The sequence below is a fragment of the Cytobacillus sp. FSL W7-1323 genome (assembly GCF_038595015.1).
Taxonomy (GTDB): domain Bacteria; phylum Bacillota; class Bacilli; order Bacillales; family Cytobacillaceae; genus Cytobacillus; species Cytobacillus kochii.
On sequence record NZ_CP151998.1, the window covers coordinates 57,672 to 173,014 of the forward strand.

The following is a 115,343-nucleotide window of genomic DNA, read 5'->3' on the forward strand; positions in this document are numbered from 1 at the left end:
AGGTAAGGGGGAAAGTGCTTAGTGAAACTATTTGTAGGGTTAGGTAATCCAGGTAAGCCCTATGATCGTACAAGACATAATATTGGATTTGATGTGATCGATGAATTATCTAAAAAGTGGGACATTCCACTTGATCAATCAAAGTTTAAAGGATTGTATGGTGCTGGATTTGTAAAAGGAGAAAAAGTTTTTTTATTAAAACCACTTACATATATGAATTTATCAGGTGAATCCATTAGACCACTGATGGATTATTTTCAAATTGAGATAGAGGATATTGTAGTTATTTATGATGATTTAGATTTACCGGTTGGAAAGATTCGCTTGCGACAAAAAGGAAGTGCTGGTGGACATAACGGGATTAAATCAACGATTGCTCATATCGGTACGCAAGAATTTAACCGCATCCGAGTGGGGATAGATCGTCCGCCTCAAGGAATGAAAGTCCCCGATTATGTACTTGGTAAGTTTTCTGAAGAAGAAATGAACGAAATGAAAGCCGTTATTAATAAATGCACTGATGCGTGTGAAGAATGGTTAAATATACCTTTCCTTCAAGTCATGAATGTATATAATCAATCATGATATAATGACTTGTGCATATCCTTCCAACAAACCGTCAATAATAATGACAATTGATGGATAAAGGGAAGTGTTATTGTTGGCTATTCATTACTCATGCCGCCATTGCGGGGTATCTTTAGGGACTGTCGATAAACAAACGGTTCAAGCAGAGCAATTAGGCTTTCATAAATTAAATGAAGAAGAAAGACATGAAATGATCCAGTATGACAATTCAGGAAACGTTTACGTGAAGGCGATTTGTGAGGATTGCCATGAATCACTAGAGCGTAATCCAGACTACTATCAGCAAGACTTTCTTATTCATTAAAGCTTTGGAGTACTTTCCAAAGCATTTTTCTGTTTCTTTATACTCTTTTCGATAGATAGGAAAAAAGTTTAGTACGATAATAGAGGGACTTTTCTTATAAAAATCGAATAATATATAAAGTTAACAACCATTGTTTGAAAAAATACGCATGATTTATATGCTTTGTGAGTATAAACATGTAAGTAAGAAAAATTTGGCTTCCTAACCTATACGAGGTTTAGGGAGCTTAAAGTGCTTTAAAAATGTATTTAAAAAGAAGAGCAAATAGGGGAGTAGTAGCTTTCTCAGGTTGAGGGAGAGATGTTGCTTTTTGTAATAGGAGGATTACTGCATGTTAGGGCTTAAAAAAGTATTTTCACAACAGGATGAGGTCTTGTCTGTATTATCAGGCATAGATGAAGGGTTAAATGAACAAATGGTGGCAGGTTTAACGGGTTCAGCTAGAACGCTTTTTCTGGCGGCAGTATATGAACAGTCTAAACGTCCCTTACTTGTGACAACCCACAATTTATTGCAAGCGCAAAAATTATATGATGATTTAACACAACTTCTAGGAGAAGAGCAAGTATTCTTGTATCCTGCAAATGAGTTAATTGCAGCTGAATTAAGTATATCTAGCCCAGAATTAAAAGGGCAAAGAATTGAAACACTCAACCATATGATGTCAGCAAATGATGGTGTCATGATTGTACCTATGGCCGGGTTAAAGAAGATCCTCCCACCTAAAGAGTTGTGGAGCAAACTTCAGTTAACGTTAAAAGTTGGCGATGAGCTAACCGAACAACAATTAAATCAGTTTATCCAAATGGGCTACAGTCGAGTGGAGATGGTGTCCTCTCCAGGTGAATTTAGTGTTCGCGGTGGTATTATTGATATTTATCCGTTAACAGAGTCAGACCCTATTAGGATTGAATTATTCGATACAGAGGTTGATTCTATCCGGTTCTTTTCTTTAGAAGATCAGCGCTCAAAGTCAAAGGTTGAGCGTGTGTTAATTGGGCCAGCTACAGAAACACCAATGGAAGGTGAACATTTTGAGCGGCTTATTCATACTTTAGAGTCAGGATTGGGTAAAAGCTTAAAAAAATTAAAAAATGACCAAGCCAAACAAAGCCTTACACAAAATATCGGTTATGAATTAGAACAATTAAAGACTGGTACTAAACCAGAGCAATTATATAAATATTTATCCCTTGCTTATGAGGGAGGCAGTAGTTTAATAGACTATCTTCCTGCGAACGGATTGATTTTTGTAGACGAAGTCAGTCGTGTACAAGAAATGAATGATTCCCTTGATAAAGAAGAAGCAGAATGGTACACGAACCTACTTGAAGAAGGACAGATTATTCACGACGTTGTGACTTCTCATTCTTTAAAAGAACTAATGTATACTAAGAAAAATCCGATTGTTTATATGTCCTTATTTTTACGACATGTACCGAATACAAATCCGCAAAATATTATTAATATCTCCTGTAAGCCGATGCAAAATTTTCATGGTCAAATGCATGTGCTTAAAACAGAGGTTGATCGCTGGAAAAAAGGAAATTATGCTATTGTTTTTCTTGCTGTAGATGAAGAACGGGTTCACAAATTGCAGAATGTGTTAGAGGATTATGATATTGAATCCGCTATCATCAAACAGGACTCTCTCCTTGCACAAGGAAGAATTCAGATTTTAGAAGGGGCAATTCAAACAGGTTTTGAGCTTAATAATCAACGGATTGCCGTAATTACAGAAGAAGAGCTATTTAATCATAAAACAAGAAAGAAACAGAGAAGACAAAAACTTTCCAATGCAGAAAGAATTAAGAGCTATTCGGAATTAAAGATTGGTGATTACGTTGTTCATGTCAATCATGGTATTGGGAAGTACTTAGGAATTGAAACTTTAGAGATTAATGGTGTCCATAAAGATTATTTGAATATTCGTTATCAAGGTAGTGATCAACTTTATGTTCCTGTTGAACAAATTGACCTTGTACAAAAATATGTAGGGTCTGAATCAAAAGAACCGAAGATTTATAAACTTGGCGGTAACGATTGGAAGAAGGTAAAGAAAAAAGTCCAATCCTCTGTTGAAGATATCGCCGATGACCTTATTAAATTATATGCCGAAAGAGAAGCATCTAAAGGATACGCTTTTAACCCTGATAGTGATATGCAGCGAGAGTTTGAATCTGCTTTCCCATATCAAGAAACAGAAGATCAAATTCGTTCCATTAATGAGATTAAAAAAGATATGGAAAGAGAAAGACCAATGGACCGTTTGCTTTGTGGAGACGTGGGTTATGGAAAAACAGAAGTGGCAATACGAGCGATATTCAAAGCAGTTGCTGATGGTAAACAAGTTGCTTTTCTTGTGCCAACAACGATCCTTGCACAACAGCATTATGAAACGATGCTTGAGCGGTTTCAAGACTACCCTGTAAAAATCGGTATGTTGAGTCGATTCCGTACGAAGAAACAACAAACTGAAACGATTAAAGGATTAAAAGCGGGGACGGTTGATGTTGTCGTTGGTACTCACCGTATCCTTTCTAAAGATTTAACTTATCGAGATCTCGGTTTGTTAATTATAGACGAAGAACAAAGGTTTGGTGTTACTCATAAAGAGAAAATCAAGAAATTAAAAACCAATGTCGATGTTTTAACATTAACAGCGACACCAATTCCGCGTACATTGCATATGTCGATGCTGGGCGTTCGGGATTTATCCGTTATTGAGACACCACCTGAAAATCGTTTTCCTGTACAAACATATGTGATGGAATATAACGGTGTATTGGTGAGGGAAGCAATCGAGCGAGAATTAGCACGTGGTGGTCAGGTCTATTTCCTCTATAATCGCGTGGAGGATATTGAGCGTAAAGCAGAGGAAATCTCTATGATAGTTCCTGATGCAAGGGTCGCTTATGCACATGGTCAAATGTCGGAGAATGAATTAGAGAGCGTCATGCTTGGTTTCTTCGACGGTGAATATGATGTCTTAGTAAGTACAACGATAATTGAGACTGGTGTAGATATACCAAATGTAAATACATTAATTGTTCATGATGCTGATCGCATGGGCTTATCTCAGTTGTATCAATTGCGAGGAAGGGTAGGTAGGTCTAACCGTGTTGCTTATGCGTACTTTACCTATCGTAAAGATAAAGTCCTTACAGAAGTGGCAGAGAAACGTTTGCAGGCGATTAAAGAATTTACGGAGCTTGGCTCTGGATTTAAAATTGCCATGCGAGATTTAACGATTCGAGGTGCAGGTAATTTACTTGGAGCGGAGCAACACGGCTTTATTGATTCTGTTGGGTTTGATCTATATTCACAAATGCTGAAAGAAGCAATTGAAGAGAGGAAAGAATCCATGGGCGGTGAGCCGAGAAAAGAGCCAATGGAAATTGATTTAGAAATTGATGCTTATATTCCAGATGCATTTATTTCTGATGGACATCAAAAAATTGAAATGTATAAACGCTTCCGTGGGATTACGAGCCTTGAGGATATTGATGAATTGAAAGATGAGATGGTTGACCGATTTGGTGATTATCCGGAAGAAGTCGCGTATTTATTTAAAATTGCTGAAATGAAAGTATATGGAGAAGTGGCTGGGGTCGAACTAGTGAAGCAATCAAAAGATGAAGTGCTTATCCTATTATCTGAGCAAGGTAGTGTGGAAGCTGATGGGCAAAAAGTATTCAAGCTTAGCAATCAATTTGGTCGCATGATTGGGCTTGGTATGGATGGGAAAAAACTGAAAGCGGTTCTCCATATAAAAGGAATTGCCACGAAAGAATGGTTAGAAAATGCATTCACTTTTATGAAGGGATTACAGGATACAAAGAAGGTTCCTGAAAAAACAGCCAAGTAAATGTTGAAAAATATTGGTAATTTTATTGTAAGAATTGCAATGTTTGATTGAGAAAGGACAAGGGTATTTCAAGGATAGAGCACATAAATGGAATGTTTATCCCTTTCTGGAATGAATCACACCTAAAAGAAAAAATAGTTGGACGTGTATATAACTTTCCTTATGAAAGATACTAAGTTCAAACATGGCGATGCATTCATGATATCTTCCTTATGAATCATAGCTATTTTGAAAAGCAAAAGCTGTAGTTTGAGTTAGATTTAACCGAAAATCATCTGTAAAGGGAAATATGTATCATTAGTGAAGGAATAAATGGGAAGAATTCTCGTTGTATCGTCCTAATGGCCATGGATCGGTTAGAGTTAAGCGGCTTTTTCTTTTCAGTAATTTAATCATCAGATGAAAGTGAGGCAACGTTGAATGAAAGCAACAGGTATTGTTCGTCGTATTGATGATTTGGGTCGTGTCGTCATTCCTAAAGAAATCCGGAGAACTTTAAGAATCCGTGAAGGAGATCCACTTGAGATTTTTGTAGACCGCGATGGAGAGGTAATTTTAAAGAAATACTCACCTATCTCTGAGCTTAGTGACTTCGCAAAAGAATATGCAGAAGCATTATATGATAGCTTAGGAAATCCGGTCTTAATTTGCGATAGAGATACATATATCGCTGTTGCAGGAGGCTCTAAGAAGGATTACTTAAATAAGAGTATTAGTGATCTAGTAGAGAAGACAATGGAGGATCGTAGCTCTGTTCTTGTGACCCAATCAAGCGAAATTTCAATTGTAGATAATCATACAGAATCCGTCGCATCTTACACAATAGGACCCATAGTAGCCAATGGCGATCCAATTGGTGCAGTCGTAATCATTGCGAAAGATGACACCATTGGTGCAGTTGAACAAAAATCCGTCGAAACCGCAGCTGGATTTTTAGCGAGACAAATGGAATCATAGTATATAGGTAATATGAGCTGGAGCTTTTCTAGCGTCATCTAGTGCGAACAATCATATTTTTAATGATGATTGTTCGCTTTATTTTTGTGTAGACATTGACTTTCGGGAGCTGAATGCTGCTAATGTTAGAGGAAAATGATCTGCCGTAAGATGCCGTTGGAAACGAATCAGCCCCTTAACTGAAGTCGACTGGAAATTCTTAATCGGGTAAAAAAGAGCCGCGTTCTGAAAAGACCGATTAAGATGGTAACGAAGTCAAAAAACCAAAGAGATTTTTGGTAAGAAGCACTAGGGGGAATACGTCTGGAGAAACCCAAGCGTGAAGAAATCATAATTAAGCCAGAAAATATCAAATAAATGCTTCAAAAATTGATAAATTCAAGTAGGATTTGATTAATCATAAGGAGAAATCATAGCTAAGCATCTTTTTACCGCAAAACTACACCTCAATATTTAAAATGCCTCCCTCAGGCAAGGAGCGAGAGACAAATATCAATAAATGAATATGCTATAATACATTTCGAAGTTCATAGTTAAGCGGTATCGTCGTGCTTATAGGGGGAGATATCTTCTGGATACCAATCAAACTTCTACGAGTATAATGAAAGGTGCGGTTATTTTGACTGCGGCAGGAATAATTGTCAAATTGTTGAGCGCGGTTTATCGCATTCCTTTCCAAAACATAGTAGGAGATATCGGGTTTTATATTTATCAACAAGTGTACCCTTTTTATGGGATCTTTCTTGTTTTAGCCACAACAGGTTTTCCAGTTGTGATTTCAAAACTATATATTGAGCAAAGAACGAGGAATGGTGAGGAAGGTGGACGGCGGTTATTAAAAGTTGCCGGATTATTGTTATCAATGATTGCTATTATATGTTGCTTAACGATGTATTTTAGTGCGGATGCCTTAGCTTACTATATGAACGATCCTCAATTGGCTGATTCCTTGCGCATTGTTGCTATTAGTTTTTTAATATTACCACTTGTATCAGTGCTAAGAGGTTTTTTTCAAGGAAAAGGAAATATGATGCCAACAGCTGTTTCTCAAGTGAGTGAACAACTTTTACGAGTGCTGTTTATCTTACTTTATGCTTATATACTAACTAAAATGGGTGCTTCCATTTATTCTGTTAGCGGTGGAGTTTACTATGGTGTCATTTTAGCCTCTTTGGCAGCTTTTGCAATCTTGCTATTTTATTTTATAAAAGAAATGAAAAGTGCACCAAGAATAAGGCAGAAGCACATGGGTGTTAGCTCGTATTTTCAACTGTCTAAAGAGATTATTGTCCAAAGCTTTGCTATTTGTGTGAGTAGTTTATTACTCATTTTTATCCAGTTAGCAGATGCCCTCAATCTTTATGCCTTATTGACGACATCGGGTTTTTCTGAGATTGAAGCAAAGACATTAAAGGGTGTATATGACAGAGGTCAGCCACTTATTCAATTAGGTTCTATTGTTGCCACTTCGATGAGTTTATCGCTCGTACCAATTCTTACATACGTAAAAATACAGCAACCTCAACTACTCAATGAAAAAATCCAATTGGTCATTAGAGTGAGCCTTCTATTTGGCGTTGGCGCTTCAGTTGGGCTTTGGGCGATTGTGAGTCAAACAAATGTCATGCTATTCGAAAATGATAAAGGGTCAGCCGTTCTAGGTTTAATGTCTATTGTTATTTTACTAAGCTCTCTTGTGATTACTTTGGCAGCCGTACACCAAGGTTTAGGAAATAGCTTTTTCCCAGCGTGGACGATTTTAATCGGAGTGGGAATTAAGTACTTTCTGAATACCTCATTTGTACCGCATTATGGAATATATGGGGCTGTATACGCCACATATATCGCGTTAGCGTTGATGGTAATTGCTTTGCTGTTTCGGTTAAAATGGAACCAAAGTGTCAAACTTGTTTCAGTACGTGAGTTATTGACAATCCTTAGTTCTGCTATTCTGATGACGATTTTTTTAAATTTGTATCTCTCTGTTACTGCACTCTCATTCATGAGTGGAAGAGTACTTGCTACCTTTCAATCGTTAACCGGCGCTGCTCTCGGTGCGATTCTTTATTTATTTCTTACGATTCGCAGCAACATATTTACAGAAGCAGAGCTACGTCAGTTACCTTTTGGAGAAAAGCTTCTCCATTTTATGAAAAGAAGATAAAAACAACCGACACAAAAAGTAAAATAAAGGAGAATTATTTATAATGAAGGTAACAGTTATTGGCCTTGGAGCAGGAGATCTTAATCAACTGCCACTAGGAGTATATAAGCTATTAACCAGTGTTAATAAAGTTTATTTAAGAACAAAAGAACATCCTGTGGTATCAGCATTAACAGCAGAAGGAGTGCTATTTGAATCCTTCGACAAGATCTATGAATCACATGATCAATTTGCAGAGGTATACGAAGAAATAAGCACCCTTTTGTTAGAAAAAGGAAAAGTAGAAAACATTGTTTATGCTGTGCCAGGTCACCCGCTTGTAGCAGAAAAAACGGTACAATTACTCATTGAACGGGCTGATGAGTATGAAGTTAATTTAGAATTTAAGGGTGGCCAAAGTTTTCTAGATAGCATGTTCCAAGCGTTAAGGGTTGATCCAGTTGAAGGTTTTACACTATTAGATGGTACGGACTTAAAGGGAAGTGAACTTGTTCTTACACAACATATGATTATCGGACAAGTATATGATGCATTCATTGCATCTGAAGTAAAATTGACGTTAATGGACTATTTACCGGATGATTATTTAGTAAAGATTGTAACAGCGGCCGGAAGTAGTGAAGAAGTGATTAAAGAAGTTCCACTTTATGAACTAGATCATGATTTAGCTTTAACTAATTTAACATCTGTATATGTCCCTCCCGTTACGAATGAAGCGATTCTTTACCCAACGTTTCCTAAACTGAAAGAAATCATTGCTACCTTAAGAGGTCCAAATGGATGTCCGTGGGATAAGAAACAAACACATCAATCTTTGAAGAAGTATTTAATCGAGGAAGCGTATGAATTAATCGAAGCGATTGAAGAGGATGATATTGATCATATCATTGAAGAGCTAGGGGATGTGTTGTTACAAGTTATGCTTCATGCCCAGATAGGAGACGATGAAGGGTACTTCTCTATTCATGATGTAATAGCAGGTCTTTCTAAAAAAATGGTTTTTAGACATCCGCATGTGTTTGGGGAGAGAGCAGCAGAAGACGTAGATGAAGCGTTACGTAACTGGAATGAAATGAAAAAACAAGAAAAAGGCGAAAAAACATCGTCAATATTGGATGGTGTTCCAAAATCATATCCAGCCATGTTGCGTGCAGAAGAGTTACAAAAACGTGCTGCAAAGGTCGGTTTCGATTGGGAAAACATCCAACCAATGTGGGATAAGGTGTTTGAAGAAATTAAAGAATTTCAATTGGAAGCCGAGAATAATAATGACAATCGCATAATTGAATTTGGTGATATATTATTTGCATTTATCAATATTGCTCGGTATTATCAAATCAATCCAGAAGAAGCATTACATCGAACCAATACGAAATTTACCAATCGTTTTTCATATATAGAGAAAAAACTAGATAAGAATCTAAAAGAGGCGAGCCTGGAGGAAATGGATCGTTTTTGGGAAGAAGCGAAGAAAAAAGGTTACTAAATGAACTTTTTAGGGTAAAGGAGAGTGAAAGTATGCGCTTAGATAAATTTCTAAAAGTATCTCGATTAATAAAAAGACGTACATTGGCAAAGGAAGTCTCTGACCAAGGGCGTATTGCTATTAATGGAGTAGAAGCCAAGGCAAGTACCAATGTAAAAGTTGGTGATGAATTATCGATTCGATTTGGGCAGAAAGTGACAAAGGTGCGAATAGATAAAATACAGGAAACAACAAGAAAAGATGATGCAGCAGAAATGTACACAATAGTAAGTGAAGAAAGAATGAATCAAGAATAAATAAATAGCGCTTGTTCTAATCCCTGAGCAATCTTCATACATATGTATTAAAGGATTGTACTATGGATTGTGAGGGATAGAGATGAGCCAATACCATGAGAACTCGAGTAAACAAACTGCTCCTGATCATGATGTGATCATGCGTGGCAGAAGACTGCTAGATATTACGGGAGTGAAGCAGGTAGAAAGCTTTGATAATGAAGAGTTTTTATTAGAAACTGTCATGGGTTTTTTAGCTATCAAAGGGCAAAATCTACAAATGAAGAATTTAGATGTGGACAAAGGAATTGTCTCCATAAAAGGGAAAATTTTCGACCTTGTTTATTTAGATGATCAACATGGAGAAAAAGCTAAAGGGCTCTTTAGCAAGTTATTCCGATGACGTTATCGGTCCAATTTTTGACGATGCTCTCCATGATAGGGATGGGTTCCCTTTTTGGAGCAAGCTTAGATACGTATCAGCGCTTTCTCAAACGGCCAGTAAGAAAGAGTTGGGTTGTCTTTATAAATGACATCCTTTTTTGGCTATTACAAGGACTAGCTATATTTTATATTTTGTTCCTTGTCAATGAAGGAGAGTTAAGATTCTACATCTTTTTAGCTTTACTTTGCGGTTTTGCAGCCTATCAAGCGTTAATGAAAAATATTTACCTAAAGTTATTAGAGATAGTTATTTCTACGATTATTTCTATTTATTATTTTATTGTGAAGGTCATTCGCCTATTAATTATTCGACCCGTTCAATTTTTTTTCACTACGTTAATAGGGCTATTGGTATTAGTGGGCAAACTTCTTCTACTACTGATAAAATGGACAAGTAATGTGCTAATGTTCATCTTAAAAGTACTATTATCACCAGTAAGATGGATATTTCGACTTCTTATTCGTATATTACCAGCCCCTTTTAAAAAATCAGTCGATAAGTTCTATGATAAATTAAAAGGATATTTCCAAAAAGGGAAAGAATATGTTAAAAAACTGGCGGAAAAGTGGAAGAAGAAAGAATAACTTAGAAGGGAGAGATAGTTGTATGAGTACCAACAAGAATAAAAATGTAGCCAAGATCCATTCAAGCTATATCGAACAACAGGAAGCCAATAAAATCAGTTCTCAACGGAGAAAGAAGCTTCTCTATCGTAGACTGACTGTCTTTTTTGTATTTGTTGCTGTGGTTTCAGTATTTATGATTACGACTATCGTATCCCAATCTGCTGCCCTAGGTGAAAAGAAAGAAGAAAAGGTAAAACTTGCTCATCAATTGAAAGAACTAGAACAGTCGGAAAAGGCCTTGAATGAAGAGATAGTTAGGTTACATGATGAAGAGTATTTAGAAAAACTTGCTAGAAGGGATTATTATCTTTCTGAACAAGGAGAAATCATCTTCAAAATGCCGGATGAAACCGATGAAAAGGAAAAAAAAGAAAATGAGTCAGCTCAATGAGAAGTTGACACCTATTTTTATCTTTCGGTATAATATAGTATAAGTATGAATACATTTGGGTTTACTTTATATCTTTAAGGAGGAAATATCTTTTTATGTCAATCGAAGTAGGCAGCAAGTTACAAGGAAAGGTTACAGGCATCACTAATTTCGGAGCGTTTGTAGAGCTGCCGGAAGGATCAACAGGCCTTGTGCATATTAGTGAAGTTGCAGACAATTATGTGAAGGACATTAATGATCACCTCAAAGTAGGCGATACTGTTGAAGTGAAAGTTATTAATGTGGAGAAAGACGGTAAAATTGGTTTATCAATTAAGAAAGCTGTTGATCGTCCTGAGAGAACGGAAAGGCCTGAAAGAAGAGAGTCTAGAGGCTATTCTGGGCGCCCACGTCAAGGTAGAACAAACGATAATCACCGTCCTTCAAAGGAGACATTCGAATCTAAAATGGCTCGCTTTTTGAAAGACAGTGAAGACCGTTTATCTTCTCTTAAGAGAAATACAGAATCAAAACGTGGTGGCAGAGGAGCTAAACGAGGTTAACTTGCTGCTGAATTAATATATACGAGCAAGGGAATCACGACGATTCCTGCAAAAGCAATCCTTATTGGGATTGCTTTTTTATTATTCTTCCGCATCTTTTGTGATGAATGGCGATGATTGTAACTTATAACGGTTAGGTGTGGTTTTAGGTAGGTATAAGAGACTTTGGGTATAAGCTTGGAAAAGAATTGTGCATATGTGCGGATAGGGTGCGGAAGATTGATTGAAGGATTAGGCGAGAAACGGGTCAGAAATTAGGCTAGAGAGAAGAGTTTGATTGGATTAGGCGAGAAACAGGTCAGAAATCAGTCCAGAGAGAAAAGTTTGATAGGATTAGGCGAGAAACGGGTCAGAAATTAGGTCAGAGAGAAGAGTTTGATAGGATTAGGCGAGAAACGGGTCAAAAATAAGGCCAGAGAGAAAAATTTGATTGGATTAGGCAAGAAGCGAATCAGAAATTAGCAGAGAGAAAAATTTGATAGGATTAGGCGAGAAAAAGATCAGAAATCAGGCCAGAGGGAAAAATTTGATAGGATTAGACGAGAAGCGAATCAGAAATTAGGCCAGAGAGAAAAGTTTGATAGGATTAGACGAGAAACGGGTCAAAAATCAGGCCAGAGAGGAAAGTTTGATAGGATTAGACGAGAAACGAATCAGAAATCAGGTCAGAGTGAAAATCTTGGTTAAATTAGGCAAAAACAAACCAGAAATCAAACAAAAAGGAAATACATGCTAGGTCTGCTGTTATTATAATTAAAAATGAGTAAAAAACAAACCTGAACAGTTGAAGCTGCCCAGGTTTGTTTTATAGCTAATATAAGTGATGACCCGTACGGGATTCGAACCCGTGTTACCGCCGTGAAAGGGCGGTGTCTTAACCGCTTGACCAACGGGCCACTATAAAAAATGGTAGCGGCGGAGGGGATCGAACCCCCGACCTCACGGGTATGAACCGTACGCTCTAGCCAGCTGAGCTACACCGCCATTTGAAGTGGCTTTCTTTTAAAAGCACAAGATATATAATACAAAGATTCTACAAGTCTGTCAATATTATTTCCCCCGGAAAATTTTTGTCGGAATAGTTGATGAGGTTTCGTCATTTTTTGGAAGCATGTGATGTCTAGTTTTTTAGACAACAGGAGAACGTATGGTCCAATTCCAATCCTTTAATTGTTGCTGCTTTTGTACTCTTTTTGCACTTTATAAAGAAATCAGTCGAACGAAAAAGAGGTATTTGTCCATTATTTTGACAAACTTTTAAGACATAGCCCTTTATAATAGCGAAAAAGAAACAAATAGGGAGTGGGAATGATGGAAAAACTCGAACGAACAATTGCAGAACCGATAGGGGAAGTGGATCTTCGTCGTCCCAAGATGGAGCTCTCAAAAATAGGTGGGAAAATACAGACGGGCTTAGAAACTTTCTTTATTAAGAAGGGGTACTTGTTTTTAATTATTGGTTTTTTACTTGGACGAGCCCTTATATTGTCCCAGTTAACACCATTCACTCTGCCCTTTTTTGCTGCGATGTATTTAGTAAGAAAGGATAAAGCACCGCTTGCTTTAATTGGATTGATTGGAGGAGCTTCGACTTTATCATTTACTCATGGTGTGACCACGTTTTTAACATCTTTCTTTTTTCTGTTTGTTTTTCGGATAAGTAAAAAGTGGGTTACCAATGAATTAAAAGTAATGCCTATATATGTGGCTGTGACATTATTAATCAGTTCGATTATCCAATCTTATATCATAACGGGACATGTGGCGATGTACGATTTCATGATGGCTGGTGTAGAGGCTAGTTTAGGATTTATCCTATGTTTAATATTCCTACAGAGCCTGCCGTTACTATTTTTTAATCGGAGGAGGCAATCATTAAAAACAGAGGAAATCGTCTGCCTCATTATTATGCTAGCCTCAGTAATGACAGGAACAATCGGATGGACCGTATATGACCTATCAGTCGAACATGTGATGTCTCGTTATTTGGTGCTTGTGTTTTCATTTGTCGCAGGTGCCACGGTAGGCTCAACGGTTGGTGTCGTGACAGGGCTAATATTTAGTTTGGCTAATATTTCAAGCTTTTTCCATATGAGTTTATTAGCATTCTCTGGTTTGTTAGGTGGGTTATTAAAAGAAGGGAAGAAAATAGGTGTGGCATTTGGTTTGCTTATTGCTACCCTACTCATGGGAATGTATGGTGACAATCAGTCAAACTTATTAATTGGTTTATACGAAACTGGAGTAGCAATATTTCTATTTCTATTAACGCCTCAAAGTTTTACGTCAAAGCTAGCGAAACATATCCCTGGGACTGCAGAATATGCGGCAGAGCAACAGCAGTATATGAGAAAAATGCGGGATGTAACTGCGCACAGAGTTTCTCAGTTTTCTAATGTTTTTCAAGCGTTATCGCAAAGCTTTGCCATGCAACATCAAGCTCCTGTGGTGGAAAATGATGAGACAGATCGAGAATTGGATTATTTCCTAAGTAATGTCACAGAGAAGACATGCCAAACTTGCTTTAAAAAGGATCACTGCTGGGCTAGGAACTTTGATACAACATATGATTATATGAAAAATATTATGCATGATTTAGATGAAAAAGATGGACAAATTTCTTCACGACTAGAAAGGGAGTGGGAAAAACACTGTACAAGATCGAAGAAAACAACAGAAGTGATTCAACAGGAGCTTACTTTTTATAAAGCAAATCAACGGTTGAAAAAACAAGTGCAAGAAAGTAGGAAACTTGTGGCAGATCAATTATTAGGTGTGTCTGCAGTGATGGGGGATTTTGCTAAAGAAATTCAAAGAGAGCGAGAGAATCATCATAAACAGGAAGAACTGATATTAGAGGCCATCCAAGAATTTGGGGTAGAGGTAGAACAGGTAGAAATTTATAGCTTGGAGCAAGGCGATGTTGATATAGAGATGACGATCCCATACTGTAATGGGCACGGGGAATGTGAGAAATTAATTGCGCCAATGCTTTCAGATATATTAGGAGAAACAATCTTAGTTAAATCTGAGGAATGTGCGAGTTATGCCAACGATTATTGCCATGTTACTTTTCGCTCAGCAAAGGCATATGTCATTGATACGGCAGTGGCACATGCGGCTAAGGACGGTGGCTTAATATCAGGAGATAGTTATTCAACAATTGAATTAGGTAGCGGTAAGTATGCAATTGCCATTAGTGATGGGATGGGAAATGGAGAACGAGCACATATAGAAAGCAAAGAAACGTTAGAATTACTACAGAAAATATTGCAATCAGGTATAGAAGAGCAAGTGGCCATAAAATCGGTCAATTCTGTTCTGTCATTAAGGACAACAGATGAAATTTTCTCCACATTAGATTTGGCGATGATTGATTTACAAAATGCTGATGCTAAATTTTTGAAAATAGGCTCTACACCGAGTTTTATTAAAAGAGGGAGCCAAGTGATGAAAGTGCAGGCAAGTAATTTACCCATAGGCATGATTGAAGAATTTGATGTCGATGTTGTCAGTAAGCAATTAAAAGCAGAGGATTTACTCATTATGATGAGCGATGGTGTATTTGAAGGGCCGAAACATGTGGAGAACTTTGATCTTTGGATGAAGAGGAAAATAACCGAGTTAAAAACGAACGACCCACAAGAAGTGGCAGATTTAATTATGGAAGAGGTGATTCGATCAAGAGCTGGACGTATTGATGATGATATGACGGTGATGGTGGCAAAAGTAAAGCACAATATCCCGAAATGGTCGAGTATACCGTTCCATAAACAAGCGAATTAATGTTAAATAGAATAGAATCTCCAATAGATGTCATTTTTATGTATATTTCCTTTCTAATCCGTTGAAAATGGTTAGTAATCACTAAGTAACTTCTATCAGATTAGGAGGGAAAAAGATGAAAACAGGTACCCTAAAACAAATTTTACTTATTACAGACGGGTGTTCAAACGTTGGAGAAGACCCTATAGCGATGTCGGCTCTAGCAAAAGAGCAGGGAGTTTCCGTAAATGTGATAGGTGTAATGGAGAATGACGTTATTGATGAGAAGGGAATGCAGGAAATTGAGAGTATTGCCCTTTCCGGGGGTGGGGTAAGTCAAGTCGTATATGCTAGACAGCTATCACATACTGTACAGATGGTAACAAGGCAGGCGATGACACAAACATTACAAGGAGTAGTCAATCGTGAACTCACGCAAATCTTAGGAAATAAACAAACGATTGAGGATTTGCCTCCAGAACAAAGAGGCGAGGTAATGGAGGTTGTGGATGAGCTAGGGGAAACGGTTGAAATGGAAGTGTTGATTCTTGTCGATACGAGTGCAAGTATGAAACATAAGCTACCTACAGTCAAAGAAGCCTTATTTGATCTATCTTTAAGCTTAAATGCACGCACGGGAAAAAATAAATTTTCTCTGTTTGTATTTCCCGGGAAAAAGAATGATGTCGAAAAATTGCTAGATTGGACACCTAAGCTCGAATCGTTAACTTCTGTGTTCGCTAAACTCTCAACAGGTGGTATTACACCCACTGGACCAGCTTTAAGAGAGGCGATTACCTATTTTGAGAAGAAACGATCATTACGCAATTTAATTTCTAGAAATGACGATGAGTACTATGAAGAGTCAATTTAATCTACAAAAAGGTGCGATTATTAACGGGAAATGGCATCACAAGCAATACTGTATCGAAAAAGAACTAGGTGCAGGGGCTAATGGTGTAGTTTATCTCGCCACATACCTTGGGCAACTCGTTGCTTTAAAAATAAGTGAAAATGGGTATACAGTAACTTCTGAAGTGAATGTGCTAAAATCCTTTACGAAGGTCCAAGGGTCTACCCTAGGACCTTCTTTGCTTGATGTTGATGATTGGCAATTTTCCTCATCCACTATGTATTCTTTTTATGTGATGGAATATATCCATGGTCCTGATCTCCACTCTTTTATTAAACAGAAAGGAGAGGCGTGGATACCTGTGCTCATGCTGCAATTACTTTCTGATCTAGAGGAGCTGCACAAAGCGGGATGGGTATTTGGAGATTTAAAACCAGAGAATCTGGTTGTCACAGGAAGAGCTCCGCGCATTCGGTGTATAGATGTAGGAGGAACAACATTAAAAGGTAGAGCCATTAAGGAGTTTACAGAGTTTTACGACCGAGGATATTGGGGGCTTGGTAGTAGAAAAGCTGAACCTACTTATGATTTATTCTCAACAGCTATGGTTTTTATTCACTGTGCCTATCCGAGCCGTTTCTCTAAAGACGGAAGGGGTTTAGAACAATTAATGGATAGGGTAAAGAAACATAAAATCTTAAAAACTTATGAAGGAGTTCTCATACCAGCACTTCAAGGCAGGTTTAAAACTGCTGAAGATATGAGACAAGCCTTGCTTGCCTGTTCATATAAGCAAACTCGTTCAAAAGGAACTCGTGTGTCCCCACCAGCTAGGCAAACATCCCGAAAGACTAAAGGAAAGCCCAATGGAAAAACTGGAGCGTTCGTTTTAATCTTGTTTATTGGTTGTATTTACTTTTTCTATTTATATAGTCAAATGGTGTGAGAGGGTTTAGGCATAAATAATCGTTTCTTTGGAAATAAACATTAAAAAAGTGATATCCTTTTAGTAGAAGTAATAGTTTAACATAAGGGAAGAATGTTATGTTTTATGCAAAGGTAAAAGCATTTTTATCACAAAAGGGCATTGAATTGGAGAATAAGCGTGTGGGAATTGCTGTCTCAGGAGGGCCTGACTCCTTAAGCTTACTTCACTTTATGCAGCAAATAAGTAAACAAGAGTGTTTTCAATTAGTAGTAATCCATGTGGATCATATGTTTAGGGGCGAAGAATCTTTTGAAGACGCTAAGTTTGTAGAACGCTATTGTCAGAAGTCAGGCATTCCTTTTCATATGCAACGAATTGATGTTTCTGCACATATGAAGGAAACGGGGAAAAGCTCGCAAATTGCTGCAAGGGACTGTCGCTATCGTTTCTTTGAGCAAGTAATGCAAAGAGAAGCGCTTGATTACATTGCATTAGGTCATCATGGTGATGATCAAATTGAAACAATGTTAATGAGAATGACAAGAGGGAGTAGTGGTCTTGCTAGAGCGGGTATGCCAGTTATACGACCTTTTAGTAGAGGGGCAATTATACGGCCGTTCCTTTGCTTAAGTCGAAATGAAATTGATTCCTATGTAGAGACTCATCATTTAGAACCTAGAATAGATCCTAGTAATGTAAAGGAAATCTATAGCAGAAATCGTTTTAGGAAAAATATCTTGCCTTTTTTAAAAAGGGAAAATCCTCAAGTGCATAACCATTTCCAACGCCTTAGTGAGGATTTGAGCGAAGATGAGGTATTTATGCAGGAATTAGCAGAAGCACAATTGAATAGTGTAACAGAGAGGAAAAGTGCTAGTGAAATTCTTCTTTATATTGACAGATTTACAGATGTCGCAAAACCTTTACAAAGAAGAGTGATTCAACTAATATTAAATTATCTATATCAGGAAAGGCCATCTTCTTTATCCGCTACACATATTGAAAATGTTTTTTCCTTAATTTCTCATCCTCATCCGTCTGGAACCTTACATTTCCCAAATGGTTTAACAGTTGTACGTTCATATGATTGTTGTTTCTTCTCCACTAGTAAAAAAACAACCGTACAGCCGTATTTATTTCAAATACAAGAGCCAGGAAACTATGTTATTCCTGAAGTAGGCGAGATCAGCATGCATTATGTCGGTCACCCATTACAGGAATATCAACAAATGGATTATCTTTTGGTTAAAGCGGATATCGCCTTTCCATTAACGATCCGTACAAGGAAAAATGGAGATAGGATGAAGTTAAAAGGAATAAATGGTAGCAAAAAGTTAAAGGATATCTTTATCGATCAGAAAATTCCGCGGCAAAAACGGGATTTATGGCCTGTTGTTACGGATGCAAATGGTAACATTATATGGCTACCAGGATTAAAAAAGTCTGATCAAGCAGCTGAATATTCACCTGATACAAGCTATATTTTTCTGAAATACATAAAGCAATGATCTTCTAGGGGGCACAGGAATAAGATGCGAAACGAAATTGAAAAAATCTTAATTACTGAAGAAGAGCTTCAGCAAAAAGTGAGAGAGTTAGGCGGCTTATTAACAGAGGAGTATGATGGACGTTTCCCTCTTGTTATAGGTGTCTTAAAAGGCGCAATGCCATTTATGAGCGATCTAATTAAACGAATTGATACTCATCTTGAAATGGATTTCATGGATGTATCCAGTTATGGGAATTCCATGGTCTCTTCAGGAGAGGTAAAGATTTTGAAAGATCTTGATACTTCTGTTGAGGGACGTGATGTCCTCATCATAGAAGATATCATAGATAGTGGATTAACTTTGAGCTATTTAGTAGAGTTATTCCGTTATCGTAAAGCGAAATCGATAAAAATTGTTACTCTGCTTGATAAACCAACTGGTAGAAAAGCAGCAATTAAAGCGGATATCGTAGGATTTAATGTACCAGATGAGTTTGTTGTAGGATATGGATTAGATTATGCTGAGAAATACCGAAACTTACCATATATTGGTATCTTAAAACCTGAGGTGTATAGCAATAATAATTAAGTGAAATGCGATGTGTGAAATACTTTACAAAACCCAGTCTGACCAAGTGTAATTCCTTGTATATGCACAATTTTGTATGATACGATACTATGTAGTTTGTTTACCGTGGGAGGAGGTAAGGGATGAATCGGATTTTCCGTAACACCATCTTTTATTTATTAATATTTTTAGTCATTATAGGGGTTGTCAGTTTCTTTAATGGCAATAACGAACCGACAGAGGCAATGACTTATGACCAATTTGTTGAGAATTTAGAGTCTGGTCAAGTTGAAAGCCTTAGTTTACAGCCTGTAAGGGGCGTTTATGAAGTACGTGGTCAATTAGAAGGCTATGAAGAAGGTAAATATTTTATCACATATATTGCTAATAGTGACTCTGTAATAGACCGAGTGGAAGAGTTAGCAAGTGATTCCAAATTAGAGATCCTACCAGCAGAAGAAGCAAATGGCTGGGTAACGTTCTTTACAACGATGATTCCATTCATCATCATTTTCATTTTATTCTTCTTCTTATTGAACCAAGCTCAAGGCGGCGGTGGCCGTGTAATGAACTTCGGTAAAAGTAAGGCGAAGTTGTATGATGAAAGCAAGAAGAAGGTCCGTTTTAAAGATGTAGCAGGTGCGGACGAAGAGAAGCAAGAATTAGTGGAAGTTGTTGAATTCTTGAAGGACCCACGAAAATTCTCAGAACTTGGTGCGAGAATCCCTAAAGGTGTTCTATTAGTGGGACCTCCAGGTACTGGTAAAACGTTATTAGCGAGAGCAGCTGCGGGAGAAGCAGGCGTACCTTTCTTCTCTATTAGTGGTTCTGACTTTGTTGAGATGTTTGTCGGTGTTGGTGCTTCTCGTGTACGTGACTTATTCGAGAATGCGAAGAAAAACGCACCATGTATCATCTTTATTGATGAAATTGATGCGGTTGGTCGTCAGCGTGGCGCCGGTGTCGGTGGTGGGCATGATGAACGTGAACAAACACTTAACCAATTGCTTGTAGAAATGGATGGCTTCGGTGCAAATGAAGGAATTATTATCATTGCTGCAACAAACCGTCCAGATATCCTTGACCCTGCGTTATTACGTCCAGGTCGTTTTGACCGTCAAATTACAGTTGATCGTCCGGATGTAACAGGTCGTGAAGCGGTATTAAAAGTTCATGCAAAAAATAAACCGTTAGATGAGTCGGTAAACTTAAAAACGATTGCTCAACGTACACCAGGGTTCTCTGGTGCAGACCTTGAAAACTTATTGAATGAAGCAGCACTTGTTGCCGCTCGTCAGAATAAGAAGAAGGTGGATATGACCGATGTGGATGAAGCGACTGACCGTGTAATTGCAGGGCCTTCTAAGAAGAGTCGTGTTATATCTGAAAAAGAAAGAAATATTGTGGCCTTCCATGAGGCAGGTCATACTGTAATCGGCTTAATCTTAGATGAAGCTGATATGGTTCATAAAGTAACAATTGTACCTCGTGGGCAAGCAGGCGGATATGCTGTTATGCTGCCGAGAGAAGATCGTTACTTCCAAACGAAGCCAGAATTACTTGATAAAATTGTTGGTTTACTTGGAGGACGTGTAGCAGAGGAAATCGTGTTTGGTGAGGTTTCTACTGGTGCCCATAATGACTTCCAACGTGCAACAGGTATTGCACGCCGAATGGTAACTGAATTTGGAATGAGTGACAAACTCGGACCTCTACAATTTGGTCAATCACAAGGTGGTCAAGTATTCTTAGGTAGAGATTTTAATAACGAGCGTAATTACTCAGATGCGATTGCATATGAGATTGATCTAGAAATTCAAAGCATGATTAAAGAATGTTACCAACGCTGTAAGCAAATCCTTACAGAGAACCGTGACAAACTAGATATCATTGCAAAAACACTTTTAGAAGTGGAAACGCTAGATGCAGAGCAAATTAAACATCTATCTGATCATGGTACACTACCTGAACGCCCAGCTTCTAAAACAAGTGAAACAATAGAAGATTCAAATATTAAGGTTAATATTCGAAAAGATGACGATCGTAAAGATAATGAAGGTGAAATCACTGAAACAAGGGAAAAACAATCCCCTGCTGAAGAAGAAGAGCCTCCAGCAATTGATGAAGATCGTAAATCTTAATCAAAAAAGAAAAAGCGCCTCACTATTGAGGGGCTTTTTTTTCTGTCTATAAGTGGGGGTTGAAACGTATAACAGGAAATTTCTTCGTGCAATAAGGGGAAACTTATGAAAGATAGTGGAATAAAATGGTTTTGCTCGTGTAACAAGAGGAAATTCATCAAAGGTAGCAGAACAAATGTTGGTATACCAAGTCAGGTTTATACAATTATACAACCACCTATGGTTAATTATTAACGGAGCAAGAACTACATAACTTGACCGATTTTATTTCTTTTTAATGAAGTAAGGGGAAAGCTACTATTGATTAGAGATATGCACTAAAGGAAATTATTTAGTAAGTTGTCCTATTAAATAGAAATGATGAATCTTCATTCATTCAGCGTTGAGGCAATAGGGTTGGAGTTTTATAATTTGGATAATCTGAACAGAGGTGTGATATGATGTTCTCAGTATTAAAGTGTAATTATTTTATGGTAAGTGTGGTGAGGGTGCTTGATCTTTGTTTTTGATGTAGGGAATTCGAATATGATGATGGGTGTTTATCAACGAGATGAGTTAAAGTATCATTGGCGAATAGAGACTGATCGTCATAAGACAGAGGACGAATATGCAATGATTGTGAAATCGTTGTTTGAGCATGAGCAATTATCTTTTGCTGATATAGATGGTATTATTATTTCCTCCGTTGTTCCTCCGATTATGTTTGCTTTGGAGCGAATGTGTGAAAAATACTTTCATATCAAACCATTAATTGTGGGTCCAGGGGTCAAAACAGGTTTGAATATTAAGTATGATAATCCAAAAGAAGTGGGAGCCGACAGAATTGTTAATGCGGTGGCAGGTATTCATGAATATGGCGGTCCGCTCGTAATTGTTGATTTTGGCACAGCAACTACGTATTGTTATATTAATGAGCATAAACAGTATATGGGTGGTGCAATTGCACCTGGTATTGGTATCTCTACTGAAGCGCTTTACTCTAGGGCAGCGAAATTACCGCGAATAGAGATTGTCAGGCCTGATGGGATTATTGGAAAGAATACCGTCTCAGCTATGCAATCAGGCATTCTCTTTGGCTATGTTGGCCAAGTAGAGGGGATTGTAAGTAGGATGAAGTTACAAGCAAAAGAGGAACCGCTTGTTATAGGTACAGGTGGGTTGGCCTCATTGATCGCAAAAGAATCAAAGGTTATAGATATTATTGATCCATTTTTAACTTTAAAAGGTTTACAGCTTATTTATAAACGGAATATGGACACGATAAAAAAGTAGAATAACGTCTGTATTCGTTATGGAAGGAGTATTAAAATGAGTGATTATTTAGTAAAAGCTTTAGCTTATGAAGGACAAGTGAGGGCATTTGCCGTTCGTTCAACAGAAACAGTAGGAGAAGCGCAAAGAAGGCATCATACATGGCCAGTTGCTTCAGCAGCACTCGGGAGAGCAATGTCCGCTGGTGTAATGATGGGGGCGATGGTAAAGGGAGAAGACAAAATCACTATTAAAATCGAAGGTAATGGCCCACTTGGCCCACTCCTGGTTGATAGTAATGCAAAAGGGGAAGTGCGTGGTTATGTGACTCATCCTCAAGTGCATTTTGAATCCAATGCACAAGGCAAACTTGATGTCCGTCGTGGGGTTGGAACAGAAGGTACTTTGACAGTGGTAAAAGACATTGGAATGAGAGAAAACTTTTCTGGACAAGTACCGATTGTATCAGGAGAGCTAGGGGAAGATTTTACTTACTACTTTGTCACATCTGAACAAACACCTTCATCCGTTGGTGTGGGTGTATTAGTCAATGATGACAATAGTATATTAGCTGCAGGTGGTTTTATTATCCAGTTAATGCCTGGAACCGATGAAGAAACAATTGCAGCAATTGAAGAGAGGCTATCACATATTGAACCTGTTTCAACAATGATTGAAAAGGGGCTAACACCAGAAGAAATCTTACAAAGTGTTCTTGGTAAAGATCAAGTGAATTTCTTAGAAAAGATGGATGTTAGTTTTACTTGTACATGTTCAAAAGAACGGTTTGGGAATGCGATTATTAGTTTAGGAAAAGAGGAAATTTCAGATATGATAGAGAAAGAAGGTAGTGCAGAGGCACAATGTCATTTCTGTAATGAAGCTTATCACTATAATAAAGAAGAACTTGAAGCATTTAAACAAGAAGCAAAATAAATGTGAGGGCTTGGGCGTATCTTGATTCTTAAGAACAATAGGGAATAGAAGGTGCGCCTAAGCCTTTTTTTATACAGAAATATATGAAAAGTAGTAGGGGGAGGAGCTTTGAAAAGACAACATTTATGGTTAATCATATTAATACTCATTGTGATTAACTTTATGAGCGTTGCTTATTTTCTTGGGAAGGGCGAACCGAGTCAATCTGAAGTTGTGGCACAGATTGGAAAAGATGAAATTACAAGGCAAGATTGGTTAAATGAAATGGAGGGTCGCTACGGGAAAGAAGTGTTAGACGAAATGATTGATGGGAAGGTCATCGAGGCTGCTGGAGATAAATACGATGTTGAAATAGATAAAGAAGAAATTGACCGTGAAATCAAAATGTTAAAATCAGCGTATGGCACGTCTGCCGCTGCTTTATCAATCAATGAAGAACAATGGAGAAAGCAAATTAAAGATAGTTTAATGCTTGAGGAGCTTTTAACAAAAGAAGTCAGTATTTCTGAGGAAAAGCTGCAACAATACTTCGAAGATAACCAAGCTCAATATGAAATTAAGGATACATATCATCTATCACAAATTGTACTGGCAACTAAAGAAGAAGCAGAACAAACAGTGAAAGAATTAGACAATGGCTCAAGCTTTACAGCTATGGCATTGGAAAAATCAACAGATACTTTAACAGCTGCCCAGGGTGGCGACCTTGGTTATGTGACAGTTGATGACGAAAATTATGAAACCATCATTAAAGCGGCGCAAGATTTAAAAGCTGGAGAATGGTCTGACCCAGTAAAGACCGATGAGGGGTATGCTATAGTTCTGTTACAAGAGTTTGTTGAGGGAGAAACCTATTCCTTTAAGGATGTTAAATCCCAAATACGGAGACAAATGGCTTTAGAACAAATGGATCTTCCTGTTTCTACTGAACCTTTTAAGGATGAAGTGGACATTGAAACTTTTTATGATGGTGCATTGTAGTTTTTTGTTATTTATAGGTATCATATAGCATAAGCTAACATAAATTGTTCAGGTATAAAGTTTTAAATTTTCTAATAATTAAAGGGCTTTATGCCTGCATATTCGTTGACAATTGGTTGTGTGATTGATAAATTAAAATAAAACCAATAATAATACTCGGAATAAGGAGTGGAGAAGATGGTACGTATTGCAAATTCAATTACTGAACTCATCGGACAAACACCAATAGTGAAGCTTAATCGTATTGTAGAAGATGGAAGTGCGGATATTTATTTGAAGTTGGAGTATATGAATCCTGGAAGCAGTGTAAAAGATCGTATTGCCAATGCAATGATAGAAGCCGCAGAAAAAAGTGGTGATTTAAAAGAAGGCGACACAATTATTGAACCAACTAGTGGGAATACCGGTATTGGTCTGGCTATGGTTGCTGCAGCAAAAGGATATCAAACGATTTTAGTGATGCCTGAGACCATGAGTATGGAGAGAAGAAATCTTCTTCGTGCATATGGAGCAGAATTAGTGTTAACGCCAGGACCAGATGGTATGGGTGGAGCAATAAGAAAAGCGCAAGAATTGGCGAAAGAGCATGGATACTTCATGCCGCAACAATTCGAAAACTTATCAAATCCTGAAGTACATCGTGAGACAACAGGAAAAGAGATTGTTGAGCAAATGGGCGATCAATTAGATGCATTTATTGCTGGTATTGGTACAGGTGGCACGATTACAGGTGCTGGTCAAGTACTGAAGGAAAAATACAAGGATATTAAGATTTATGCAGTTGAGCCTGCTGATTCTCCTGTTCTTTCAGGTGGAAAGCCTGGACCGCATAAAATTCAAGGTATTGGCGCAGGATTTGTACCTGAGATATTAGATACAAAGGTATATGATGAAATTATCGCTGTTGCCAATGAAGATGCGTTTGCTCAAGCCCGTCGAGCGGCTAAAGAGGAAGGGATTCTAGGTGGTATCTCTTCAGGTGCAGCTATTCACGCGGCTTTAAAGGTAGCCAAAGAGCTTGGAGAAGGCAAAAAAGTATTGGCGATTATTCCAAGTAATGGAGAACGTTACTTAAGTACACCACTTTATCAATTTGATTAAAACGATAAAGAAAACGGCAGTGATGAGCACTGCTGTTTTTTTATTCAAAAATGAAGGCTGGCGCCATCGTACTTGGTGACTAGCCTTCTTTTTTGATTAACAATTATTACAATGAGAAAATGACTAGTAATTTGTAAGCATTTCGGTATGATGAGTATGAGGTGAGATTCAATGAAAAAGATGATACATACAAAAAAGTTAAGCTATTCGAAGGAATGGTTTTTTCCATTATACAAAAAGATAGCTAAGGACTATGATATACATATTTTATTAGAGAGCGGTAGAAGTGGCCGTTATAGTATGGCTGGCTTTTATCCAGTCGTAGAGTTTACGGGGAAAGATAATAAGTTATACATAAAAACAAGTGAAGGGGTGCAAGTGGCACATGGCAACCCATTACATGAAATGAAAAAGTGGTTAAAGCAATATGAAATCGAAGAGCCTTTAGGGAGTTTACCAGATTTTCATGGAGGTGTATTGGGATTTGTAAGTTATGATTACGGACGTTATATTGAAAACCTACCAGACATGACTGAAGATGATTTGGAAATGCCTGATACGCACTTCTTCTTATTTGAAGAATGGTTCGTTTTTGATCATGATACAGAAGAATTATGGTTGATATTTGCCCATGATAAAGAAGAGGATGTCACCTCGAGGGAAACAGCATGGGTGAATCGTTGGACAGAGGAAGTGGAACAAGGAGAGGTACAATTAGCTGGAGAAAAGGAACCTACTTTAAAGGACGTTTCCATCAGTGAAGAAACGTTTGTTCAAGCAGTGGAAAAAGTACAATCATATATTGCGAGTGGTGATGTGTTCCAAGTCAACCTTTCTGTAAGAGGAAGCCAAAAGTTGAACGTTCCTCCCATCGAAGTGTACAGTCAATTACGTGAACTGAATCCATCTCCTTATATGGGTTATTTAAATACCCCTGATTACCAGCTTGTCAGTGGTTCGCCAGAATTATTAGTAAAGAAAAAAGGCGATGAAGTGAGTACAAGGCCAATTGCGGGTACTCGTTCACGTGGTAAGGATGAAAGAGAGGATCTTAAATTAGCCAATGAATTGATTGAAAATGAAAAGGAACGGGCTGAGCATGTCATGCTTGTTGATTTAGAACGGAATGACTTAGGACGTGTGTGCCAATATGGAACGGTTGAAGTTAATGAGTTTATGGTGATTGAAAAATACTCCCACGTCATGCATATTGTGTCGAATGTAAGGGGGCAAATAGCTAACGGTAGAGATGGGTACGATTTAATCGATGCCTCATTTCCAGGCGGCACAATCACAGGTGCACCGAAAATTAGAACGATGGAAATAATTGATGAGTTAGAACCAGTAAGAAGAGGTATTTATACAGGGTCGCTTGGTTGGATCGGCTTTAATGGTGATTTAGAGTTGAATATTATGATTCGAACAATGCTAGTCAAAGAGGAAGTGGCATATGTACAAGCAGGAGCGGGGATCGTTATTGATTCTGAAGCGCATTTAGAATATAAAGAATCGTTAAAGAAGGCCAAGGCGTTATGGCGTGCAAAAGAGTTAGCTGAAGAGAAGGGGGATTGGAAAAAGTGATATTAATGATTGATAACTTTGATTCTTTTACGTTTAATTTGGTGCAATATTTAGGGGAATTAGGTGCAGATGTGTTAATTAAGCGTAATGATGAAATCACAATCGCTGATATAGAAGCACTTTCCCCCTCGTGCTTAATGATTTCACCAGGACCCTGTAGTCCGGATGAAGCGGGTATTAGCTTAGCGGCGATAGAAGCTTTTGCTGGGAAACTCCCTATCTTCGGTGTATGTTTAGGGCATCAATCAATTGCACAAGTATTTGGAGGCAAGGTTGTGCGAGCAGATAGATTGATGCATGGGAAAACTTCACCCGTTTTTCATAACCAACAAACGATCTATAGGGGAATTGAAGTGCCGTTTTTAGCTACACGCTATCATTCTTTAATTGTGGAGAGAGAGACCCTTCCAGATTGCTTCGAAGTCTCTTCGTGGACGGAGGAAGGTGAAATTATGGGTATTAAACATCGCCTTTTACCAATAGAAGGAGTGCAGTTTCACCCTGAATCCATTATGACTTCAGCAGGAAAAGGTTTGCTCTTAAACTTCCTTAATCAGCATGACCTCATTCAACAAGGGGGCAAACACTTTGTATATTAGTGTCAATGGCAAGCTGGTGCGAAAAGAAGAAGCGAGTATTTCTCCATTTGATCATGGGTATTTATATGGTTTAGGCTTATTTGAAACCTTTCGTATATACAATGGACATCCGTTTTTATTGGATGACCATTTAGCGCGGTTGAAACAAGGGTTAGATGCTGTATGTATTCGTAGTCCATTTAATGGGCGAGAAGAGTTACAATTTCGTTTAGCTGAATTATTAGAAATGAATCAGTTAAGAAATGCTAGAATAAGAGTAAATGTTTCTGCGGGAATAGGTGAAGTAGGTTTAAGGGCTGACCATTATATAGAACCTACCGTTATTATTTTTGCCAATGAATTACCTGAAGCCCCCCTACCGTTTGAAAAAAACGGAAAAATCCTTTCAATTAGAAGAAATACACCAGAAGGGGTTGAACGTTTAAAATCACACCACTTTTTAAACAATATTTTAGCCAAACAGGAATTAGGTGCAGATAATACGTTAGAGGGAATTTTTTTAACAAAGGAAGGTTTTTTGGCTGAAGGCATTTCTTCTAATGTTTTTTGGACTAAAGGAAATGTGTTATACACACCAGCGATTGATACAGGTATTTTAAACGGTATTACGAGGCAATTTATTATAAAGATAGCTAAAAAGTTAAGGTTGGAGATTGAAGAAGGTGTGTTCCACCGTGCTGAGATCGTTGATGCAGATGAGATATTTATTACCAACTCTATTCAGGAAATTGTTCCGCTTAAAACAATGGAAGGTCGAAAGCTCCCTGGTCTAAATGGACCGATAGTAACCTTGTTGCAGGGGGTATACAAACAACAAAGAGAGAATTTATGGGGTAGAGATTCATTTTAGGAGGAATAGCATGACAAACAGTGTATTACATTGTGGTTCTTATACCTTAGATTATAGTAGGAAGACATTAATTATGGGCATACTTAATATCACGCCTGATTCTTTCTCTGATGGTGGTAAATACAACCAATTAGAGAATGTGGTAAAGAGAGCGAAGGAATTAGTGGAGGCTGGAGCAGATATTATCGATATTGGTGGCGAATCTACGAGGCCAGGATATGAAGAGATTTCTGTTGAGGAAGAAATTGCACGAGTTGTTCCCGCGATAGAAGCGATTGTAAAGGAAGTTCGAATTCCTCTTTCTATTGATACTTATAAAGCAGAAGTGGCGAAGCACGCCCTAGAAGCAGGTGCGCACATTATTAATGATATATGGGGTGCGAAGAGAGATAAAGAAATGGCATCATTAGCCGCTGAAAAAGATGTCCCCATTATCTTAATGCATAATAGAGATAATGAAAAATATGATTCATTCTTTAGAGACTGTATGAATGAATTATATGAAAGTATCGCAATTGTTAAGGCAGCGGGGGTTAGGGATGACAATATCATCTTAGATCCAGGTATAGGATTTGCGAAAAGCCATGAAGATAACATAGAAATGATGCGTCATCTTGATCAGCTTGTGGCGTTTGGTTATCCAGTATTGCTAGGTACATCAAAGAAACGAATGATAGCCAATGTGCTTAACCTACCTGTTGATGACAGAATGGAAGGGACAGGGGCGACAGTCTGTTATGGTATTCAAAAGGGCTGTCAGATTATGCGTGTACATGATGTAAAGGAAATGAGCCGTATGGCTAAAATGATGGATGCGCTTATTGGGAAGGATGTTAATCTTGGATAAAATCTATTTAAATCGCATGGCGTTTTATGGATATCACGGGGTATTTACTGAAGAGAATCGCCTAGGACAACGTTTTTATGTAGATTTAACAATTGAGTTAGATTTAAGTGAAGCGGGGAAAAGTGATGATTTAAATCACACGATAAATTATGCAGATCTATATGAGTTGTGTAAGACAATAGTAGAGGGCAAACCATTCAAGTTAGTAGAGGCATTAACAGAGAAAATTGCCTCAGAAGCATTAGCCACCTTTAAACAAATATCTCAAATAACTGTAAAAGTAGTGAAGCCGGATCCCCCTATTCCGGGTCATTATGATTCTGTAGCGATAGAAATGACAAGGAGTAGGAAATAGTGACAAATATAGCTTTTATCGGCTTGGGCTCAAATATGCCAGATCGAGAAGTAAACTTATATGAAGCAATAAGTGAGCTAGCAAAGAGTAAAGATATAGAAATAGTAAATTATTCCTCCATATATGAGACGGACCCTGTTGGATTTGAAGACCAAGCTCAATTTTTGAACATGGTTATACAAGTTAGTACGACATTATCTTCTTCGCAACTATTAAAAGCTTTATTAAGAGTTGAGCAAGATCTTGGTAGAAAAAGGGTTATTCGTTGGGGGCCAAGAAATATAGACCTTGACATTTTACTGTATAATCAAGAAAATATTGAGACAGAGACGTTAATCGTTCCACACCCACGTATGCATGAGAGAGCTTTCGTGCTCATTCCACTTCTAGAGATTCAACCAACCATTTGCTTACCGGATGAGGAACAGCCTTTACATGAGAAATTAGAGGCGATCCCAGACAAAAAAGGAGTTCGGATATGGAAGCGGAAAAATGGGGGAGACGTATTCGCGCTTTTCGAAAGCTCAAAGGATACACCCAAGAAGGTTTTGCGAAAAAGTTAGGTATATCAGTTTCTATTATTGGTGAGATTGAAAGAGGTAATCGTATGCCTACGGAACAATTACTAGAAAAAATTACAACATTACTACATGTGACAATGGAGGATTTAGCTCCACCTGAAGAGCAGGAAATCCATAAATAGAAGGAGGTCTCTCGGATATGTTTCAAATTGGTGATGTTAACATCAAGAACCGAGTGGTCCTTGCACCGATGGCTGGTGTGTGTAACTCTGCATTCCGATTAACAGTAAAAGAATTCGGAGCAGGACTTGTATGTGCCGAAATGGTGAGCGATAAGGGCATTATTTTAAAAAATGAAAGAACAATGAATATGCTGTATATAGATGAGCGTGAAAAGCCGTTAAGTCTACAAATTTTCGGTGGGGAAAAAGAAACATTGGTTGAGGCAGCGAAATTTGTTGACCAAAATACTAATGCAGATATTATCGATATTAATATGGGATGCCCTGTGCCGAAAATCACCAAATGTGATGCGGGTGCCAAATGGCTTTTAGACCCAAATAAAATCTACGAAATGGTTTCAGCGGTTGTGTCGGAGGTAGAAAAGCCCGTAACAGTCAAAATGCGTATGGGTTGGGATGAAGACCATATATACGCCGTGAAAAACGCCCAAGCAGTAGAACGTGCTGGAGGTAAAGCGGTCTCGTTGCACGGTCGTACGAGAGTGCAAATGTATGAAGGTACAGCTAACTGGGACATCATTCGAGAAGTAAAACAAAACATTCAAATCCCGTTAATCGGTAATGGAGATGTACAGACTCCCCAAGATGCCCAAAGAATGTTAGATGAAACAGGTGTCGATGGGGTGATGATTGGACGCGCAGCTTTAGGGAACCCGTGGATGATCTATCGGACTGTCAAATATCTAGAAACTGGAGAGCTCATGGGAGAACCGTCCGTTCGTGAGAAAATGGATGTCTGTACATTGCATATGGATCGATTGATTGAACTGAAAAATGAACATATTGCTGTGCGGGAAATGCGTAAACATGCAGCTTGGTATTTAAAAGGAATCAAAGGAAATGCAAAAGCTCGTGCAGCTATTAATGAATGTAATACTAGAGAAGATGTTGTAAACGTCCTTTCTGAGTTAGTAGTGGAAATGGAAGAAAAAGAAAGACAAGCTTCAAAAGCAGTCTAATTAACTACAATTAGTGGCAACTAGCGTTTAATAGCGGGTTTGACATCATTTTTATATTTAACTATAATATTTCTGTGAAACAATGAACGACTGCCAGTCACTTGCTGGCAGTTTTTATTCTATTTCTTTACTTAATAGATGTCTGTCGTTGTTGTATTGTGTACAATAATAGAGATATAAAATACTAAATCTTCGTAAACCGCCCTTAGGCGTCTACATAAAAGATTTAAGATGGAGATGGTATCTGTGAGTCAAAATCATGAAGAATTAAATGACCAATTAGTGGTTAGACGTGAAAAGATGAACAGTCTTCGTGAACAAGGCGTAGATCCTTTCGGAAAAAGATTTGATCGCACACATCAATCACAGCAATTGGTTGAGGAATACTCTAAATTTGAAAAAGAAGAATTAGAGGAAAAAGAAATTCCTGTAACCATTGCAGGTAGAATTATGACAAAACGCGGTAAAGGTAAAGCGGGTTTTGCTCATATTCAAGATTTATCTGGACAAATCCAATTATACGTTCGTAAGGATGCTGTTGGTGAAGAAGCATATGAAGTTTTTACATCTGCTGATTTAGGTGATATTGTCGGTGTTTCGGGTGTTCTTTTCAAAACAAAAGTAGGAGAACTTTCTGTTAAAGCAAAACAATTTGAATTATTAACAAAAGCCCTACGTCCTTTACCTGATAAATTCCATGGTTTAAAAGATGTGGAGCAAAGATATCGCCAGCGTTACCTAGATTTGATTATGAGCGAAGAAAGTAAACATACCTTCATTACTCGTAGCCGTATTATACAATCTATGAGACGTTATCTAGATGATCAAGGTTATCTTGAAGTAGAAACACCAATGATGCATGCTATTGCTGGTGGGGCTTCAGCAAAACCTTTTATTACACATCATAATGCGTTGGATATGGAATTATATATGCGTATTGCCATTGAACTACACTTAAAACGCCTGATTGTTGGTGGGATGGAGAAAGTGTATGAAATCGGCCGTGTATTCCGTAATGAGGGAGTGTCTACAAGACATAATCCTGAGTTTACGATGATTGAACTATATGAGGCTTATGCTGATTATCGTGATATTATGAGATTGACAGAGAACCTTATTGCGCATATTGCAGAAGAAGTTCTAGGTTCAACGACTGTTCAGTATGGTGAATACGAAATTAATCTGAAACCAGAGTGGAAAAGACTTCATATGGTAGATGCGGTTAAAGAATATACTGGTGTAGACTTCTGGAAAGAAACATCAGTTGATGAAGCGCGTGCGCTTGCAAAAGAGCATGGTGTGGAAATTACCGAGCATATGCAATATGGTCACATCGTCAATGAATTCTTTGAACAAAAAGTAGAAGAGAAGCTGATTCAACCTACCTTTATTTTCGGACACCCGGTAGAAATCTCTCCACTTGCGAAAAAGAATGAAAACGATCCACGTTTTACTGACCGTTTTGAGTTATTTATAGTCGCTAGAGAACACGCTAATGCATTCACGGAACTTAATGATCCAATTGATCAAAAAGAACGCTTTGAAGCGCAGTTAAAAGAGCGTGAGCAAGGAAACGATGAAGCACATATGATGGATAACGACTTTATTGAGGCGTTAGAATACGGAATGCCGCCAACTGGTGGACTAGGTATTGGTGTGGACCGTTTAGTTATGTTACTAACAAACGCAGCTTCTATTAGAGATGTGTTATTGTTCCCGCATATGCGTCAAAAATAAATATTAATGGATGAAAAAAGCCAGTAGAAGTTTACAAAAGTAAACTTCTACTGGCTTTAATTGTATTTAAACAAATGAAGCGGTGTACTATGATTAGTAAAAATTGATAATTTATTAGAAGCTATACTATTTTAAATTAGTTAGTTTTTTAGTTATGTTACTTTAAACTTTACTGCTTCACTTTGACTATTTGCTAATTGCCATGGGTTTATTAATTGTGTTCCTTGCTTTCAATTGAATTGTTAGAGAAGGAGAGTGACTCATATAGGAAAAGGTAAAGGTGGGTGCATCAGTATTAAATCCATTATCAAACAATTGATATTCAAGTCTTTTTTTCACTATACGTAGAGCTGGCAACCGTTTGTTCTAATGAAAACGAAGCTAATAAGGTAGAAAAGCAATTTATTAATCACTTTGGTCAGGCTGTCGTTCGTTCTAGAAATAGGTGGTTTTTGACGCAGCAGTGTTAAGAGGAAAAACAGAAAGGTTTAAGTGCTATTTGTTGTTTGCGTTTCTGCTTGGATGTAGATTATGTGACGAGTAAAGGTACAAAGGTATATTTTCCTGTAAGTATTCAATTTAGAAGATAAAAGAAAAGCTGTTTAATGATAAAGATTCTACTTGTTTAATTAAAGTAATAGTACAATAGAAAAAACTTATTAAAAGATTAGTTGGGAAGTTGAAATTACAGATTTGAAGTTTGTTTTCAAAAAAAAGAAGTTTCTTAATAAAAACTTTAAAAATTATATTGCAAACACTTTTTAATCGTGATATAGTAGTTTTTGTTCCCAAGAGAGAGCAAGTTTACTCAACTAATCATCAAAAATTATTTTAAAAAAATAGTTGACATGATGTTGGTGGGATGATAAGATTATAAAGTCGCTTCTGAAGCGAACGAGATTGTTCTTTGAAAACTGAACGAACGTAAAACGTCAAGCGTAATTCTAAAAAAGCTGATTTATCAGCAACAAAGCACCATAGGTGCAAACGAGCTAATCAAACACTTTATTGGAGAGTTTGATCCTGGCTCAGGACGAACGCTGGCGGCGTGCCTAATACATGCAAGTCGAGCGAATCTGAGGGAGCTTGCTCCCAAAGATTAGCGGCGGACGGGTGAGTAACACGTGGGCAACCTGCCTGTAAGACTGGGATAACTCCGGGAAACCGGGGCTAATACCGGATAATATCTATTTATACATATAATTAGATTGAAAGATGGTTCTGCTATCACTTACAGATGGGCCCGCGGCGCATTAGCTAGTTGGTGAGGTAACGGCTCACCAAGGCGACGATGCGTAGCCGACCTGAGAGGGTGATCGGCCACACTGGGACTGAGACACGGCCCAGACTCCTACGGGAGGCAGCAGTAGGGAATCTTCCGCAATGGACGAAAGTCTGACGGAGCAACGCCGCGTGAGTGATGAAGGTTTTCGGATCGTAAAACTCTGTTGTTAGGGAAGAACAAGTATCGGAGTAACTGCCGGTACCTTGACGGTACCTAACCAGAAAGCCACGGCTAACTACGTGCCAGCAGCCGCGGTAATACGTAGGTGGCAAGCGTTGTCCGGAATTATTGGGCGTAAAGCGCGCGCAGGCGGTTCCTTAAGTCTGATGTGAAAGCCCACGGCTCAACCGTGGAGGGTCATTGGAAACTGGGGAACTTGAGTGCAGAAGAGGAAAGTGGAATTCCAAGTGTAGCGGTGAAATGCGTAGAGATTTGGAGGAACACCAGTGGCGAAGGCGACTTTCTGGTCTGTAACTGACGCTGAGGCGCGAAAGCGTGGGGAGCAAACAGGATTAGATACCCTGGTAGTCCACGCCGTAAACGATGAGTGCTAAGTGTTAGAGGGTTTCCGCCCTTTAGTGCTGCAGCAAACGCATTAAGCACTCCGCCTGGGGAGTACGACCGCAAGGTTGAAACTCAAAGGAATTGACGGGGGCCCGCACAAGCGGTGGAGCATGTGGTTTAATTCGAAGCAACGCGAAGAACCTTACCAGGTCTTGACATCCTCTGACAATCCTAGAGATAGGACTTTCCCCTTCGGGGGACAGAGTGACAGGTGGTGCATGGTTGTCGTCAGCTCGTGTCGTGAGATGTTGGGTTAAGTCCCGCAACGAGCGCAACCCTTGATCTTAGTTGCCAGCATTTAGTTGGGCACTCTAAGGTGACTGCCGGTGACAAACCGGAGGAAGGTGGGGATGACGTCAAATCATCATGCCCCTTATGACCTGGGCTACACACGTGCTACAATGGATGGTACAAAGGGCTGCAAGACCGCGAGGTTTAGCCAATCCCATAAAACCATTCTCAGTTCGGATTGTAGGCTGCAACTCGCCTACATGAAGCCGGAATCGCTAGTAATCGCGGATCAGCATGCCGCGGTGAATACGTTCCCGGGCCTTGTACACACCGCCCGTCACACCACGAGAGTTTGTAACACCCGAAGTCGGTGGGGTAACCTTTTGGAGCCAGCCGCCTAAGGTGGGACAGATGATTGGGGTGAAGTCGTAACAAGGTAGCCGTATCGGAAGGTGCGGCTGGATCACCTCCTTTCTAAGGAATATACGGAATTAACTTGATGTTAGACTGTTCGTTCAGTTTTGAGAGTATAATCTCTCAATTCAATCGTTCTTTGAAAACTAGATAATGTAATGAAGAAGATTACCGAGTAATCGCCACCTTAGTTATTTTCTCTCTATATAATAGAGTAGAGATACTAGACTTTTTTAAAAACACACAACCGTGAGGGTTGTGAGAAGCAAGCAGTTCAAGGAAGCGAGCGAGGAAACACCGGAGTGTGCGTCTTGTGCACATGAGGATGTTGACGAGTGAGCTGACGCCGAAATGCGTAGCTTATCGCAAGCCGAACAATGGTTAAGTTAATAAGGGCGCACGGTGAATGCCTTGGCACTAGGAGCCGATGAAGGACGGGACTAACACCGATATGCTTCGGGGAGCTGTAAGTAAGCTTTGATCCGGAGATTTCCGAATGGGGAAACCCCCTATCCGTTATGGGATAGGATCCATACCTGAATACATAGGGTATGGAAGGCAGACCCGGGGAACTGAAACATCTAAGTACCCGGAGGAAGAGAAAGCAAACGCGATTCCCTGAGTAGCGGCGAGCGAAACGGGATTAGCCCAAACCAAGAGGCTTGCCTCTTGGGGTTGTAGGACATTCTATACGGAGTTACAAAGGAACGAGATAGACGAAGAGGTCTGGAAAGGCCCGCCATAGGAGGTAAAAGCCCTGTAGTTGAAACTTCGTTCCCTCCAGAGTGGATCCTGAGTACGGCGGGACACGAGAAATCCCGTCGGAAGCAGGGAGGACCATCTCCCAAGGCTAAATACTCCCTAGTGACCGATAGTGAACCAGTACCGTGAGGGAAAGGTGAAAAGCACCCCGGAAGGGGAGTGAAAGAGATCCTGAAACCGTGTGCCTACAAGTAGTTAGAGCCCGTTAATGGGTGATAGCGTGCCTTTTGTAGAATGAACCGGCGAGTTACGATTACATGCGAGGTTAAGTTGGACAGACGGAGCCGTAGCGAAAGCGAGTCTGAATAGGGCGAATGAGTATGTGGTCGTAGACCCGAAACCAGGTGATCTACCCATGTCCAGGGTGAAGTCCAGGTAACACTGGATGGAGGCCCGAACCCACGTACGTTGAAAAGTGCGGGGATGAGGTGTGGGTAGCGGAGAAATTCCAATCGAACTTGGAGATAGCTGGTTCTCTCCGAAATAGCTTTAGGGCTAGCCTCATGCGTAAGAATCTTGGAGGTAGAGCACTGTTTGGACTAGGGGCCCTCATCGGGTTACCGAATTCAGACAAACTCCGAATGCCAAAGATTTATCCATGGGAGTCAGACTGCGAGTGATAAGATCCGTAGTCAAGAGGGAAACAGCCCAGACCACCAGCTAAGGTCCCAAAGTATACGTTAAGTGGAAAAGGATGTGGAGTTGCTTAGACAACCAGGATGTTGGCTTAGAAGCAGCCACCATTTAAAGAGTGCGTAATAGCTCACTGGTCGAGTGACTCCGCGCCGAAAATGTACCGGGGCTAAACGTATCACCGAAGCTGTGGATTGAACATCGTTGATGTTCAGTGGTAGGAGAGCGTTCTAAGGGCGTTGAAGCTAGACCGTAAGGACTGGTGGAGCGCTTAGAAGTGAGAATGCCGGTATGAGTAGCGAAAGATGGGTGAGAATCCCATCCACCGAATGCCTAAGGTTTCCTGAGGAAGGCTCGTCCGCTCAGGGTTAGTCGGGACCTAAGCCGAGGCTGAAAAGCGTAGGCGATGGACAACAGGTTGATATTCCTGTACCACCGTATTCTGTTTGAGTGATGGGGGGACGCAGGAGGATAGGGTAAGCGCACTATTGGATGTGCGTCTAAGCAGTTAGAGGGACCATGAGGCAAATCCCATGGTCACATACCTTGAGCTGTGATAGCGAGGGAAATTTAGTACCGAAGTTCTTGATTCCACACTGCCAAGAAAAGCCTCTAGCGAGGAATAAGGTGCCCGTACCGCAAACCGACACAGGTAGGCGAGGAGAGAATCCTAAGGTGAGCGAGAGAACTCTCGTTAAGGAACTCGGCAAAATGACCCCGTAACTTCGGGAGAAGGGGTGCTCATTAGGGTGTTAAAGCCTTGATGAGCCGCAGTGAATAGGCCCAGGCGACTGTTTAGCAAAAACACAGGTCTCTGCGAAGCCGCAAGGCGAAGTATAGGGGCTGACGCCTGCCCGGTGCTGGAAGGTTAAGAGGAGAGGTTAGCTCACGCGAAGCTTTGAATCGAAGCCCCAGTAAACGGCGGCCGTAACTATAACGGTCCTAAGGTAGCGAAATTCCTTGTCGGGTAAGTTCCGACCCGCACGAAAGGCGTAACGATCTGGGCACTGTCTCAACGAGAGACTCGGTGAAATTATAGTACCTGTGAAGATGCAGGTTACCCGCGACAGGACGGAAAGACCCCGTGGAGCTTTACTGTAGCCTGATATTGAATTTTGGTACAGCTTGTACAGGATAGGTAGGAGCCTTAGAAGCCGGAGCGCTAGCTTCGGTGGAGGCGTCGGTGGGATACTACCCTGGCTGTATTGAAATTCTAACCCACATCCCTTATCGGGATGGGAGACAGTGTCAGGTGGGCAGTTTGACTGGGGCGGTCGCCTCCTAAAGAGTAACGGAGGCGCCCAAAGGTTCCCTCAGAATGGTTGGAAATCATTCGTAGAGTGTAAAGGCACAAGGGAGCTTGACTGCGAGACCTACAAGTCGAGCAGGGACGAAAGTCGGGCTTAGTGATCCGGTGGTTCCGCATGGAAGGGCCATCGCTCAACGGATAAAAGCTACCCCGGGGATAACAGGCTTATCTCCCCCAAGAGTCCACATCGACGGGGAGGTTTGGCACCTCGATGTCGGCTCATCGCATCCTGGGGCTGTAGTCGGTCCCAAGGGTTGGGCTGTTCGCCCATTAAAGCGGTACGCGAGCTGGGTTCAGAACGTCGTGAGACAGTTCGGTCCCTATCCGTCGTGGGCGCAGGAAATTTGAGAGGAGCTGTCCTTAGTACGAGAGGACCGGGATGGACGCACCGCTGGTGTACCAGTTGTCTTGCCAAAGGCATCGCTGGGTAGCTATGTGCGGAAGGGATAAGTGCTGAAAGCATCTAAGCATGAAGCCCCCCTCGAGATGAGATTTCCCATAGCGCAAGCTAGTAAGATCCCTGAAAGATGATCAGGTTGATAGGTTAGAGGTGTAAGTGTGGCGACACATGTAGCTGACTAATACTAATCGATCGAGGACTTAACCAAACAGGCGATTACTCAATAAATATCTTCTTCAACATTACCTAGTTTTGAGGGAACGATTCCCTTACAATTTCATAGTCCGGTGGCGATAGCGAGAAGGTCACACCCGTTCCCATACCGAACACGGAAGTTAAGCTTCTCAGCGCCGATGGTAGTTAGGGGCTGTCCCCTTGTGAGAGTAGGACGTTGCCGGGCATACATATTGGAGGATTAGCTCAGCTGGGAGAGCATCTGCCTTACAAGCAGAGGGTCGGCGGTTCGATCCCGTCATCCTCCACCATTTTTTTGTGTTTATTTGCCGGCCTAGCTCAATTGGTAGAGCAACTGACTTGTAATCAGTAGGTTGGGGGTTCAAGTCCTCTGGCCGGCACCACTTGTACGAGCCATTAGCTCAGTTGGTAGAGCATCTGACTTTTAATCAGAGGGTCGAAGGTTCGAGTCCTTCATGGCTCACCATTTATATATGCGGGTGTGGCGGAATTGGCAGACGCACCAGACTTAGGATCTGGCGCCGCAAGGCGTGGGGGTTCGACTCCCTTCACCCGCACCATTTTTATTTTGAATATTTGCGGAAGTAGTTCAGTGGTAGAACATCACCTTGCCAAGGTGAGGGTCGCGGGTTCGAATCCCGTCTTCCGCTCCAATAAGTGCCGGGGTGGCGGAACTGGCAGACGCACAGGACTTAAAATCCTGCGGTAGGTGACTACCGTACCGGTTCGATTCCGGTCCTCGGCACCACTTATTGATGCGCCCGTAGCTCAATTGGATAGAGCGTTTGACTACGGATCAAAAGGTTAGGGGTTCGACTCCTCTCGGGCGCGCCATAAACGGGAAGTAGCTCAGCTTGGTAGAGCACTTGGTTTGGGACCAAGGGGTCGCAGGTTCGAATCCTGTCTTCCCGACCATTTTTATTACTCTTTTTGGGGCCTTAGCTCAGCTGGGAGAGCGCCTGCTTTGCACGCAGGAGGTCAGCGGTTCGATCCCGCTAGGCTCCACCAAAAACATTTTAAAAAAGTTATTGACATAACAAGTTAAGATGTTGTATGATTATAAAGTCGCTTCTGAAGCGAATGAGATTGTTCTTTGAAAACTGAACGAACGTAAAACGTCAAGCGTAATTCTAAAAAAGCTGATTTATCAGCAACAAAGCACCATAGGTGCAAATGAGCTAATCAAACACTTTATTGGAGAGTTTGATCCTGGCTCAGGACGAACGCTGGCGGCGTGCCTAATACATGCAAGTCGAGCGAATCTGAGGGAGCTTGCTCCCAAAGATTAGCGGCGGACGGGTGAGTAACACGTGGGCAACCTGCCTGTAAGACTGGGATAACTCCGGGAAACCGGGGCTAATACCGGATAATATCTATTTATACATATAATTAGATTGAAAGATGGTTCTGCTATCACTTACAGATGGGCCCGCGGCGCATTAGCTAGTTGGTGAGGTAACGGCTCACCAAGGCGACGATGCGTAGCCGACCTGAGAGGGTGATCGGCCACACTGGGACTGAGACACGGCCCAGACTCCTACGGGAGGCAGCAGTAGGGAATCTTCCGCAATGGACGAAAGTCTGACGGAGCAACGCCGCGTGAGTGATGAAGGTTTTCGGATCGTAAAACTCTGTTGTTAGGGAAGAACAAGTATCGGAGTAACTGCCGGTACCTTGACGGTACCTAACCAGAAAGCCACGGCTAACTACGTGCCAGCAGCCGCGGTAATACGTAGGTGGCAAGCGTTGTCCGGAATTATTGGGCGTAAAGCGCGCGCAGGCGGTTCCTTAAGTCTGATGTGAAAGCCCACGGCTCAACCGTGGAGGGTCATTGGAAACTGGGGAACTTGAGTGCAGAAGAGGAAAGTGGAATTCCAAGTGTAGCGGTGAAATGCGTAGAGATTTGGAGGAACACCAGTGGCGAAGGCGACTTTCTGGTCTGTAACTGACGCTGAGGCGCGAAAGCGTGGGGAGCAAACAGGATTAGATACCCTGGTAGTCCACGCCGTAAACGATGAGTGCTAAGTGTTAGAGGGTTTCCGCCCTTTAGTGCTGCAGCAAACGCATTAAGCACTCCGCCTGGGGAGTACGACCGCAAGGTTGAAACTCAAAGGAATTGACGGGGGCCCGCACAAGCGGTGGAGCATGTGGTTTAATTCGAAGCAACGCGAAGAACCTTACCAGGTCTTGACATCCTCTGACAATCCTAGAGATAGGACTTTCCCCTTCGGGGGACAGAGTGACAGGTGGTGCATGGTTGTCGTCAGCTCGTGTCGTGAGATGTTGGGTTAAGTCCCGCAACGAGCGCAACCCTTGATCTTAGTTGCCAGCATTCAGTTGGGCACTCTAAGGTGACTGCCGGTGACAAACCGGAGGAAGGTGGGGATGACGTCAAATCATCATGCCCCTTATGACCTGGGCTACACACGTGCTACAATGGATGGTACAAAGGGCTGCAAGACCGCGAGGTTTAGCCAATCCCATAAAACCATTCTCAGTTCGGATTGTAGGCTGCAACTCGCCTACATGAAGCCGGAATCGCTAGTAATCGCGGATCAGCATGCCGCGGTGAATACGTTCCCGGGCCTTGTACACACCGCCCGTCACACCACGAGAGTTTGTAACACCCGAAGTCGGTGGGGTAACCTTTTGGAGCCAGCCGCCTAAGGTGGGACAGATGATTGGGGTGAAGTCGTAACAAGGTAGCCGTATCGGAAGGTGCGGCTGGATCACCTCCTTTCTAAGGAATATACGGAATTGACTTGATGTTAGACTGTTCGTTCAGTTTTGAGAGTGCAATCTCTTTGATATGATTAAATACTTTACCGTGAAGTTATGTGGGCCTATAGCTCAGCTGGTTAGAGCGCACGCCTGATAAGCGTGAGGTCGATGGTTCGAGTCCATTTAGGCCCACCATTTTAACTTTAATACGGGGCCTTAGCTCAGCTGGGAGAGCGCCTGCTTTGCACGCAGGAGGTCAGCGGTTCGATCCCGCTAGGCTCCACCAACAAATCGTTCTTTGAAAACTAGATAATGTAATGAAGAAGATTACCGAGTAATCGCCACCTTAGTTATTTTTTCTCTCTATATATTATAGATTGATTTAAGATACTAAACTTTTTTAATAAACACAACCGAGAGGGTTGTGAGAAGCAAGCAGTTCAAGGAAGCGAGCGAGGAAACACCGGAGTGTGCGTCTTGTGCACATGAGGATGTTGACGAGTGAGCTGACGCCGAAATGCGTAGCTTATCGCAAGCCGAACAATGGTTAAGTTAATAAGGGCGCACGGTGAATGCCTTGGCACTAGGAGCCGATGAAGGACGGGACTAACACCGATATGCTTCGGGGAGCTGTAAGTAAGCTTTGATCCGGAGATTTCCGAATGGGGAAACCCCCTATCCGTTATGGGATAGGATCCATACCTGAATACATAGGGTATGGAAGGCAGACCCGGGGAACTGAAACATCTAAGTACCCGGAGGAAGAGAAAGCAAACGCGATTCCCTGAGTAGCGGCGAGCGAAACGGGATTAGCCCAAACCAAGAGGCTTGCCTCTTGGGGTTGTAGGACATTCTATACGGAGTTACAAAGGAACGAGATAGACGAAGAGGTCTGGAAAGGCCCGCCATAGGAGGTAAAAGCCCTGTAGTTGAAACTTCGTTCCCTCCAGAGTGGATCCTGAGTACGGCGGGACACGAGAAATCCCGTCGGAAGCAGGGAGGACCATCTCCCAAGGCTAAATACTCCCTAGTGACCGATAGTGAACCAGTACCGTGAGGGAAAGGTGAAAAGCACCCCGGAAGGGGAGTGAAAGAGATCCTGAAACCGTGTGCCTACAAGTAGTTAGAGCCCGTTAATGGGTGATAGCGTGCCTTTTGTAGAATGAACCGGCGAGTTACGATTACATGCGAGGTTAAGTTGGACAGACGGAGCCGTAGCGAAAGCGAGTCTGAATAGGGCGAATGAGTATGTGGTCGTAGACCCGAAACCAGGTGATCTACCCATGTCCAGGGTGAAGTCCAGGTAACACTGGATGGAGGCCCGAACCCACGTACGTTGAAAAGTGCGGGGATGAGGTGTGGGTAGCGGAGAAATTCCAATCGAACTTGGAGATAGCTGGTTCTCTCCGAAATAGCTTTAGGGCTAGCCTCATGCGTAAGAATCTTGGAGGTAGAGCACTGTTTGGACTAGGGGCCCTCATCGGGTTACCGAATTCAGACAAACTCCGAATGCCAAAGATTTATCCATGGGAGTCAGACTGCGAGTGATAAGATCCGTAGTCAAGAGGGAAACAGCCCAGACCACCAGCTAAGGTCCCAAAGTATACGTTAAGTGGAAAAGGATGTGGAGTTGCTTAGACAACCAGGATGTTGGCTTAGAAGCAGCCACCATTTAAAGAGTGCGTAATAGCTCACTGGTCGAGTGACTCCGCGCCGAAAATGTACCGGGGCTAAACGTATCACCGAAGCTGTGGATTGAACATCGTTGATGTTCAGTGGTAGGAGAGCGTTCTAAGGGCGTTGAAGCTAGACCGTAAGGACTGGTGGAGCGCTTAGAAGTGAGAATGCCGGTATGAGTAGCGAAAGATGGGTGAGAATCCCATCCACCGAATGCCTAAGGTTTCCTGAGGAAGGCTCGTCCGCTCAGGGTTAGTCGGGACCTAAGCCGAGGCTGAAAAGCGTAGGCGATGGACAACAGGTTGATATTCCTGTACCACCGTATTCTGTTTGAGTGATGGGGGGACGCAGGAGGATAGGGTAAGCGCACTATTGGATGTGCGTCTAAGCAGTTAGAGGGACCATGAGGCAAATCCCATGGTCACATACCTTGAGCTGTGATAGCGAGGGAAATTTAGTACCGAAGTTCTTGATTCCACACTGCCAAGAAAAGCCTCTAGCGAGGAATAAGGTGCCCGTACCGCAAACCGACACAGGTAGGCGAGGAGAGAATCCTAAGGTGAGCGAGAGAACTCTCGTTAAGGAACTCGGCAAAATGACCCCGTAACTTCGGGAGAAGGGGTGCTCATTAGGGTGTTAAAGCCTTGATGAGCCGCAGTGAATAGGCCCAGGCGACTGTTTAGCAAAAACACAGGTCTCTGCGAAGCCGCAAGGCGAAGTATAGGGGCTGACGCCTGCCCGGTGCTGGAAGGTTAAGAGGAGAGGTTAGCTCACGCGAAGCTTTGAATCGAAGCCCCAGTAAACGGCGGCCGTAACTATAACGGTCCTAAGGTAGCGAAATTCCTTGTCGGGTAAGTTCCGACCCGCACGAAAGGCGTAACGATCTGGGCACTGTCTCAACGAGAGACTCGGTGAAATTATAGTACCTGTGAAGATGCAGGTTACCCGCGACAGGACGGAAAGACCCCGTGGAGCTTTACTGTAGCCTGATATTGAATTTTGGTACAGCTTGTACAGGATAGGTAGGAGCCTTAGAAGCCGGAGCGCTAGCTTCGGTGGAGGCGTCGGTGGGATACTACCCTGGCTGTATTGAAATTCTAACCCACATCCCTTATCGGGATGGGAGACAGTGTCAGGTGGGCAGTTTGACTGGGGCGGTCGCCTCCTAAAGAGTAACGGAGGCGCCCAAAGGTTCCCTCAGAATGGTTGGAAATCATTCGTAGAGTGTAAAGGCACAAGGGAGCTTGACTGCGAGACCTACAAGTCGAGCAGGGACGAAAGTCGGGCTTAGTGATCCGGTGGTTCCGCATGGAAGGGCCATCGCTCAACGGATAAAAGCTACCCCGGGGATAACAGGCTTATCTCCCCCAAGAGTCCACATCGACGGGGAGGTTTGGCACCTCGATGTCGGCTCATCGCATCCTGGGGCTGTAGTCGGTCCCAAGGGTTGGGCTGTTCGCCCATTAAAGCGGTACGCGAGCTGGGTTCAGAACGTCGTGAGACAGTTCGGTCCCTATCCGTCGTGGGCGCAGGAAATTTGAGAGGAGCTGTCCTTAGTACGAGAGGACCGGGATGGACGCACCGCTGGTGTACCAGTTGTCTTGCCAAAGGCATCGCTGGGTAGCTATGTGCGGAAGGGATAAGTGCTGAAAGCATCTAAGCATGAAGCCCCCCTCGAGATGAGATTTCCCATAGCGCAAGCTAGTAAGATCCCTGAAAGATGATCAGGTTGATAGGTTAGAGGTGTAAGTGTGGCGACACATGTAGCTGACTAATACTAATCGATCGAGGACTTAACCAAACAGGCGATTACTCAATAAATATCTTCTTCAACATTACCTAGTTTTGAGGGAACGATTCCCTTACAATTTCATAGTCCGGTGGCGATAGCGAGAAGGTCACACCCGTTCCCATACCGAACACGGAAGTTAAGCTTCTCAGCGCCGATGGTAGTTAGGGGCTGTCCCCTTGTGAGAGTAGGACGTTGCCGGGCAAGATAAAAGAGCACATCATTTGTATGTGCTCTTTTTTGTCGTGCTATAATGAATTCGTTTATTTAAATGGACAAATAACATCTACACAATCTAAACATAATATAAATTTAATGAATGAACCTATATTTCATACGTTTGAGATTTAGAAAAAAAGGGGAAAATTAATAATACTACTTCGTTGCAACATTTCACACAAATCATGTATAATTTATGTCAAATATAGTCAAAGTCAGATAGGGGGAGGCCGGGTGAAAAATATATCAGATATTATTGAAAAATATCTTAAAGAAGTCTTGGAACTTAGCGAAAGGGAAATTGTTGAAATTAAGCGGAGCGAGATCGCTGATAAATTTCAATGTGTCCCATCTCAAATAAATTACGTCATAAATACTCGGTTTACAGTTGAAAAAGGCTATGCTGTCGAAAGTAAACGTGGCGGTGGTGGTTATATAAGAATCACCAAAGTGCAAGCTTATGATTATGTTGATTTAATTAATCAATTGATTAGGATTGTACGTGATCGTATTTCACAAAATAGTGCTGAAAATATTATAAACAGATTAGTTGAAGAAGAGATTATTACTACTCGAGAAGCGAAGATTATGTTAAGTGTCATTGACCGTTCAGTTCTTTACTTAGAGTTACCCTATAGGGATGAGTTAAGAGCAAGGATGCTTGTTGCGATGCTAAATACATTGAAATATAAGTAGGCTGTAAAGTATGGAGGGGTGAAACAGATGATATGCCAAGAATGTAATCAGAGACCTGCGACTCTACATTTTACAAAAATTATGAATGGCGAAAAGGCTGAGTTCCATTTATGTGAAAAATGTGCCCAAGAACATGGGGATATGTTTATGTTAAATAATGGATCTGGATTTTCTATTAATAATCTATTGAGCGGATTATTTAATATAGATACAAGTTATGCAAATAACCAAGCTCAGTTAAATAAACAAGCGCAGGTAGTACAGTGTGAGCAATGCTCGATGACCTTTCCTCAATTTGTTAAAGTCGGGAAATTCGGATGTGCCCACTGTTATGAATCTTTCCGAGCACAGTTAAAGCCAATTATTAAAAGGCTTCATAGTGGTAATTGGAATCATAATGGAAAAATCCCTACAAGAATGGGTGGAGATATCCATTTGAAAAAGCAAATTGAGGATTTAAAAATAAACTTGAAGGAACTTATAACTAAAGAGGAATTTGAGAAAGCAGCAGAGACAAGAGATGCAATACGTCAATTGGAAAAAGAAATGAAAAACCATCTAGAGGGAGGGGAATGAACTTGTCTTTAGAAAGGTTTATCAATCAGGCTGTCAGCTCTTGGATGAGTGCAGAAGGTCCTGATTCTGATATCGTACTTAGTTCTAGAATCCGTTTAGCTCGCAATATTAAACAGGTTAATTTTCCAACAATCTTTTCCCATGATGAAGCTAAACGTGTGATAGAGATCATTAAAGCAAGAATGGAAAAATCGACTTTTGATACTTATGGTGACTTTTCGTTATTGCAAATGGATGATTTACAACCATTGCAAAAAAGGGTGCTGATGGAAAAACATTTGATTAGTCCTCATTTAGCAGAAAACGCTAGTCATGGTGCCTGCCTACTTACTGAAAATGAAGAGGTTAGCATTATGTTGAATGAAGAAGATCATATACGTATACAGTGTTTATTTCCAGGCTTCCAATTATCAGAAGCATTAGAAGTTGCAAACCAAATTGATGATTGGTTAGAAACTGAGATTGATTATGCATATGATGAACAGGTAGGGTATTTAACTAGTTGCCCAACGAATGTCGGTACAGGTCTCAGAGCATCTGTCATGATGCATTTACCAGGATTAGTATTAACTCATCAAATGAATAGAATCATTCCAGCAATTAACCAACTTGGATTAGTTGTTAGAGGAATTTATGGAGAAGGTAGCGAAGCATTAGGTAATATCTTTCAAGTTTCTAACCAAATCACATTAGGGAAATCAGAAGAAGATATTGCTGAGGATTTAAAAAGTGTTGTGGAGCAATTAATTTCGCAGGAAAGGTCAGCAAGAGAAGCATTAGCGAAAACCTCTAACATACAATTAGAAGATAGAGTCTTCAGATCCTATGGTATTTTATCTAATAGCCGAATCATTGAATCAAAAGAAGCGGCTAGATGTTTATCGGATGTTCGCCTTGGAATAGACATGGACTATATACAAGGCATATCAAAAAATATATTAAATGAATTAATGGTTTTAACACAACCAGGATTTTTACAGCAATATGCTGGAGGCCCATTACGACCGTTTGAACGGGATATTCGTAGAGCTTCTCTTATTCGAGAAAGATTAAAAATGGAAGATCAAGAGTTGGGAGGATGATGATAGATGATGTTTGGACGTTTTACTGAGAGAGCACAAAAAGTATTAGCATTAGCACAGGAAGAAGCCATTCGCTTAGGACATAACAATATTGGGACTGAGCATATACTTCTAGGGTTAGTAAGTGAAGGTGAAGGAATTGCCGCTAAAGCACTTTATGCCTTAGGTCTAGGTTCAGAAAAAATTCAAACGGAAGTTGAAAATCTAATAGGTAGAGGGCAAGAGGCCTCCCAAACACCGCATTATACACCAAGAGCAAAAAAAGTAATTGAATTATCAATGGATGAAGCAAGAAAATTGGGCCATTCCTATGTGGGAACTGAGCACATTTTACTTGGTTTAATTAGAGAAGGTGAGGGTGTAGCTGCAAGAGTACTTAATAACCTTGGCGTAAGTTTAAATAAGGCAAGACAGCAAGTACTACAATTACTTGGTAGTAGCGAGTCTAACGGGCATCAAGGCAGCTCTTCAGCCAATGCAAATACACCAACACTAGATGGTTTAGCGAGAGATTTAACTGCCATTGCACGTGAAGGAAGCTTAGATCCAGTTATTGGACGTAGTAAAGAGATTCAACGTGTAATTGAAGTATTAAGCAGAAGAACAAAAAATAACCCCGTATTAATTGGAGAACCTGGTGTGGGTAAGACTGCGATAGCAGAAGGCCTAGCTCAACAGATCATAAATAATGAAGTGCCGGAGACGCTACGTGATAAACGTGTAATGACTTTAGATATGGGTACGGTAGTTGCAGGTACTAAATACCGTGGTGAATTTGAGGATCGCTTGAAGAAAGTGATGGACGAAATTCGTCAGGCGGGCAACATTATTTTGTTCATCGATGAATTGCATACATTAATTGGTGCTGGTGGAGCAGAAGGTGCGATTGATGCATCAAATATTCTAAAGCCATCACTTGCGCGTGGAGAGCTACAGTGTATTGGAGCGACGACGCTAGATGAGTATCGCAAATATATTGAGAAGGATGCAGCGCTTGAGCGTAGGTTCCAACCAATTACGGTTGATGAGCCGACTGCAGATGAGTCCGTACAAATTTTAAAAGGACTACGTGACCGTTATGAAGCCCATCACCGTGTGACAATTACGGATCAAGCCATCGATGCGGCAGTTAAATTATCAGATCGTTATATCTCTGATCGTTTCTTACCAGATAAAGCGATTGATTTAATTGATGAAGCAGGCTCAAAAGTTCGCCTACGTTCTTATACAACGCCTCCGAATCTCAAGGAGTTAGAAGTTAAATTAGAAGATGTAAGAAAAGAAAAGGATGCAGCTGTTCAAAGTCAAGAGTTTGAGAAAGCAGCATCTTTAAGAGACAATGAACAAAGATTAAGAGAAAAGTTAGAAGAAACTAAGAAAACATGGAAAGAAAAGCAAGGGAAAGAAAATAGTGAAGTGACGGTAGAGGATATTGCCAATGTCGTTTCTAACTGGACAGGAATTCCAGTTACTAAATTGGCACAAACTGAGACCGAAAAACTATTGAATTTAGAAGAAATCTTACATTCGCGCGTAATTGGCCAAGAGGAAGCAGTAAAGGCGATCTCTAAAGCAGTTAGACGGGCAAGAGCCGGTCTTAAAGATCCGAAGAGACCAATTGGTTCTTTCGTTTTCCTAGGTCCAACAGGTGTGGGTAAGACAGAACTTGCTCGTGCCTTAGCTGAAGCGATGTTCGGTGATGAGGAAGCGATGATTCGCATCGATATGTCTGAGTATATGGAGAAACACTCCACATCTAGATTAGTTGGTTCACCTCCAGGTTATGTTGGATTTGAAGAAGGAGGTCAATTAACTGAGAAAGTACGTAGAAAACCGTATTCAGTTGTTTTATTAGATGAAATTGAGAAAGCCCATCCGGATGTATTTAACATTCTTCTGCAAGTCTTGGAAGATGGACGCTTAACAGATTCTAAAGGACGTACAGTCGATTTCCGAAACACGGTGCTTATCATGACGTCAAATGTTGGTGCCGAAGCACTTAAGCGTAATAAATATGTAGGCTTCAATATTCAAGATGATGAGCATGATTACAAAGATATGAAAGGTAAGGTTATGGAGGAATTGAAAAAGGCCTTCAGACCTGAATTCTTAAACCGTATCGATGAGATTATTGTCTTCCATGCATTAGAAAGAAAGCATCTGCAAGAGATTGTTACACTCATGTCCGATGCCTTAACGAACCGTTTAAAAGAACAGGATATTACATTATCCCTATCTGAATCTGCTAAGGTAAAAATCTCAGAAGAAGGCTACGATCCAGAGTATGGTGCAAGACCGCTTAGAAGAGCGATCCAAAAGCATATTGAAGATCGCTTATCTGAGGAATTATTAAGAGGAAAAGTGCTTACTGGTCAAGAAGTAGTAATCGATGTTGAGGAAGGCGAATTTGTCGTAAAAACAGCCGAACCAACTGGCACTGCCCAAAAATAATGAAATGTTAGAGAGAAGGTACACGCTAATCAATAGTGTGTACCTTTTTTGATAACAACAAATTTTCTTCCAATTATATGTTAACCTTTGAATACAAACGATTCCATTGATATAGTAAGAAATATAAATGTGTTGTACGAAAGAGAAGGAGAATGAAGATTGGCGAAAAGAAAATCAAAATTCATATGTCAAGAATGTGGTTATGAATCGGCAAAGTGGATGGGGAAATGTCCCGGATGCGGTGTATGGAATAAAATGACGGAAGAGATAGAGAAACCTGCTAACTCGAGAAGAGGGGCTTTTGCACATACACAAGAGACAACGATTAGAGCAAAAGCGACTCCGATTCCAAAAATTGAAACAGTCAATGAGCCACGTATTTATACGGAAATGAAAGAGTTAAATCGAGTCCTTGGTGGTGGGGTTGTTAGAGGATCTCTCGTTTTAATAGGTGGAGATCCTGGGATTGGAAAATCAACACTACTGTTGCAAGTTTCTTCTCAATTATCTAATAAACAGCATTCTGTACTTTATATTTCTGGAGAAGAGTCGATAAGACAAACGAAGCTACGAGCTGACAGATTAAATATTTCATCAGAACATCTACTTGTTTATGCAGAGACAAGCTTAGAAGAGATTAGTCAAACGATTGATGAGGTGAAGCCGGAGTTTGTTATTATTGACTCCATTCAAACTATTTATCACCCGGAAGTGACCTCGGCTCCTGGTAGTGTTTCACAGGTAAGAGAGTGTACGGCTGAGCTTATGAGAATCGGGAAAACGAAAGGGATTGCGATCTTTATTGTTGGACATGTAACGAAAGAAGGATCGATCGCCGGTCCTAGGTTGCTTGAACATATGGTGGATACGGTGCTTTATTTTGAAGGGGAAAGGCATCACACGTATCGAATTTTAAGAGCAGTCAAAAACCGATTTGGTTCTACGAATGAAATGGGTATATTTGAAATGAAAGAATTAGGTTTAGAAGAAGTGGCAAACCCTTCAGAGATTTTTTTAGAAGAACGATCACAAGGAGCAGCGGGTTCAACTGTTGTGGCTTCAATGGAAGGAACTCGGCCCGTTCTTGTAGAAATACAAGCATTAATATCCCCTACGAGTTTTGGTAACCCAAGAAGGATGGCAACAGGGATTGATCATAACCGTGTGCCGCTATTAATGGCGGTATTAGAGAAACGGGTCGGTATGTTGTTACAAAATCAAGATGCTTATTTGAAGGTTGCTGGAGGGGTAAAACTAGATGAGCCAGCAATTGATTTGGCAGTTGCAGTTAGTATCGCATCAAGCTTTCGAGATAAGCCAACAAGAGCAACAGATTGCATTATCGGTGAGGTGGGCCTCACTGGAGAAATAAGAAGAGTTTCAAGAATTGAACAGCGAGTCCAGGAGGCTGCGAAACTAGGATTTGAGCGTATTATTTTACCAGCGAATAATTTGAGCGGCTGGACAGGTCCTAAAAATGTTCAATTGATTGGCGTTCACTCGGTTAGTGAAGCACTTGAAGCTGCATTAGGAGGGTAAGCATATGGATTCAAAGAAACAAAGTGAAATTACAATCAGCGAATTATTGAAATTTTTAGCACCAGGGACACCCCTACGTGCAGGTATAGATAATGTATTAAGAGCAAACACGGGTGGGTTAATTGTTCTTTGTTCTAAGGAGCAGATTGCCAGTTTAGTGGATGGGGGCTTCCAAATTAATTGCCCTTTTTCGCCAAACTATTTATATGAGCTTGCGAAGATGGATGGGGCGATTATTCTCAATCAAGAAGGAAATAAAATCCTTATTGCCAACGCCCAACTCGCACCAGATTCGAGTATTCCTTCCTCTGAGACAGGGATGCGACATCGGACAGCAGAACGGGTGGCGAAACAAACAGGTGCGCTTGTTATTGCTGTTTCACAACGCCGTAATGTCATTACTTTATATAAAGGGGCTTCTCGTTATTCACTAAAGGATATTGGCGTTATATTAACAAAGGCTAATGTGGCAGTCACAACATTAGAGAAATATAAAGTTGTTCTTGAGCAAAGTATATCGAATTTAGGTATTCTCGAATTTGAAGAACAGGTGACCTATAATGATGTGTTAAATGTTATGCATAATATAGAAATGCTGTTAAGAATTAAAAATGAGTTACTAACTTATTTAAGCGAGTTAGGGACAGAAGGACGTCTCATTCGTTTACAAATGAATGAGTTATTGATTGAAATGGAAAGAGAATCAGAATTCGTTATTATGGATTATGCTAATGATCGTGATATTAGGGCAAAGGAAGCGCTTCAAAAGCTTCAAGAGTTATCAAAAGGTGAGACTTTAGAAGACTCAGTTATCATGAAATTACTAGGCTTTCATGGCTATATTCATACCGAAGAAGTCATTCATCCTAGAGGGATTCGGGTGCTGCATAAGGTGCCGCGATTACCACCTATTATTATTGATAACCTCGTTGATCGCTTTGAGGAACTGAGGTATATAGCGGCAGCTTCTATTGAAGAATTAGATGAGGTAGAAGGTATAGGAGAGGTACGGGCTAGGAAGATTGACGAAGGCCTCAAGCTTATACAAGACCAATTTTTTTCTGACCGACATTTATAAATACCATTGAACTACTATTCACCTTATGATAGAATAGGTAGTTTATCATTTGACATTCCCTTACTTACGGTGCTAGTCTAAGAGTATTCATAACCGTTTGATCTATCCTTTTATTTAGTTTACTGCAATAATTTTTTGTTTATAATATAAAATTTTCCAATATTGTGCGTTTTTTATTTTTGGAATTTGTTAATAATGAATAAAAGGAGGTGAGGGAATGTTAAAGAGAATTGTACAAGTCTGTTTCCTTATATTTGGGATCACATTAGGAATCTTTGTGATACCAGAATTACTAATTCTAATCAGTTTAGATGACATTCCATTATTAAATAATCCTTATGTTTCCGCCATTTTAGGAGCTATTATTTTCTATCTTTTAACATTTTGGGCGGTTGACCATGTTGTCAATTTCATTAAATGGACAGAAGAATCGATTGTAAAGGTGCCAATTACCGATATTATATTTGGTAGTGTTGGACTGGTGTTTGGTCTTGTTGTCGCGTTTTTACTTGGTTATGGATTATCGACACTCGAGATACCGGTATTAAATACTGTTGCTCCTATCGTCTTAACACTGTTATTTGGATATTTAGGTTTTCAAGTTGGATTTAAAAAACGAGATGAATTACTCAATCTTTTTACAAACAAAAAGAAAAAGTTAACTGAAGAAGAAGATAGTCAATCTGATGTGAATAAGCTTAAAATATTGGATACAAGTGTTATTATCGATGGTCGAGTAGCTGATATTTGTCAAACAGGGTTTTTAGAAGGAACAATTGTTATTCCTCGTTTTGTCTTAGAAGAATTACAGCATATTGCCGATTCTTCTGATGTGTTAAAAAGAAATCGGGGCCGCCGCGGTTTAGACATTCTCAACCGTATTCAAAGTGAGCTATCTATAAAGGTAGAAATTTACGAAGGTAATTTTGAAGAAATACAAGAAGTGGATAGTAAGCTAGTGAAATTAGCGAAATTAACTAACGGTGTGGTTGTAACCAATGATTTCAACCTGAATAAGGTATGCGAGCTACAGAAAGTCGCAGTTCTAAATATTAATGATCTGGCGAATGCTGTGAAGCCGGTTGTGCTTCCGGGAGAAGAAATGAAAGTTCAGGTCATTAAGGACGGAAAAGAACAAAATCAAGGGATTGCCTACTTAGACGATGGCACAATGATTGTCGTAGAAGAAGGTAGAAATTATATTGGCAAGCATATTGATGTAGTAGTGACAAGTGTATTGCAAACATCTGCGGGTAGAATGATTTTCGCTAAACCAAAACTTTTAGAAAAAGCATTATAATTATAGTATAGAAGAAGCAGAAGAGGGGGCCGTAAATTGGCTCTTTTCTTCCGCTTTTTATGCTGATTAAGGGAGTTAGAAGAAAATATGGGGTATAGAGTCGTCATCCCTGCAGCGGGGCAAGGGAAGAGAATGGGTGCTTCAAAAAATAAACTGTTGCTAGAACTAAGAGGGGTACCTATTTTTATACATACATTGCGCGTTTTCCAACGAGACTCCGCATGTGAAGGGATTTATTTAGCTATTAATCCTGCTGAGGAAAAGGAGATACGTGCGTTAATCGCTAAGCATGGGGTGGATAAGGTAAGGGCGTATATCGGTGGTGGACAGGAAAGGCAGCATAGCATTAGTCATGTGATACGTGAGTTAACAGGTGAAGGGATTGTGTTGGTACATGATGCCGCTCGACCTTTTGTTGAACAAGAGCATATCGATCAACTTGTATCTCAAGCTCAGTTCAATGATGGCGCCATTTTAGCCGTTCCCGTGAAGGATACGATAAAAAAGGGACGTGATGGATTAGTCGAGGGAACAATTGATCGAACGAGTCTATGGTCTGTGCAAACCCCTCAAGCTTTTAAGCTTAGTATTTTACAAGCGGCATATGAGAAAGCGCAAAAGGACCAATTTGTAGGGACTGATGATGCAAGCTTGGTGGAGAGAGTACATAATAAGATTGCTTTTGTACAAGGGAATTACGATAATATAAAACTAACAACGCCTGAGGACCTATATTTTGCTGAGGCGATTTTAAATAAAAGAGATGACTTTATCTAAAGGAGAAGATAATATGTTTCGCATTGGTCAAGGATTTGATGTACATCAATTAGTTGAAGGACGACCACTGATTATGGGTGGGGTTACGATTCCATATGAATTAGGATTACTTGGACATTCAGATGCGGATGTTTTATTACATACAGTGTCAGATGCCTGTTTAGGTGCAATTGGTGAAGGTGATATTGGTAACCACTTCCCTGATACAGACCCAGACTTTAAAGATGCGGATTCAGCTAAACTGATGCAACATGTGTGGCAATTGGTAAAAGAAAAGGGTTATGAACTTGTGAATGCAGACTGTACTATTATTGCTCAAAAACCAAAAATGGCTCCTTATATTCCTGCTATAAGAGAAAGAATAGCGGAATTGTTAGAATCAGAAGTAGAGAACATTAACGTGAAAGCCACAACAACGGAAAAACTAGGATTTACAGGCAGAGGCGAAGGAATTGCTGCTCAAGTGGTTGTGTTGTTGAAGAAAAGTGCCTAGTCGGTTATTTACGGACTTTGACAACTTACAGTAGGATGATAAAATAAAGGGTGCTATTCATATTCAATTTTTGATAAAAAAGATGGATCGTCAGGTGGCTTATATAGCAATCAGCGGTTTTTCGAAATAGAACCGATTTTGAAGGAGGATCATCATGTCAAGTGATATTCGTGTACGCTATGCACCAAGTCCAACGGGACATTTACATATTGGTAATGCGCGTACAGCTTTGTTTAATTATTTATTTGCTCGTAGTAAAAATGGTAAATTCATCATTCGTATAGAAGATACAGATAAAAAACGTAATATTGAGGGCGGAGAAGAGAGTCAATTAAAATACTTACAATGGCTTGGTATAGACTGGGATGAAAGTATCGATAAAGATGGTGGATACGGCCCGTACCGTCAATCAGAAAGAAACGAAATTTACAAAAAGTATTATCAACAGTTACTTGATAGCGGACAAGCTTATAAGTGTTATTGTACGGAAGAAGAGTTAGAAGCTGAACGTGAGGCGCAAATGGCTAAAGGTGAAATGCCGATTTACTCAGGAAAGTGCAGACATTTATCAGATGATGATCGCCAACAACTCGAAGCTGAAGGAAGAAAACCAAGTATTCGTTTTCTTGTCCCGCAAGGAAAAGTGTATGCATTCAATGATATGGTTAAAGGAGAAGTGTCATTTGAGTCAGATGGCATTGGTGATCATGTAATTGTTAAAAAAGACGGGACACCGACATATAATTTTGCTGTAGCCATAGATGATTATTTAATGAAAATCTCTCATGTATTACGTGGAGATGATCATATTTCAAATACACCTAAACAAATTATGATTTATGAGGCACTTGGCTTCCAAGTACCTGTATTTGGTCATATGACGCTAATAGTGAATGAAAGTCGTAAAAAATTAAGTAAACGTGATGAGTCAATCATTCAATTCATTGAACAATACGAAGAGCTAGGTTACTTGCCTGAAGCCTTGTTTAACTTTATCGCTTTACTTGGTTGGTCTCCGAGTGGAGAGGAAGAATTATTCTCCAAAGAAGAGCTAATTGAAATCTTTGATGAGTCAAGGTTATCTAAGTCACCGGCTTTATTCGATATGCAGAAGCTTGCTCATATTAATGCGCAGTACATGAAAAAGTTAGATGGTGACCAGTTACTTGATTTAACGTTACCTCATTTTAAAAAAGCAGGCAAAGTAGGAGATAATCCTTCTGACGATGAGTTACAATGGTTAAAGAAATTAGTGTTGTTGCTACAAGAGAAAATGAGTTATGGTGCGCAAGTAATTGAACTAAGTGAATTATTCTTTGTTCAGGATATCGAAGTTGAACCAGAAGCAAGCGAAGTTTTAGCTGAAGAGCAAGTACCGGAAGTGTTAACTGCTTTCTTACATGAAGTAGAGGCGCTTGAGGTATTTGAAGCTGATCAAATAAAGGCGGCAATGAAGTCAGTACAGAAAGCGACAGGACATAAAGGGAAAAAATTATTTATGCCGATTCGCTCAGCAACAACGGGGCAGACACATGGCCCAGACCTACCGAAAGCAATGGAGTTATTAGGTAGGGAAACTGTAAAAATTCGCCTACAGCGTATTTTAGGTTAACATATCGGTAAAAATATAATATAGTATAGAATATTAACGTATAAATCTTTAGAAAATCATTATAGATGCTAAATCATTGAAGAGGAAAAGTAAGAGTAATGACTGTTTATTAGAGAGAACCATCATCGGCTGAAAGTGGTTTAAACCTCTCATTCTCTGAAGTGCCCCTCTGAGTCCTGTTTCGAACCTTTATAGTAGAAATAGGCGGTTACCTTCCCGTTAACGAGGCAGAGTTGGAGCTTTTATTATATGAAAGCTTAAACAGAGTGGAACCGCGTGTAAACGTCTCTGTCTATTTTAGACAGGGGCGTTTTTTATTTATAGATATGTTATTTGTTTTCTGGTGATAAGGACCCACCCAAAGAGAGAGTGTAATCACTGTTACTTTTGTTGTTTTTATTATACGAGAAAAATGCTATTTAAAGACTGGAGGGAGAGAGCATGTTTAAAAGAATGAAGGAAGATATAGATGTTGTGTTTGAACAGGATCCTGCCGCAAGAAGTGTTTTTGAAGTAGTGTTAACCTACTCAGGATTACATGCGATTTGGAATCATCGCATTGCACACAGTCTTTATAAAAATAAATTTTTCTTCCTTGCAAGGTTGGTTTCACAAATTAGTCGTTTTTTTACTGGGATAGAAATACACCCTGGGGCGAAAATAGGCCGTCGATTTTTTATTGATCACGGGATGGGTGTTGTTATTGGCGAGACATGCGAGATTGGAGATAATGTTACTGTCTATCAAGGTGTAACACTTGGGGGGACAGGGAAAGAAAAAGGCAAGAGACATCCAACGATTAAGGATAATGCTCTTATTGCTACAGGGGCAAAAGTGCTTGGATCCATTACAATTGGGGAAAACTCAAAAATAGGTGCCGGCTCAGTTGTTTTACATGAAGTGCCACCTAATTCAACGGTTGTTGGTATACCTGGTAAGGTAAAAATCCAAGATGGCGTCAAAGTAACGAAAGATTTAAATCATACAGACTTACCAGATCCCATTTCTGATCGCTTTAAAGAGCTAGAAAATGAGTTAGAGCGCGTGAAAAAAGAGTTTGAACAACTGAAAGCTGAAAGGAGCCACTCATAATGGCGATTCAATTATATAATACGTTAACAAGAAAAAAAGAGCCGTTTATCCCGTTAGAAGAGGGTAAAGTAAAGATGTATGTTTGCGGACCTACTGTATACAATTATATTCATATAGGAAATGCTCGCCCTGCAATTGTGTTCGATACAGTGAGGAGATATTTGGAGTATCGCGGATATGATGTGAATTTTGTGTCAAATTTCACAGATGTCGATGATAAATTAATCCGCACGGCCAAAGAACTAGGTGAAGACGTGCCGGAAATTGCGGAGAGATTTATTGAAGCGTATTTTGAAGATGTATCGGCATTAGGTTGCAAAAAAGCAGACACACACCCGAGAGTAACGGAAAATATGGATACGATTATTGATTTTATCCAAGCGCTGATTGATAAAGGTTTTGCCTATGAATCAGAAGGAGATGTGTACTACCATACACGAAAGTTTGAAGAGTATGGAAAGCTTTCTCATCAATCGATTGATGAGTTAAAGTTAGGCAATCGAATTGCTGTTGGTGAGAAGAAGAAAGACGCACTTGATTTCGTCCTTTGGAAAGCGGCGAAGGAAGGTGAGATTAAATGGGATAGTCCTTGGGGGGCAGGTCGCCCAGGGTGGCATATTGAATGCTCCGCTATGGCTCGTAAATATCTAGGTGACACGATTGATATTCATGCTGGAGGACAAGATTTATCATTTCCTCACCATGAGAATGAAATAGCACAGTCAGAGGCAGTGACAGGTAAAACTTTCGCTCGTTACTGGATGCATAATGGCTATATTAATATTGATAACGAAAAAATGTCTAAATCACTCGGTAATTTCGTCTTGGTACACGATATTATTAAGAAGCACAATCCGCAAGTGTTAAGGTTCTTCATGTTAGCAGTGCATTATCGTAATCAAATTAACTATAATGAAGAATTGCTGGAAAATACAAAAGCGGGTTATGAGCGTATTAAAGCATCGTATGAGAATTTAAAGCATCGTAAAGAGGCGAGTAGTGAGTTAACAGAAAATAACCAAGAATGGTTAGAGAAAATTGGTGATTTACAAAAGCAATTCATCACAGATATGGATGATGATTTTAACACGGCGAATGCCATCTCTGTTGTATTTGAATTATCAAAACAAGCGAATTATTATTTGATGGAAAAGAATACGTCCACTGCTGTAATCGATGCATTTATGACTCAATTCGAGGATTTCTTCGGTGTGCTTGGACTATCATTAGAGGATGAGCTACAGCTGTTAGATGAGGAAGTAGATCAATTGATAGCCGATCGGATTCAAGCAAGAAAAGATCGCAATTTCCAATTAGCTGATCAAATTCGTGATCAATTAAAAGAAATGAATATTATTCTTGAGGATACAGCTCAAGGAACAAGATGGAAAAGAGGATAAGAGTGATGCTTTCATACGAAGAAAATCTTAATCCTAAACAATTAAACAGTCTCGCCCTTGCTTATATGGGCGATGCTGTTTATGAACAATACGTACGTCAGGACTTATTACAAAAAGGTAATATAAGGCCACATCAGTTGCATAAGGCAGCAACGAAATATGTATCTGCTAAAGCACAATCAAAAGTGATTCATGCATTTTTGGACGAGGGCGTTTTATCAGAAGAAGAAGAGGCGGTAGTAAGACGGGGGAGAAATGCTAAATCTGGCACCATTCCGAAAAACACCGATGTACAAACTTATCGTTATAGTACTGCATTCGAAGCATTGATAGGTTTCTTATATTTATCTAAAAGAGTAGAGCGGTTAGAAGAGTTAGTAGTAAAAGCATTTAAGTGGACTGAGGATAGGAAGGAGGAGAGCAAAAAATGAGTCATGATTTCATTATTGGTAAAAACGCTGTAATTGAGGCACTTAAGTCAGAGCGTGATATGAATAAAATCATGGTTGCGGAAGGCTCTCAAAAAGGGCAAATGCAGCAAGTGGTTGGAATGGCGAAGGAAGCGGGTGTGCTGGTTCAATTTGTTCCGAAAAAGAAATTGGATCAAATGGAGCTAGGGAATCATCAAGGTGTGGTTGCTCAAGTGGCTGCCTATCAATATGCCGAGTTAGATGACCTATTTAAAAAAGCAGAAAACAGTGGACAAGCTCCCTTCTTTCTTCTATTGGACGAGATTGAAGATCCTCATAATCTAGGCTCGATTATGAGAACAGCTGATGCTGTAGGTGCGCATGGGATTATTATTCCAAAGAGGCGTGCGGTTGGTTTAACAGCAACAGTTGCTAAAGCTTCAACGGGAGCGATTGAACATATCCCTGTTGCTCGTGTAACGAACTTAGCAAGAACGATTGATGAATTAAAAGAACGAGGCGTTTGGATTGCGGGTACAGATGCAAGCGGTAAACAGGATTATCGCCAATTGGATGGAGTGATGCCCATCGGATTAGTCATTGGTAGTGAAGGGAAAGGAATGGGAAGACTGATTAGAGATAAATGTGATTTTCTTATCAGCTTACCAATGGCTGGAAAAGTAACATCTTTAAATGCTTCAGTCGCTGCTGCTTTGTTGATGTATGAAGTCTACCGCAAACGCTCTCCGATTGAGCGATAATGATGAATATCCTTCTTGTTGACGGATACAATATCATCGGTGCCTGGCCAGAGCTTCAGCTTCTTAAAAATAAGGATTTAGAAGCAGCCAGGGACCTGCTGGTAGAAAAGATGGCTGAATATCAAGGGTATTCCGGTTACCGAGTCATAGTTGTCTTTGATGCCCATTACGTAAAAGGGACAGAAAGAAAATTTAAGAATTATAATGTTGAAGTTATTTTTACACGTACAAACGAAACCGCAGATGAACGTATTGAAAAGCTAGCGATTGCGTTAAATAATATTAAAACACAAATCTATGTAGCTACTTCAGATTTTACAGAGCAGAGAGTCATCTTTGCTCAAGGTGCGTTAAGAAAGTCAGCCCGAGAATTACACAATGAAATGAATCATATTGAAAAACAAATTAACAAAAAAGTAAAGAAAAGCCAGGAAAATAAGCCAGTGTCTAAAATCCCATTAAGTGATGAAATCGTTGAAATTTTCGAAAAATGGCGCAGAGAACGTTAAATGATTGGTTGACGCTGGAAAATACCCTACTGTATAATATTTCTAACCATGCTTGTACGGTCGGAGGGATCAGGATGAGTATCGACTTCAGGACAAAAGCTGAAAAGCATTCTTTATACGTGCAACTCGAAGATGAAGAAGTAATTGAATTAGTGCATAAAGGTGAAAGTGAAGCGCTAGATTATTTGATCCATAAGTATCGAAACTTCGTGCGTGCAAAGGCGAGGTCTTATTTCCTCATTGGTGCCGACAAGGAAGATATTGTGCAGGAGGGAATGATTGGTCTTTATAAGGCCATTCGAGATTTTAAGGAGGACAAGTTGTCTTCCTTCAAAGCATTTGCAGAATTATGTATCACAAGACAAATTATCACTGCAATTAAAACAGCAACAAGACAGAAGCATATCCCGTTGAATTCTTATGTATCGCTTGATAAGCCTATTTATGATGAGGAGTCAGATCGTACGTTAATGGATGTCATTTCTGGAGCGAAAGTGATGAACCCAGAAGAGTTAATTATTAATCAGGAAGAGTTTGACCACATCGAAGTAAAAATGTCTGAACTTTTGAGCGATTTGGAAAGAAAGGTGCTTGCCCTTTATTTAGATGGGCAATCATATCAAGAAATATCAGAAGAATTGAATCGACATGTGAAGTCAATTGATAATGCTTTGCAAAGAGTGAAGAGAAAACTAGAGAGATATTTAGAAATAAGAGAATTCTCTTTATAACTACTATATGTTAATATATTATTTATGGGCATATGAGAACCATTTTCGATTGATAACAGTGAAGGTTTTCCTATTTTTGCTGTTATTGACATGGATTATTGGCCATGGTAGAGTTTTAATGGCATAAATGTCGAAGAGGTGTGAAAAATGCCGAAAAAAGTGATACTAGCTTGTGCCGATTGTGGGACAAGAAATTACACTACCAATAGTAACAAAGGTAATGAGAGATTGGAATTAAAGAAATTTTGCAGTAAATGCAGTGCACATACAGTTCATCGCGAAACAAAATAATAGAGTAAAGAAGAGACAAAAAAGTAATAGAATGGCATTCAGGGGGATGTATTCTTAATCAACGCTTTTTTGTTAAAGGATATATCTCTTTAAAAGTTGGGGGTTAAGAAATGGGACGCATCGTGAAGTTTTTCCGTGAAGTTGGACGTGAGATGAAAAAGGTTAGCTGGCCTACAAAGAAAGAGCTAACGAAATATACGATCACAGTTATTGTCGTTGTTTTATTCTTTACGTTATTCTTTACTGTTGTTGATTTAGGTATTTCTGAATTGATTCGTTTAATTCTTGAATAACCCCTGAGCTTCCATGGTATAATGGATGATAACACAGGAACATTTGCAGGAGCCCGGTAACGGGTTTTTTCATTTGGTCAAGAAAGGCCTAGTCCATTTGCTTAGGATTCGATTGGTTTCGTAATCCGTCACTTTAGACAAACAAGAGATGTCAGTCTTTCAAAAATAAAAATAGATTGCAGGGAGGGAAGGACGTTAAGTCCCCTTTGATATGGAAAAGAATTGGTATGTAGTACATACGTACTCAGGGTATGAGAATAAAGTAAAAGCAAACCTTGAAAAACGTGTGGAATCGATGGGCATGCAGGATAAAATTTTTAGAGTGGTTGTCCCTGAAGAAGAAGAAACAGATATTAAGAATGGTAAGAAGAAAGTTGTAAAACGGAAGGTGTTCCCAGGTTATGTGTTGGTGGAGATTGTTATGACAGATGACTCTTGGTATGTAGTGCGTAACACACCTGGTGTAACGGGATTTGTTGGTTCAGCGGGTTCTGGCTCCAAACCGACTCCGTTGTTGCCTGAAGAAGTGCAGGTCATTCTCAAACGTATGGGTGTTGAAGAAAAACGAATGGATGTAAACTTCGAAGTTGGGGAAACGGTTCAAGTAAACGAAGGTCCATTTGCTAACTTTACTGGATCTATTGAAGAAATCGATAAAGATAAAGCGAAAATCAAGGTGCTTGTAAATATGTTTGGAAGAGATACGCCAGTTGAATTAGATTTTTCGCAAATCGAAAAAATTTAACGGTCTTTCTCCCTTATATTTAACTAGAGAAAGTTGATTTTTGTATGATTTCGCCGTATCTAGCCATTGTCTTTCGCTTATGAGTTCTCCTATATTTTTGAAAAGAACTTGAAATCGTCTTTGAAAAATGATAATATTTCATAGGTCAGTATGTCTCAGAAGACGAGACCGGACATTGGACATTATTCTTTATGTTAATATAAAGAATTAACAGTTGAGTGGGAGGGGGAAAACCCCTATTACCACATCACGGACTTTAAGGAGGTGTGTCTCGTGGCTAAAAAAGTAATCAAACTTGTTAAATTGCAAATTCCTGCAGGTAAAGCAAATCCAGCACCACCAGTTGGTCCTGCACTAGGTCAAGCCGGTGTTAATATCATGGGATTCTGTAAGGAATTTAATGCACGCACAGCTGAACAAGCTGGTCTAATTATTCCTGTTGAAATCACGGTATTTGAGGACCGTTCATTTACATTTATTACGAAAACTCCACCTGCTGCTGTATTGCTTAAGAAAGCGGCTGGTATTGAGTCTGGTTCTGGTGAACCAAACCGTAATAAAGTAGCAACAGTCAAGCGTGACAAGGTACGCGAGATTGCTGAAACAAAAATGCCTGATCTAAACGCTGCTAGTGTAGAAGCTGCTATGCGTATGGTTGAAGGTACTGCACGCAGCATGGGTATTGTCATCGAAGACTAATACTATTTGCTTTGTATGTATGATGATTGTTTCTAAAAAGGTTGCGATGCTGAATTAGTTTCACTCGCAACCTTTATAATGTTCGGACCTTGAGAAATTCTCGAGGGGCCGACGTTTTTGAGATGAGAGGCAAACGTGCTTTTCGTCGGTGGGAGGTTATTCCGCTAAAACCACATTCAAGGAGGAAATTAAAATGGCTAAAAAAGGTAAGAAGTATGTAGAAGCTGCTAAACTTGTAGATAGCACAAAAGCTTACCCAGTTGCAGAAGCAATTGCTCTTGCGAAGAAAACAAACTTTGCTAAATTTGATGCAACAGTTGAAGTAGCTTTTCGTTTAGGTGTAGATCCTAAGAAAGCTGACCAACAAATTCGTGGAGCTGTCGTGCTTCCGAACGGTACTGGTAAAACTCAACGCGTGCTTGTATTTGCAAAAGGTGAAAAAGCGAAAGAAGCAGAAGCTGCGGGTGCAGACTATGTTGGAGATGCAGAATTCATCAACAAAATCAACCAAGGTTGGTTTGAGTTTGACGTAATCGTTGCTACTCCAGACATGATGGGTGAAGTTGGTAAACTTGGTCGTGTACTTGGACCAAAAGGTTTAATGCCAAACCCTAAAACAGGTACAGTTACATTTGATGTAGAAAAAGCTGTTAATGAAATCAAAGCAGGTAAAGTTGAATACCGTGTGGAAAAAGCTGGTAACATTCACGTGCCTATCGGAAAAGTATCATTTGAAGATGACAAGCTTGTTGAAAACTTCAACACAATCTTCGATACAATGATGAAAGCAAAACCTGCTGCAGCAAAAGGTACTTACATGAAAAACGTTTCTGTAACTACTACTATGGGACCTGGTGTGAAAATCGACCCTTCTACAGCGGCAACAAAATAATTAACCATTATTTGGTTTTTAAATAAAGTTGACATAGCAAAGTCCATTCTGTAGAATGAATCTTGTTATTATCATAACTTAATCATTTATACCGTAGACAGCAGGAGCCGATTGGGGCTTAATAACCTGCCGAGGTAATACGATAGATTTTAATTGCTTGAACGAGCTATTGTATACTTCCTCCATGTCTACCTTTGATATGGAGGTTTTTTAATGAGATGGTGAGCCTCACCTATCTGATTGAACGGTATGAATGCATAATTCAATAGGAGGTGTAAAGATGAGCAGCATTATCGAACAAAAGAAACAAATCGTAGAAGAAATTGCAGACAAATTCAAATCAGCTCAAACAGCAGTTGTTGTTGATTACCGCGGATTAACTGTTGCAGAAGTAACAGAACTTCGTAAACAACTACGTGAAGCGAATGTTGAATTCAAAGTTTACAAAAACTCTATGAGTCGTCGTGCAGCAGAAGCTGCTGAACTTGCAGGCTTAAACGAACATCTTACTGGTCCTAATGCAATTGCATTCAGTACAGAGGATGTTGTCGCACCAGCGAAAATTTTAAACGAGTTTGCTAAAAAGCATGAAGCTCTTGAAATTAAAGCGGGTGTAATTGAAGGTAATATCGCTTCACAAGAAGAAGTGAAAGCTCTTGCTGAACTTCCATCTCGCGAAGGTTTACTTTCTATGCTACTCAGCGTACTTCAAGCTCCAGTTCGCAACCTTGCTCTTGCAACAAAAGCTGTTGCAGATCAAAAAGAAGAACAAGGCGCTTAATTATCGGTTTTAACCAATATAATCTAACAAAAATTAAGGAGGAAATTATATCATGACTAAAGAACAAATCATTGAAGCAGTTAAAAGTATGACTGTTTTAGAACTTAACGATCTAGTAAAAGCAATTGAAGAAGAATTCGGAGTAACTGCTGCAGCTCCTGTAGCTGTTGCTGGTGGCGCTGCTGGTGGAGACGCTGCTGCTGAGAAAACAGAATTTGACGTAATTCTTAATTCTGCTGGCGATCAAAAAATTAAAGTTATCAAAGTTGTTCGTGAAATCACAGGTCTTGGCCTTAAAGAAGCGAAAGAAGTTGTTGATAACACTCCTAAAGCTATTAAAGAAGGCGCTTCTAAAGAAGAAGCTGAAGAAATCAAAGCTAAACTTGAAGAAGTTGGAGCTGGCGTAGAAGTTAAGTAATATAGTTTGTTTAAAAGCCCGCTTGTATGAGCGGGCTTTTTTAATATCAGTTATGTGGACTGTTTAGGTAAGTGAATTTAAGGAGAACGTTACAGCAACTAACGAAGCGTTTGCTTAATTTTACCCTCTACCAAAAAAAATCCTCGCACATGCAGCTCTAATATCTGGAGGTGACCACTATGTCAGACCATTATTATTCTAAAACGCCTAATGTCGAAAGTAATCCACGTGTTTGGAGTTACAAACTAAGAGACAAAACATTTCAATTTAAAACCGATCATGGTGTATTTTCAAAAAGTGAAGTTGACTTTGGATCAAGGTTATTAATAGAGACGTTTATCCCTCCTGAAATATCTGGTGATGTATTAGATGTTGGTTGTGGGTACGGCCCAATTGGTTTATCAATGGCGTCGATTATGCAAGATCGTCAAGTCGTCATGATCGACGTGAACGAAAGAGCGCTTGAGCTGGCACAAACGAACGGCGAGCTAAATGGTATCAACAATATCACTGTAAAAGAAAGTGACAAGTTGGCAGTTGTTAAAGACCAACAATTTGCAGCTATTTTAACGAATCCACCAATAAGAGCTGGGAAACAAACTGTTCATAGTATTTTTGAAGAGAGTTTTGAATGTTTATTGCCTGGTGGAGAACTATGGGTAGTCATTCAAAAGAAGCAAGGTGCACCATCTGCAATTGAAAAGCTCTCGGAATTATTTGCTGAAGTAGATACTGTTGTGAAGAAAAAAGGCTATTTTATATTAAGAGCAAAAAAAGATTGACTTGACATTTTCGCTATGTTAGTATTGTAAAATGCCAACATAATATACTACCAATAGGGATAAAAATTTATGCGTTATTGTATAAATTTATCCAGATGTGGGAAGTAATGAAAAGAATAGTCTAATGATGGAATTGTGGTTTTTGCTTGAAAAACCCTTTTTCTTTTTGTCTGATTGAGTTTATGTTTACGGAGGAAACTCGTGCTTTGGGGCTTCCGACGCTCTAGTTTTGGCAAAAATAGAGCGAAATGTGACTCGAGTTTAAGATATGTCAAGCTACCTGGATAATATTTCTCATGTAAAGAGTTTATCTCACTTGTGGGCTGGAATCCACAGGTAAAAAGATAGATTCTATTATTTACATGTGAGATTCACAGGTTGCTTTTCAAATAATAACGCTTGATTTGAGGGGTGAATCAGTTGACAGGTCAACTAGTTCAGTATGGACGACACCGCCAACGTAGAAGTTACGCACGAATCAGTGAAGTTTTAGAATTACCAAATCTAATCGAAATCCAAACCTCTTCTTATCAATGGTTTCTTGATGAGGGTTTAAGAGAGATGTTTCACGACATTTCTCCGATTGAAGACTTTACTGGTAATTTATCGCTTGAATTTATTGATTACAGCCTTGGCGATCCAAAATATTCGGTTGAGGAATCGAAGGAACGAGATGTTACATATTCTGCACCTTTGCGTGTGAAAGTGCGTCTTGTGAACAAAGAAACAGGCGAAGTCAAAGATCAGGATGTCTTTATGGGTGACTTCCCGCTTATGACAGAAACAGGAACATTTGTAATTAATGGCGCAGAACGTGTCATTGTTTCGCAATTGGTGCGTTCTCCGAGCGTATACTTTAGCGGAAAACTCGATAAAAACGGGAAAAAAGGCTTTACTGCCACTGTTATCCCGAACCGCGGCGCTTGGCTTGAGTATGAAACTGATGCCAAAGATGTCGTATACGTTAGAATAGATCGTACGAGGAAACTACCCGTTACGGTTCTTTTGCGTGCACTAGGGTTCGGATCTGATCAAGAAATCATCGAATTAATTGGTGACAATGAATATATCCGTAATACGCTTGAAAAAGATAACACAGAAGGTACGGACAAAGCATTGCTCGAAATCTATGAGCGTCTTCGTCCTGGTGAACCACCGACTGTTGAGAATGCAAAAAGCTTACTTGTATCAAGATTCTTTGATCCAAAACGCTATGATTTAGCAAATGTTGGACGTTACAAGATTAATAAAAAGCTTCATATAAAAAATAGATTATTTGGCCAAAGATTAGCTGAGAATTTGGTTGATCCTGAAACAGGGGAAATCATTGCTGAAAAAGGTGTTGTACTTGATCGTAGAACGCTTGATCGAATTCTTCCTTATCTTGAGAAGAATGTTGGCTTTAAGAAAGTGGACCTTGTCGGTGGCGTTATAGATGAAGAAGTCGATGTTCAATCGATTAAAATTTATGCACCGAATGAAGATGGCGAGAAAGTCATCAATGTAATCGGTAATGCGTATGTAGAAGAAGCTGTGAAGAATATTTCACCGGCTGATATTATTGCTTCTATTAGCTATTTCTTTGATTTATTACATGGTGTCGGCGATACAGATGATATTGACCATCTTGGTAATAGAAGATTACGTTCTGTTGGTGAGCTATTGCAAAACCAATTCCGTATCGGTTTATCAAGAATGGAGCGTGTAGTTCGTGAGAGAATGTCCATTCAAGACACGAACACAATTACGCCACAACAATTAATCAACATTCGTCCTGTTATTGCATCTATTAAAGAATTCTTTGGTAGCTCTCAATTGTCTCAGTTCATGGACCAAACAAATCCATTAGCTGAGTTAACACATAAGCGACGTCTGTCAGCCTTAGGACCTGGTGGATTAACACGTGAGCGTGCAGGCTTTGAAGTGCGTGACGTTCACTATTCCCACTATGGTCGTATGTGTCCAATTGAAACGCCAGAGGGACCGAATATCGGATTAATTAACTCTTTATCATCCTTTGCGAAAGTGAATCGTTTCGGATTTATTGAAACACCTTATCGTCGTATTGATCACGAAACAGGTACAGTATCTTCAAGAATCGATTACTTAACAGCTGATGAGGAAGATAATTATGTTGTAGCCCAAGCGAACGCAAGACTAGGTGAAGATGGTTCATTTGTTGACGAGGAAGTTGTTGCTCGTTTTAGAGGGGAAAATACTGTTGTTAAACGTGACCGTGTTGATTACATGGATGTATCACCTAAGCAGGTTGTATCTGCTGCGACTGCATGTATCCCGTTCTTAGAGAATGATGACTCTAACCGTGCCTTAATGGGTGCCAACATGCAACGACAAGCTGTGCCTCTTATGCAGCCTGAAGCACCACGCGTTGGAACAGGAATGGAATATGTTTCTGGTAAAGATTCTGGTGCTGCGGTGATTTGTAAGCACGAAGGTATTGTTGAGCATGTTGAAGCGAAAGAAGTTTGGGTAAGACGTGTGAAAGAAGTAGATGGCCAAGAAGTAAAAGGCGATCTTGATAAATATAGAATGCTTAAGTTCATTCGTTCCAACCAAGGTACTTGTTACAACCAAAGACCAATTGTTGCAGTTGGTAACCGTGTAACGAAAGGTGAAATCCTTGCTGACGGACCATCAATGGAACTTGGTGAACTTGCGCTTGGACGTAATGTTCTCGTTGCTTTCATGACATGGGACGGTTATAACTACGAGGATGCGATCATCATGAGTGAGCGCCTTGTAAAAGATGATGTATACACTTCGATTCATATTGAAGAGTATGAGTCAGAGTCTCGTGATACGAAGCTTGGACCTGAAGAAATTACTCGTGACATCCCGAATGTAGGGGAAGATGCCCTACGTAATTTAGATGAGCGCGGTATTATTCGCACAGGTGCTGAAGTGAAAGATGGGGACTTGTTAGTTGGTAAAGTAACGCCTAAAGGTGTAACAGAACTAACTGCGGAGGAAAGACTACTTCATGCTATCTTCGGTGAAAAAGCACGTGAAGTACGTGATACATCCTTGCGTGTACCACATGGTGGAGGCGGTATCGTACTAGATGTCAAAGTCTTCAACCGTGAAGATGGCGATGAACTACCTCCAGGTGTAAACCAACTTGTACGTGTTTATATTGTTCAGAAGCGTAAGATTTCTGAAGGGGACAAAATGGCCGGCCGACATGGTAACAAAGGGGTTATCTCTCGTATTCTACCGGAAGAAGATATGCCGTATTTACCAGATGGCACACCGGTTGATATCATGTTGAACCCATTAGGGGTACCTTCTCGTATGAACATCGGTCAGGTACTTGAACTACACCTTGGAATGGCGGCAAGATCACTAGGCATTCATGTTGCTTCACCAGTATTTGATGGTGCAAACGAGGAAGATGTTTGGGAAACAATCGAAGAAGCTGGTATGGCTCGTGATGCGAAAACAGTTCTTTATGATGGACGTTCAGGAGAGCCGTTTGATAACCGTGTATCTGTTGGTGTCATGTATATGATCAAACTAGCACACATGGTTGATGATAAACTTCACGCTCGTTCTACTGGACCTTACTCACTTGTTACGCAACAACCGCTTGGTGGTAAAGCACAATTCGGTGGACAGCGTTTTGGTGAGATGGAGGTTTGGGCACTTGAAGCCTATGGTGCTGCTTATACACTTCAAGAGATCTTAACAGTTAAATCGGATGATGTCGTTGGACGTGTGAAAACATATGAATCCATCGTTAAGGGTGAAAATGTACCGGAACCTGGTGTCCCTGAATCATTCAAAGTATTAATTAAAGAACTTCAAAGCTTAGGTATGGATGTAAAAATCCTTTCAGGCGATGAAAAAGAGATAGAAATGCGTGATACGGATGATGATGAGGATATGCAACAGGCTGAATCCTTAACAATCGCTCCAGATACGCAAGAAACAGAAGTAGCAGAAACAGTAGCAACAAAAGAATAAATTTGAACAAGGAGGGCGATCACTGCCCTCCATTCGAGCTAAGTGGAATAGATGACTGGGACCCAAACTTATTAATAAGTTAATGGGAAAAACCTGTAGATCGAAAGGGAGGTAGGCCCCTTGCTAGATGTTAATAATTTCGAGTATATGAAAATAGGTCTCGCTTCACCAGATAAAATCCGCTCATGGTCTCATGGTGAAGTAAAGAAACCTGAAACAATCAATTATCGTACATTAAAACCTGAAAAAGATGGTTTGTTTTGTGAACGTATTTTCGGTCCAACAAAGGACTGGGAGTGTCATTGCGGTAAATACAAACGCGTTCGTTATAAAGGTGTTGTTTGTGATCGTTGTGGTGTTGAAGTTACACGTGCTAAAGTTCGTCGTGAAAGAATGGGGCATATTGAGCTAGCAGCGCCAGTATCACATATTTGGTACTTTAAAGGTATTCCAAGCCGTATGGGTCTTGTTCTTGATATGTCTCCTCGTGCATTGGAAGAAGTAATTTATTTTGCATCTTATGTTGTAACCGAATCTGGAGATACAGCATTAGAGAAAAAACAATTGCTCTCTGAAAAAGAATACCGTGCTTACCGTGAAAAATACGGTAATAAGTTCCAAGCGTCTATGGGTGCGGAGTCAATTAGAAAGTTACTTTCAGATATTGACCTTGATAAAGAAGTAGATACTTTAAAAGAAGAATTAAAAACTGCACAAGGGCAACGCCGTACACGTGCAATTAAACGATTAGAAGTGCTTGAAGCATTCCGTGGTTCAGGAAATGAACCGAGCTGGATGATTCTTGATGTGCTACCAGTTATTCCTCCAGAGCTTCGTCCAATGGTTCAACTAGACGGTGGTCGCTTTGCTACATCAGATTTGAATGACCTTTATCGCCGTGTAATTAACCGTAATAACCGTTTGAAACGTTTATTAGACCTTGGTGCTCCAAGCATCATCGTTCAAAATGAAAAGCGTATGCTTCAAGAAGCTGTTGACGCTTTAATTGATAACGGTCGTCGTGGACGTCCTGTTACAGGTCCTGGTAATAGACCACTTAAATCACTATCTCATATGTTAAAAGGTAAACAAGGACGTTTCCGTCAAAACTTGCTCGGTAAACGTGTTGACTACTCTGGGCGTTCTGTAATTGTCGTTGGTCCAAACTTGAAAATGTATCAATGTGGACTACCTAAAGAAATGGCATTGGAGTTATTTAAACCATTTGTCATGAAAGAGTTAGTTGAAAAGGGCCTAGCACATAACATTAAATCAGCTAAACGTAAAATCGAAAAAGTTCACCCTGAAGTTTGGGATGTACTAGAGAGTGTCATTAAGGAGCATCCGGTATTATTAAACCGTGCCCCTACACTTCATAGATTAGGGATTCAAGCATTTGAACCTACGTTGGTTGAAGGACGTGCCATTCGCCTGCATCCACTTGTTTGTACAGCATATAATGCTGACTTTGATGGTGACCAAATGGCGGTTCACGTACCTTTATCAGCAGAAGCGCAAGCTGAAGCTAGATTGCTTATGTTGGCAGCACAAAACATCCTGAATCCTAAGGATGGTAAACCAGTTGTTACGCCTTCACAAGATATGGTGTTAGGTAACTATTACTTAACTTTAGAAAGAGAAAATGCTGTTGGTGAAGGAATGGTCTTTAACGACACAAGCGAGGCGTTACTTGCTTACCAAAACGGATATGTTCACTTGCACACAAGAGTAGCTGTTCATGCTGGTTCGTTAAAAAATGAAACATTCACTGAAGAACAAAACAAGCAACTATTAATGACAACAGTTGGTAAATTGGTATTCAATGAAATTTTACCGAAAACATTCCCGTATATTAACGAACCAACAAAAGAGAATCTTGAAATTGAAACACCGAAGAAATACTTTATTGATAAAGCTATTGATATTCCTGAAGCGATTCGTACAATGCCGATTGTCGATCCATTTAAGAAGAAAATTCTTGGAAATATCATTGCTGAAGTATTTAAACGCTTCAAGATTACTGAAACATCAAAAATGCTAGACCGCATGAAGAATTTAGGTTTCAAATATTCAACTAAGGCTGGTATTACCGTTGGTGTGGCAGACATCGTTGTATTAGGTGAAAAAGAAGAAATTCTTCATGAAGCTCAAAATAAAGTTGATAATGTATTAAAACAATTTAGACGTGGTCTTATTACTGAAGAGGAACGTTATGACAGAGTTATCTCTATCTGGAGTGCGGCGAAAGATAATATCCAATCGAAACTAATGAAATCATTGGATAAATCCAACCCAATCTTCATGATGAGTGATTCAGGTGCCCGTGGTAACGCATCTAACTTTACACAGTTAGCTGGTATGCGTGGTCTAATGGCCAACCCGGCTGGTCGTATTATTGAATTACCGATTAAATCAAGTTTCCGTGAAGGATTAACTGTATTAGAGTACTTTATCTCTACTCACGGTGCGCGTAAAGGTCTTGCTGATACAGCCCTTAAAACAGCTGACTCTGGTTACCTTACTCGTCGTCTTGTTGACGTTGCACAGGACGTAATTGTACGTGAAGATGATTGCGGTACAGATCGTGGATTATTGATTTCTTCCTTGAAGGAAGGAACAGAAGTGATCGAAAGCTTAGAGGAACGTTTAATCGGTCGTCATGTAAGAAAAGCGATTAGACATCCGGAAACAAATGAAATCATTGCACGTGAAAATGAATTGATTACTGAAGATTTATCTGCAGAAATCATCGCTGCAGGCGTTGAAGAAGCATGGATTCGCTCTGCGTTCACATGTAATACTCGCCACGGTGTATGTAAAAAATGTTACGGACGTAACTTGGCTACTGGTCAAGAAGTTGAAGTCGGTGAAGCAGTTGGTATTATTGCCGCTCAATCAATTGGTGAACCTGGTACACAGTTAACGATGCGTACATTCCATACTGGTGGGGTTGCAGGAGACGATATTACACAAGGTCTTCCTCGTATCCAAGAGATTTTTGAAGCACGTAACCCTAAAGGTCAAGCGGTTATTTCAGAAATCAAAGGTACAGTGGTTGGCATTAATGAAGGTCGCGATCGTCAACATGAAATCGTTATTCAAGGTGAAGTTGAATCACGCACTTATACTGCACCTTATACTGCACGCTTAAAAGTAGCAATTAACGATGAAGTGGAACGCGGTCAAGAGCTAACAGAAGGTTCTATCGATCCGAAAGAATTAATTAAGGTGAGAGATGTTACAGCTGTTCAAGAATACTTGCTACGAGAAGTACAAAAAGTTTATCGTATGCAAGGGGTTGAAATCGGTGATAAACACGTCGAAGTAATGGTACGTCAAATGCTTCGTAAAGTACGTGTTATCGATGCAGCTGAGACAGATGTACTTCCAGGCACATTGCTTGATATCCATCAATTTACTGATGCGAATAGAAAAGCACTTATGGAAGGTAAAATGCCAGCTACGGGACGTCCGGTATTACTTGGTATTACAAAAGCATCTCTTGAAACTGATTCCTTCTTATCCGCTGCTTCATTCCAAGAAACAACTAGAGTTCTTACAGATGCAGCGATTAAGGGAAAACGTGATGAGTTACTCGGCTTGAAAGAAAATGTTATCATTGGTAAACTTGTTCCAGCTGGTACAGGTATGCAACGTTATCGTCAAGCAGAGCCTTATACAAAAGAGGCAGTTGAAGAAACAATCACGGTTGAATAATGATAGAAGAAAGGGTGTCGTTCTTTTTAAGAATGGCACCGACCTTCTATATTAAAAAAATATGAATGATTGTTGACATCATTTTCAATTGGTGGTAATATAGCAAAGGTGCTCCTATTACTGGATACTTTGGAGGATGAATTTATGTCTTATGAAAAAGTATTGCAGGCGAAAGAAATTATAGTAGGAACTAAACAAACAGTGAAAGCTCTTAAATCTGGAATTGTATCTGAAGTAGTCATCGCTAGCGATACAAATTTTCAAGTCAAATCTATGATAGAAGAAGCTGCTAAAGATCATAACGTTCCAATCACATATGTTGATTCGATGAAAAAGCTTGGTAAAGCATGTGGGATAGATGTAGGTGCTGCAGCTGTTGCATTAACTATTTAAAAACTGTTTTTGTAGATAGAAATCTGCAAGGACTTTGTTTTTGCCTTTAAATGAACCACCTGGATGTGTGGGCTTACATGAAAAGATGAAGGGAGGAAAAATACATGCCTACTATTAATCAATTAGTACGCAAGCCTCGTAAAACAAAGGAAGAGAAATCAACTTCTCCTGCGTTGAACAAAGGTTATAACAGCTTCAAAAAAGTACAAACGAACATATCTTCACCACAAAAACGCGGTGTATGTACTCGTGTTGGTACAATGACTCCAAAAAAACCAAACTCAGCGTTGCGTAAATATGCACGTGTACGTTTAACTAACGGAATCGAAGTGAATGCTTATATTCCTGGTATTGGTCATAACCTACAAGAGCACAGTGTGGTACTTATCCGTGGCGGTCGTGTAAAAGACTTACCGGGTGTACGTTACCATATCGTTCGTGGTGCACTTGATACTGCTGGTGTTAACAACCGTATGCAAGGTCGTTCTAAATACGGTGCTAAACGTCCTAAAGCAGCTAAGAAATAATTCACAAATAAAAATAACCCTTTCTTGAAAGGAGGAAAAATTACATGCCACGTAAAGGTCCTGTAGCAAAAAGAGACGTATTGCCTGATCCGATTTACAACTCAAAGCTTGTTAGCCGTCTAATCAATAAAATGATGGTAGATGGTAAGAGAGGTAAATCTCAAGCAATTCTATATAATGCATTTGATATCATTAGTGAGCGTACTGGCAAAGAGCCAATGGAAGTATTCGATCAAGCGCTTAAAAACATCATGCCTGTACTTGAAGTAAGAGCACGCCGTGTTGGTGGAGCTAACTACCAAGTACCAGTTGAGGTGCGTCCTGATCGCCGTACAACTCTTGGTCTTCGTTGGTTAGTAAACTACGCTCGCCTTCGCGGTGAGAAAACAATGGAAGAGCGTCTTGCAAACGAAATTCTTGATGCAGCTAACAACACTGGTGCATCAGTGAAGAAACGTGAAGACACTCATAAAATGGCTGAAGCAAACAAAGCATTTGCTCACTATCGCTGGTAAGATTCACTTTTATATTATAAAAACAATTCCCATACTAGGAAGGAGAAAGACACAATGGCAAGAGAGTTCTCCTTAGATAATACGCGTAATATTGGTATCATGGCTCATATTGATGCTGGTAAAACAACAACAACTGAGCGTGTTCTTTATTACACTGGTCGTATCCATAAAATTGGTGAAACACATGAAGGTGCTTCACAAATGGATTGGATGGAGCAAGAGCAAGAACGTGGTATTACAATCACTTCTGCCGCTACTACAGCTCAATGGAAAGGCCACCGTGTTAATATCATTGACACGCCAGGACACGTAGACTTCACAGTTGAAGTTGAGCGTTCATTGCGTGTACTTGATGGAGCAGTTGCTGTACTAGATGCTCAATCTGGTGTTGAACCACAGACTGAGACTGTATGGCGTCAAGCGACAACTTACGGCGTACCACGTGTGGTATTCGTAAACAAAATGGATAAAATCGGTGCAGACTTCTTGTACTCTTTAGGTACACTTCATGATCGTCTGCAAGCAAATGCAGCAGCTATCCAATTACCAATTGGTGCTGAAGACGAATTCGAAGGTATCATTGACCTTATCGAAATGAAAGCTACTTTCTACGGTAACGATCTTGGTACTGACATCGAAACACGTGAAATTCCTGAAGAATACATGGATCAAGCTCAAGAGTATCGTGAAAAATTAATCGAAGCTCTTGCAGAACTTGATGAAGAATTAATGGAGAAATATCTTGGTGGAGAAGAAATCTCTAATGATGAGATTAAAGCTGCAATCCGTCAAGGTACAGTAAACGTTGAATTCTATCCAGTTATTTGTGGATCTGCTTTCAAAAACAAAGGTGTTCAAAAAATGCTTGATGCAGTAATCGACTACCTTCCATCTCCATTGGATGTACATGCCATTAAAGGTATCAATCCAGAGACAGAAGAAGAAGTTACTCGTCCATCAAGTGATGAAGAGCCTTTCTCTGCATTAGCATTTAAAGTTATGACTGACCCTTATGTTGGTAAATTAACTTTCTTCCGCGTTTACTCTGGTACGTTAGATTCAGGTTCTTATGTTAAGAACTCTACAAAAGATAAACGTGAACGTGTAGGTCGTATCCTACAAATGCATGCAAACTCTCGTGAAGAGATCTCTACAGTTTATGCAGGGGATATTGCTGCTGCTGTTGGTTTGAAAGATACTTCTACTGGAGATACACTATGTGATGAAAAGAGTCTTGTAATTCTTGAATCTATGGAGTTCCCAGAGCCAGTTATCTCTCTTTCTATCGAACCGAAGTCTAAAGCAGACCAAGATAAGATGACTACAGCACTTCAAAAACTTCAAGAAGAAGATCCAACATTCCGCGCGCATACTGACCAAGAAACTGGTCAAGTAATCATCGCTGGTATGGGTGAGCTTCACCTTGATATCCTTGTAGACCGTATGAAACGTGAATTTAAAGTAGAAGCAAATGTTGGTGCACCACAAGTTGCTTATCGTGAAACTTTCCGTGCATCTGCAAACATCGAAGGTAAATTCGCGCGTCAATCCGGTGGTCGTGGTCAATTTGGTCACGTTTGGATTGAGTTCTCTCCAAATGAAGAAGGTGCAGGATTTGAATTCGTAAACGGCATCGTTGGTGGTGTTGTTCCACGTGAATATATCCCTGCAGTACAATCTGGTCTTGAAGATGCTATGGAGCGTGGTGTATTAGCCGGCTATCCAATGGTTGATATTAAAGCTAGATTATTTGATGGATCTTACCATGATGTTGACTCATCTGAAATGGCGTTTAAAATTGCCGCTTCTATGGCACTGAAAAACGCTGCTTCAAAATGTAACCCAGTTATCCTTGAACCGGTAATGAAAGTTGAAGTAGTTATTCCGGAAGAGTATATGGGAGACATTATGGGTGATGTTACTTCTCGTCGTGGACGTGTAGAAGGTATGGAAGCTCGCGGTAACGCGCAAGTTGTACGTGCAATGGTTCCACTTTCTGAAATGTTTGGTTATGCTACTTCATTGCGTTCTAATACGCAAGGTCGCGGTACATTCTCAATGCACTTTGATCATTATGAAGAAGTTCCAAAATCAATTTCTGAAGAAATCATCAAAAAAAATAAAGGTGAATAATTGATTTTACCTTTTTAATCAAGTATAACTATCATTGTAAGTAACCTGACATTGGAAGGTAGCCACCGACCAATGTCAATCAAATACTTAATTTATTTAAATTTAAAGGAGGATTTTCCTAATGGCTAAAGAAAAATTTGACCGTTCAAAACCCCATGTTAACATCGGAACTATCGGACACGTTGACCATGGTAAAACTACATTAACAGCAGCAATCACAACTGTACTTGCGAAAGCAGGCGGCGGTGAAGCTCGTGGATATGACCAAATCGATGCTGCTCCAGAAGAAAGAGAGCGTGGTATCACAATCTCTACTGCACACGTTGAGTACGAAACTGAAAACCGTCACTATGCACACGTTGACTGCCCAGGTCACGCTGACTATGTTAAAAACATGATCACTGGTGCTGCACAAATGGACGGCGGTATCCTAGTAGTATCTGCTGCTGATGGCCCAATGCCACAAACTCGTGAGCACATCCTTCTTTCTCGTCAAGTAGGTGTACCTTACCTTGTTGTATTCATGAACAAATGTGACATGGTAGACGACGAAGAATTACTTGAATTAGTAGAAATGGAAGTTCGTGACCTTCTTTCTGAATATGAATTCCCTGGTGACGATATTCCTGTAATCAAAGGTTCTGCGCTTAAAGCTCTTGAAGGAGATGCTGCGTGGGAAGAAAAAATCATTGAATTAATGGCTGCAGTTGATGAGTATATCCCAACTCCAACTCGTGACACTGAAAAACCATTCATGATGCCAGTTGAGGATGTATTCTCAATCACTGGTCGTGGTACTGTTGCTACAGGTCGTGTTGAGCGTGGACAAGTTAAAGTCGGTGATACTATTGAAATCATCGGTCTTGCTGAAGAACCAAAATCAACTACTGTAACAGGTGTTGAAATGTTCCGTAAGCTTCTTGATTATGCTGAAGCAGGAGATAACATTGGTGCTCTTCTTCGTGGTGTTGCACGTGAAGATATCCAACGTGGTCAAGTATTAGCTAAACCAGCTTCAATTACTCCACACGTAAAATTCAAAGCTGAAGTTTACGTTTTATCTAAAGAAGAAGGTGGACGTCACACTCCATTCTTCACAAACTACCGTCCTCAGTTCTACTTCCGTACAACTGATGTAACTGGTATTTGTAACCTTCCTGAAGGTGTAGAAATGGTTATGCCTGGAGATAACATCGAAATGAACGTTGAACTTATCTCTCCAATCGCTATCGAAGAAGGTACTAAATTCTCTATCCGTGAGGGTGGACGTACTGTAGGCGCTGGCGTAGTTGCTACAATCGTTGAGTAATAAATTTTGATTATGATATTTGAAGGGGACGCCTTTCATAGAAAAAGCAGTCGGGACGCCGGCTGCTTTTTCTTTATGCTTTTTTTTACATCAATCATGAAGAGGAGTGTACATTAAAGTATCTTGCTTCGGGGTGTGAAAACACCATAGCTGTAACAGAGGCTTCAGGTTCCATCATATAACCTTCTGTTAATTCGATCTCAATATCTTCTGGTTGTATAAGACGGAATAACTTCGCTTGATCTTCTAAATTTGGACAGGCTGGATAACCGAATGAAAATCGTTGTCCTTGATATTTAGCCGCAAAACGCTCCTCCATCGTCATTGTTGGGTGATCTGGAAAACCCCATTTATCCCTAATCTGTCTGTGAATATACTCAGCCAGCCCTTCAGCTGTTTCTAACGCAATTGCTTGCAATGCGTGACTTTCTAGAAATCTGCCTTCCTCTTTTAATTGTGTAGCTGCTTGTCGTATTCCCTTTCCTGCTGTTACAGCAAAAAAACATACATAGTCTGTTTGCTTTTCTCTTAGATAATCAGCAAGACAAAGATTTTTTCCTTTTTCTTGTCTAGGGAATACAAACTTTTCAATAGGAAGATCGTCTTTATTCATTATAATGATATTATTTCCATTGGCATTTGCTTTAAAAAATTGGTAAGTAGCTTTTGGTTGTATCCAGTTATTTTTAATTATTTCATGGATCAGTGAGTCTAACAGGATATTCACCTTTTCTAGTTTTTCATTAGTGAGCTCCCTTTTTTGATTTTTAACCCCAAGATGATATAGCAGCATTTTACGGTTAATATATGGTTCTATATGGTGGAAAGAGATATTTGTAATTAAATGTCTCTTTAAGTCTTGCGGTTGAAAAATAGGAGCTTCTTGAACGGTTTTCACTCCAACGGCTGGTTCGGAATATTTTTTTATCAATTGGGCTTCTTCTTTGGTAGTTTGTGCTGTTCTCGAGATTTGTGCTTGAAATAATTCACTATAGCGACTTGGTTCTCGGATTTCATTTGCTAAACTCAGACCGGTCATTGCATCTTTTGCATATAAGACGAGTCCTTTGTAGTTAGGGGCGATTTTATTATTCGTAAATTTTCGAGATAAGGCAGCTCCCCCCACCATAATGGGGGTTTGTATATGGGCATCCTGTAAGTCCTTTGCTGTTAATGCCATTTGTTGTGCTGACTTTACGAGTAAGCCAGAAAGTCCAATGATGTCGGGTTTTTCCTCTCTAATGGCTGCGATAAGTTCAGCAGAAGAGACTTTAATTCCAAGATCAATGGTTTCAAATCCATTGTTAGAGAGAATAATATCGACAAGATTCTTACCGATATCATGGACATCACCTTTGACGGTTGCGAGTAAAACTTTCCCCTTACTTGTAGATGTTTGTTTATCATTCTCCATATAAGGTTCTAAAAACGCGACTGATGCTTTCATCACTTCTGCACTTTGTAAGACTTCTGCAACAATTAATTGATTATCATTAAATAATCTACCTACTTCTGCCATACCATTCATTAATGGTCCGTTGATAATATCTAATGGATTTGGGTATTTCGCTAATGCTCTTTCTAAATCTGGGAGAAGGCCTTCTTTTGTTCCTTCTATTATATAGCTTGATAAACGTTCTTCTAATGATAGTAAATGGGTTTCTATCCTTTTTTCCTTCTTCTTATCACGATAAAAGTCAGTAAAATCAGCTAAAATGCTATCGCTGGTTTGAAAAAGAAGCTTTTCTGCTAATTCTACTTCATTTTTAGGGATGCTTGGGAAACGCTCTAGCTTTTCTGTATTGACGATTGCATAGTCTAGCCCGGCTTTCGTGCAATGAAAGAGGAAGACGGAATTTAAAATTTCTCTCCCCACACTCGGAAGACCAAAGGACACATTACTAATGCCTAAAATCGTTTTCGCCTCCGGTAGAGCTTCTTTAATAAGTTTAATACCAAGTACAGTTTCTTTAGCAGAACCAATATATTGTTCATCTCCAGTGCCGACAGGAAATACGAGGGGGTCGAAGATAATATCCTCTGGAGGTACTTGATACTGCTCAACGAGGATATGATAGGCCCGTTTAGCTATGACTAGCTTGTTTTCAGCTGTGATGGCCATGCCTTCCTCATCAATGGTACCGACAACAATGGCTGCTCCGTACTGATGGATAAGCTTTGCAGCAAAGGTGAATCGGTCCTCACCATCTTCTAAGTTAATCGAATTGATTATAGCTTTACCTTGAGAGTAGGTAAGAGCTTTGGCGATTACTTCATCATCAGTTGAATCAATGACTAGGGGAACTTTGATTTTTTTCGTTACTTCAGCTAAAAAATGGTCCATATCTTCTATCTCATTACGATCAGGGTCAGCAAGGCATATATCAATGACGCTTGCTCCTTTTTTAACTTGGGCTCTAGCAATTTCCGATGCTTCCTCATACTTTCCTTCATTAATCAACCGTTTGAATTTTTTTGAGCCAATGACATTTGTCCGCTCACCAACCATAATCGGTCTAATAGATTCATCATAGGTAAGGGGTTCAATACCTGATAGTTTATGCTGTCTCTTTTTAGTAATGGGACGGGGTGGTACATGGGCTAATGCTTGACTGATTGCTGTGATGTGCGCTGGTGTGGTACCGCAACAACCACCAACGATATTCACCCAGCCCTGTGTGGCAAAATCCAAAAGCTTTGTAGATAGAGATTCTGCTGTTTCGTGATAACAACCGTCTTCATCTGGTAAGCCTGCATTAGGATAACAGCTAACCCCAGTTGAAGAGAGTTGTGCTAGAGAGCGAATATGCTCTTGCATAAATTCCGGTCCAGTTGCGCAGTTGAGTCCAACAGCTATTGGTTTCATGTGCTCTATTGAAATGTAAAACGCTTCGATGTTTTGCCCTGCCAAAGTGGTGCCCATCGGTTCTATTGTCCCTGATACCATTATAGGGAGTTCTTTCTTTGTGTGATGAAAGGCTTCTTTAATCCCTAGGAAAGCAGCTTTTACATTAAGGAGATCTTGGCTTGTTTCTATTAATAATAAATCTACACCACCGTCAATGAGTCCTATGGCTTGTGTACGATAATCCATGACTAATTGTTTAAAAGTTGTTCCACCGGTAACGCTTAATGTCTTAGTAGTTGGTCCCATAGATCCTGCTACATATCGCGGATGATTAGGCTTGTCGTATTTATGCGCTGCTTTTATAGCGATTTCAGCCGCTCTGCGGTTTAATAATTCACTTAAATGCCCAATATTATATTCTTCTAAAACGATACGCGTCGCTCCGAATGTATTTGTTTCAATTATATCTGCCCCTGCCGAAAGATAAGCTTCATGAATTGATTGAATCAATTCAGGTCGCGTAAGTGTGAGGTGTTCATTACAACCTTCTAAATCCTCACCACCAAAGTCATCTGCAGTTAGGTGGGCTTCTTGTAGCATGGTACCCATTGCTCCATCCATGATTAAAATCTTTTCCGTCATTTGTTTAGTGATGGCTACTTTTGACATAATGATGCTCCTTCATCTGTTGATCTTTTCTTCTAATATGATTGGTCAGCTCGGTTGTAAGTTGATATCTAAGGAAGGGGGTAACAAGGTAGATGCCTTGAAAGAGTTCTAAGGCTGCATCGATCAACTCTTTTGTAATTAATAAGCCTTCTTTCTCAGCTAGAACAGGGTTAACCGCTTTAGCCATTCTGTCGCGGGTCGTTTGAGTAATCTTGATACCAGGCACTTCGTTATGAAGATACTCTGCATTTTTGCTGCTAATCAGTGGCATCATTCCGATGAAAATAGGTGCGGACAGATGCTTTGTTGCCTCATGAATCTCTAATAGTTGTGTTACTGAAAACACTGGCTGTGACACGATATAATCAGCGCCTGCTTTTATCTTCCTTTCAAGTCGGGCAACAGCTTTGTCTAAGGATTTGACATGAGGATTAAATGCTGCCCCGACAGAAAAGACGGCATTTTCACCAAGTTCAGAACCTGAAGGGGAAATTCCTTCATTAAATTGTTTAATCATTTCTATTAATTCAAAGGAAGATAAATCAAACACAGATGAAGCGCCTGGGAAATTACCAACTCTTGCCGGATCCCCTGTAATGGCTAAAATATCATGCAACCCCAATGTATGAAGACCCATGAGATGTGATTGTAAGCCGATTAAGTTTCGATCTCTACAGGAGAGGTGGACAAGTGGTCGAACGTTTGTATCCTTTTGGATGATATGTGCTAGGGCTTCATTTGCGATTCGTGGTGTCGCAAGAGAGTTATCTGCGAGTGTGATTGCATCAACCCCAGCATCTTTTAAGGCTCTGGCACCTTCAAAAAATTTAGCAGTTGATAGCTTCTTAGGTGGGTCTAGTTCGACGATGATGGTGCGTTTTTCTTGTACAAGTGTCTCTAACGGGGTATTGGTGCGTTCGATTGTAATTCTCTCTATTTTAGGTTTCCTTTTATTTGTTACTTGTTTTTCAATAATCGGTACAGCATGCCTAACTTCGTCTGCAAATGCTTTAATATGGCCAGGTGTCGTTCCGCAGCAACCACCAAGCAGTCGAACACCTTGCTTAAGGAAGGACTTCGCTGATTTTCTAAAATAGTCTTCACTCTCCTTATATTGAATCGTACCATCGATATAGGCCGGTAGACTCGCGTTAGGATATGCAGAGAGAAACGCGTGCTGAGGTAATTCAACGGAGGAGAGTGTCTCTAACATATGATGTGGACCTAAACGGCAGTTTACCCCGACAACATCTGCCCCTTTAGCTTCTAACCTTTTTAAGGCGTCATTAATTAACGTCCCATTTTGTAATATAGCGATTTCTTGTAAAGACACTTGGGCAATTATAGGTATATCCGTTTCTTTCCGGGCAATAGAGAGAACCGTTTCTAATTCTTCTAAATCATAATATGTTTCAAGAAGGAGCCCATCTACGCCTTCTAACAATAAGCAGTATAGCTGTTCACGAAAGTTACGTTTAATTTCATCTAGAGGAATAGAGAGGGGGTTTAATCCTCGTACACCTCCAATTGTGCCAAGCACATATGCCTGGTGCTGTTGAATACTAGATCGTGCCAGTTTTACAGCCGCACTATTAATCTCTTTGACTGAATCCTCTAGGCCATACCGTTTCAATTTTAAATAATTCGCAGCGTAGGAATTTGTTTGAATTAAATCAGCACCTGCATGGAGATAGGCTTGATGAATGTGCTGAATTTGTTCCGGTGCTGAGAGGTTTAACTCTTCAAAACATGTATCCGTACCATAAGAATAAAGAAGTGTTCCTATCGCACCGTCAGCAATTAATACTTGGTTCTTTATTTTTTCAAGGAAGTTCAAAGGTCTCACTCCTTCAATTCATATTTTGTTGAATTCAATGGATGAGAAGCCAAAGAGAAAATAAAAAAGGCCCTCAAGAAGAAGGCCTATTATTATCATAGTCATCTTCTCATCTTTCAAGCGTATAGCTTGTAGGAATTAGCACCTTTTCAATAATGTTCACTATTGATGGTTGCTGAGGTGTCATCGGGCCTATCCCTCAACCTCTCATGATAAGAAATAAAAAATATTTTATTGACTAAAATTTACATGAATGAGTCTATGTTTGTCAAATAAAAATTTAGAAAATTTAAAAATAAGTAATTAAATAAGCGTTTTTTTAGAAAATGATGTAAAGAGGAAGATATACTTGAAAACACTATTAACAGCAGTTATAATGTTAAAAGTGTGCAGAACAGAGAGAAACGCAATCAATAGTTGCATTTGTTATGTCTTTTCTGTATAATAGACAATGTTGGTCTTTGACTGCGATGAAGTGAAAGGTTGCTGACACACCCGGCCGCTTTGCCATGGCGAGTGTGTGGGAAATTTTCACGGAGAATGTCTATATGAAAATAGGCGAAAAGGAGGGAAAATAATGGCAAAACAAAAAATTCGTATTCGTTTAAAAGCTTATGATCACAGAATTCTTGATCAATCTGCTGAAAAAATCGTTGAAACTGCAAAACGCTCTGGTGCGGCTGTATCTGGTCCGATCCCATTGCCAACTGAAAAGTCAGTTTACACAATTCTTCGTGCGGTGCATAAATATAAAGATTCTCGTGAGCAATTCGAAATGCGTACACACAAACGTTTAATCGACATCATTAATCCAACACCACAAACAGTCGATTCATTAATGCGTTTAGACTTACCATCTGGTGTTGATATCGAAATTAAACTTTAATTAATACATTAAAACAATCTAGGAGGTGTGACTGAAATGACCAAAGGAATCTTAGGAAGAAAGATTGGTATGACTCAAGTATTTGCTGAAAACGGTGATCTTATCCCGGTAACAGTGGTTGAAGCTACTCCAAACGTTGTTCTTCAAAAGAAATCAGTTGATACTGATGGATACGAAGCAATCCAAATCGGTTTTGAAGATAAACGTGAAAAGCTTTCAAACAAACCGGAAAAAGGACACGCTGCTAAAGCTGATACTACTCCTAAGCGCTTCGTTCGCGAATTACGCGGAGCTGACTTAGCTGAGTATGAAGTTGGTCAGGAAGTCAAAGTTGATATTTTCGCTGAAGGTGAAAAAATTGATGTAACAGGAATTTCAAAAGGTAAAGGTTTCCAAGGTGCAATTAAACGCCACGGACAATCTCGCGGACCAATGGCACACGGTTCACGTTACCACCGTCGCCCAGGTTCAATGGGTCCTGTTGCTCCAAACCGCGTATTTAAAGGTAAATTATTACCTGGTCGCATGGGCGGAGAACAAATCACAGTACAAAACCTTGAAATCGTAAAAGTAGATGCAGAACGCAATCTTCTATTAGTAAAAGGTAATGTACCTGGCTCTAAAAAAGCGCTTCTAAAACTAGTAAGTGCGGTTAAAGCAAAGTAATAACCCGGAAAGGAGGAAGTAAGAATGCCTAAAGTTGCATTATTAAACCAAAGTGGTTCACAAGTTGGCGATATTGAGCTGAACGACTCAATCTTTGGTATCGAGCCAAACAACCACGTGATGTTTGAAGCTGTTATTATGCAAAGAGCTTCTCTACGTCAAGGAACTCATAAAACTAAAATTCGTTCTGAAGTAGCTGGCGGAGGACGTAAACCATGGCGTCAAAAAGGCACAGGTCGTGCTCGTCAAGGTTCAATTCGTTCACCACAATGGCGCGGAGGCGGTACTGTATTTGGTCCTGTACCACGCAGCTATAGCTATAAATTACCTAAAAAAGTTCGTCGCTTAGCTATCAAATCAGCGTTATCTACTAAAGTTGCGGAAGAGAACATTCTAGTATTAGAAACACTATCTTTCGAAGCTCCAAAAACAAAAGACTTTAAAGGTCTACTTAAAGGTCTTTCTGTAGATTCTAAAGCATTAATCGTAACTGCAGACATCGATGAAAACGTAGCATTATCTGCTCGTAACATCCCTGGAGTAACAGTTGTTACTGCTAACGGAATCAGTGTATTAGACGTTTTAAATCATGATAAATTGATCATGACTAAGCAAGCGGTCGAAAAAGTAGAGGAGGTGCTTGCATAATGGATGCACGCGATATCATTAAGCGCCCCGTTATCACTGAACGTTCTACTGACATCATGGCTGACAAAAAATATACTTTTGAAGTTGATGTAAGAGCTAATAAAACTCAAGTTAAAGATGCTGTTCAAGAAATCTTTGATGTAAAAGTTGAAAAAGTGAACATCATGAACTACAAAGGTAAATTCAAGCGCATGGGTAAATTCGGTGGTTATACAAACAAACGCCGTAAAGCGATTGTTAAACTAACTGCTGACAGCAAAGAAATCGAAATCTTTGAAGCTTAATTTCTAACAAGAAGAGGAGGGAAATGAAATGGCGATTAAAAAATACAAACCTACCTCTAATGGTCGTCGCGGCATGACGGTATCTGATTTCGCAGAAATCACTACAGACAAACCAGAAAAATCTTTGCTTGCTCCAGTAAAGCGCAAAGGTGGCCGTAACAACCAAGGTAAGTTGACAGTTCGTCATCAAGGCGGCGGTCATAAACGTCAATATCGTATCATCGACTTTAAACGTGACAAAGATGGAATACCAGGTCGCGTTGCTACAGTCGAGTATGATCCAAACCGCTCAGCTAACATTGCACTAATTAATTATGTAGATGGAGAAAAGCGTTACATCCTAGCTCCTAAGACTCTTAAAGTAGGCGCAGAAGTAATGTCTGGTCCTGAAGCAGATATCAAAGTAGGTAATGCATTACCACTTACAAACATTCCTGTGGGTACTGTAATCCACAACATCGAACTTAAACCTGGTAAAGGTGGACAGTTGGTACGTTCTGCTGGAACAAGTGCACAAGTACTTGGTAAAGAAGGTAAATACGTATTAGTACGTTTAAACTCTGGTGAAGTTCGTATGATTCTTGCTACTTGCCGCGCTACTGTAGGTCAAGTTGGTAACGAACAACACGAATTGATTAACATCGGTAAAGCCGGTCGTTCTCGTTGGTTAGGTAAACGCCCAACTGTACGTGGATCTGTTATGAACCCTAACGATCACCCACACGGTGGTGGTGAAGGTAAAGCTCCTATCGGTCGTAAATCACCTATGTCTCCTTGGGGTAAACCAACTCTTGGATACAAAACACGTAAGAAAAACAATCAATCTGATAAATTTATCGTACGTCGTCGTAAAAAATAACGGGATTGAACTACGGTTCCAAAGACGGGCCGTAGAACAATCACGAAGGGAGGTTCAATCATGGGTCGCAGCTTAAAAAAAGGACCTTTTGTTGACGAACATTTAATGACAAAGATCGAAAAGTTAAATGAAACTGATGGCAAGCAAGTAGTGAAGACTTGGTCTCGCCGTTCTACGATCTTCCCACAATTCATCGGACACACTATCGCAGTGTATGATGGTCGCAAACATGTGCCTGTTTATGTTACTGAAGATATGGTAGGCCACAAGCTTGGAGAATTTGCTCCAACACGTGCATACAAAGGCCATGGTAATGATGATAAGAAAACAAGACGTTAATGAGAGGAGGGCATTATAATGCAAGCTAAAGCTGTTGCAAGAACAGTTCGTATTGCTCCTCGTAAAGCTCGTTTAGTCGTAGATTTAATTCGAGGTAAGCAAGTAGGTGAAGCGGTAGCGATTTTAAATTTAACTCCAAAAGCTGCTTCTCCAATCGTAGAAAAAGTATTAAAATCTGCACTAGCTAACGCAGAGCACAACTACGAAATGGATGTTAATAATTTAGTAGTTGAGCAAGCATTTGTTGACGAAGGACCAACTTTAAAACGTTTCCGTCCACGCGCACAAGGTCGTGCTAGCGCAATCAACAAACGCACAAGTCACATCACAATCGTTGTATCAGAAAAGAAGGAGGGATAATCTGTGGGTCAAAAAGTAAATCCAGTCGGTTTGCGTATCGGTGTCATCCGTGATTGGGAGTCAAAATGGTACGCAGGTAAAGACTACGCTGATCTTTTACACGAAGACCTGAAAGTTCGTGAGTACATCACAAAACGCTTAAGCGATGCATCTGTTTCTAAAGTAGAAATCGAACGTGCAGCTAATCGCTTAAATATCACAGTCCATACTGCAAAACCAGGAATGGTTATCGGTAAAGGTGGTACTGAGGTAGAGGCGTTGCGTAAAGCACTTAACGCACTTACTGGCAAACGTGTTCACATCAATATTCTTGAAATCAAAAAAGCTGACATCGACGCGAAATTAGTAGCGGAAAACATTGCTCGTCAATTGGAAAACCGTGTATCATTCCGTCGTGCTCAAAAACAAACTATTCAACGTGCTATGCGCGCAGGAGCTAAAGGTATCAAAACAATGGTATCTGGACGTCTTGGCGGTGCTGATATCGCTCGTTCTGAATCTTATAGCGAAGGAACTGTACCACTTCATACTCTTCGTGCTGACATTGATTATGCTACAGCAGAAGCAGATACGACTTACGGTAAGTTAGGCGTAAAAGTATGGATCTATCGTGGAGAGGTGCTTCCTACAAAGAAGAATAATGGGGAAGGAGGCAAATAATATGCTATTGCCAAAACGCGTAAAATATCGTCGTGTACACCGTGGAAAAATGCGCGGTCAAGCAAAAGGTGGTACTGAAGTAACATTCGGTGAATATGGTCTACAAGCTCAAGATGCTTCTTGGATCACTAACCGTCAAATCGAATCTGCCCGTATTGCAATGACTCGTTACATGAAACGTGGCGGTAAAGTTTGGATTAAAATATTCCCGCATAAGCCATACACTGCTAAGCCTCTTGAAGTCCGAATGGGTTCTGGTAAGGGTGCTCCTGAAGGATGGGTTGCAGTTGTTAAGCCTGGTAAAGTAATGTTCGAAATTGCAGGTGTATCTGAAGAGATCGCTCGTGAAGCTCTACGTCTTGCAGCACACAAACTTCCAGTTAAATGTAAGTTTGTAAAACGAGAAGAAATTGGTGGTGAATCAAATGAAAGCTAATGAAATTCGTGACCTTACCACTGCCGAAATAGAACAAAAAGTTAAATCATTAAAAGAAGAGCTTTTTAATCTACGCTTTCAATTGGCGACTGGACAACTGGAAAACACAGCTCGCATCCGTGAAGTGCGTAAAGCAATTGCTCGTATGAAAACTGTTATCCGTGAAAGAGAAATTGGTTTTAGCAAGTGATATTGAGAGGAGGTTCGCACAATGAGTGAACGTAACCAACGCAAAGTATACTCTGGACGCGTTGTTTCAGACAAAATGGATAAAACTGTTACTGTTTTAGTCGAAACATACAAAAAGCATCCATTATACGGCAAACGCGTAAAGTACTCTAAAAAGTTTAAAGCTCATGATGAGCAAAATGAAGCAAAAATCGGCGATATCGTTCGTATCATGGAAACTCGCCCATTATCTGCGACTAAACGCTTCCGTCTAGTTGAAGTTGTTGAGAAAGCAGTTATTATCTAATTGTTCGGAAATATGTTTGATCCCGAAGGGAGGTTACACAGATGATTCAACAAGAATCACGTTTAAAAGTTGCTGATAACTCTGGTGCTCGTGAAGTACTTACAATTAAAGTTTTAGGTGGATCAGGCCGTAAAACTGCCAACATCGGTGATGTAATTGTTTGCACAGTGAAACAAGCAACACCAGGTGGCGTTGTTAAAAAAGGTGATGTTGTTAAAGCTGTTGTCGTTCGTACAAAGAGCGGCGTTCGTCGTAAAGATGGCACATACATCCGTTTTGATGAAAACGCATGTGTAATTATTCGTGACGATAAAGGTCCTCGTGGTACACGTATCTTTGGACCAGTTGCTCGTGAACTACGCGAGAACAACTTCATGAAAATCGTATCATTAGCTCCAGAAGTACTATAAAAATTAAACAAAATGCCTTTAAGGAGGTGCACACAGATGCATGTAAAAAAAGGTGATAAAGTAATGGTCATCTCTGGTAAGGATAAAGGCAAATCAGGCGTTATTCTTGCTGCTTACCCAAAACAAGAACGCGTTCTTGTAGAAGGTGTTAATATCGTAAAGAAACACGCTAAACCATCTAACTTGAATCCTCAAGGTGGAATCCTTAGCCAAGAAGCACCTATTCATGTATCAAACGTTATGCCGGTTGACCCTAAATCTGGTGAACCAACTCGCGTAGGCTATCAAACGGTTGATGGGAAAAAAGTGCGTGTAGCAAAAAAATCAGGTGAATCTTTAGATAAATAGATCAATGAAGAAGGGAGGTACAATCGATGAACCGCCTAAAAGAAAAACATGTAAAAGAAATTACTCCTGCTCTTGTGAGCAAGTTTAACTATAAATCAGTAATGCAAGTACCAAAACTTGAAAAAATCGTTATCAACATGGGTGTGGGTGATGCTGTGCAAAACTCTAAAGCATTAGATAATGCTGTTGAGGAATTAACACAAATCGCAGGTCAAAAACCTGTTATCACTCGCGCGAAAAAATCAATCGCTGGCTTCCGTTTACGTGAAGGTATGCCAATCGGAGCGAAAGTTACTTTACGTGGAGAACGCATGTACGAATTCTTCGATAAATTAGTATCTGTTTCTCTTCCACGTGTACGTGACTTCCGTGGTATTTCTAAAAAGTCTTTCGACGGACGCGGAAACTACACACTTGGTATTAAAGAGCAATTGATCTTCCCTGAGATCGATTACGATAAAGTAAGCAAAGTTCGTGGTATGGATATCGTTATCGTAACAACTGCCAATACTGATGAAGAAGCTCGTGAACTTTTAACACAATTTGGAATGCCATTCCAAAAGTAATCGTTAATTAGAGGGAGGCGAAAACGTGGCTAAAAAGTCAATGATTGCGAAACAAAAACGCACGCCTAAATACAAGGTACAAGAATATACACGTTGCGAACGTTGTGGACGTCCACATTCTGTATACCGTAAATTTAAGCTTTGCCGTATTTGTTTCCGTGAATTAGCATATAAAGGACAAATTCCTGGCGTTAAAAAAGCTAGCTGGTAAACCCAAAGTTAGGGAAGGAGGTAAAAACAATGGTCATGACAGATCCAATTGCAGATTTGCTAACTCGCATCCGTAATGCGAACATGGTTCGTCACGAAAAATTAGAAGTTCCTGCTTCTAATATTAAAAAAGAAGTTGCTGAAATCCTTAAGCGTGAAGGCTTCGTACGTGATGTAGAGTTTATCGAAGATAACAAGCAAGGCATTATCCGCATTTTCTTAAAATACGGTGCAAAAAATGAACGTGTAATCACAGGCTTAAAACGTATCAGTAAACCTGGTCTTCGTGTTTATGCTAAAGCTGATGAGGTACCACGCGTTCTTAACGGTCTTGGTATCGCACTCGTTTCTACTTCTCAAGGCGTTCTTACAGACAAAGAAGCTCGCGCGAAACAAGTAGGCGGAGAAGTACTAGCGTACGTTTGGTAATATAGTTTCAGAAAGAATGGAGGTGCAATAAATGTCCCGTATAGGTAAAAAACCAATTGAAATCCCTAGTGGAGTAACAGTAACGCTTGATGAAAATCATCACGTTATCGTAAAGGGTCCTAAAGGTGAGCTTTCTCACACTTTTAATAAAGATATCGCAATTAACATCGAAGAGAACGTAATCAACATCGTGCGTCCTTCTGATCAAAAAGAGCACCGTGCGCTTCATGGTACAACTCGTGCATTGATCGCTAACATGGTTGAAGGTGTATCTAAAGGCTTCGAAAAAGGCTTAGAACTTATCGGTGTCGGTTACCGTGCCCAAAAACAAGGTAAAAAGCTTGTATTGAACGTTGGATACTCTCACCCAGTTGAAATCGAACCTGAAGAAGGTATCGAAATCGAAGTACCAGCTAATACGAAAGTAGTAGTAAAAGGTGCAAGTAAAGAACGTGTAGGCGCTTTAGCGGCTAACATTCGTGACGTTCGTCCTCCAGAACCTTACAAAGGAAAAGGTATTAGGTATGAAGGAGAATATGTTCGTCGTAAAGAAGGTAAAACAGGTAAGTAATGCTGCATAGCTAAACGAAAGGAGTGACCGAAATGATTACGAAGGCTGATAAAAATGCAGTGCGTAAGAAAAGACACGCTCGCGTAAGATCTAAACTTTCTGGCACTGCGGCTCGTCCTCGTCTAAATGTGTATCGCTCAAATAAACACATTTATGCACAATTAATTGACGATGTGAACGGAGTAACTCTTGCTAGCGCGTCTACACAAGACAAAGAAGCTAGTATTGAAGCTACAGGCAACGTTGATGCGGCTGTTAAAGTCGGCGAATTAATCGCTAAACGTGCGGAAGCAAAAGGATTGAAATCAATCGTATTTGACCGTGGAGGATACTTATATCATGGTCGTGTTAAAGCGTTAGCAGATGCTGCTCGCGAAAACGGGTTAGAATTTTAATAGACAAAGGAGGGACATATAGAATGCGTCGTATTGATCCAAACAAACTTGAACTTGAAGAGCGCGTAGTTACGGTAAACCGTGTAGCTAAGGTTGTTAAAGGTGGACGTCGTTTCAGATTCTCTGCTCTTGTAGTAGTTGGAGATAAAAACGGTAACGTTGGCTTTGGTACAGGTAAAGCTCAAGAGGTACCAGAAGCTATTCGCAAAGCAATTGAAGATGCGAAGAAAAACTTAATTGAAGTTCCTATGGTTGGAACAACAATTCCTCACGAAGTAATCGGTCACTTCGGAGCTGGCGAAATTCTTCTAAAACCTGCATATGAAGGTACAGGAGTTATCGCTGGTGGACCAGTTCGTGCGGTACTAGAGTTAGCGGGTGTAGGCGATATCCTTTCTAAATCATTGGGTACAAACACACCAATTAACATGGTTCGCGCAACACTAGATGGTTTACAACAATTAAAACGTGCTGAAGACGTAGCTAAGTTACGTGGTTTATCAGTAGAAGAACTGTTAGGATAAGGAGGGAAATCAAATGGCGAATAAACTAGAAGTTACCCTCACTCGCAGTGTGATTGGTCGCCCTGAGGACCAACGCCAAACAGTCACAGCTCTTGGATTACGCAAAATGCACCAAACAGTTGAGCACCAAGACAATCCTGCCATCCGTGGTATGATTAATAAAGTTGCTCATCTTGTAACGGTAACTGAAAAATAATTTTCGATCTTCTACAAAATAAGGAGGTGCCAACATGAAACTTCATGAATTAAAACCTGCAGAAGGTTCACGTCAAGAACGTAAACGCAAAGGTCGCGGTATTGGTTCAGGTAACGGTAAAACTGCTGGTAAGGGACATAAAGGTCAAAATGCTCGTTCTGGCGGCGGCGTACGTCCTGGATTCGAAGGTGGTCAAACACCTTTATTCAGACGCTTACCAAAACGCGGATTCACTAACATTAACCGTAAAGAATATGCGGTAGTTAATCTTGACGCACTTAATCGTTTTGAAGATGGAGCGGAAGTTACTCCAGAGCTTCTTATTGAAACGGGTGTTGTAAGTAACGAAAAAGCAGGAATTAAAGTTCTTGCTAAAGGCAACGTAGAGAAAAAGCTTACAGTTAAAGCTCATAAATTCTCTGCTGCGGCTAAAGAAGCAATCGAAGCTGCCGGCGGTAAAGCCGAGGTGATCTAATGCTTCAGACAATCTCCAATTTTATGCGCGTGGGTGACATAAGAAGAAAGATTATTTTCACCCTATTAATGTTAATTGTATTTCGCATCGGCACATTTATCCCCGTTCCAGGGGTGAATGCACAAATTTTACAATCACAGGATCAAATGAGTGTATTTGGTGTCTTGAATGTATTTGGTGGCGGTGCGTTATTAAACTTCTCAATTCTTGCGATGGGAATCATGCCGTATATTACAGCATCAATCATTGTTCAGTTACTACAAATGGACGTTGTGCCGAAATTTACGGAATGGGCTAAGCAAGGTGAGGCAGGTCGTCGTAAACTAGCTCAGTTTACACGATACTTTACTATCGTGCTTGGTTTTATCCAAGCTCTTGGTATGTCTTATGGGTTTAATAATCTTGCTGGTGGCATGTTAATTGAAAATACGGGTATTGGCTCTTATTTATTAATTGCTACAGTATTAACTGCAGGAACTGCTTTTTTAATGTGGTTAGGGGAGCAAATTACGGAAAAAGGTGTTGGTAATGGTATTTCTATTATTATCTTCGCTGGAATCGTTGCCGGTATTCCTTCCATCGCTAACCAAATTTATGCGCAGCAAATTGAAGGTGCTGGAGATCAATTATTCCTACGTATCGTAACCCTTGTACTTATCGTGCTTGCGGTTATTGCTATTGTAGTTGGAACAATCTTTATCCAACAGGCATTAAGAAAAATTCCAGTACAATATGCAAAACGTGCATCAGCAGGTAAGACGCCAGTAGGTGTTCAAAACACTCATTTACCTTTAAAAGTAAATGCTGCAGGTGTTATCCCTGTTATCTTTGCGATTTCATTTATCATTACACCACGAACGATTGCAGGCTTTTTTGAATCGAATAGTGTAACGAGTTGGATCCAGAAGATATTTGATTATACTGAGCCAATTGGTATGGTCATCTATGCTGCATTAATAATTGCTTTCACATATTTCTATGCATTCATTCAAGTAAACCCAGAGAAAGTCTCTGAGAACTTGAAGAATCAAGGTGGTTATGTACCGGGCATCCGTCCTGGTAAAAACACGCAGGAATATTTAACTAAAGTCTTATATCGTTTAACTTTTGTTGGTGCTCTTTTCTTAACAGCGATTGCAATCATTCCAATGTTCTTCATTAATGTTGCAGGGCTACCAGAAACTGCTCAAATCGGTGGAACGAGCTTACTAATCGTGATTGGTGTTGCTCTTGATACTTACAAACAGTTAGAGTCTCAGCTAGTTAAACGTCATTATAAAGGTTTTATCAAATAGAAAGGTTTAAGGGGACGATTGTTCCCTCAAACCTAATAGAATAGGGGGGAATTCACTTGAATCTTGTATTAATGGGGCTCCCTGGTGCCGGTAAAGGTACACAAGCAGAAAGAATTGTTGAAAAGTACGGTATTCCGCATATCTCTACTGGAGACATGTTCCGTGCAGCGATCAAAGAAGAAACTGCTCTAGGTTTAGAAGCAAAGTCTTTTATGGATAAAGGTGAACTTGTGCCAGACGAAGTAACAATTGGTATTGTTAGAGAACGTCTTGGTAAACCCGATTGCGAAAAAGGTTTTCTTTTAGATGGTTTCCCTAGAACCGTTGCTCAAGCGGATGCTTTAGAAAATATTCTTTCTGATCTATCAAGAAAAATTGATTACGTTATTAACATTGATGTAGATCAAGAGATTTTGATGGAAAGGCTAACTGGCCGCAGAATATGTAAATCTTGTGGGGCAACATATCATCTTGTATTTAATCCTCCAACTAAAGAGGGCGAATGTGACCGCTGTGGTGGTGAATTATATCAACGTGAAGATGATAATGAAGCAACTGTTAAAAATAGACTTGACGTAAACATTAAGCAAACAAAACCTTTGCTTGATTTCTATGAAAATAAAGGCTATTTACGTAACATTAACGGTCAACAAGAAATTGGTAAAGTATTTACTGATCTAGATAGTCTTTTAAGAGGCTTACAATAATGATCATAAGCAAAACTCAACGTGAAATCGATATTATGCGAGAAGCTGGTAGAATTGTCGCTTTAACACATGAGGAATTACAAAAGCATATCACTCCGGGAATAACGACAAGAGAATTAGATCGTCTTGCTGAGGCTTTTATTCTCAAATGTGGGGCCGTCCCATCTTTTAAAGGATATAACGGTTTTCCAGGTAGTATATGTACATCTGTGAACGAAAAGCTAGTTCACGGGATTCCTGATGATAACAGCTTAAACGATGGTGATATCATCAGTATTGATATAGGTGCAAAATATAACGGTTATCACGGTGATTCTGCCTGGACCTACGCAGTAGGGGCAATTGATGAACAATCAAAAGCATTGCTTGAAGTTACTGAGCAGTCATTATATGAAGGCTTAAAACAAGCAAAGCCAGGTGTACGCTTATCGAACATCTCTCATGCAATCCAAACATATGCGGAAAGCAAAGGCTTTTCCATTGTACGAGAATATGTCGGACATGGGGTAGGGCAAGACTTACATGAGGAACCACAGATTCCACATTTTGGTCCCCCGAATAAAGGGCCTCTATTAAAACCAGGTATGGTATTAGCTATCGAACCGATGGTAAATATCGGTAGTAGATATGTATCAACGCTATCCGATCAATGGACAGTCGTAACAGTCGATGGTAAGCGTTGTGCCCATTTCGAACATACAATAGCCATTACTGAAACTGGTTATGAAATACTTACTGTAAAATAACAGTAGGCTTTTCTAAAATACTCCGTTTCTAACTCATTTTTCTTTTTACTATAAGGAGACGTCAAACTCTTTTTATGTTATAATCAGAAGGTTGTTGTGTATATGTTTAAAATCATTTGTTTTGAGTAAGATGATTATTAGCTCATAAAGCTTGCATTGATTACGCGACCTATGAGATTATGTATCGGAATGTCCGAATGTGTTATTCTGCGAACCTTTTAGCAAAGAATATCTACATGCTTGGGAAAGCATTTGATATATTTCGTATATGATTTTATGGAAGGGAGACTTGTTTAGTGGCGAAAGATGATGTAATTGAAGTAGAAGGCACAGTCATAGACACTTTGCCAAATGCAATGTTTAAGGTAGAATTAGAAAACGGTCATACAGTTTTAGCTCATGTTTCCGGTAAAATCCGCATGCACTTCATTCGTATTTTACCAGGGGATAAAGTAACAGTTGAGCTTTCTCCTTATGACTTAACTCGCGGAAGAATCACTTATCGTTTTAAATAATCATTGCACTCCGTACTACTAAGGAGGTTAGGATAATGAAAGTAAGACCATCAGTTAAACCGATCTGCGAAAAGTGCAAAGTCATCCGCAGAAAAGGTAAAGTAATGGTTATCTGTGAAAACCCTAAACATAAACAAAAACAAGGCTAATTTGAAGGAGGTGCGCATATAGTGGCACGTATTGCAGGTGTAGATGTACCACGTGAAAAACGTGTAGTAATCTCATTAACTTATATCTATGGTATTGGTAAAACAACTGCTCAAAAAGTTCTAGCAGAAGCTGGTGTAAACGAGAATACTCGTGTACGCGATCTTACTGAAGATGAATTAAACAAAATTCGTGAGCAAATCGATTCATTAAAAGTTGAAGGTGACCTTCGTCGTGAAGTATCACTTAACATCAAACGTCTAATGGAAATCGGATCCTACCGCGGTCTTCGTCACCGTCGTGGCTTACCTGTTCGCGGACAAAATACTAAAAACAATGCTCGTACACGTAAAGGTCCTCGTAAGACTGTAGCGAACAAAAAGAAATAATCGGTAAAGGAGGGTTCTTAAAATGGCTCGTAAAACTAATACACGTAAACGTCGTGTCAAAAAGAATATTGAAAGCGGAATTGCACATATTCGTTCAACATTCAATAATACAATCGTAACTATCACTGATTCTCATGGTAATGCTCTTTCTTGGTCAAGTGCTGGTGCGCTAGGATTCAGAGGTTCTCGTAAATCGACTCCTTTCGCTGCGCAAATGGCTGCTGAAACAGCTGCGAAAGCATCTATGGAACATGGTATGAAAACTTTAGAAGTAACAGTTAAAGGACCTGGTGCAGGTCGTGAAGCTGCTATTCGTGCATTACAAGCTGCTGGTCTAGAAGTTACTGCTATCAGAGACGTTACTCCAGTACCACATAACGGATGTCGTCCACCAAAACGCCGCCGTGTATAATTAATCTGTATAAACTTTTGAATCCCTGTCTATAATGGGATATGATACAAAGTAAATGAATTATACAGTATTTATTATTCCAGTTGTTGTGCACAAAACGGGAACGTATACATGGGGGAATTTCGGTTAATAAACCGGGGTTTCGACGTTTTGAAGGAGGGTGTATTTTGATGATCGAAATAGAAAAACCAAAAATCGAAACGGTTGAGATCAGCGATGATGCTAAGTATGGTAAGTTCGTCGTAGAACCACTTGAGCGTGGATATGGAACAACTTTGGGTAACTCCTTACGTCGTATCCTATTATCCTCACTCCCAGGTGCCGCTGTCACTTCGATCCAAATTGATGGGGTACTTCATGAGTTCTCAACAATTGAAGGCGTCGTAGAAGATGTAACATCTATCATTTTAAACATTAAAAAGCTCGCATTGAAAATCTATTCTGATGAAGAAAAAACATTAGAAATTGACGTTCAAAGCGAAGGTGTAGTTACTGCTGCAGATGTAACACATGATAGTGATGTAGAGATTCTTAATCCGGATCTTCATATTGCTACTCTTGGTTCAAATGGTCATTTGCATATGCGTCTAACTGCTAAACGTGGTCGTGGTTATACACCAGCTGTTCAAAACAAAAAAGAAGATCAACCAATCGGTGTAATTCCTATTGATTCTATTTATACGCCAGTTTCACGCGTACAATATCAAGTTGAGAATACTCGTGTTGGTCAATTGAGTAATTTTGATAAATTGACTTTTGATGTTTGGACTGACGGAAGTACTGGCCCTCAAGATGCAGTTGCACTTGGAGCGAAGATCTTAACTGAGCATTTGAATATCTTTGTTGGTTTAACTGATGAAGCTCAAAATGCTGAAATTATGGTTGAAAAAGAAGAAGACCAAAAAGAAAAAGTCCTTGAAATGACAATTGAAGAACTAGATTTATCTGTTCGTTCATACAACTGCTTAAAACGTGCAGGCATTAACACTGTTCAGGAGTTAGCTAATAAAACTGAAGAGGATATGATGAAAGTACGTAACTTAGGTAGGAAGTCTCTAGAGGAAGTAAAACATAAACTAGAAGAGCTTGGATTAGGTTTGCGTAAAGACGACTGATTGTCTTTTGAAATCTAGCCTTTAATGACTTCAACAAAGGAGGGAAACTTTCATGGGATACAGAAAGTTAGGACGCACTAGCGCTCAACGTAAAGCGATGCTACGTGACTTATCAACAGATTTAATCATCAATGAGCGTATTGAAACAACTGAAGCTCGTGCTAAAGAACTTCGTTCAGTAGTTGAAAAATTGATCACTCTTGGTAAACGTGGAGATCTTCACGCTCGTCGCCAAGCAGCTGCATATGTTCGTCATGAAGTAGCTGATGCTGAGAAAAACCAAGATGCTGTTCAAAAATTGTTCAGTGATATTGCTCCTCGTTATGAAGAGCGTCAAGGTGGTTACACTCGTATTATGAAAATCGGTCCTCGTCGTGGCGACGCAGCACCAATGGTAATCATCGAATTAGTATAATAAACGTATCTTCTTAGATTAGGATAACCTAACCTTTGGGATTCATGTGCAGATTGAGGGCGCCTGAATGGTTTCATTGGAACTTATTCAATGCCCTCTTTCTTTAAATAGGGATACCCCTAAAGCCAATGAGCAAAACCATTTTGAGTGTTACGATGGACATCCGTAATATTGAGGTGTTACGTCTAGCTCTTTGCATCTTCATCCATTTGCTTTACTCGTCCATACAGGAATGCCTGTATTACTAGGATGAGGATGCAGGCTTTTTTAAAAACAACCATTGCCAAGGCAATTATTAATGAGCCTTTGTTATGGAGATAGTTGCAGATAGGATAGAACTCCATATACATAGTAGCTCGCCATCAATAATGGCGGCTTTTTTATTATATAAAGAGAAATTTTTGTTTTGCCCCTAAGTTTTAGTTAATAGAATTTTTGTAACTCCTTATTCAATAGCATAATTAGTGGCAGAGTACGTGGGTATGTATGGTCGGTGCGCATACAGGTAAGGGAAAAAAGAAGAATTACTTATATACGTGAAAACGCGTAAAAGATATGGGGAAAGTGAAGAACTGCATGCACAGGGTGAAAGCGCGCAAAAGGTAGGAAAGAAAGGCAAAGAATTGTGCGTAAAGGGTGGAATCGCGCAAAAGGTAGGAAAGAAAGGCAAAGAATTGCGCGTAAAGGGTGGAATCGCGCAAAAGGTAGTAAAGAAAGACAAAGAACTGCGCGTAAAAGGTGGAAACGCGCAAAAGGTAGTAAAGAAAACTAAAGAATTGCGCGTAAAGGGTGAAAGCGCGCAAAAGGTAGGAAAGAAAGCTAAGGAATTGCGCGTAAAGGGTGAAAGCGCGCAAAAGGTAGGAAAGAAAGCTAAGGAATTGCGCGTAAACGATGGAAACGCGCAAAAAGTAGTAAAGAAAGACAAAGAACTGCGCGTAAAAGGTGGAAACGCGCAAAAGGTAGTAAAGAAAGCTAAGGAATTGCGCGTAAACGATGGAAACGCGCAAAAAGTAGTAAAGAAAGCTAAGGAATTGCGCGTAAAGGGTGAAAGCGCGCAAAAAGTAGTAAAGAAAGCTAAGGAATTGCGCGTAAAGGGTGAAAGCGCGCAAAAAGTAGTAAAGAAAGCTAAGGAACTGCGCGTAAACGATGGAAGCGCGCAAAAAGTAGTAAAGAAAGCTAAAGAATTGCGCGTAAAGGGTGAAAGCGCGCAAAAAGTAGTAAAGAAAGCTAAAGAATTGCGCGTAAATGATGGAATCACGCAAAAGGTAGTAAAGAAAACCAAGGAATTGCGCGTAAAGGGTGGAATCGCGCAAAAGGTGGCAAAGAAAACCAAGGAATTACGCGTAAACATTGGAATTGCGCAAAAACTAGTAAAGAAGCAAGACTTGTGCATAAAGAATAAATAAACACATTCACCATTCTGAATGCAAGCCAGTGATATTAGTACGATTAAGAATTGGTTTTCTATCACTTCAGAGCCGTGACCTATTGATAGCATTGAAGAATAGCGATGAAGTGAGTTAGAAGAAAGAGTGAAGTATAAGAGCAACTAAGACTCTGTCATCGTCTTAACGGGCTTGCCAATCGCCCATTTTTCAATCACTTCAGAGCAATTATCTTTTGACAAGCAGAGAAGAATAATAGCTATGAGGCCTGTCAAAAGAAAGAACGAAGTATAAGAGCAACTAGGTCTCTGTCGTCGCCTTAAAGGCTTGCCAATCGCACAGTTTTCTAATAAAATTTAGACGTTAGATTTTTAGGTTTGTTTTTAGTAGAGTTGAGAGCAGCAGAGGTTGGAGAGGAGTAGATGAGTATGAAGAATTCCCTCGTACAGATAAGGAATCTTTCTTTTAAATATGATGAGAATGCGGATTATGCGTTGAAAGATGTGACGTTTGATATATATGAAGGGGAATGGTTGGCGATTGTTGGTCATAATGGATCAGGCAAGTCAACGATGGCTAAGCTTTTAAATGGCTTGAATTTCCCCAAGGAAGGCAGTATTACGGTAGATGGTTTGCTGCTATCAGAAGAAACGGTTTGGGACATACGAGATAAAATTGGGATGGTTTTTCAAAATCCCGATAACCAGTTTGTTGGTACGACTGTACAGGATGATGTGGCTTTTGGTTTAGAAAATCACGGCATCGAGAGAGAGGAAATGATTAAGCGTGTCCATAACGCGCTGGAGAGTGTGAAAATGGAACAGTTTCTTGATCAAGAGCCGCACCATTTATCAGGTGGCCAAAAGCAGCGTGTGGCCATTGCAGGGGTTCTAGCGCTTAGGCCAAATATCATTGTCTTGGACGAAGCGACCTCTATGTTAGACCCGCGTGGTCGTGAAGAGGTGTTAGAGACGATTAGGCAGTTAAAAGCATCGCAAGAAATGACTGTTATTTCCATCACACATGATTTAGAAGAAGCAGCAAAGGCTGATCGCATGATTGTGATGAATAAAGGACAGCTTTATCGGGAAGGTAGTCCGGAAGATATTTTCCAATTAGATGAAGAGTTGATTTCGTTAGGACTTGATATTCCATTCCCTGTGAAAATGAGCAAAATGTTAAAAGGCTTAAATATCCCAGTATCTAAGCATCATTTATCTGAAGAAGAATTGGTGGAAGAATTATGGACATCTCACTCAAAAATGTAGAATATCGCTATCAGGTCAATACGCCGTTTGAAAGATTAGCGATTCAAGATGTGTCTATAGATATTCCATCAGGCACATTTCTCGCTTTAATAGGACATACTGGTTCTGGGAAATCGACCGTCCTACAACATTTAAATGCATTACTGAAACCTACAGCGGGCGAAGTTGTTATTGGTGAGAGAACGATTACTTCTGAAAAGAAACAGAAGGGCTTAAAAGCGATACGCCAAAAAGTAGCGATTGTGTTTCAATTTCCTGAGCATCAACTATTTGAAGAAACTGTAGAGAAGGATATTTGTTTTGGTCCGATGAATTTCGGTGTGAATGAAGAAGAAGCAAAAAGGCGAGCGCATGAAGCAATTAAACAAGTGGGCCTAGATGAGTCGATTTTACAAAAATCGCCGTTCGATCTTTCTGGTGGACAAATGCGCCGAGTTGCCATTGCTGGTGTATTAGCGATGCATCCTGATGTCATTGTGCTTGATGAACCAACAGCTGGCTTAGATCCTCGTGGGCGCAAAGAAATTATGGATATGTTTTATCAGCTTCATAAAGAGCGGAATTTATCTACGATTCTTGTAACGCATAGTATGGAGGATGCCTCACGCTATGCGGATAAGATTGCTATTATGCATAAAGGTGAAGTCTATAAAGTGGGCACACCACTCGAGATTTTCTCTGACCCGGAGCAATTGATAAAAATGGGCTTAGACGTACCAGAGGTTGTGAAGTTCCAGCAAAAGCTAGAGAAAACATTCGGCTATAAGTTTGCTAAAACATGCTTAACAATAGAGGAAATCAGTCAAGAAATGCCTCGCTTTTTAAAGAGAGGTGAAGCCTAATGATGGAAAAAATGATTTTTGGACGCTATGTTCCAGCTGATTCAGTGATTCACCGAATGGACCCGCGTTCCAAACTCATTATCGTTCTTTTATTCGTATGTGTTGTTTTTATCGCTAATAATGCGATTACGTATGGTGCCCTTGTTGTCTATACCTTATTAATGCTAGCGATGTCGAAAGTGCCGATGCGCTTTGTATTTGGCGGCTTAAAACTCGTCTTCATTTTGATTATTTTTACGTTCTTGATGCATATCTTTTTAACAAGAGAAGGACCGATTATTTTTGAATTAGGATGGTTTAAAGTTTACGAGGAAGGCTTGAGACAAGGGATTTTTATCTCTTTACGCTTTTTCCTATTAATCTTAATCACATCGATCCTAACGTTAACAACAGCCCCTATTGCGATTACAGACGGTTTAGAGAGTTTGTTAGGCCCACTTAAGAAGTTGAAGTTTCCGGTGCATGAGCTCGCCCTAATGATGTCTATCGCCTTAAGGTTTATTCCGACGCTCATGGAGGAAACAGATAAAATTATGAAGGCACAATCAGCAAGAGGCGTGGAGTTCTCCTCAGGCCCTGTAAAAGACCGTGTGATGGCCATTATTCCACTACTGATTCCGCTGTTTGTGAGTTCATTTAAACGAGCAGAGGAGCTTGCCACAGCAATGGAGGCACGTGGTTATCGTGGAGGCGATGGACGGACAAGGTATCGTAAGCTTGTGTGGAGCGGAATTGATACATTGATGTTGTTATTGCTTTTGGCTTTAACGATATTGTTAATTATATTTAGAACATAAAGAGGGCAAATCATGAGAATCAAATGTATTATCGCTTACGATGGCACAGGCTTTGCGGGCTATCAAGTACAACCGAATAAACGGACTGTCCAGAGGGAGCTAGAAACAGCACTTACGAAGCTGCATAAGGGCAGTGAAGTGAAAGTTGTTGCTTCTGGCCGCACGGACGCTGGTGTTCATGCGGTGGGTCAAGTAATTCACTTCGATAGTCCTTTGCAGTTGCCTGAGGAGCGGTGGCCAGCTGCATTGAATTCTATTCTGCCGAATGATGTTGTAGTAGAGGAAGCGGCCTATGTAGCAGAGGACTTCCATGCGCGATATCATGCTATAGGTAAGGAGTATCGCTACCGATTAATACGCACGAAGAAAAGCAACCCTTTTTTGCGGCATTATGCTTATCAGTATTCCTTTCCAATAGATGTGGAATGTATGCGCAAAGCCATCCCGTATTTATTAGGAGAACATGACTTTACAAGCTTTTGTTCAGCAAGGTCTGAAGTGGAAGATCGCGTGCGGAACATCTATGGGATTTATATTGAGGAACATGATGATGAGCTACTGTTCCGTTTTGTTGGTAACGGGTTTCTTTATAATATGATTCGCATCTTAATGGGGACCTTACTTGAGGTTGGTAAGGGCGAGCGAGAGCCACATGAAATAGAGAAGATTTTAGCGAAGAAAAACCGTATCTTTGCTGGGAAAACGGCACCTGGTCATGGCCTGTATTTATGGCAAGTCTATTACGATGAAAATATTGCTAATGATAAGTAAAGAGCGTCATTTGCTGGATTTGCGAGAAAAAATTCTTAAAACAACTAATCCAGGTGTAACATCGACTTGACAATCAGCTGGTAAAGTTATATTATAGCATATGGTATTATTATTAAAACCACGATAAGCCCCGGAATCTTATTGTGTAAGAATATATGAAACCAAAAATGATTATAATGGATTTAATTTAGGAGGGAAAACCGATGCGTACAACGTTTATGGCGAATGCAAACAATATCGAACGTAAATGGTACGTAGTTGATGCTGAAGGCAAAACTCTTGGACGTCTTGCTAGTGAAGTAGCATCAATTCTACGTGGTAAACATAAACCAACTTATACACCACATGTGGATACTGGTGATCATGTAATTATCTTGAACGCTTCTAAGATCGAATTAACTGGTAAGAAGCTTACTGATAAAATTTACTACCGCCACAGCATGCACCCTGGTGGTTTAAAAACTAGAACTGCTAATGAAATGCGTACAAACTACCCTGAGAGCATGTTAGAGCTTGCTATTAAAGGCATGCTTCCAAAGAACTCTCTTGGTCGTCAAATGTTTAAAAAATTACATGTTTACGCTGGTAGCGAACATGCGCACCAAGCACAACAACCAGAAGTTTACGAACTTCGTGGATAATTAATTAGGGGAGGTTATTAACTTGGCACAGGTTCAATATACTGGTACTGGTCGCCGTAAGAGCTCAGTAGCTCGCGTACGTTTAGTCCCTGGCGACGGTAAAATCGTTATCAATGGTCGTGAAATCAATGAATATATCCCGTTTGCAGCTTTACGTGAAGTTGTTAAACAACCACTAGTAGCTACTGAAACAGTAGGAAGCTACGACATTCTTGTAAATGTTAAAGGTGGTGGATACACTGGTCAAGCTGGCGCAATCCGCCACGGTATCGCTCGTGCGTTACTTCTAGCTGATCCAGAATACCGTCCAACACTAAAACGCGCTGGACTATTAACACGTGACGCTCGTATGAAAGAACGTAAAAAATACGGTCTTAAAGGCGCTCGTCGTGCACCTCAGTTCTCAAAACGTTAATATACCAACGTTTCAAGACCCTCGAACAGTTTTGTTCAAGGGTCTTTTTTGATGAGAAAAATAGCTTTTGACCTAATTTTGACCTAATTTATTCTAATTCCATAAATTTAAGGAAGTTTTCAGCGGTTTTTTGAGACATTGTTTTTGAGACATGAGTATATACATTCATTATTGAAAGGCTAAACAACAAAAGGCTTGGTTAGAAAAAGGAGATAAATTATAAGGCTGTCCAATAGGGCAGTCTTTTTTATTTCCACATAAAAATAAAAGGAGTGTTAATAAAATGGCAGGATTATTAGATATACCAAAATTTGTGGACTTTAGAAACGAAGTAAAAAGGCACCCGAGATTAAAATTTCCTGTATTGAGTTTAAAAGGTAAAACAACATTAGCCATTCATCATAGTTTAACTAAGCAAGGGCTTGGGGGTTCTAATGCTGAAGGCTATGCGAGATATCATGTAGATACACACGGTTGGCCAAGCATTGGTTATAGCTATGTAATTGAGCCTGATGGGACAATCAAATTTTGTAATGACATTGAATTAAGGACTTATCATGTAGGTGATCACAATAATTATGCGATTGGCATCTGTTTAACAGGGGATTTCAGAAGTGAAAAACCTACAAAAAAACAAGAGGAAAGCTTGCGCAACTTAGTTGCTACGTTACAAAAAAATACCCTCATATTAAATATGTTAAAGGACACAATGAATTCAGTGGATATGCTTGGAAAGAGTGCCCAGTGTTTGATTACAAGGCTGTTTTGGCTAATAAATCAGTAGTTGCAAAACCCGTGCATTCCAAGCCTGTTTCGAAGCCAGCAGCCAAGCCGTCAGGGGAATATAAAGGAAGTAGTATTGTTGATTACCTAAAATCAAAAGGAATCAATTCCTCATTTAACAATCGAAAGAAACTTGCTTCTCAGCACGGCATCAAGAATTATTCAGGCACTCCAGCACAAAACTTAACATTGCTTGAAAAAATGAAGAAAAAAGGTACAACTCAAACGAGTAAATCAGCCAAAAAAGGCGATATGAAAACAACTAGCGTGGTTGATTATTTGAAGTCAATTAATGTTGATTCTTCATTTGCAAATCGAAAAAAGCTTGCTTCTAAATACGGAATTAAGAATTATAAGGGAACACGGGACAAAATACTGAATTACTTAGCGAATTAAGGAAGTAGTAAGGATTTTACAAAAAAACGTGACTATTGAAGGAAGGATAACTTACTTTGAAGAATAGTAATATATATAAAATATTTTGGGGGTAAAAAGTTGAAATACAAATTTATTACTATTCTTCATAGATTAAAATTAGAAAACATACTTAATAAGGGTAAGGAACTCATTCCAGGAACAAGAATATCAAATGGTGAAAAGGAAAGGAATGATATTTTAAATAGTGATCTTTTAAGGTGGACTGCAGGGTCACATTCAGTTGATGAATTTAATGATACAGTTTATTTTTATAAGTATGGTGTATGTAAGGATATAAAAACTTTCGATGAAATGGACAATAAGGGCTCAAATATGACATTTACATTTTTGAGAGATGCACAAGAATTTGTAAACAGTCTATGGAGGATAAAGGATAATGGGGTTTATGTAAGGGATGGTTTTTTAATTGCATATGAAAAAGAGATCCAAGATGGACGAACTTATAAAGCATCTTTAACAGAGACTTTCAAGCGTGCTGATGGCAAACAAATTGATGATATTTTCACAATGAAAGAAATTGAAGAGGCCATTCATACATATACTCCTTTTTCTTTAGATGAGGTAGATGAGGAAAGTTTTGGCGGGAAATTGCCTGATACATCTCTTTTCTATAAAAGTGGTGATCCAGGAAGGTTAGTGAAAGCTTTTTATTTTACACTTGTAGCTAGAACAAGTTTTGCTTTACCTATGAAGATAGTTTTCTATTGCACAGCACTCGAATGTTTATTTAGTACTTCAACAACTGATTTAACACATAGAATATCGGAAAGAGTCGGGATTATGATAGGCACTTCTCAAGATGAAAAAATTGAATTATATAAGTTTATAAAGAAAGTTTATGGTTTTAGGTCCACGATTATACATGGATCGAGTATAAAAAGTAATGATCAGGAACTTATTTCTTACTCTACAAAGTTAGATGAGATTCTAAGACAATTAATTTCTGCCGAGCACGAAGTTTTTTCGAAGAATAATGATGAAATGGATAATTTTTTCTTAGAACATATCTTTATGTAGTTAAAAGCCCTTTCATTGAGGGCTTTTATAGTTTTAAATATCTTTAACCATTATAGATAGTTATTTTTCCTCTGAATTTTTTCCTGTCCCAGTTAAAACAAAGAAAGGAACAGTATTTTCTTCTTCATCATTCTTTATAAGATGTTTAAAGTATGTATTAGGTATGATAATTTGCGCTGAATGAAAACTTTTTAAAACTATTGGTAGTTTGGTACTTTCTTTTAAATATTCTTCAGAATGGGTAAATTCATATGGAGTAAAGAGTATACTTCCTTCCTTACTGAATAGGCATTTAACCAAAATGAATAATTTAGACGGATAGTAGATGTTCCTTTTATTAATAATAATTAGTTGTATTAAATCTGATAATGTATCTCTTGGGAAAAAATAAATCTTCGATTAATACATCCCTATGACCCGTATTTTGTATCTTGATAGTCCTCACAATACCATACTTCTCGTAATAATCCCCACCGATAGTACTGTCAATCAAAGTAATACGTTCTCTTCTCTCTACCTTAGATAAATATAAAGAAACAAGAACAGCTAGAAATGTCGATATTGCTGCAATAGATGTCCAATCAATTACATTTAGTTTAATTACTATGGAAAGAATCATGATGTCACCTCAAATTGTAATATGAAAAGTTATAATACTATATACTTCTTTTGTGAGGTGAAAATTCCTTCTTCATGATTTTAAAAAATAACTCTTCTCAAATGAGATAGGATTACGATTTCAAATAGTTTTCTTCATTAATTTTTTTCTTTGCTTCTGAGATAGTACCTTTAAAGGTTTTTCCGGTACACTTAATACTTAAATCTCCTGTTTTAGCAACAACTGTGACCTTATTCTCAGTTGCAGAAATATGATAAGTAACACCACTTTCAATAAAACCTAAAGGCTCAAATTTAAAATATAATTACCCCATTTCTAACTATAATATTACTATGTTAAAGTTCTAAAGTCCTTTTAGATAAAAATCCAACAAATACTCACATTTATTCCTAATCCTTGGATTAAAATAATTATGCTGCTCATCATATCCTTTATATTGAAACTCATACATAGTAAAAAAGGATGGTTATGGCAAAGGCATATATTAATCCTAATTCTACTAACGGAGAGGTTTAGTAGAAAAGGAATTTTTTAAGAGATTTTTCTTTTAATGCAGAGCCAGTATAAAAATTAGTATAATTAGAGGTGAAGCATATTTAAATATCGTGACCTTATCGAAGTAACTCACATCAAATTATCAATGAGTTTTATTAGCTTGGAGTGTTGTTAGGAAGAGAGGCAAAAGAAAACTCTGAACTCGATATAGTGTTTTATCTCTTATAAATAGCTTTTTTATTTGAATTATTGGAAAGTTAGGTTCTCGATATCAGAGAAGGAGCCCGTCAAATTTACTTTATATTTCATTGGGGTACCTTAAAACTGGGTAAATTGAATAGGTTCATCTATCCTTAAGGACGTATCCTCCCAAGCTTCGGGTCCCTTATTAAGTGATAATATCTCCATTATCTATATTTTTAATGACAATAATAGCAGTTGCTAATCCTATTAACGAGAGAGTAATAGGTATGATAATAATTGAATATAATGAAAAGCCATTTATATTTTGACTTATGATTAGAGAGACAAAGAAGGCTGAAACGATTGTAGCTGGGACTGAATATTTTTTTAATCCAAAGTAAAGTGGAATTAAGCTAATTAAGCTCGCAGCCAATGCATTGAATACTACCTTTCCAAAGGAATTGATAATGATTGTGGCACTTAACGGTTCAGGAATAACATTTGTAAAAGAATTAAACAAGTAAAATCCGCTTCCCACTATAATAAAAGAGAAGATAATAGCAAAGAAAGTAAACAAAACCGTTACAAGTAACTTTGCTATTAGAATGGTTCTTCGTTTAATAGGATACATAAAAAGGACATTAATGGTCTTATTTTTATACTCACTTATAACAATTTGAGACAAAAGTACAGCCGCAAAAATGATAAATGTGACTCTTATGATTGTTTCTATTATCTCCATAGCCATATAATGACTTGTCATGACCTGAATTCCTTGATTCGTTTCAACATAAGCGATTAGACATATTAGAAAAAGGATGACAATATTGGCAATTAGCGCACCTTTCACATACTTTGTTATTTCAAATTTTTGCATTTCTAATTTCATAAGCTTAAGCACTGACTCCACCACCATTCAATAAGGTAAAGAAGTAATCCTCTAATGAACTGCTTTTATGATAAATAGATTCAATCACTACTCCGTGTTTAAATAGGACTTCTGAAATGACACCTTGGGGTACTCCCAAATCATAAACGCGTATGGTTAGTGAATCTAGCATCTTAGTATTTGTAATCTTTAAATGGTGTTCTAGTATCAAAGCTACTTTTGCGGAATCTTTGGTCACGATTTCTATATAGTCTTTATTATTTTCTCTGACTTTTTCCATCGGAATTTCTTCCATTAGCTTTCCCTGTATTATAACGCCAATCTTATCAGCAATATGTTCAATTTCTGCTAGAATATGACTTGAGATAAAAATGGTTATTCCATATTCTTTATTTAGCTTTTTAAACAATTTCCTTATCTCTTTAATGCCAACAGGATCTAATCCATTAATCGGTTCATCTAGTATAAGTAATTCAGGTTTTGTCATGATTGCTCGTGCGATTGCCAATCTTTGCTTCATTCCCATTGAAAATTCCTTTACTGGCTTAGCTCCAGTGTTTGTCAACTTGACCATCTCTAATGATTCGTCAACAGCATTCTTATTATGATATCCCATATATTCGCAGTGAAGTTCTAAATTTTTTCTTGCACTTAGCTTCTCATAAAAGACCGGTTGTTCAATAATTGCCCCTATCTTGCCTAAAACTTGATAGGAATTAGATGATAATGCCTTTTCAAATAAATCTATTTCCCCACGAGTCGGTTTGATTAAATTTGCGACCATCTTCATCACTGTCGTTTTCCCGGCACCGTTTGGTCCTAAAAAACCATAAATTTCTCCTTTATTAACCGTAATATTCACATTAGAGATGATCTCTTTTTCATTAAAAACCTTTGTTAATTCACGGGTTTCTATAATTCTATTCATGAATCTGTTCCTCCCTTCATTCCTTAACGAATTCGGTTTGTTTACTGGTCATGTATTTTTGCCAACCGCCTGTAATAATAATTGTCACTACAATGAAAACAGTACTTAATATAAATGGATAAAAAACATTCACATCATAAACAACTCCTGCAATTGTTGGACCTAATATGTTGCCAAAACTCATATATGCATTGTTCAATCCCATCGCAAATCCTTGATTTTCTCCTGCAAGTCTTGAAATAAGTGCATTAACTACTGGTCTCAAAATCGATGTCGCAAGGAAAATGATTAATGTAATTCCAAAAAATAGATAAAATTGATTTACTATTAATGATAGGAAGAAACCAACTGCCGCTAGACCTAAAAATAAATGAATGGTCTTTAATTCCCCTAATTTTCGAACGATTTTTTCTACGAAGAGTAATTGCACGAGGACACTAACTAATCCTGTTGAAGTAATCATAATTGCAATTTGCTGTGGAGATGCATCAAACTGATCCTCCATAAAGAGAGAGAGAATCGATTCATATCCGACTAATCCAAAGCTCATAACTAATGAGATGAGAAGAGGGATGAAGTAGGGTAATTTAACCGATTGAGCTAATTTTGTTCCAATTGACTCCTTTGACTTTATGTCTTTTGGAGATTCATATTCTTGTTTCTTACTTTCTTCCAATAATAAAAAGGAAAAAATGACTGCTGTTATAGAGCTAATGGCTGCGACTAAAAATGGAATTTTGAGGCCGGCATGTGCAAGAAAGCCACCGATTCCAGGTCCAATAACGATGCCAAGTGACATGGCAGCTGATAGAAAACTATGACCTTTGGCACGTTGTTCCATTGTTGTAATGTCTGCTATATACGCAAAAATCGCTGGAATGAGCATAGCAGCTCCAAGACCGCCAATGACACGGGAAAAATAGTGAATCCAAATAATATCTGTCACATAAAACACAAACATGGAAATGGACAATGTACCCAATCCATAGATGATAATTTTTCTTCTTCCATATTGATCAGCCCACTTTCCCGCAATTGGAGAAAAGAATAATTGTGCACCAGCAAAAAAGGCGATTAATAATCCCGCAGCTGTTCCTCCTTGATTAATAGATTGGAGGTATTCTGGTAAGATCGGAATAATAATGCCAAAACTTGCATTCGCAATGAACATATTAACCATCAAAATAACTAGTTTTCTCTGTGCATTTCTAGACATCCAAACTGCTCCTTTCTTTGTATCTTACTTACAGTCTAAGGAGCAAAGTTTCGTTTTCCATTAATTAATCCTTAAGAATTTCTTAAGTTGGAAAATAAATGAAAAAACAATATAGTTTTTACCATAAAGGAAAGTAATGTCTTAATGATCAATCAAGTTAATTTTGTTCATTCGAGCGTTTTAACGAGAAGGAAAAAACGGTTTTTTGCCAAGGTTTACTGTTAATTTGTATCGTACCTCCTAATTTTTCTACAAGTCGCTTTGTTATTGTAAGTCCAAGACCGCTGCCCTGATAAGATTTATTCCGTGAATCCTCTAGCGTATACAGCCTTTCAAAGACTCGGTCCTGGTATGGCTCATCTATGCCCTTTCCTTTATCCCACACATCGATGTAAATGTCGTCTTCATTTATTCTAATCTTCAAGCCAATCATCTTCCCATCCCCACCATGCACGATTGCATTTGATATGAGATTAGTTAAAATGCGTTTAAGTGCTTCAATGTTCCCTAACACATAAATGGGTTTATCTGGAATGTCGATGTGGACATCAATGCCTTTTTTGTTGAAAATATCATAGTATTCCAGGAGACTTTTGCGGCAGATATCATTTATTCTTATGCGCGTAAGCGGGACCTCCTTATCCCCTGACTCTAATTTTGCCAAATTGAAAAATTTGTCAATTAGAGTAATCACTTCTACAGATTTGTCATGAATTTTGGTGAGGATTAAATGTCTTTCTTCAGGATCCAACTCAGAATCCATCTGAATCATTTCTACATAACCTAATGTGACTGTTAAGGGAGTTTTTATATCATGTGAAATATTTGAAATCATTTTCTTCATTGACCATTTAGTGTTTGTATAATTTGCTAAAGCTTTTTTATGCTTTTCTAAAAGCCGGTTCAAATCCACTGTAATATCAATCAATTCTTTGTCATCTGTAAATAACAATATAACTTCATCTGATGATTGGTTGACGATTCGATGTAACTTATTATGAATTTCACGCAAATGTTTTGTTCTTGTTCTACTCATTTGATATTGAGCGTAAATGATAGCTACCAAAATGACAGTTGTGCCGATGTATAAAATAGTCATGTTAGTTACTCACCCATTTGTAGCCAATTCCCCATAATGTTTTTATATATTTGGGGTTGGATGGTTCATCTTCAATCTTTTCTCTTAACCTGCGAATATGACCATTAATAACGTTGTCATTTCCGAAATAATGTTGTTGCCAAACAAGGTTATACAAATCATCCTTTGTAAAAACCCGGTTTTGATTGGTGATAAATAACTTCAGCAATTCAAATTCCTTTGATGTTAGTTTAATTTCTTCATTTTCCTTATTTACAGAATAATTATGTAAGTCCACAGTAAGTTGACCAAAAGTAAAGATTTGATGGAGTATTGGTTCGGTATCATTTGCATATTTAGTTACCCTTCTAATACTTGCTTTAATTCTTGCTGAAAATTCTACAAGTGAAAATGGTTTAGATAAATAATCATCAGCTCCAAATCCCAAGCCCAATGCCTTATCAACATCAGTGTCTTTCGCTGAAATGATTAATATTGGTATAGTGCTCCTCTCTCGAATCAACTTTATCGCTTCAATACCATCTAATTTTGGCATCATAATATCAATGACGATTAAATCAATATCTTCACTTAAAAAAAGGGCTAATCCCTCTTCTCCGTTAAAAGCTGTTAAAACAAAATATCCTTCCTTTGATAGAAATTTCTCTAACATTTCACTGATAGAAGGGTCATCATCAATAAGTAATATACGGTATGGCATCTTATCCTCCTTACTAACTTACAAGTGTTTTCAATGTTATAAAAGGTAACTTATATTTTTATTCTATAATTTGAAAGACATTCCTCCCCTTTACATGCGTACCTTAATGCGAAAGACACACTTATTTTTATTTATCAAATGTTTTTGCGTTAGGGGGAAAACACTACCTTATTGAAGGGGTGTGACCATATTTCTCTATAACTAACCTTTGGTAGAATAATAGTACTCGGAAATATAGTACTTATCACTCCTTTATCGACGCGAGGTGTTCAAATTAGCATTCAAGTGGTGTGATAACATACTTGATGGAAGATATTAACGTTATAAAGAGATTAGTTGAAGATGGAAATGAAAAGGTATCAAAGTGCTTAATAGTAAATAGTGACAACAGGTTTACTAGCCTGAAAGGGGTTATATTTTAAAGGGAGAAACAACTCCCTTTTTCTTCAAGGTAGCTTTTGTATCTGTTGTTTAAAGGTATGATTATTAG

General features: G+C 39.6%; 108 protein-coding genes, 13 tRNA genes, 6 rRNA genes, 1 riboswitch and 2 other annotated features. Of the genes, 118 read left to right on the forward strand and 9 right to left on the reverse strand.

The features are described 5' to 3' along the window. Positions 1 to 21: 21 nt before the first annotated feature. The 11 genes from pth to MKX67_RS00345 all read left to right on the forward strand — a co-directional run bounded on the left by pth (position 22) and on the right by MKX67_RS00345 (position 11,646). Positions 22 to 585 carry an aminoacyl-tRNA hydrolase gene (pth, locus tag MKX67_RS00295; protein ID WP_095371281.1) on the forward strand — a complete coding sequence of 188 codons (564 nt, stop codon included), beginning with the start codon at positions 22 to 24 and terminating at the stop codon, positions 583 to 585. 76 nt (positions 586 to 661) lie between these two features. After that, positions 662 to 892, forward strand: coding sequence for an anti-sigma-F factor Fin family protein (locus MKX67_RS00300; protein ID WP_095371280.1), 231 nt, complete (start codon positions 662 to 664; stop codon positions 890 to 892). A gap of 331 nt (positions 893 to 1,223) precedes the next feature. Then, positions 1,224 to 4,760 carry a transcription-repair coupling factor gene (gene mfd, locus MKX67_RS00305; RefSeq protein WP_307319217.1) on the forward strand — a complete coding sequence of 1,179 codons (3,537 nt, stop codon included), beginning with the start codon at positions 1,224 to 1,226 and terminating at the stop codon, positions 4,758 to 4,760. A 420-nt stretch (positions 4,761 to 5,180) separates the two neighbouring features. Beyond that, entirely contained in the window at positions 5,181 to 5,717 is a 537-nt protein-coding gene (gene spoVT, locus MKX67_RS00310) for a stage V sporulation protein T (RefSeq protein ID WP_095371279.1), read from the forward strand. A 619-nt stretch (positions 5,718 to 6,336) separates the two neighbouring features. Beyond that, entirely contained in the window at positions 6,337 to 7,881 is a 1,545-nt protein-coding gene (locus MKX67_RS00315; RefSeq protein WP_233435333.1) for a polysaccharide biosynthesis protein, read from the forward strand. 43 nt (positions 7,882 to 7,924) lie between these two features. Beyond that, complete coding sequence (gene mazG / locus MKX67_RS00320) at positions 7,925 to 9,367, forward strand: nucleoside triphosphate pyrophosphohydrolase (RefSeq protein ID WP_095371277.1); 1,443 nt, start codon at positions 7,925 to 7,927, stop codon at positions 9,365 to 9,367. 32 nt (positions 9,368 to 9,399) lie between these two features. Beyond that, complete coding sequence (locus tag MKX67_RS00325) at positions 9,400 to 9,663, forward strand: RNA-binding S4 domain-containing protein (protein WP_095373565.1); 264 nt, start codon at positions 9,400 to 9,402, stop codon at positions 9,661 to 9,663. 82 nt (positions 9,664 to 9,745) lie between these two features. Continuing rightward, positions 9,746 to 10,045 carry a sporulation protein YabP gene (gene yabP, locus MKX67_RS00330; RefSeq protein WP_095371276.1) on the forward strand — a complete coding sequence of 100 codons (300 nt, stop codon included), beginning with the start codon at positions 9,746 to 9,748 and terminating at the stop codon, positions 10,043 to 10,045. Further along, positions 10,042 to 10,671: a spore cortex biosynthesis protein YabQ gene (gene yabQ / locus MKX67_RS00335; protein WP_095371275.1), complete on the forward strand. Its 630-nt coding sequence runs from the start codon at positions 10,042 to 10,044 to the stop codon at positions 10,669 to 10,671. The genes yabP and yabQ overlap by 4 nt, the downstream gene beginning before the upstream one ends. Before the next feature lie 22 nt (positions 10,672 to 10,693). After that, positions 10,694 to 11,104, forward strand: a complete 411-nt coding sequence (locus tag MKX67_RS00340; RefSeq protein ID WP_095371274.1) for a septum formation initiator family protein — start codon at positions 10,694 to 10,696, stop codon at positions 11,102 to 11,104. A gap of 95 nt (positions 11,105 to 11,199) precedes the next feature. Continuing rightward, positions 11,200 to 11,646, forward strand: coding sequence for a S1 domain-containing RNA-binding protein (locus MKX67_RS00345; RefSeq protein WP_095371273.1), 447 nt, complete (start codon positions 11,200 to 11,202; stop codon positions 11,644 to 11,646). 824 nt (positions 11,647 to 12,470) lie between these two features. Here MKX67_RS00345 and MKX67_RS00350 read toward each other — a convergent pair. Both MKX67_RS00350 and MKX67_RS00355 read right to left on the reverse strand, forming a co-directional pair. Further along, a tRNA-Glu gene (locus MKX67_RS00350) sits at positions 12,471 to 12,542 on the reverse strand. An 11-nt stretch (positions 12,543 to 12,553) separates the two neighbouring features. Then, positions 12,554 to 12,630 (reverse strand) — tRNA-Met (locus MKX67_RS00355). A gap of 327 nt (positions 12,631 to 12,957) precedes the next feature. Between MKX67_RS00355 and spoIIE the strand changes: the two genes are divergently transcribed. The 67 genes from spoIIE to tuf all read left to right on the forward strand — a co-directional run bounded on the left by spoIIE (position 12,958) and on the right by tuf (position 79,535). Next, positions 12,958 to 15,432, forward strand: a complete 2,475-nt coding sequence (gene spoIIE, locus MKX67_RS00360) for a stage II sporulation protein E (RefSeq protein WP_095371272.1) — start codon at positions 12,958 to 12,960, stop codon at positions 15,430 to 15,432. A gap of 115 nt (positions 15,433 to 15,547) precedes the next feature. Next, the gene (locus tag MKX67_RS00365) at positions 15,548 to 16,285 is read left to right on the forward strand and encodes a VWA domain-containing protein (protein ID WP_095371271.1); all 738 of its coding nucleotides are present in this window, start codon (positions 15,548 to 15,550) and stop codon (positions 16,283 to 16,285) included. Beyond that, positions 16,254 to 17,210 carry a protein kinase family protein gene (locus MKX67_RS00370; protein WP_322910615.1) on the forward strand — a complete coding sequence of 319 codons (957 nt, stop codon included), beginning with the start codon at positions 16,254 to 16,256 and terminating at the stop codon, positions 17,208 to 17,210. The genes MKX67_RS00365 and MKX67_RS00370 overlap by 32 nt, the downstream gene beginning before the upstream one ends. A 98-nt stretch (positions 17,211 to 17,308) precedes the next feature. After that, positions 17,309 to 18,700 carry a tRNA lysidine(34) synthetase TilS gene (gene tilS, locus MKX67_RS00375; protein WP_322910614.1) on the forward strand — a complete coding sequence of 464 codons (1,392 nt, stop codon included), beginning with the start codon at positions 17,309 to 17,311 and terminating at the stop codon, positions 18,698 to 18,700. A 24-nt stretch (positions 18,701 to 18,724) separates the two neighbouring features. Beyond that, on the forward strand, positions 18,725 to 19,270 hold the full coding sequence (gene hpt, locus MKX67_RS00380; RefSeq protein ID WP_095371268.1) for a hypoxanthine phosphoribosyltransferase: 546 nt from the start codon (positions 18,725 to 18,727) through the stop codon (positions 19,268 to 19,270). 122 nt (positions 19,271 to 19,392) lie between these two features. Continuing rightward, the gene (gene ftsH, locus MKX67_RS00385; protein WP_095371267.1) at positions 19,393 to 21,390 is read left to right on the forward strand and encodes an ATP-dependent zinc metalloprotease FtsH; all 1,998 of its coding nucleotides are present in this window, start codon (positions 19,393 to 19,395) and stop codon (positions 21,388 to 21,390) included. 492 nt (positions 21,391 to 21,882) lie between these two features. Next, positions 21,883 to 22,662, forward strand: coding sequence for a type III pantothenate kinase (locus MKX67_RS00390; protein WP_322910613.1), 780 nt, complete (start codon positions 21,883 to 21,885; stop codon positions 22,660 to 22,662). A gap of 36 nt (positions 22,663 to 22,698) precedes the next feature. Continuing rightward, positions 22,699 to 23,577, forward strand: a complete 879-nt coding sequence (hslO, locus tag MKX67_RS00395; RefSeq protein WP_307319453.1) for an Hsp33 family molecular chaperone HslO — start codon at positions 22,699 to 22,701, stop codon at positions 23,575 to 23,577. Between the two features lie 108 nt (positions 23,578 to 23,685). Beyond that, the gene (locus MKX67_RS00400) at positions 23,686 to 24,558 is read left to right on the forward strand and encodes a peptidyl-prolyl cis-trans isomerase (RefSeq protein ID WP_322910612.1); all 873 of its coding nucleotides are present in this window, start codon (positions 23,686 to 23,688) and stop codon (positions 24,556 to 24,558) included. 177 nt (positions 24,559 to 24,735) lie between these two features. Beyond that, complete coding sequence (cysK, locus tag MKX67_RS00405; protein WP_095371263.1) at positions 24,736 to 25,659, forward strand: cysteine synthase A; 924 nt, start codon at positions 24,736 to 24,738, stop codon at positions 25,657 to 25,659. A gap of 171 nt (positions 25,660 to 25,830) precedes the next feature. After that, a complete protein-coding gene (locus tag MKX67_RS00410) occupies positions 25,831 to 27,240 on the forward strand; it encodes an anthranilate synthase component I family protein (RefSeq protein WP_322910611.1) in 1,410 nt (469 codons plus the stop codon). Continuing rightward, complete coding sequence (gene pabA, locus MKX67_RS00415) at positions 27,237 to 27,839, forward strand: aminodeoxychorismate/anthranilate synthase component II (protein WP_307319474.1); 603 nt, start codon at positions 27,237 to 27,239, stop codon at positions 27,837 to 27,839. The genes MKX67_RS00410 and pabA overlap by 4 nt, the downstream gene beginning before the upstream one ends. Then, entirely contained in the window at positions 27,829 to 28,689 is an 861-nt protein-coding gene (gene pabC / locus MKX67_RS00420) for an aminodeoxychorismate lyase (protein WP_322910610.1), read from the forward strand. The genes pabA and pabC overlap by 11 nt, the downstream gene beginning before the upstream one ends. 10 nt (positions 28,690 to 28,699) lie before the next feature. Continuing rightward, entirely contained in the window at positions 28,700 to 29,536 is an 837-nt protein-coding gene (folP, locus tag MKX67_RS00425) for a dihydropteroate synthase (RefSeq protein ID WP_322910609.1), read from the forward strand. Further along, the gene (gene folB, locus MKX67_RS00430) at positions 29,529 to 29,891 is read left to right on the forward strand and encodes a dihydroneopterin aldolase (protein WP_095371258.1); all 363 of its coding nucleotides are present in this window, start codon (positions 29,529 to 29,531) and stop codon (positions 29,889 to 29,891) included. The genes folP and folB overlap by 8 nt, the downstream gene beginning before the upstream one ends. Then, positions 29,891 to 30,454: a 2-amino-4-hydroxy-6-hydroxymethyldihydropteridine diphosphokinase gene (folK, locus tag MKX67_RS00435; RefSeq protein WP_095371257.1), complete on the forward strand. Its 564-nt coding sequence runs from the start codon at positions 29,891 to 29,893 to the stop codon at positions 30,452 to 30,454. Before folB ends, folK begins: the two co-directional genes overlap by 1 nt. Further along, positions 30,370 to 30,594 (forward strand): helix-turn-helix transcriptional regulator, encoded by a 225-nt coding sequence (locus MKX67_RS00440; RefSeq protein ID WP_095371256.1) that lies wholly within the window; start codon positions 30,370 to 30,372, stop codon positions 30,592 to 30,594. The genes folK and MKX67_RS00440 overlap by 85 nt, the downstream gene beginning before the upstream one ends. Positions 30,595 to 30,611: 17 nt before the next feature. Next, positions 30,612 to 31,613 carry a tRNA dihydrouridine synthase DusB gene (gene dusB / locus MKX67_RS00445; protein WP_224939145.1) on the forward strand — a complete coding sequence of 334 codons (1,002 nt, stop codon included), beginning with the start codon at positions 30,612 to 30,614 and terminating at the stop codon, positions 31,611 to 31,613. Positions 31,614 to 31,850: 237 nt separating this feature from the next. After that, complete coding sequence (lysS, locus tag MKX67_RS00450) at positions 31,851 to 33,350, forward strand: lysine--tRNA ligase (RefSeq protein ID WP_342489247.1); 1,500 nt, start codon at positions 31,851 to 31,853, stop codon at positions 33,348 to 33,350. Positions 33,351 to 34,355: 1,005 nt separating this feature from the next. Next, positions 34,356 to 35,904 (forward strand): 16S ribosomal RNA (locus MKX67_RS00455). Positions 35,905 to 36,223: 319 nt separating this feature from the next. Then, positions 36,224 to 39,156, forward strand: a 23S ribosomal RNA gene (locus tag MKX67_RS00460). Positions 39,157 to 39,231: 75 nt separating this feature from the next. After that, positions 39,232 to 39,348: ribosomal RNA gene (rrf, locus tag MKX67_RS00465) — 5S ribosomal RNA — on the forward strand. A gap of 9 nt (positions 39,349 to 39,357) precedes the next feature. Then, positions 39,358 to 39,433, forward strand: a tRNA-Val gene (locus MKX67_RS00470). A 17-nt stretch (positions 39,434 to 39,450) separates the two neighbouring features. Then, positions 39,451 to 39,526, forward strand: a tRNA-Thr gene (locus tag MKX67_RS00475). 7 nt (positions 39,527 to 39,533) lie between these two features. Beyond that, positions 39,534 to 39,609: transfer RNA gene (locus MKX67_RS00480), tRNA-Lys, on the forward strand. 9 nt (positions 39,610 to 39,618) lie between these two features. Beyond that, positions 39,619 to 39,703 (forward strand) — tRNA-Leu (locus MKX67_RS00485). Between the two features lie 18 nt (positions 39,704 to 39,721). Beyond that, positions 39,722 to 39,796 (forward strand) — tRNA-Gly (locus MKX67_RS00490). Positions 39,797 to 39,802: 6 nt separating this feature from the next. Beyond that, positions 39,803 to 39,891 (forward strand) — tRNA-Leu (locus MKX67_RS00495). A gap of 9 nt (positions 39,892 to 39,900) precedes the next feature. After that, positions 39,901 to 39,977, forward strand: a tRNA-Arg gene (locus MKX67_RS00500). A 4-nt stretch (positions 39,978 to 39,981) separates the two neighbouring features. After that, a tRNA-Pro gene (locus MKX67_RS00505) sits at positions 39,982 to 40,058 on the forward strand. Positions 40,059 to 40,075: 17 nt separating this feature from the next. Next, positions 40,076 to 40,151: transfer RNA gene (locus MKX67_RS00510), tRNA-Ala, on the forward strand. 183 nt (positions 40,152 to 40,334) lie between these two features. Then, positions 40,335 to 41,883, forward strand: a 16S ribosomal RNA gene (locus MKX67_RS00515). 99 nt (positions 41,884 to 41,982) lie between these two features. Further along, positions 41,983 to 42,059, forward strand: a tRNA-Ile gene (locus MKX67_RS00520). 15 nt (positions 42,060 to 42,074) lie between these two features. After that, positions 42,075 to 42,150 (forward strand) — tRNA-Ala (locus MKX67_RS00525). Between the two features lie 259 nt (positions 42,151 to 42,409). Further along, positions 42,410 to 45,342, forward strand: a 23S ribosomal RNA gene (locus tag MKX67_RS00530). Between the two features lie 75 nt (positions 45,343 to 45,417). Next, positions 45,418 to 45,534 (forward strand): 5S ribosomal RNA (rrf, locus tag MKX67_RS00535). The 16S, 23S and 5S rRNA genes sit together here with 11 tRNA genes alongside, the layout of an rRNA operon. 249 nt (positions 45,535 to 45,783) lie before the next feature. Further along, on the forward strand, positions 45,784 to 46,245 hold the full coding sequence (locus MKX67_RS00540; protein WP_095371254.1) for a CtsR family transcriptional regulator: 462 nt from the start codon (positions 45,784 to 45,786) through the stop codon (positions 46,243 to 46,245). A 27-nt stretch (positions 46,246 to 46,272) separates the two neighbouring features. Further along, positions 46,273 to 46,821: a UvrB/UvrC motif-containing protein gene (locus tag MKX67_RS00545; RefSeq protein ID WP_095371253.1), complete on the forward strand. Its 549-nt coding sequence runs from the start codon at positions 46,273 to 46,275 to the stop codon at positions 46,819 to 46,821. A gap of 2 nt (positions 46,822 to 46,823) precedes the next feature. Beyond that, positions 46,824 to 47,903 (forward strand): protein arginine kinase, encoded by a 1,080-nt coding sequence (locus MKX67_RS00550; RefSeq protein ID WP_095371252.1) that lies wholly within the window; start codon positions 46,824 to 46,826, stop codon positions 47,901 to 47,903. Positions 47,904 to 47,909: 6 nt separating this feature from the next. After that, complete coding sequence (gene clpC / locus MKX67_RS00555) at positions 47,910 to 50,354, forward strand: ATP-dependent protease ATP-binding subunit ClpC (protein WP_095371251.1); 2,445 nt, start codon at positions 47,910 to 47,912, stop codon at positions 50,352 to 50,354. Positions 50,355 to 50,513: 159 nt separating this feature from the next. Continuing rightward, positions 50,514 to 51,893: a DNA repair protein RadA gene (gene radA / locus MKX67_RS00560; protein ID WP_095371250.1), complete on the forward strand. Its 1,380-nt coding sequence runs from the start codon at positions 50,514 to 50,516 to the stop codon at positions 51,891 to 51,893. A gap of 4 nt (positions 51,894 to 51,897) precedes the next feature. Continuing rightward, positions 51,898 to 52,971: a DNA integrity scanning diadenylate cyclase DisA gene (gene disA, locus MKX67_RS00565; protein WP_095371249.1), complete on the forward strand. Its 1,074-nt coding sequence runs from the start codon at positions 51,898 to 51,900 to the stop codon at positions 52,969 to 52,971. A 217-nt stretch (positions 52,972 to 53,188) separates the two neighbouring features. Then, a complete protein-coding gene (locus MKX67_RS00570; RefSeq protein ID WP_307317049.1) occupies positions 53,189 to 54,271 on the forward strand; it encodes a PIN/TRAM domain-containing protein in 1,083 nt (360 codons plus the stop codon). Positions 54,272 to 54,358: 87 nt separating this feature from the next. Further along, on the forward strand, positions 54,359 to 55,048 hold the full coding sequence (gene ispD / locus MKX67_RS00575; protein WP_340977150.1) for a 2-C-methyl-D-erythritol 4-phosphate cytidylyltransferase: 690 nt from the start codon (positions 54,359 to 54,361) through the stop codon (positions 55,046 to 55,048). A gap of 13 nt (positions 55,049 to 55,061) precedes the next feature. After that, entirely contained in the window at positions 55,062 to 55,541 is a 480-nt protein-coding gene (gene ispF / locus MKX67_RS00580; protein WP_322910605.1) for a 2-C-methyl-D-erythritol 2,4-cyclodiphosphate synthase, read from the forward strand. Positions 55,542 to 55,695: 154 nt separating this feature from the next. After that, positions 55,696 to 57,153 (forward strand): glutamate--tRNA ligase, encoded by a 1,458-nt coding sequence (gltX, locus tag MKX67_RS00585; protein ID WP_322910604.1) that lies wholly within the window; start codon positions 55,696 to 55,698, stop codon positions 57,151 to 57,153. A 67-nt stretch (positions 57,154 to 57,220) separates the two neighbouring features. Further along, positions 57,221 to 57,446: a binding site (T-box leader), on the forward strand. Between the two features lie 148 nt (positions 57,447 to 57,594). After that, on the forward strand, positions 57,595 to 58,245 hold the full coding sequence (cysE, locus tag MKX67_RS00590; protein WP_095371244.1) for a serine O-acetyltransferase: 651 nt from the start codon (positions 57,595 to 57,597) through the stop codon (positions 58,243 to 58,245). After that, positions 58,245 to 59,645 (forward strand): cysteine--tRNA ligase, encoded by a 1,401-nt coding sequence (gene cysS, locus MKX67_RS00595; RefSeq protein WP_095371243.1) that lies wholly within the window; start codon positions 58,245 to 58,247, stop codon positions 59,643 to 59,645. The genes cysE and cysS overlap by 1 nt, the downstream gene beginning before the upstream one ends. Positions 59,646 to 59,650: 5 nt before the next feature. Continuing rightward, on the forward strand, positions 59,651 to 60,076 hold the full coding sequence (locus MKX67_RS00600; protein ID WP_095373563.1) for a Mini-ribonuclease 3: 426 nt from the start codon (positions 59,651 to 59,653) through the stop codon (positions 60,074 to 60,076). After that, positions 60,073 to 60,816, forward strand: a complete 744-nt coding sequence (rlmB, locus tag MKX67_RS00605) for a 23S rRNA (guanosine(2251)-2'-O)-methyltransferase RlmB (protein WP_095371242.1) — start codon at positions 60,073 to 60,075, stop codon at positions 60,814 to 60,816. The genes MKX67_RS00600 and rlmB overlap by 4 nt, the downstream gene beginning before the upstream one ends. 2 nt (positions 60,817 to 60,818) lie before the next feature. Then, on the forward strand, positions 60,819 to 61,325 hold the full coding sequence (locus MKX67_RS00610) for an NYN domain-containing protein (protein WP_095371241.1): 507 nt from the start codon (positions 60,819 to 60,821) through the stop codon (positions 61,323 to 61,325). An 8-nt stretch (positions 61,326 to 61,333) separates the two neighbouring features. Next, positions 61,334 to 62,056 (forward strand): RNA polymerase sporulation sigma factor SigH, encoded by a 723-nt coding sequence (gene sigH, locus MKX67_RS00615; RefSeq protein WP_180317053.1) that lies wholly within the window; start codon positions 61,334 to 61,336, stop codon positions 62,054 to 62,056. Between the two features lie 147 nt (positions 62,057 to 62,203). Further along, entirely contained in the window at positions 62,204 to 62,347 is a 144-nt protein-coding gene (gene rpmG / locus MKX67_RS00620) for a 50S ribosomal protein L33 (RefSeq protein WP_191816903.1), read from the forward strand. A 110-nt stretch (positions 62,348 to 62,457) separates the two neighbouring features. Beyond that, entirely contained in the window at positions 62,458 to 62,640 is a 183-nt protein-coding gene (gene secE, locus MKX67_RS00625; protein ID WP_095371238.1) for a preprotein translocase subunit SecE, read from the forward strand. Positions 62,641 to 62,851: 211 nt separating this feature from the next. Next, positions 62,852 to 63,385 carry a transcription termination/antitermination protein NusG gene (gene nusG / locus MKX67_RS00630; protein ID WP_095371237.1) on the forward strand — a complete coding sequence of 178 codons (534 nt, stop codon included), beginning with the start codon at positions 62,852 to 62,854 and terminating at the stop codon, positions 63,383 to 63,385. A gap of 273 nt (positions 63,386 to 63,658) precedes the next feature. After that, entirely contained in the window at positions 63,659 to 64,084 is a 426-nt protein-coding gene (gene rplK, locus MKX67_RS00635) for a 50S ribosomal protein L11 (RefSeq protein ID WP_009336545.1), read from the forward strand. Positions 64,085 to 64,277: 193 nt separating this feature from the next. Beyond that, a complete protein-coding gene (rplA, locus tag MKX67_RS00640) occupies positions 64,278 to 64,976 on the forward strand; it encodes a 50S ribosomal protein L1 (RefSeq protein ID WP_095371236.1) in 699 nt (232 codons plus the stop codon). Between the two features lie 73 nt (positions 64,977 to 65,049). After that, positions 65,050 to 65,197, forward strand: a sequence feature (ribosomal protein L10 leader region). Positions 65,198 to 65,256: 59 nt separating this feature from the next. After that, a complete protein-coding gene (rplJ, locus tag MKX67_RS00645) occupies positions 65,257 to 65,757 on the forward strand; it encodes a 50S ribosomal protein L10 (protein WP_095371235.1) in 501 nt (166 codons plus the stop codon). Between the two features lie 52 nt (positions 65,758 to 65,809). Next, entirely contained in the window at positions 65,810 to 66,175 is a 366-nt protein-coding gene (rplL, locus tag MKX67_RS00650) for a 50S ribosomal protein L7/L12 (RefSeq protein WP_095371234.1), read from the forward strand. 179 nt (positions 66,176 to 66,354) lie between these two features. Continuing rightward, the gene (locus tag MKX67_RS00655) at positions 66,355 to 66,957 is read left to right on the forward strand and encodes a class I SAM-dependent methyltransferase (protein WP_322910603.1); all 603 of its coding nucleotides are present in this window, start codon (positions 66,355 to 66,357) and stop codon (positions 66,955 to 66,957) included. A gap of 420 nt (positions 66,958 to 67,377) precedes the next feature. Further along, on the forward strand, positions 67,378 to 70,941 hold the full coding sequence (gene rpoB / locus MKX67_RS00660) for a DNA-directed RNA polymerase subunit beta (protein WP_095371232.1): 3,564 nt from the start codon (positions 67,378 to 67,380) through the stop codon (positions 70,939 to 70,941). A 120-nt stretch (positions 70,942 to 71,061) separates the two neighbouring features. Then, positions 71,062 to 74,658 carry a DNA-directed RNA polymerase subunit beta' gene (rpoC, locus tag MKX67_RS00665; protein ID WP_095371231.1) on the forward strand — a complete coding sequence of 1,199 codons (3,597 nt, stop codon included), beginning with the start codon at positions 71,062 to 71,064 and terminating at the stop codon, positions 74,656 to 74,658. A gap of 144 nt (positions 74,659 to 74,802) precedes the next feature. After that, positions 74,803 to 75,051 carry a 50S ribosomal protein L7ae-like protein gene (locus MKX67_RS00670; protein WP_095371230.1) on the forward strand — a complete coding sequence of 83 codons (249 nt, stop codon included), beginning with the start codon at positions 74,803 to 74,805 and terminating at the stop codon, positions 75,049 to 75,051. Between the two features lie 104 nt (positions 75,052 to 75,155). After that, positions 75,156 to 75,578: a 30S ribosomal protein S12 gene (gene rpsL / locus MKX67_RS00675; protein WP_095371229.1), complete on the forward strand. Its 423-nt coding sequence runs from the start codon at positions 75,156 to 75,158 to the stop codon at positions 75,576 to 75,578. Positions 75,579 to 75,622: 44 nt separating this feature from the next. After that, complete coding sequence (gene rpsG / locus MKX67_RS00680) at positions 75,623 to 76,093, forward strand: 30S ribosomal protein S7 (RefSeq protein WP_095371228.1); 471 nt, start codon at positions 75,623 to 75,625, stop codon at positions 76,091 to 76,093. A gap of 54 nt (positions 76,094 to 76,147) precedes the next feature. Continuing rightward, the gene (fusA, locus tag MKX67_RS00685) at positions 76,148 to 78,226 is read left to right on the forward strand and encodes an elongation factor G (protein ID WP_307317033.1); all 2,079 of its coding nucleotides are present in this window, start codon (positions 76,148 to 76,150) and stop codon (positions 78,224 to 78,226) included. 121 nt (positions 78,227 to 78,347) lie between these two features. Then, positions 78,348 to 79,535: an elongation factor Tu gene (gene tuf, locus MKX67_RS00690; protein ID WP_095371226.1), complete on the forward strand. Its 1,188-nt coding sequence runs from the start codon at positions 78,348 to 78,350 to the stop codon at positions 79,533 to 79,535. 94 nt (positions 79,536 to 79,629) lie between these two features. Here the strand turns inward: tuf and metH are convergent, their stop codons facing one another. Further along, a complete protein-coding gene (metH, locus tag MKX67_RS00695; RefSeq protein ID WP_322910602.1) occupies positions 79,630 to 83,052 on the reverse strand; it encodes a methionine synthase in 3,423 nt (1,140 codons plus the stop codon). Further along, positions 83,030 to 84,889: a bifunctional homocysteine S-methyltransferase/methylenetetrahydrofolate reductase gene (locus MKX67_RS00700; protein WP_342488791.1), complete on the reverse strand. Its 1,860-nt coding sequence runs from the start codon at positions 84,887 to 84,889 to the stop codon at positions 83,030 to 83,032. The genes metH and MKX67_RS00700 overlap by 23 nt, the downstream gene beginning before the upstream one ends. Before the next feature lie 106 nt (positions 84,890 to 84,995). Beyond that, a riboswitch (SAM riboswitch) is annotated at positions 84,996 to 85,108 on the reverse strand. 358 nt (positions 85,109 to 85,466) lie between these two features. Here MKX67_RS00700 and rpsJ point away from each other — a divergent pair. The 40 genes from rpsJ to MKX67_RS00900 all read left to right on the forward strand — a co-directional run bounded on the left by rpsJ (position 85,467) and on the right by MKX67_RS00900 (position 108,724). Beyond that, the gene (gene rpsJ, locus MKX67_RS00705) at positions 85,467 to 85,775 is read left to right on the forward strand and encodes a 30S ribosomal protein S10 (RefSeq protein ID WP_003348621.1); all 309 of its coding nucleotides are present in this window, start codon (positions 85,467 to 85,469) and stop codon (positions 85,773 to 85,775) included. A 36-nt stretch (positions 85,776 to 85,811) separates the two neighbouring features. Further along, positions 85,812 to 86,441: a 50S ribosomal protein L3 gene (rplC, locus tag MKX67_RS00710; RefSeq protein ID WP_095371223.1), complete on the forward strand. Its 630-nt coding sequence runs from the start codon at positions 85,812 to 85,814 to the stop codon at positions 86,439 to 86,441. 24 nt (positions 86,442 to 86,465) lie between these two features. After that, on the forward strand, positions 86,466 to 87,089 hold the full coding sequence (gene rplD, locus MKX67_RS00715) for a 50S ribosomal protein L4 (protein ID WP_095371222.1): 624 nt from the start codon (positions 86,466 to 86,468) through the stop codon (positions 87,087 to 87,089). Further along, a complete protein-coding gene (gene rplW, locus MKX67_RS00720) occupies positions 87,089 to 87,373 on the forward strand; it encodes a 50S ribosomal protein L23 (RefSeq protein ID WP_095371221.1) in 285 nt (94 codons plus the stop codon). Before rplD ends, rplW begins: the two co-directional genes overlap by 1 nt. Before the next feature lie 28 nt (positions 87,374 to 87,401). After that, positions 87,402 to 88,232: a 50S ribosomal protein L2 gene (gene rplB / locus MKX67_RS00725; protein ID WP_095371220.1), complete on the forward strand. Its 831-nt coding sequence runs from the start codon at positions 87,402 to 87,404 to the stop codon at positions 88,230 to 88,232. Between the two features lie 60 nt (positions 88,233 to 88,292). Next, a complete protein-coding gene (gene rpsS, locus MKX67_RS00730) occupies positions 88,293 to 88,571 on the forward strand; it encodes a 30S ribosomal protein S19 (RefSeq protein ID WP_095371219.1) in 279 nt (92 codons plus the stop codon). A gap of 18 nt (positions 88,572 to 88,589) precedes the next feature. Next, positions 88,590 to 88,931: a 50S ribosomal protein L22 gene (gene rplV / locus MKX67_RS00735; protein WP_095371218.1), complete on the forward strand. Its 342-nt coding sequence runs from the start codon at positions 88,590 to 88,592 to the stop codon at positions 88,929 to 88,931. 3 nt (positions 88,932 to 88,934) lie between these two features. Next, positions 88,935 to 89,591: a 30S ribosomal protein S3 gene (gene rpsC, locus MKX67_RS00740; RefSeq protein WP_095371217.1), complete on the forward strand. Its 657-nt coding sequence runs from the start codon at positions 88,935 to 88,937 to the stop codon at positions 89,589 to 89,591. A gap of 1 nt (position 89,592) precedes the next feature. After that, complete coding sequence (gene rplP, locus MKX67_RS00745) at positions 89,593 to 90,027, forward strand: 50S ribosomal protein L16 (protein WP_095371216.1); 435 nt, start codon at positions 89,593 to 89,595, stop codon at positions 90,025 to 90,027. Beyond that, positions 90,017 to 90,217 (forward strand): 50S ribosomal protein L29, encoded by a 201-nt coding sequence (gene rpmC, locus MKX67_RS00750; RefSeq protein WP_009336588.1) that lies wholly within the window; start codon positions 90,017 to 90,019, stop codon positions 90,215 to 90,217. The genes rplP and rpmC overlap by 11 nt, the downstream gene beginning before the upstream one ends. A 21-nt stretch (positions 90,218 to 90,238) precedes the next feature. Further along, positions 90,239 to 90,502, forward strand: a complete 264-nt coding sequence (gene rpsQ, locus MKX67_RS00755) for a 30S ribosomal protein S17 (protein ID WP_095371215.1) — start codon at positions 90,239 to 90,241, stop codon at positions 90,500 to 90,502. Positions 90,503 to 90,543: 41 nt separating this feature from the next. Next, on the forward strand, positions 90,544 to 90,912 hold the full coding sequence (gene rplN, locus MKX67_RS00760) for a 50S ribosomal protein L14 (RefSeq protein WP_095371214.1): 369 nt from the start codon (positions 90,544 to 90,546) through the stop codon (positions 90,910 to 90,912). 36 nt (positions 90,913 to 90,948) lie between these two features. Then, entirely contained in the window at positions 90,949 to 91,260 is a 312-nt protein-coding gene (rplX, locus tag MKX67_RS00765; RefSeq protein ID WP_095371213.1) for a 50S ribosomal protein L24, read from the forward strand. Positions 91,261 to 91,286: 26 nt separating this feature from the next. Further along, positions 91,287 to 91,826: a 50S ribosomal protein L5 gene (rplE, locus tag MKX67_RS00770; RefSeq protein ID WP_095371212.1), complete on the forward strand. Its 540-nt coding sequence runs from the start codon at positions 91,287 to 91,289 to the stop codon at positions 91,824 to 91,826. Between the two features lie 25 nt (positions 91,827 to 91,851). Beyond that, positions 91,852 to 92,037 carry a 30S ribosomal protein S14 gene (gene rpsN / locus MKX67_RS00775; protein ID WP_009499044.1) on the forward strand — a complete coding sequence of 62 codons (186 nt, stop codon included), beginning with the start codon at positions 91,852 to 91,854 and terminating at the stop codon, positions 92,035 to 92,037. 29 nt (positions 92,038 to 92,066) lie between these two features. Further along, entirely contained in the window at positions 92,067 to 92,465 is a 399-nt protein-coding gene (gene rpsH, locus MKX67_RS00780; RefSeq protein WP_095371211.1) for a 30S ribosomal protein S8, read from the forward strand. A gap of 31 nt (positions 92,466 to 92,496) precedes the next feature. Further along, a complete protein-coding gene (gene rplF / locus MKX67_RS00785) occupies positions 92,497 to 93,036 on the forward strand; it encodes a 50S ribosomal protein L6 (RefSeq protein ID WP_095371210.1) in 540 nt (179 codons plus the stop codon). Between the two features lie 32 nt (positions 93,037 to 93,068). After that, a complete protein-coding gene (rplR, locus tag MKX67_RS00790) occupies positions 93,069 to 93,431 on the forward strand; it encodes a 50S ribosomal protein L18 (protein WP_095371209.1) in 363 nt (120 codons plus the stop codon). A gap of 23 nt (positions 93,432 to 93,454) precedes the next feature. After that, positions 93,455 to 93,955 (forward strand): 30S ribosomal protein S5, encoded by a 501-nt coding sequence (rpsE, locus tag MKX67_RS00795; protein WP_095371208.1) that lies wholly within the window; start codon positions 93,455 to 93,457, stop codon positions 93,953 to 93,955. 13 nt (positions 93,956 to 93,968) lie between these two features. Further along, complete coding sequence (gene rpmD, locus MKX67_RS00800) at positions 93,969 to 94,151, forward strand: 50S ribosomal protein L30 (RefSeq protein WP_095371207.1); 183 nt, start codon at positions 93,969 to 93,971, stop codon at positions 94,149 to 94,151. Between the two features lie 34 nt (positions 94,152 to 94,185). After that, positions 94,186 to 94,626 carry a 50S ribosomal protein L15 gene (gene rplO, locus MKX67_RS00805; protein WP_095371206.1) on the forward strand — a complete coding sequence of 147 codons (441 nt, stop codon included), beginning with the start codon at positions 94,186 to 94,188 and terminating at the stop codon, positions 94,624 to 94,626. Beyond that, positions 94,626 to 95,921 carry a preprotein translocase subunit SecY gene (secY, locus tag MKX67_RS00810; RefSeq protein WP_095371205.1) on the forward strand — a complete coding sequence of 432 codons (1,296 nt, stop codon included), beginning with the start codon at positions 94,626 to 94,628 and terminating at the stop codon, positions 95,919 to 95,921. The genes rplO and secY overlap by 1 nt, the downstream gene beginning before the upstream one ends. Positions 95,922 to 95,977: 56 nt before the next feature. Next, entirely contained in the window at positions 95,978 to 96,628 is a 651-nt protein-coding gene (locus MKX67_RS00815) for an adenylate kinase (protein ID WP_095371204.1), read from the forward strand. Then, positions 96,628 to 97,374 carry a type I methionyl aminopeptidase gene (gene map, locus MKX67_RS00820; protein WP_251163144.1) on the forward strand — a complete coding sequence of 249 codons (747 nt, stop codon included), beginning with the start codon at positions 96,628 to 96,630 and terminating at the stop codon, positions 97,372 to 97,374. The genes MKX67_RS00815 and map overlap by 1 nt, the downstream gene beginning before the upstream one ends. Before the next feature lie 296 nt (positions 97,375 to 97,670). Continuing rightward, positions 97,671 to 97,889, forward strand: a complete 219-nt coding sequence (gene infA / locus MKX67_RS00825; RefSeq protein ID WP_095371202.1) for a translation initiation factor IF-1 — start codon at positions 97,671 to 97,673, stop codon at positions 97,887 to 97,889. A 35-nt stretch (positions 97,890 to 97,924) separates the two neighbouring features. After that, positions 97,925 to 98,038 (forward strand): 50S ribosomal protein L36, encoded by a 114-nt coding sequence (rpmJ, locus tag MKX67_RS00830; RefSeq protein WP_003156543.1) that lies wholly within the window; start codon positions 97,925 to 97,927, stop codon positions 98,036 to 98,038. Between the two features lie 21 nt (positions 98,039 to 98,059). After that, the gene (gene rpsM, locus MKX67_RS00835; protein WP_095371201.1) at positions 98,060 to 98,425 is read left to right on the forward strand and encodes a 30S ribosomal protein S13; all 366 of its coding nucleotides are present in this window, start codon (positions 98,060 to 98,062) and stop codon (positions 98,423 to 98,425) included. A gap of 22 nt (positions 98,426 to 98,447) precedes the next feature. Further along, positions 98,448 to 98,837, forward strand: a complete 390-nt coding sequence (gene rpsK / locus MKX67_RS00840) for a 30S ribosomal protein S11 (RefSeq protein WP_095371200.1) — start codon at positions 98,448 to 98,450, stop codon at positions 98,835 to 98,837. A gap of 170 nt (positions 98,838 to 99,007) precedes the next feature. Continuing rightward, the gene (locus tag MKX67_RS00845) at positions 99,008 to 99,952 is read left to right on the forward strand and encodes a DNA-directed RNA polymerase subunit alpha (RefSeq protein WP_095371199.1); all 945 of its coding nucleotides are present in this window, start codon (positions 99,008 to 99,010) and stop codon (positions 99,950 to 99,952) included. 52 nt (positions 99,953 to 100,004) lie between these two features. Continuing rightward, positions 100,005 to 100,367, forward strand: coding sequence for a 50S ribosomal protein L17 (gene rplQ / locus MKX67_RS00850; RefSeq protein ID WP_095371198.1), 363 nt, complete (start codon positions 100,005 to 100,007; stop codon positions 100,365 to 100,367). A gap of 536 nt (positions 100,368 to 100,903) precedes the next feature. Then, positions 100,904 to 101,773, forward strand: a complete 870-nt coding sequence (locus MKX67_RS00855) for a hypothetical protein (RefSeq protein WP_322910600.1) — start codon at positions 100,904 to 100,906, stop codon at positions 101,771 to 101,773. A gap of 407 nt (positions 101,774 to 102,180) precedes the next feature. After that, complete coding sequence (locus MKX67_RS00860) at positions 102,181 to 103,020, forward strand: energy-coupling factor ABC transporter ATP-binding protein (RefSeq protein WP_289435098.1); 840 nt, start codon at positions 102,181 to 102,183, stop codon at positions 103,018 to 103,020. After that, positions 102,996 to 103,862, forward strand: a complete 867-nt coding sequence (locus tag MKX67_RS00865) for an energy-coupling factor ABC transporter ATP-binding protein (RefSeq protein WP_095371195.1) — start codon at positions 102,996 to 102,998, stop codon at positions 103,860 to 103,862. The genes MKX67_RS00860 and MKX67_RS00865 overlap by 25 nt, the downstream gene beginning before the upstream one ends. Then, entirely contained in the window at positions 103,862 to 104,659 is a 798-nt protein-coding gene (locus tag MKX67_RS00870; RefSeq protein WP_095371194.1) for an energy-coupling factor transporter transmembrane component T, read from the forward strand. Before MKX67_RS00865 ends, MKX67_RS00870 begins: the two co-directional genes overlap by 1 nt. Positions 104,660 to 104,668: 9 nt before the next feature. Beyond that, positions 104,669 to 105,430, forward strand: coding sequence for a tRNA pseudouridine(38-40) synthase TruA (truA, locus tag MKX67_RS00875; RefSeq protein ID WP_322910607.1), 762 nt, complete (start codon positions 104,669 to 104,671; stop codon positions 105,428 to 105,430). Positions 105,431 to 105,633: 203 nt separating this feature from the next. Further along, the gene (gene rplM / locus MKX67_RS00880; protein ID WP_095371192.1) at positions 105,634 to 106,071 is read left to right on the forward strand and encodes a 50S ribosomal protein L13; all 438 of its coding nucleotides are present in this window, start codon (positions 105,634 to 105,636) and stop codon (positions 106,069 to 106,071) included. Between the two features lie 22 nt (positions 106,072 to 106,093). After that, entirely contained in the window at positions 106,094 to 106,486 is a 393-nt protein-coding gene (gene rpsI, locus MKX67_RS00885) for a 30S ribosomal protein S9 (protein WP_095371191.1), read from the forward strand. Between the two features lie 283 nt (positions 106,487 to 106,769). Beyond that, the gene (locus MKX67_RS00890) at positions 106,770 to 107,270 is read left to right on the forward strand and encodes a peptidoglycan recognition family protein (RefSeq protein ID WP_322910599.1); all 501 of its coding nucleotides are present in this window, start codon (positions 106,770 to 106,772) and stop codon (positions 107,268 to 107,270) included. Next, positions 107,231 to 107,665, forward strand: a complete 435-nt coding sequence (locus MKX67_RS00895) for a hypothetical protein (RefSeq protein ID WP_322910598.1) — start codon at positions 107,231 to 107,233, stop codon at positions 107,663 to 107,665. Before MKX67_RS00890 ends, MKX67_RS00895 begins: the two co-directional genes overlap by 40 nt. Before the next feature lie 99 nt (positions 107,666 to 107,764). Further along, positions 107,765 to 108,724 carry a hypothetical protein gene (locus tag MKX67_RS00900; RefSeq protein WP_322910597.1) on the forward strand — a complete coding sequence of 320 codons (960 nt, stop codon included), beginning with the start codon at positions 107,765 to 107,767 and terminating at the stop codon, positions 108,722 to 108,724. A gap of 1,502 nt (positions 108,725 to 110,226) precedes the next feature. On the opposite strand, the gene MKX67_RS00905 is transcribed toward MKX67_RS00900, so the two are convergent. The 5 genes from MKX67_RS00905 to MKX67_RS00925 form a co-directional block, all read right to left on the reverse strand. Next, complete coding sequence (locus MKX67_RS00905; RefSeq protein WP_095371105.1) at positions 110,227 to 110,922, reverse strand: ABC transporter permease; 696 nt, start codon at positions 110,920 to 110,922, stop codon at positions 110,227 to 110,229. Further along, entirely contained in the window at positions 110,915 to 111,838 is a 924-nt protein-coding gene (locus tag MKX67_RS00910) for an ATP-binding cassette domain-containing protein (RefSeq protein WP_322910596.1), read from the reverse strand. The genes MKX67_RS00905 and MKX67_RS00910 overlap by 8 nt, the downstream gene beginning before the upstream one ends. 16 nt (positions 111,839 to 111,854) lie before the next feature. After that, complete coding sequence (locus MKX67_RS00915; RefSeq protein ID WP_322910595.1) at positions 111,855 to 113,054, reverse strand: MFS transporter; 1,200 nt, start codon at positions 113,052 to 113,054, stop codon at positions 111,855 to 111,857. 157 nt (positions 113,055 to 113,211) lie between these two features. Further along, positions 113,212 to 114,153 (reverse strand): sensor histidine kinase, encoded by a 942-nt coding sequence (locus MKX67_RS00920; RefSeq protein WP_322910594.1) that lies wholly within the window; start codon positions 114,151 to 114,153, stop codon positions 113,212 to 113,214. A 1-nt stretch (position 114,154) separates the two neighbouring features. Next, positions 114,155 to 114,853 carry a response regulator transcription factor gene (locus MKX67_RS00925; RefSeq protein ID WP_095371101.1) on the reverse strand — a complete coding sequence of 233 codons (699 nt, stop codon included), beginning with the start codon at positions 114,851 to 114,853 and terminating at the stop codon, positions 114,155 to 114,157. Positions 114,854 to 115,343 lie beyond the last annotated feature (490 nt).

Coding starts and splice junctions, on each gene's coding strand:
- mfd (WP_307319217.1), top strand. CDS start 1,224: ATGTTAGGGCTTAAAAAAGTATTTTCACAACAGGATGAGGTCTTGTCT.
- spoVT (WP_095371279.1), top strand. CDS start 5,181: ATGAAAGCAACAGGTATTGTTCGTCGTATTGATGATTTGGGTCGTGTC.
- mazG (WP_095371277.1), top strand. CDS start 7,925: ATGAAGGTAACAGTTATTGGCCTTGGAGCAGGAGATCTTAATCAACTG.
- MKX67_RS00325 (WP_095373565.1), top strand. CDS start 9,400: ATGCGCTTAGATAAATTTCTAAAAGTATCTCGATTAATAAAAAGACGT.
- yabP (WP_095371276.1), top strand. CDS start 9,746: ATGAGCCAATACCATGAGAACTCGAGTAAACAAACTGCTCCTGATCAT.
- yabQ (WP_095371275.1), top strand. CDS start 10,042: ATGACGTTATCGGTCCAATTTTTGACGATGCTCTCCATGATAGGGATG.
- MKX67_RS00340 (WP_095371274.1), top strand. CDS start 10,694: ATGAGTACCAACAAGAATAAAAATGTAGCCAAGATCCATTCAAGCTAT.
- MKX67_RS00345 (WP_095371273.1), top strand. CDS start 11,200: ATGTCAATCGAAGTAGGCAGCAAGTTACAAGGAAAGGTTACAGGCATC.
- spoIIE (WP_095371272.1), top strand. CDS start 12,958: ATGGAAAAACTCGAACGAACAATTGCAGAACCGATAGGGGAAGTGGAT.
- MKX67_RS00365 (WP_095371271.1), top strand. CDS start 15,548: ATGAAAACAGGTACCCTAAAACAAATTTTACTTATTACAGACGGGTGT.
- MKX67_RS00370 (WP_322910615.1), top strand. CDS start 16,254: ATGACGATGAGTACTATGAAGAGTCAATTTAATCTACAAAAAGGTGCG.
- tilS (WP_322910614.1), top strand. CDS start 17,309: ATGTTTTATGCAAAGGTAAAAGCATTTTTATCACAAAAGGGCATTGAA.
- hpt (WP_095371268.1), top strand. CDS start 18,725: ATGCGAAACGAAATTGAAAAAATCTTAATTACTGAAGAAGAGCTTCAG.
- ftsH (WP_095371267.1), top strand. CDS start 19,393: ATGAATCGGATTTTCCGTAACACCATCTTTTATTTATTAATATTTTTA.
- hslO (WP_307319453.1), top strand. CDS start 22,699: ATGAGTGATTATTTAGTAAAAGCTTTAGCTTATGAAGGACAAGTGAGG.
- cysK (WP_095371263.1), top strand. CDS start 24,736: ATGGTACGTATTGCAAATTCAATTACTGAACTCATCGGACAAACACCA.
- MKX67_RS00410 (WP_322910611.1), top strand. CDS start 25,831: ATGAAAAAGATGATACATACAAAAAAGTTAAGCTATTCGAAGGAATGG.
- folP (WP_322910609.1), top strand. CDS start 28,700: ATGACAAACAGTGTATTACATTGTGGTTCTTATACCTTAGATTATAGT.
- MKX67_RS00440 (WP_095371256.1), top strand. CDS start 30,370: ATGGAAGCGGAAAAATGGGGGAGACGTATTCGCGCTTTTCGAAAGCTC.
- dusB (WP_224939145.1), top strand. CDS start 30,612: ATGTTTCAAATTGGTGATGTTAACATCAAGAACCGAGTGGTCCTTGCA.
- lysS (WP_342489247.1), top strand. CDS start 31,851: ATGGTATCTGTGAGTCAAAATCATGAAGAATTAAATGACCAATTAGTG.
- MKX67_RS00545 (WP_095371253.1), top strand. CDS start 46,273: ATGATATGCCAAGAATGTAATCAGAGACCTGCGACTCTACATTTTACA.
- clpC (WP_095371251.1), top strand. CDS start 47,910: ATGATGTTTGGACGTTTTACTGAGAGAGCACAAAAAGTATTAGCATTA.
- disA (WP_095371249.1), top strand. CDS start 51,898: ATGGATTCAAAGAAACAAAGTGAAATTACAATCAGCGAATTATTGAAA.
- MKX67_RS00570 (WP_307317049.1), top strand. CDS start 53,189: ATGTTAAAGAGAATTGTACAAGTCTGTTTCCTTATATTTGGGATCACA.
- ispD (WP_340977150.1), top strand. CDS start 54,359: ATGGGGTATAGAGTCGTCATCCCTGCAGCGGGGCAAGGGAAGAGAATG.
- ispF (WP_322910605.1), top strand. CDS start 55,062: ATGTTTCGCATTGGTCAAGGATTTGATGTACATCAATTAGTTGAAGGA.
- gltX (WP_322910604.1), top strand. CDS start 55,696: ATGTCAAGTGATATTCGTGTACGCTATGCACCAAGTCCAACGGGACAT.
- cysE (WP_095371244.1), top strand. CDS start 57,595: ATGTTTAAAAGAATGAAGGAAGATATAGATGTTGTGTTTGAACAGGAT.
- cysS (WP_095371243.1), top strand. CDS start 58,245: ATGGCGATTCAATTATATAATACGTTAACAAGAAAAAAAGAGCCGTTT.
- MKX67_RS00600 (WP_095373563.1), top strand. CDS start 59,651: ATGCTTTCATACGAAGAAAATCTTAATCCTAAACAATTAAACAGTCTC.
- rlmB (WP_095371242.1), top strand. CDS start 60,073: ATGAGTCATGATTTCATTATTGGTAAAAACGCTGTAATTGAGGCACTT.
- MKX67_RS00610 (WP_095371241.1), top strand. CDS start 60,819: ATGAATATCCTTCTTGTTGACGGATACAATATCATCGGTGCCTGGCCA.
- rpmG (WP_191816903.1), top strand. CDS start 62,204: ATGCCGAAAAAAGTGATACTAGCTTGTGCCGATTGTGGGACAAGAAAT.
- secE (WP_095371238.1), top strand. CDS start 62,458: ATGGGACGCATCGTGAAGTTTTTCCGTGAAGTTGGACGTGAGATGAAA.
- nusG (WP_095371237.1), top strand. CDS start 62,852: ATGGAAAAGAATTGGTATGTAGTACATACGTACTCAGGGTATGAGAAT.
- rplA (WP_095371236.1), top strand. CDS start 64,278: ATGGCTAAAAAAGGTAAGAAGTATGTAGAAGCTGCTAAACTTGTAGAT.
- rplJ (WP_095371235.1), top strand. CDS start 65,257: ATGAGCAGCATTATCGAACAAAAGAAACAAATCGTAGAAGAAATTGCA.
- rplL (WP_095371234.1), top strand. CDS start 65,810: ATGACTAAAGAACAAATCATTGAAGCAGTTAAAAGTATGACTGTTTTA.
- MKX67_RS00655 (WP_322910603.1), top strand. CDS start 66,355: ATGTCAGACCATTATTATTCTAAAACGCCTAATGTCGAAAGTAATCCA.
- MKX67_RS00670 (WP_095371230.1), top strand. CDS start 74,803: ATGTCTTATGAAAAAGTATTGCAGGCGAAAGAAATTATAGTAGGAACT.
- rpsL (WP_095371229.1), top strand. CDS start 75,156: ATGCCTACTATTAATCAATTAGTACGCAAGCCTCGTAAAACAAAGGAA.
- rpsG (WP_095371228.1), top strand. CDS start 75,623: ATGCCACGTAAAGGTCCTGTAGCAAAAAGAGACGTATTGCCTGATCCG.
- fusA (WP_307317033.1), top strand. CDS start 76,148: ATGGCAAGAGAGTTCTCCTTAGATAATACGCGTAATATTGGTATCATG.
- tuf (WP_095371226.1), top strand. CDS start 78,348: ATGGCTAAAGAAAAATTTGACCGTTCAAAACCCCATGTTAACATCGGA.
- metH (WP_322910602.1), bottom strand. CDS start 83,052: ATGTCAAAAGTAGCCATCACTAAACAAATGACGGAAAAGATTTTAATC.
- rpsJ (WP_003348621.1), top strand. CDS start 85,467: ATGGCAAAACAAAAAATTCGTATTCGTTTAAAAGCTTATGATCACAGA.
- rplC (WP_095371223.1), top strand. CDS start 85,812: ATGACCAAAGGAATCTTAGGAAGAAAGATTGGTATGACTCAAGTATTT.
- rplD (WP_095371222.1), top strand. CDS start 86,466: ATGCCTAAAGTTGCATTATTAAACCAAAGTGGTTCACAAGTTGGCGAT.
- rplW (WP_095371221.1), top strand. CDS start 87,089: ATGGATGCACGCGATATCATTAAGCGCCCCGTTATCACTGAACGTTCT.
- rplB (WP_095371220.1), top strand. CDS start 87,402: ATGGCGATTAAAAAATACAAACCTACCTCTAATGGTCGTCGCGGCATG.
- rpsS (WP_095371219.1), top strand. CDS start 88,293: ATGGGTCGCAGCTTAAAAAAAGGACCTTTTGTTGACGAACATTTAATG.
- rplV (WP_095371218.1), top strand. CDS start 88,590: ATGCAAGCTAAAGCTGTTGCAAGAACAGTTCGTATTGCTCCTCGTAAA.
- rplP (WP_095371216.1), top strand. CDS start 89,593: ATGCTATTGCCAAAACGCGTAAAATATCGTCGTGTACACCGTGGAAAA.
- rpmC (WP_009336588.1), top strand. CDS start 90,017: ATGAAAGCTAATGAAATTCGTGACCTTACCACTGCCGAAATAGAACAA.
- rpsQ (WP_095371215.1), top strand. CDS start 90,239: ATGAGTGAACGTAACCAACGCAAAGTATACTCTGGACGCGTTGTTTCA.
- rplN (WP_095371214.1), top strand. CDS start 90,544: ATGATTCAACAAGAATCACGTTTAAAAGTTGCTGATAACTCTGGTGCT.
- rplX (WP_095371213.1), top strand. CDS start 90,949: ATGCATGTAAAAAAAGGTGATAAAGTAATGGTCATCTCTGGTAAGGAT.
- rplE (WP_095371212.1), top strand. CDS start 91,287: ATGAACCGCCTAAAAGAAAAACATGTAAAAGAAATTACTCCTGCTCTT.
- rpsH (WP_095371211.1), top strand. CDS start 92,067: ATGGTCATGACAGATCCAATTGCAGATTTGCTAACTCGCATCCGTAAT.
- rplF (WP_095371210.1), top strand. CDS start 92,497: ATGTCCCGTATAGGTAAAAAACCAATTGAAATCCCTAGTGGAGTAACA.
- rplR (WP_095371209.1), top strand. CDS start 93,069: ATGATTACGAAGGCTGATAAAAATGCAGTGCGTAAGAAAAGACACGCT.
- rpsE (WP_095371208.1), top strand. CDS start 93,455: ATGCGTCGTATTGATCCAAACAAACTTGAACTTGAAGAGCGCGTAGTT.
- rpmD (WP_095371207.1), top strand. CDS start 93,969: ATGGCGAATAAACTAGAAGTTACCCTCACTCGCAGTGTGATTGGTCGC.
- rplO (WP_095371206.1), top strand. CDS start 94,186: ATGAAACTTCATGAATTAAAACCTGCAGAAGGTTCACGTCAAGAACGT.
- secY (WP_095371205.1), top strand. CDS start 94,626: ATGCTTCAGACAATCTCCAATTTTATGCGCGTGGGTGACATAAGAAGA.
- map (WP_251163144.1), top strand. CDS start 96,628: ATGATCATAAGCAAAACTCAACGTGAAATCGATATTATGCGAGAAGCT.
- rpmJ (WP_003156543.1), top strand. CDS start 97,925: ATGAAAGTAAGACCATCAGTTAAACCGATCTGCGAAAAGTGCAAAGTC.
- rpsK (WP_095371200.1), top strand. CDS start 98,448: ATGGCTCGTAAAACTAATACACGTAAACGTCGTGTCAAAAAGAATATT.
- MKX67_RS00845 (WP_095371199.1), top strand. CDS start 99,008: ATGATCGAAATAGAAAAACCAAAAATCGAAACGGTTGAGATCAGCGAT.
- rplQ (WP_095371198.1), top strand. CDS start 100,005: ATGGGATACAGAAAGTTAGGACGCACTAGCGCTCAACGTAAAGCGATG.
- MKX67_RS00860 (WP_289435098.1), top strand. CDS start 102,181: ATGAAGAATTCCCTCGTACAGATAAGGAATCTTTCTTTTAAATATGAT.
- MKX67_RS00865 (WP_095371195.1), top strand. CDS start 102,996: ATGGACATCTCACTCAAAAATGTAGAATATCGCTATCAGGTCAATACG.
- MKX67_RS00870 (WP_095371194.1), top strand. CDS start 103,862: ATGATGGAAAAAATGATTTTTGGACGCTATGTTCCAGCTGATTCAGTG.
- rplM (WP_095371192.1), top strand. CDS start 105,634: ATGCGTACAACGTTTATGGCGAATGCAAACAATATCGAACGTAAATGG.
- MKX67_RS00890 (WP_322910599.1), top strand. CDS start 106,770: ATGGCAGGATTATTAGATATACCAAAATTTGTGGACTTTAGAAACGAA.
- MKX67_RS00910 (WP_322910596.1), bottom strand. CDS start 111,838: ATGAATAGAATTATAGAAACCCGTGAATTAACAAAGGTTTTTAATGAA.
- MKX67_RS00915 (WP_322910595.1), bottom strand. CDS start 113,054: ATGTCTAGAAATGCACAGAGAAAACTAGTTATTTTGATGGTTAATATG.
- MKX67_RS00920 (WP_322910594.1), bottom strand. CDS start 114,153: ATGACTATTTTATACATCGGCACAACTGTCATTTTGGTAGCTATCATT.
- MKX67_RS00925 (WP_095371101.1), bottom strand. CDS start 114,853: ATGCCATACCGTATATTACTTATTGATGATGACCCTTCTATCAGTGAA.